This is a genomic window from Acinetobacter piscicola, from assembly GCF_002233755.1.
Classification (GTDB): domain Bacteria; phylum Pseudomonadota; class Gammaproteobacteria; order Pseudomonadales; family Moraxellaceae; genus Acinetobacter; species Acinetobacter piscicola.
The window spans coordinates 57,672-173,014 of the sequence record NZ_KZ268705.1; the positions used below are offsets into that span (position 1 = coordinate 57,672).

Below are 115,343 nucleotides of genomic sequence, written 5' to 3' on the forward strand. Positions count from 1 at the left end.
CCTTGCTGAAATGATCTTTGATTGATCTGTTTACAATCCTCTCTCATCCCAACCATTTCATAACTTTTGATTTTACTGTTCACCTGAATATCTGAATAATTTTTTGTTTTATTAGCTTGTACCACCAAAGTAGAAGAACGTTCTTCTACTGCCGCATTACAACGTGTATCTGTTTCTGCCCGATAACGTTTAACAATCAAACTGTCTAAAATTTTCTTTTTATTTTTAAGATCATACAAATTTAAAACTTGCATTGAAAAAGGATTGGGCTGTGAATGACCTGAATAATTTAAGCGCACACCTATAGCACGATTTGAACTGTTAATTTTATAATTTGCCGTATCAAGTTGAATTGATTCTAAACCAATCGCATCCGAAACAATTTCTTCTGCAACCACATAATTGTAAACAACATTTAAATTTGATTGATTAAATTTCAATAGATTTAAGTAATAAGATCCTTGTTCTGGTTCATCTTTGACAGGAATCCATTGTGCATAAGCCATAATCACATTCGAATCATCTAAAGGATCAGATTTACAATCCATGAATGACTGTTCAAGATTAACAATTTGGGTTTGCTTCAATATTTTGGCAACAACTTGATCATTTTCACAGATATTTGCATACGCCACACCAATCAAAATAAACTGTAGGCAAATGATTCTAAAAATAATTTTCATTATTGCACCTTCATTTCTTGTATTTATATGTACTGAATAGATGAAAAGTACCTATAACTTTTATAAATGATAAGCACCTCACCATGATCTTAAGATTGATAAACTTTCAATTATTTCACTTTCATCTTACGAATCATTTTATAAAGTGTCGTTGGCGAAAGCCGTGAAACCCATACACCTAGCTTTTCTTTTCGACCACCCACGACAATATACTCTTCACCTTTTATTAAGGCTGAAACAGTTTGTTGTGCAAATTCATCTGCCTCCAAACCATTTTCGATCGCATCATCTTGATGAGCCTGTGGTTTACCTGCACCATTCAAAGCATTAAACGACACATTGGTTTTTACAAATCCGGGGAAAATTACAGAAACTTTGACGCCCTCTTGCGCAACCTCTGCACGTAAACTATTTGCCCACATGTGAATTGCAGCTTTAGCAGCAGAATACGTCGCACGATACTGAGTCCCCAATAATCCTGCAACACTAGAAACAAAAGCAATGCGTCCAGATTTTTGTGCCAAGAAAGTTGGAAGAACAAGTTTAGTTAAAAAAACTTGCGAGAAATAATCAATTTCCATAATTGCACGTTCAGTTTGCATAGTGGTATCGGCAATCAAAGCACGTTGACTTAAACCTGCATTATTAACGAGCCAATCGATTCGTCCTTTTTCTTTTAATACCTGTTCATAGGCATGACGAACTTGACCTTCATCTGTAATATCCATCGCAACAGAAATATGCTGCTCAGAATCTTGTAAGCCACTCCGTACTTTTTCCAACTCATCTAAACGTCTGGCACTTAAAACAACTTGAGCACCTTTCAAAGCACATTCTGTCGCCAATGCTTTACCAATACCTGAGGAAGCACCTGTAATCCAAATCACTTTGCCATCTAAACGATCCATGTCACTATGCTCTTGAATATAATCAATAAAGATAACAGTACGTGATTTGTCAAATAAATCAAGATTGCGATGGTATCGATTTAAGCTTCGACCAAGAACTTTTTAAAATGCTGCGCATAGTGTTGCGCTTTTTCAACATTATTTGGATTATATTCTTCGCCCGCTTTATCTAAACGTTTATAGCCCGAACTGGTCACCATATTGATGACACCATCTAAAGTTTTATTCACAACAAAATTAAACTTTAATAAAGTTTTTGGATCACGAATAAACTCCGAAACCCCTAAATCGATAATTGTAATTAAATTTTTAACCGTTACCGATAAAATACTGGTATCGCCATCTAGTAATTTTTGTAAATTTTTAGTCGCTTCCTCACCCAAATGACGATCTAATTTATAATACATAATCACTTGATTTTCATCTGAGCTTTCAAACTTTTCAAGCATATAATTGGCTACTGGCTTTAAGCGATCATTACTAAAAAAAGAGATCGACCAAGGCATATATTTTTTTAGCGCCCCCTCAATCTGATCAAAAACTTGTTCAGCTTCTTTCAGTTTTTTTTGACCACTGGCATCTAAACTTTTATTCGAACGTTGCTCTTCAAGTAGAGCGCCAAAGACTTGATCTAAAACCTGACATGATATCTCTGTAAATGTCGTTCCCAACTGTTTAGCAAGATCTTGTCTCTCACCATTATTTAAACTTTTCGTGATTTGTTTTAATTCTTGATAGGTTTTTTGTTGAATCAATAAATCGATCTGGTATTGCATCATTATTTGTCCTGTTTTTGTTTTCTACAAACTTACGGATGGTTATCTTATCAAAGCAATGTGACAGTCACATTGTCTTTACATGCAAGATGAATAGAATATTTACTCTAATTAAACCCATTATAAATCATTAATATATACTATAGCATTGTAATTTTGACTTGTTATATAAAGAGAATACCCGAATCAATGATTACTTTTTAAACAATTACATACAATGATATATAAAACTATTTTCAAATCTGCTTTTGCTGCTTTTAAGTTTGTAAAACCGACTTGATCCGCTTCAAAACGGAATCAACCACATAACTAAATTATTTGCTACAATGGATCTAATTTTTTACTTACTTTTGATCTGTTTTTACTATGACTGATTCAGCGCAAAATATTGCTACGACCTACGATCCAACTGAGATCGAAAAAAAATGGTACAAGACTTGGGAAGAGAATGGTTACTTCAAGCCTTCTCGTAAAGGTGACTCATTCTGTATCATGATTCCGCCGCCAAACGTCACTGGTAGCTTGCACATGGGTCATGGTTTTAACAATACCATTATGGATGCCTTGACACGTTATAACCGTATGTCAGGTAAAAATACTTTATGGCAACCCGGAACTGACCATGCAGGTATTGCAACGCAAATGGTGGTTGAACGCCAATTGGCTGCTCAAAACATTAGCCGTCATGATTTGGGTCGTGAAGCATTTATTGATAAAATTTGGGAATGGAAAGAGCAATCTGGCGGAACAATTACACGTCAAATTCGTCGTTTAGGTTCATCTGTAGATTGGTCACGCGAACGCTTCACCATGGATGATGGTTTATCCAATGCAGTTAAAGAAGTATTTGTAAGACTGCATGAGCAAGGTTTGATTTACCGTGGTAAACGCCTTGTTAACTGGGATCCTAAACTTCAAACAGCCCTTTCTGACTTAGAAGTTGAATCTGTTGAAGAAAAAGGTTCTTTGTGGCACTTCAAATATTTCTTTGAAGATAAATCACTGCGTACTCAAGATGGTCACGACTATTTAGTTGTAGCCACAACTCGCCCTGAAACTTTACTGGGTGACTCTGCTGTTGCTGTACATCCTGAAGATGAACGTTATGCACACTTGGTCGGTAAAAATATTGTATTGCCTATTTCAGGTCGTTTAGTTCCTGTTGTTGCAGATGATTACGTTGAAAAAGAATTCGGTACAGGCTGTGTAAAAATCACTCCTGCACATGACTTCAATGACTACGATGTCGGTAAACGCCATGATTTACCAATTATCAATATTTTCAACAAGAACGCTGAAATTTTGGCTGATTTTGAATTTATTGCTAAAGCAGGCGAACAGATTTCTAAAACCATTGCTGCTCCAGCAGACTATATTGGTTTAGAGCGTTTTGCTGCGCGTAAAAAATTGGTTGAACAAGCTGAAGTTGAAGGCTGGCTCGACCAAATCCAACCATATGACCTGAAAGCACCTCGTGGTGACCGTTCAGGTGTAATCGTTGAGCCATTATTGACAGATCAATGGTATGTAAAAATTGCACCACTTGCTGAGCCTGCAATCAAAGCGGTTAAAGATGGTGAAATTAAATTCGTTCCTGAGCAATACAGCAATATGTATATGGCTTGGATGAACAACATTCAAGACTGGTGTATTTCACGTCAATTGTGGTGGGGTCATCGTATCCCTGCTTGGTATGATGTTGAAGGCAACATTTATGTGGGACGTTCTGAACAAGAAGTACGTGAGAAAAATAACATCACTGCCGATGTAGAACTTAACCAAGATGAAGATGTTCTTGATACATGGTTCTCTTCAGGTCTTTGGACATTCTCTACACTAGATTGGACAGGTGATGAGGCGAAAGATAAAGAAAACTATTTCTTAAATACGTTCCACCCAACAGATGTCTTGGTGACAGGTTTTGACATCATCTTCTTCTGGGTTGCGCGTATGATTATGCTTACGATGCACTTCATGAAAAATGAAGATGGCACACCGCAAGTTCCGTTTAAAACTGTGTATGTACATGGTTTGGTACGTGATGGTGAAGGTCAGAAAATGTCTAAGTCTAAGGGCAATGTACTTGACCCATTAGATTTGATTGATGGCGTAGATCTTGAAACTTTAGTTCAGAAACGTACGACTGGTTTGATGAATCCTAAGCAAGCGGCGAAGATTGAAAAATCAACACGTAAAGAATTCCCAGAAGGCATTCAAGCTTATGGTACAGATGCGGTTCGTTTTACGTTCTGTGCGCTTGCAAACACAGGTCGTGATATTAAATTCGATATGAAGCGTGTTGAAGGTTACCGTAACTTTGCCAATAAGATTTGGAATGCAACGCGTTTTGTAATGATGAACTGCGAAGAACAGCCGATTGGTACTGAAATTCGCCAAGATCTTTGGGAACTTCCTGAACAGTGGATCGTCAGCCGTTTACAAAAAGCTGAAGCTGCTGTTCAACAAGCTTTCGCGACTTACCGTTTAGACTTGGCTGCGCAAGCCATTTACGAGTTCATTTGGAATGAATACTGTGATTGGTATGTAGAATTAACCAAGCCAGTTTTGAATGATTTAAATGTATCGACTGAGCGTAAAGCTGAAGTTCGCCGTGTACTTCTTTCAGTTATGGAAGCTTCGTTACGCCTTGCGCACCCACTTATGCCGTATTTGACTGAAGAAATTTGGCAAAAACTTGCACCAATGGTGGGTATTGGTGGTGAAAGCATCATGCTTGCGCAATACCCTATTTCAAACCCTGAGCGTGTTAATGAACAAGCTGAAGCAGACATGCAGTGGTTACAAGGTTTGATTGGTGCTGTTCGTAACATCCGTGGTGAAATGGGCTTAGGTAATGCTCGTTTGCTTCCAGTATTGCTTCAAAATACGACGGATGCTGAAAAAGCACAGATTTCACGTATTGAACCGTTGTTTAAAGCATTGGCTAAAGTTGAAAGTATTACTTTCTTGGCGAATGGCGAGCAACCGCCATTGTCTTCGTCATCTGTAGTCGATCATGCATCTGTATTTGTTCCAATGAAAGGTTTGATTGACCCGAAAGCGGAATTAGGTCGTTTGCAAAAAGACTTTGATAAAGTCCAAAAGCAACATGATCAAATTGCAACGAAGCTTGGTAATGAAGGTTTTGTAGCAAAAGCACCTGCTGCTGTGGTTAAAGGTGAGAAAGTTAAACTGGCTGAGTTTGCTGCTCAGTTAGAAAAGATTAAGGCGAATATGGATCAGATTGCGGCGCTTTAAAACTTGTTATAATTAATTTTTAAGATAAAATCCCTTCAAATTTGAGGGGATTTTTATGTCTTTTTTTAGATCACTGTTATACGAAAAAAATAATAATTTAAAACTTTCTGATGATTTAGCTAGACTAAAAAGTATCTATGAGATAGCTATTGAGACGAGAAATTGTGAAATTCAACAACTAGTTCATCGCAATAATTTTTTTATGATTTTTCAAGGTGTATTGGTTGCATCTATTATTTACTCAAATAATACTGTCGCTTTAATACATTTTTTTATATGCCTCTTTGGAATTGTTATTTCATTCTATCAAATGCAAATTGCTGCTGGAGCTAAGTTTTGGCAAGAATATTGGGAAAATCAAGTAAATGAAGCTGAAAACAATCTTGAATCTTTTTTCTTAACTCAAGGAAAATCTTTCCATAAATTGTTCAATAAAAATGTTAAGAATGTGCAATATGATATTTTTTCAAAATATTATGAAAACAAGAAAGATAAAATTTTCGATGCTAGTAAATATAATAACCTAAACGTTTTTTCATTACGTTTTATCAAGCAATACTCTCCATTCACTTCAAAAGAAGAACGTATACTATTAAAGCCTTCAGTCAGTAAAGTACCTATTGCAACAGCAAGAATGTTATTAATTATTTGGATAATGCTTTTATTTTTTTCAACGGGTCTTGGTAATAGTTTTTTCAATCAGATTAAAGGTTATCAATTAATCACTGGATTTCCGGGGAAAGCGATTACACATGTAGATATTAGAAACCAGTCATTACCCAATCGTGAAGATGGATATGATGATACTTCTATAAAATGTACAACAAACATTCCTTTTAAAAGAATCTGTGAGTAAGTTTAATGTCAGGATATAACTTAGAAAAAAAATTAGTGATTGGGCTAGCTTCAAGTGCCCTATTTAATTTAGAGGAATCAGATGAGGTATTCCGAACTCAAGGAGAACTAGCATATCGTGAATACCAAAAACAACATGAAGATACTCTTTTAGATCAAGGAGTAGCATTTCCTTTTATTCAACGTCTGCTTAATTTGAATAATATCTTTCCAACAGATAAGCCGTTTGTTGAAGTTATTCTACTCTCACGTAACGATCCTAATACTGGTTTACGTGTAATGAATTCTATCGAAAAGTATGGACTAGGAATCAAAAGAGCTATTTTTCTACAAGGAAGAACTCCTCACAAATATATTGATGCTTTAAATATTAGTCTATTTCTTTCAGCAAATGAAACTGATGTGAACCAAGCAATTAATGCAGGTTATCCAGCAGGGTTAATTCTAAAAGGTCATATATTTGATGTCGCTCATGATGAAGAATTGCGTATTGCTTTTGACTTTGATGGAGTTATTGCTGATGATGCTTCAGAACAAGTTTTTAAAGAAAGTGGGCTTGGTGCTTTTATAGAAAATGAAAGTAATCTCGCAAATCAACCCGTTAATGAGGGCCCTTTACACAAGCTTTTGAAAGAGTTATCAACCTTACAAAAAGAGGAATTGAAATATCAAGCTCAGCATTCTGATTATAAAGGTAGATTAAGACTTTCTATTGTTACAGCAAGAAATGCACCTGCACATAAACGAGTAATAAACTCTTTACGTTCATGGGGAATTGATACAGTAAACGAAGCTTTCTTCTTGGGTGGAATTGAAAAGCGTAAGGTATTAGAAATCCTGCAACCTCATATTTTCTTCGATGATCAAGTTGGACATTTAGAAAAAACTGCAAATAGTATTGCTTCTGTCCATATTCCTTTTGGGATAGCTAATAAAAAATTAGAATCGACTACAACTCCTTCAACAACCAAAGCGAGTGGTAATCATCTCAATGCAGAACAAAATTAATTAAAAATACCCCCTCATTCCTCACCTTCTCCCAAAGGGAGAGGGAGTAGTGAATTAACTTGCTGTTCGATACGTAATTAAATTCCCTCTCCTCTCAGGAGAGGGTTAGGGAGAGGTGCTTTAAAGATTTTTCATTATAGATCCCCTCACCCCCGCTCTCTCCCTAAGCCATATATGGCGTAAGAGAAGGAGCTTCCATTACAAATCACCTTTCAGTTCAAAACAAACATTCCACAAAGCCTCCAAAACCACATCCGTATTCTTCAAAACATCATAATTCCAATACCGCACCACCTTTAACCCCAAAGCCTCTAAAAATGCTGTCCTTACTTCATCATATTCAATTGCATCATCAGCACCATGCTGACCACCATCTAACTCAATCACCAAACCAAGTTCATGGCAGTAAAAATCCACAATATACGGCTCAATGACATGCTGACGACGAAATTTAAGATTCATAAAACGCTTTGCACGTAGCAAATGCCATATCAAACTTTCAGCATCTGTGGCATTGCTTCGCATAGTCTTGGCGAATATTAATAATTGTGGGTCTATCATTTTTATTATTACCTCTCCCTAGCCCTCTCCTTAAAGGAGAGGGAATATCATCTAATTACACACCACCATAAAATCAATTGCTACACCCTCTCCCTCAGGGAGAGGGTTGGGGTGAGGGAAAATCAAAGTACCCCATGCCCCAACAACATCTCCAACCCTTTCACCCGCTCCATATACTTCAATCGTTCTTTCTCAGTTTTCAACTGCTGTTTTAACGCAACGCAATCTGCATCAATTGCTTTATATACATCACCAATATGCACATTTTCCAATTTCACTTTATTGTCTAAATGAAAAGAATCAAAAATTTCAATCATTTGACTTTCAAGCTTCTGACTTTGTGCCTCCAAAGCTATTTGATAAAACTTCACTTGCTCCGCAGTTAAGTCTTTAGCGGTCTGACCTTTACCTTGTTCTAAATCTAATTGTAATTTCAACAAATAAAATAAATCCTGTCCTGTATAAGCCGCATTCACCGTTTGCAATAACTCTGTTTTTTCTAACTTTTTCACTTCATCAGGTTCGCGGTCTGGGTGAATCATCGCCGTGATTTTTAAATATATGGTTTTAAGCGACTGCTCTGCCATTTTGGCTGCTTGCTCACGTTTTTCTTGTTGTTTCAAGTGCTTTGCACGTTCACGTTCCGCCTCATATTGGACTGAATCATATTCATAATTTCCCCAATCTACCTCTATTTCCTGCTCTATTTCTTGTTCTATGGTTTCGAGAAAATCATCTCGTTGTCTTAACATTGCTTTGGTTTTTTTAGCTTTTAAATGCGCTGCATGTTGCAAATAAAAAGTATTAATTTTCTCAACTTGCTCTTTTTGCTGTGTATTCAGCATTTGTGATTTTTTCAGCATTGCGGCCAAAGCTGCTATTTTACTGTCGATTTGTGCTAAATCTACTTTGGAAAATGCATCACTGGCCAAATGATTCCACAATGTATTCAACTGCTCAAATAAAACCGCATGCAACTCGCTATAAATCGGTAAAAGTTTACTTCGAGTATAATTTTGAATGTCTATTTGGGCATTTTCCCAACTGGCAAGATCATGCTTTTGCTGTTCAATTTTATCGATCAGACGCTTTAACTTTCTCTGTTGTGGCGTGAGTAATGTTGTTTGCTGAACACTGATTTTTAAATCAAAAGACATAGCCAATCAAAACTTTAAAGAAGTACCATAACAATACTACTATGACTGATATGGTGAAACCATGTGGAAGTAAGTAACTATTTGAGTCGTGGTGATATTTAATAGAAAAAGATAAATTTGAGTGCGTTATTTTTCTACATCACATTCATTTTATAAAAAGTAACTTAATCATGCATTATTTTGAAGTAATACATATTAAAAACCACCCAAAATGCTACTTTATTGATCATTTATAGTTAAAAATGCCTTTTAATTGGTAGTTAATCTAACAAAATAAGCAAATCCGTGGCGAAATTACAAAAATATTTCCAATCTTATTCTGTAGTTGATATTAAATAAATATTTGAATCTGTGAAATGTGTAATTTTACATAATTATTTTTACATTTAATATCAATATCTTACGAAATTACAATGAATTCAATATGCATCATCAAGGTGCAAAAAATCCATATTAGTGCACTGAATTGCTTTATATCGAGTCTTGCTAATGTTTTGAATTGTTTAATCAATTTTTCCAAACGCTTAAACTCTTTTACTGCGCAATTGTATCGCTATACTGGCTAAATTAAGATTAATAGCACCAAAATAGAACCAGATTATGCAAAATACAGATCTTCTCTTTCTACTACTGGGCGCAGTGCTTGTATTAGCAATGCATGCAGGTTTTGCCTTTTTAGAATTAGGCACAGTTCGTCATAAAAACCAAGTCAATGCTTTGAGTAAAATCATCACTGATTTTTCAATTTCTGCAATTGCTTATTTTTTTGTAGGTTACTACATCGCTTATGGACAGCATTTTTTCCATTCAGGTACTGACTTGTCCGCAGAGCACGGTTATAACTTGATGCGCTGTTTCTTCTTGCTGACTTTTGCAGCTGCAATACCTGCCATCATTTCAGGTGGTATCGCTGAAAGAGCCAAAATGCGCTCTCAAGCGATTGCAACATTATTCCTCGTTGCTTTGGTTTATCCTTTTTTTGAAGGAATCGCATGGAATGGCAATTTTGGCTTACAAAAATGGTTAGAAGCAACTTTTGGTGCAAGTTTCCATGACTTTGCAGGCTCAGTTGTGGTGCATGCAATGGGTGGGTGGATCGCTTTAGTTGCTGTGTTATTACTGGGTGCTCGACATGGTCGCTATAAAAAAGATGGACGTGTTAGTGCGCATCCACCTTCTTCCATTCCATTTTTAGCCCTTGGCTCATGGATTTTAATTGTCGGTTGGTTCGGCTTTAACGTGATGAGTGCACAACGCTTAGATGCGATTTCAGGACTTGTGGCAATAAACTCATTGATGGCGATGGTTGGCGGGACACTCTCTGCAAACTTTTTTGGTAAAGAAGATCCTGGTTTCTTACACAATGGACCACTTGCTGGTTTAGTTGCCATCTGTGCAGGCTCAGACATTGTTCACCCGATTGGTGCTTTATTCATTGGCATCTGTGCAGGCTTTTTCTTTGTAAAACTATTTACCTATACCCAAAATAAATTAAAAGTGGATGATGTTTTAGGTGTTTGGCCATTACACGGTGTTTGTGGTGCATTTGGTGGAATTGCCGTTGGGCTCTTTGGTCAGCAATGGCTAGGTGGTTTAGGTGGTGTATCAATCATGTCGCAATTGATCGGTACATTGCTGGCGATTGTAATCGCATTGATTGGTGGCTTTGTTGTTTATGGCGTGCTCAAAATGACCATGGGAATCCGCTTAACTCAAGAAGAAGAATTCCGTGGTGCAGACTTATCTATCCATAAAATCTCTGCCAACTCAGAAGATGCAATGTTTTAATTTTCATTATCTTAATTTTTACAATATGATAGCGACTGTAAAGTCGCTTTTTTATTTTGTACAATAGTATAAATATTTGATAATTTAGCCACCACCTAGCTTAAGATTATTCAAAATTAAGTCATTTTTAAGTTTACTTACTTTTAATAACAAGCTATTTAAATCAACCAATTGTGTGCTAAATAAATGCAAAATTCCGAATCAAACAAATTCTTCTTAGGAAATAGTTTATTGTTAGGCGTTTTGTTTTTAGTCTTGTGGTTTGTTTTCCCTGTTGGTGGTGCAATCGATATGCATTTCATCCAACCTTGGATGGATTCTACTGGACATTTTCCACTTAAAAATAATTGGTATCTGGTAGAAATTAACCATAAAGTTTTAAAACATATCATCATTGGTTTTTATGTTTGTGTACTTATCGCTTGGATTGCTTCTTTTAAATCTGCGAAATTAAAAGCCTACCGTTGGCAACTTGGTTATTTGTTTTGGGCTAGTATTTTGTCTACAGCTGTCGTTGGTTTACTTAAAGCACACTCTGCACATGCATGCCCTTGGTCAATGACCGAGCAAACTGCTTTAGGCTACGTTTGGGATTTTTCAGCAACCAAAGGACACTGCTTTCCTGGTGGTCATGCCAGTACAGGCTTTTCACTCATTTCAGGATTATTTGTTTTTAGAAAATCACATCCTAAAATTGCTTATCTATTTTTATTCCTTGGGCTTGTTCTTGGTTTTATCATGGGTTGGGGGCAAATGATGCGTGGTGCGCATTTTTTAAGTCATAACTTATGGACAGGCTGGGTTATTTTTGCTTTTAACCTCGTTCTTTATCGAATTTTCTATAAAAAGTTGATGGCATAACCTATAGCTTATTTAGCTGTTGATTTTAGATTTATATATTTTTATTTTAAGAAGAATACAATGATTAAAAACTTAAACTAGGGCTATTCATGTTTAGGTTTTAATTTGATATAAAAGATATGATATATGAATCTTTTTAAGCATCGCACGAAATCTGAGCCTTACTCAGATTTCGTCGTCAATTGCATTGGTATTTTAACCAATACACTTAAACCACCTAATTCTTCACTACGAGATAGCGTTAGTGTACCACCCAAATGTTGAATAGCTTTATCAACAATAGAAAGTCCCAAACCACTTCCAACTTCTAAATGATGATGTACGCGATAAAAACGTTTTAACACTTTATCGTACATTTCAGGGTCAATTCCCAATCCACTATCTTCAATTAAAACATAAGCAAAATCATGAATATCAGAGAAAACTGAAATATTGATGATGCCTGAAACAGGAGTGTATTTAATTGCATTATCAATTAAATTAAAAATAATTGAATGAATACTGTGCTCTACACTTTTTAAAATAACATCATCATTACGAATAAAGCCTAAATCAATCTCCTTTTCCATCGCCAAATTCACAAGCTGTTCAACACAATTTAAAGCAACATCATTCAGTTTGAATTGAGTCACTTGAATCTCATGTTTTAAGGTTGAATCTTGTTTTGCCAATGCTAAAAGTTGCGTGACTAAATGCTGCATTCGAGCCAAACCTTTACTCAAATTCTGTAAATTCTCTTCTTCTGGAAATTGGCTCAGAAGAATTTTAGTCTGTAAATTCAAAGCAGTAATAGGTGTTCGTAACTCATGTGCAGCGTCAGCTACAAACTGACGTTGTTCTTGCTGTGCGACAGAAATTCGTTCAAATAAATGATTCATTTCATGAATCGTAGGAATAAGCTCTTCTGGATAATGTCCATTCTGAATTGCTTTCAATGAATCTGGATCACGTTTCGCTAACTCAGATTTAAAATCATCCAGTGGTTTTAAACTTCTTCCAATAATATAAATCAGTCCAAACAAAGCAAAAGGAATGATGAGCAAATAAGGGACAAACATGCTTGCAGCAAGCTCAAGGGCCAAATGTTGTCTAACCTTTTCCTGTTGGCTAATTTGGATTTGAAAATTCTCCGTTGGAACGACATAAGTAATCCATGTCCCCGCTGGAGATTCTTGTCGGTAAAAACCTGCTTTTTGTTTAGGTTCAACTAAAAAATGATGCGGTTGTGCATTTATATTAGGATTTGCATAAGACCAAATATCAATGAATAAATCTTCTTCATGATAACGCTTATGTATATCAAATTCGCTTTGAATAGGTCTTGGATTTAAGGCAACACGCTCAGCCAAATACACCATTTGCGCATCTAAAATTTCATCAATTTCTTCCAATGAAATTTTATATGCAGAAAATACCAATACACAGCCTAATAAAATGCTGAAAATCGAGGTATAACGGATTAAACGCTTTTTTAATGAATATTGCGTTGCCATATCATTCTGCTTTCTGTGCTTGCCCTAAGCGATAACCTAATCCACGAATTGTACGGATAATATCTTTACCCAGTTTTGAACGAATATGATGAACATAGACTTCAATGGTATTGCTATTAATTTCACTATCAAAAGCATACAACTTGTCTTCTAAATTTGATTTAGAAAAGATTTTGTTGGGATGTGTCATTAGTGGAATCAGAATTGCCCATTCACGATTGGATAAATCTACAGTCGTGCCTTTTAAGGTCGCGATATGTTGCTCTACATCTAAAGTCACTTCACCATTTTTTAAAATCGTAGATTCTTGAGTAATGACTTGTGAATTTAAACTGCCACTACGTCTGAGCAAAGCCTGAATACGTGCAACCAATTCCTCAAACTCATAGGGCTTAATTAAATAATCATCTGCGCCTTGGTTTAAGCCCTCAACACGATTTTGCAACTGATCACGTGCTGAAACAATCAAAACTGGCAAACTCGAACGTTGACGAATTTGCTTTAAAACTTGCATCCCATCCATCATCGGTAGACCGAGATCCAATAAAACCAAATCAAATGATTGTTGGCTGAGAAGCTTTAATCCATCTAAGCCATTGTTAACCCATTCAACTTCATAACCATGAAATTTCAGTAGCGTTTTAGATGATTCAGCAATCATAAAATCATCTTCAATCATCAAGATTTTAATCACGGGCAAATATCCTTTCAATCAACTACGAGTAACGCATTGATGCAACATATCAGTTTTTGGATCAATTACTTGAGTTTTTACATTTAACAAACTCAACAGACTTGGGAACAAATTATCTTGGCTTAATGTTGCGCCTTTTTGTTGTGCTAAGCAATTTACTTGTTTGTTTGCAATAGATTTCCACGCATCAGAGAACCACATCACCATCGGAACATGTGTTTGCTGACTCGGCGCAATCGCATATGGCGCACCATGTAAATACATACCATGCTCACCTGTAGATTCACCATGATCTGATAAATACCAAAACGCTGTACGGTAATTTTGTTGCTGTTTAAGCGTTTCAATCACTTGATTCAAAATATGATCGGTATACACAATCGTATTATCATAAGTATTGATTAATTCTTCACGTGAACAACCTTGAATCGCATTGCTTGCACAAATCGGTTTGAACTTTTGGAATTCTGCTGGAGCACGTTTGTAATATGCAGGACCATGGCTACCCATTTGATGTAAAACGATTAAACGTGGTGTTTTATCATCTTTAGGAATTTGAGCAATATACTGCTGTAAACTATCGATAAGAATGCCGTCTTCACATTCACCATCCTTACACCATTTTTGCTTTAACTCTTCAGGAATAACGAACTTTTCAACACGGTCACATGTGCCTTTACAACCTGAATTATTATCAATCCATGTCACTTTATAACCTGCACGTTGTGCAATATCGAGTAAACCTTCACGATGGCTCGCCAAACGCTCATCATAAGCTGTACGTGGCATACCTGAGAACATACATGGAACAGATACTGCTGTTGCTGTACCACATGAACTTACTTGAGAGAAATTAATAAGATTGGCTTGTTTAGACAATTCTGGATTGGTATTTTTCGCATAGCCATTTAAAGAGAAACTTTCAGCACGTGCTGTTTCACCAACGACCAGAACCATAAGTTTCGGTGAATGCTTCAACGCTACATCATCAACCAAATGTGCATCTTCACCATAGCGAATTAAAGGTAGATTTTCTTTTGGTGCTTTTTTATGAAAATAAGAAATGGTTGAAGCAATGGTATTCTGTGGAGAAATCATGCCTTTCAAATCACGATGTTCACGGAAAATGGCCGCATAATCAACGTAAAATACAAATAACAAACCTGCAATTATGACAAAAGAACCTGCAATATTTAAACCCTTAAACATCAACATTCTGCTGATTTTTTCAGGCTTTATTCTCACCCAAAGTATGAGAAAAATAGGAAGAATAACAAACAATGCCGCCCATACAAAATATTGTACAGAGAGTAGATCAAAAGCTTCGGCAGGATCTGTTTGAGCAATATTTTGAATTTGATCAGGTGAGATCACTGCACCCAATGAGTTCACAAAATACGAACTAAAACCACCAATGAAAACTAAAACGATTGCAAAAAACTTTGCAGTCCATTTCCAGTCTAAAATGCTTAACAGTAGATTATACAAAGCAATAAGAACAAAACCTGTTGCAACAATAAACAACTGCGCTTTGATCCCTTGATATGGTGTGAATGATTGAATTTTATTTAAAAATCCAAAATTTAGACACACACCTAACCATACTGCTAAAATTAAATTAAAAGTAGTAAGAGAAATCGAAATTTCACGGCGTTTTATTCGTTGTATTAAATTAGACATCACTTTGGCAGGAACTCTCTAAGACAGTTTCAATTTAAAAAATGAAACTTAAATTCAACTTAAAATATAATTTTCAAACTTAAAACATTATCCTGATTTTATTATTCCAACACCCAAAACAGGGTTAGAATTCTCATCATACGAATATATAAAGCACTCATATTCGCATATAGGAAATTAATCTTTTAAATATATCAAGTTCTTAAAAATCCTTTTATTATTTCCAGTGATTTAACGATCTACAGTTAGTAAAAAATCATAACAATCAATAAGAAAAAGTGCTTTATACCTTAAAAAACCGATATAAATCAAACAAATTTTAAACTATGCATCAAAAATTTACTCAGATTAAATTAAAACTCATAGATATAATCAATCCATTACAAAACATATTGAGTGAGTTTAATCACATAATATATTGATTATAATTATCATTTAAAATTAATCATCCAACGGTAAATAGGAATCAAACAAATCACACCTATGATTACAATGTAACTGAGAAAGTTTAAATACCCTAAATAATCACCAATAACACCACTGACGGTATACAAAACACCACTCACACATGCCATGATGGATACTTGAAAAGTGAAATCTGTTCCAGCATGTTTGCTACGACTGTATTGCATCACTAAAGTTAAAATAATCACCAACAACATTGCTGAGGTCATGTCTTCTAAGGCATTGATTAAATAGATCAACATAGCGAAAACTTGCAAGCTTTGCTCATGCATCGCCGCTAACCAAGCAAAACCTGTCAAGCTGATCAATTTCAAAATAGCAAATAGCAATAATGCCCGATTACGCTTAATTTTTTTAAGTAAAAATCCTGCTAGACCTGCGCCACACAAAGCAGCAACCGCACCTAACATAGTGATATAAACACCAATCTGAGAAAGCGTTAAACCTAAATCAACCAATAATGGTTTAGTGATTGGGCCAGTTAAACCATCAGTAATTTTGATGCTACACAAAACCCAAAACCATGTACGCATTTGTTTATTTTCAAAAAAATAATTTAAGTAAGACTTAAATTTTTCGACAATGCTTATTTCAGCCTGAATAATACCTTGTGTATGATCAATTGCTGCATCCTTGTGACCTATTTCTTTATCTTGATCTATTGCTCTATTTTGATATGTCGATTCTTTATAACGCCAAATAGAAATGGTATTTAAAGCCACGATTGCAGCCAAAATCAAAAAGGTATTTTGCCAATCCAACCAGTCCATTGCCCATAAAATTGCACCACCACCGACAATAAAACCCAAACGTGAACCAATCACTTGAAACATATTTCCAAGATGTTGTTGATCTGCTTTGAGAATGGTTACCGCTAAACCGTCTGTTGCAATATCTTGGGTCGCACCAACACTATTCATGCACAATAAAGCGATGAAAAAACACAACAAATAAATAGGCTGATTCAACGAATGAATTGGTAAAAAAGACAAAATAATCAGGATGAAAATCGTCAAAAATTGGGTCGGTAAAATCCAACTCCGATAATGCCCCCAATGTGAATGTCCAAATTTATCAACAAATGGCGCCCAAAGTACTTTCATCGCCCAAGGTGCCATCAATAAACCAAAACCACCAATATGCGCCAAAGAAACCCCTTGTGAACGTAAAATCACAGGTAAGGCATGTGTCATAAAGCCGACAGGTAAACCTTGCGCCCAATACAATGAAAATAATAACAGATACATTTTAGGCATTCGGTTTTGTCCAAAATCCATGTGAGGGCTAGGCAATTATATTGCTTTAATTGTTTGCTTTAGTTGCTATTCTTTGTAATATTCATATTTTGCGAATCATCTTAATATTGGCAAAAAATAAAAACTGATCATTAAATACCACTAAAAGTAGTCATTCTAAAAATATGTCACAAAAATTTCCAGTGCTCCCTGAGCAAGTTCCACAGCGTGGAAGTCAAGCCAGTCGAAATCTTTTTAAAAACATTTATTTAGCGCAAGGATGGAGCTTTGTAGGTGAATTTCCGAATCTACCTAAAGCCGTTGTGTTTATTGCGCCACATACGTCAAATTTTGATGGTTTATATGCTTTTCTGGCCATGTTAGGTATCGGCTTAAAAATTACCATTTTTGGAAAAGATAGTTTATTCAAAACACCGTTAAAAGGGCTTTTCGAATGGATGGGCGTGATCCCTGTCAATCGTGACGCTCCGCATGGCTTAACGCAAGAAATTGTGGACATTATCAATCAACAAGAAAAAATTTGGATTGCAATTGCACCTGAAGGTACGCGGAAAAAAGCAGAAAAAATTAAAAGTGGTTTTTACCACATTGCCATGGGAGCCAATATTCCAATTGCAATTTTCTCTTTCGATTATGATCACAAAACCATACATTGTTTAGGTATTTTAGAGCCTACTGGAAATTATGAAAAAGACTTAGACGATATTTTAAATCGCTTTAAAGGCAAATTTTCACCGAAAAAACCAAGTTGGTTATCTGTCCCTTTACAAAAACTATTGAAAAATGGCTAGAAAAAAATCATACAATCTGTTCAGATGTGCGCATATTTTTTTGATCAAAAGTAATACAGTATGCGTTTTAAACAACTTGGTTTTATAGGCTTATTGGGTCTAACCCTAGTTGGTTGTGATAAGACCACGAAAACTCCAACTCAAACTACATCAATTAAAGCGCGTGAACCTGTCGTTGCAATTGCATTAGGGGGCGGCGGTGCTAAAGGCTTTGCACATATTGGCGTGCTGAAAGTTTTAGAGTCTCATGGAATTAAACCTAAAATTGTCACAGGAACAAGTGCGGGCAGTTTCGTTGGTAGCATTTACGCAAGTGGAAAGTCACCTTATCAAATGCAACAAATTGCGCAACAACTGAAAGAGTCAGATCTGCGTGATCTTACTTTGAATAGTCAAGGCATTGTATTGGGGCAGAAATTACAAGACTACATCAACCGCAATGTTGCCAATAAACCAATCGAGCAGTTCCCTGTTCGCTTTGCTGCTGTTGCAACTCGCTTAGATAATGGTCAAAAAGCTGAATTTATTAAAGGTAATGCAGGTCAAGCTGTTCGAGCATCTTGTAGTATTCCTAATGTATTTGTACCCGCAACAATTGGGAAAACCAAATATGTGGATGGTGGTTTAGTCAGTCCTATTCCTGTTCAAACCGCTCGTGATATGGGCGCAGATATTGTCATTGCTGTAGATATTTCTGCACGTCCCACGGGTAGCCAACCAATGAATATGTTGGGATTACTAGATCAAACCATTAACATCATGGGTCAGCAAAGTATCAATCAGGAATTGAGCCAAGCCAATGTTGTGATTCAACCTAAAGTCGGACATTTGGGTACTTTGGATTTAAAAGCGAGTAATCAAGCAATTTTAGAAGGTGAAAAAGCAGCACAGCTGAAAATTACAGCAATCCAAGCAGCGATCACAAACTTTAAAAAATCCCCTGCTGCTTTAAAACCAGCACCTCGAGCTAAATTCTAAGTAGAGCTTTAATAAGAATAATCAAGTTTTTATAGGCAGTTTTAAAATGATCTGCTACATTGATATAGATGATGCGTCATCTATATCAATGATAATCACTAGAGTAGATGTATGAACTTTATTTTTGAACCGTGGCATTGGTTTGTCTTAGGCATTTTGCTGATCTTATCTGAATTAATTTTACCGGCATTTGCTGCGTTGTGGTTTGGTATAGCCGCTGTGGTCGTCAGTATTTTATTGTGGCTTTTTCCAAGCATGAGTTTTACTTTGCAAATCGTCAGTTGGATTATTCTTTCGATCATTTGTACTGTGGCTTGGTTTAAATTCATCAAACCATTGTCTATTGATAAAACCAAAGCAGGCATGCCGCGTGAGGCAACCGTTGGACAAACGGGGATGGTTATTCAAGTTGGACTTGCACACGATCAAATTCGTGTTCGTTTTCCTATGCCTATTTTGGGTTCCGATGAATGGAACTGTCGCATATTATCACCTGTTCAAGTGGGTGATCGAGTAAAAGTCACCGATATTTTAGGTAATGATCTCGTCGTACAACCTTATTCATCGTTGTCATCATAAAAAACAAAGAGGAAAAATAAATGGGTTTTGGTTCTATCGTTGTTTTAGCAATTTTTGCATTTGTTGCGATCACTATTTTCAAAGGTGTTCGAATTGTTCCGCAAGGTTATAAATGGATTGTACAGCGTTTGGGTAAATACCATACGACACTCAACCCTGGACTCAGCTTTATTATTCCTTATGTAGACGAGGTTGCATATAAAGTCACAACCAAAGACATCGTTTTGGATATTCCCTCACAAGAAGTCATTACCCGTGATAATGCTGTTTTAGTGATGAATGCTGTCGCATACATTAATTTAACCGCCCCTGAAAAGGCAGTTTATGGGATTGAAAACTATACTTGGGCTATTCAAAATCTAGTACAAACTTCACTGCGTTCAATTGTCGGTGAAATGGATTTAGACGATGCTTTATCTTCTCGTGATCATATTAAGGCAAAGTTAAAAGCAGCAATTTCTGATGATATTTCTGATTGGGGAATTACGCTTAAAACTGTTGAAATTCAAGATATTCAACCCTCTAGTACCATGCAATCTGCAATGGAAGCTCAGGCAGCGGCTGAACGTCAACGTCGAGCGACTGTGACTCGAGCAGATGGTGAAAAACAGGCTGCGATTTTAGAGGCGGATGGTCGTTTAGAAGCGTCACGTCGTGATGCAGAAGCTCAAGTGGTCCTTGCAGAAGCATCACAAAAAGCCATTGAAATGGTCACGGCTGCCGTTGGAGATAAAGAAGTCCCTGTTGCTTATTTGCTCGGTGAACAATATGTGAAAGCCATGCAAGACATGTCAAAATCGACTAATGCAAAAACCGTGGTTCTTCCAGCAGATATCATGAATACTATTCGTGGTGTTATGGGTAGAAATAACTAAACAATTATTCATATTTACCAAATAGGCAATCTTTGAGTTGCCTATTTTTTGACTTGAATCCTTTCGTAGATGCTGAGTACTACCAACATTTTATACATGATTAGTAGACTAAATTTGAGCATGCAGCACATCTGTCATAAAATACGAATAAAGGTCAACAGCCCCCAATTAACTTTGTCGTGCCAATAAAAATCTTGAAATCTGGTCTAATTCTTGCGCACGATCACCAAAGTATTCTAAAGCTTTAAAAGCTTGATCATGTAATTCTTGAGCATAGCTTCTGGCATTCTCTAAACCCATCAATGCAGGATAAGTAGATTTGTCGACTTGTTCATCTTTACCTGCCGTTTTTCCTAAAGATTCGGTATCTGAAACCACATCCAAAATATCATCTTGAACTTGGAAAGCTAAGCCAATGGCTTGCCCATATTGTCTCAATTGAGGAATCGCTTGATCAGTTCCTGCAAAAATTGTAACGGCAGACATCATAATTGCAGCCTGAATCAATGCACCCGTTTTATTACGGTGAATTTCTTCCAAATGCACTTGGTCAACATGCTTTCCTTCAGCTTGTAAATCTAAAACTTGGCCACAAACCATTTTTGAACTTGCTGTTGCCAAAATCTGCATTTGCTTGAGTACAATTCCTTGATCAACAGATTGTCCTTGATCAAATAAACGACTACCCAAAACTTCAAAAGCCATAGACTGGAGAATATCACCCGCAAGCAATGCTGTATCTTCACCATATGCAACATGGCACGTTGGTTGCCCACGACGTAATAAATCATTGTCCATACAAGGCAGATCATCATGTGCCAATGAATAACAATGAATAAACTCAATTGCGACAGCAGCACGGCGAACCGCAGCAGAATTTGCATTATCGTGTTTTAAATGTGAAGTTGCATAACATAAAGCAGGTCGAACACGTTTGCCACCTAGCATCACTGTATGATGCACAGCCGATTTCAAAGGTTCTGGTAATGAAAATGCATCCAAAGCAGTTTGTAAATCTTGCTGAATTTGTTGCTGAGCACGTTTTAAAATTTCTGCGTTTACATTTGGAATAGAAGTCACATCCGCCTCGATTTGTACGAATTTCTAGCATTCAATGGAAAATAAATTCTAGATAAATTGGTATATTTGATGAGTGCCAACATTCTACTATGAGTCATCAAAATTCACACCCATTAATTCCAAAGCTAAAACATCGTAATAGTCGTTTAAACACCGTATTAGCGACTAAGTACATCAATTCCAAATATTGATTTAATTATTGTTAAACACTTCAAAACTTATTTATTTGAACCAAAAACATTCAACACACATCCCTATGTCACATCAGTCAAAAGAAATTTTAAAATTTATAAAAAAAAGTAATGTATCTATTCGGTATCCATTAATTATAATTTAATTGTATTGACTTCCCACATCATCAAACAAATCAAAAGCATGAATATAAATAGAAAAAACCTTTGAAATATAAATAAGATATAAAGATTTAATTCCTACATATATCTACAAAAACATCTCCAATCAGCCTCATTGTAAGTCACATGACATGTCATTGTTGTGTAGTCGAATCTTCGACAGTTAAATTTGAGAACAATTATGTTAGTTAATACAAACAGTCCACGAAAAAGTTCATTCAATAAATTTTCTATTAAAGCCAATGAAACTATTCCACATCCACGTGGCAACGACCAAAAACCTCAACCTGCTCCTGAAAGTACACCTAGTGTAGATGATGAAAAGAAATCTGATGAGAAAAAATCAGACCCAAAATAATCTACAACTCAATAACTAATTTTTAAACTAAAAACTCACTTTATGTGGGTTTTTCTTTACAGGATAAACCCTATTTTTAAACGATCAATCTTGATAAATAGAGCCGAAATCTAGCGAATAAAACCACTAAACAATTGAAATTGATCACATTTTATCTTTTAAAACATGCAATTCATTTTTACCTTGTATTTTCGCACGTCGTACCGCTTCATTAAGTTTCTGTACAACATCAAGATCAACCACACTATCCAATTGGTTTAAATGATAAACACCTATTGATGCCGTTAAATATTCATCTGCTTTTTCAAAAATAATTTGTTGATCTGCTATCGTAAATTTTAATCTTTCAGCAAGGGTAATGACTGCCCATTCTGTTAAATTGGTAATGACAACAACAAAGCTTGCTGAATTTAATCTGAAAATCTTCGCTTCTGTATAAGCGATCGTTTCATTTAACAATGCCCCCAATTGAGAAAGAACTTCATCACCATTGGTATAACTATGCAACTGATTAAAGCGTTTAAAATCATCTAAATCAATTTTTAAAAAAGAGCAATCTTCTCTACTTTTTTTCTGGAACAACTCATTTACATAGTAATCAAATGCCATTTTATTCTGTAGCCCAGTCACAAAATCTAAGTACAGATGATCATGTAATTTTTGATTATTGAATAACAAAACATTTTCACGACGTTTTAATCGTGTCACATCTGAGCACACCAACATAATCATTTCTACATGATTGTTTTGATCATGCATCGGTTTGAAATAAGACAGATAAAACTTTCCTTTTACATAAAATACTTGCTCAGAATAATGTAGATTATGTTCAAAAGCATGCAGTGCTTCTTGAAATTGAGCATGAACAACAGAGGAAAATGTATTTAATAATTTATCAAAAAGATATAAAGCATCACTTTCATAAATATCTGAAAATTTTTGATTCACGCCTAAAAAACGAGAGTTTCTATCAAATATAGCGATAGGTAATGGGAATTGAGAAATGAAAGAAACCAAATGCAATTTGTCTGATTGCTTCAAAAAATCGATAACATTTATATTATCAATAGCTTGTTTGATTTTTGTATATTCCTCTTCCATAGACGACCTCAGATTTATAACATTTCTAATCTCATTCACTTTTCAAATGAAATGATCAATGAACTCAATAATTAGATTAAAAATTAACTCATGCCTATTTTTTTTATAAAGTTAAATTTAAATCGGTATAATCGGATATCATTTTCAAAATACATCTTACAACAACCTAAATAATTGATATAAAACAATTTATCTTAAAAAATAACCTTAAAATTACACCCTTTTTATTAGACGCGGTAGGATACCCCAATTAAGCCTACAATCATTTTTTATGCGTACTTCTTTAGCTTTAAAATGATTTTAGTCATGATCTAATGCAGTAGTAAATTTCCGAGCTATTTTGCCACATATAAATCAAAAAAAATACATAACATGATGAAATTCACATTAATAACAAAAAAACCTTGTAATCTGAACTGAATCACAAGGTTTTTATGTTCTGAAAATTTAGACTTATATTCATGCATATCTCAAATATTTATTCAGTTGGAATATAAGTCTATTGCACTTAAAAACTGTCTGCAGGAACTCTAACCCAACCTTCCATCAGAACACGAGCACTACGACTCATAATGGCTTTTTTGACTACCCATTGACCATTTTCATTCAAAGCTTCAGCACCTACCCTTAAGGTACCCGATGGATGACCAAACCGTACAGCTTCACGCACGCCACCACCTGCGGCAAGGTTTACTAAAGTGTTTGGAATCGCTGCTGCAGTTCCAATAGCAACGGCTGCTGTACCCATCATGGCGTGATGCAATTTCCCCATAGATAATGCACGTACCAATAGGTCTGTATCTTCTTCACCAACCTGCTTACCACTTGAAGATGTGTAGGCTTTTGACTTAGATACAAATGCAACTTTAGGCGTATGTTGACGTCCAGCTGCTTCGCTTACATCTTGGATCAACCCCATTTTCACAGCCCCATAAGCACGAATTTTTTCAAAACGGGCTAATGCTGTTACGTCACTATTAATATCATCTTGTAATTCTGTACCTTGATAACCCATATCTTCTGCATTTAAGAAAATGGTTGGAATACCTGCATTGATCAATGTGACTTGAAAACTTCCAATATCAGGCACATCAAGTGTGTCAACAACATTTCCTGTTGGGAACATCGCGCCCCCATCCTCTCCATCATCGGCTGGATCTAAAAACTCAATTTGAACTTCTGCCGCAGGAAAAGTGACACCATCAAGTTCAAAATCACCTGTTTCTTGCACTTGACCATTGTTGATAGGAACATGAGCAATAATGGTTTTTTTTATGTTGACTTGCCAAATACGAACCGTACAGATGCCATTCTCAGGGATACGGTCTTGAGCAACCAATCCATTACTAATTGCAAATGATCCTACGGCTGCTGTTAAATTACCGCAATTCCCGCTCCAATCTACAAATGCTTTATCAATAGAAACTTGTCCAAAAAGATAATCTACATCATGATTGGGTTGTGTACTTTTAGCTAGAATGACCGTTTTACTGGTACTTGATGTTGCCCCCCCCATACCATCAATTTGCTTTCCGTAAGGATCTGGACTACCAATCACACGAAGCAATAATTGATCTCTCGCAACACCTGCAATTTGTGCACGTTCAGGTAAATCATCTACTTTAAAGAAGACACCTTTACTCGTACCACCACGCATATAAGTTGCAGGGATTTTGATCTGTGGTGCAAAACTCATCTTATACATTCCTTTCGTTTATCATTGTTGCAACAAAATAATGAACCATCATTCAGTTTTATATTACCCTTTTTTTTGACAAAAATATCTATTGATGCACTTAAGTCTTAAATATTTTTATATCGAGGTGAAATATTGTTCAGTTTGATTTAAAATTTAAACAATAATAAATAATTTATTTTGTTGAAAATAAAATAGATTATTCAATAATTTTTTTTTTGACTTTGCAGTTCGCTTACATAAATCTCTCGTCTACTAGGTTTACAGTTACCAATCAATTACAATAATTAAATTCGAATAAATAGAGCCGAAAAAATTGAGCAACGAGTCTACACAATTACATCGTGGACTTAAAAATAGACACATTCAATTGATAGCCATGGGTGGCGCGATTGGTACAGGATTATTTTTAGGTTCAGCACAGGTCATACAATCTGCAGGCCCATCCATTATTTTAGGTTATGCAATTGGTGGTTTAATTGCATTCTTAATTATGCGTCAATTGGGTGAAATGATTGTTGAAGAGCCTGTGGCAGGTTCATTTAGCCATTTTGCCAATAAATATTGGGGGAAATTTCCAGGATTCTTAGCGGGTTGGAATTATTGGATTTTGTATATTTTGGTGGCAATGACCGAGCTAACAGCCGTAGCTAAATATATTAATTATTGGTGGCCTCATATCCCTGCTTGGATTTCGGTACTATTTTTCTTTGTAGTCATCACGATTGTTAATTTAGCCAATGTTAAATTTTATGGTGAATCAGAATTTTGGTTATCTATAATCAAAGTTGCAGCCGTTGTTTCAATGATTGTTTTTGGCTTATATCTATTATTAACAGCCGATGCTGGTTCAACAGCGTCGTTTAGCAACCTTTGGGCGCATGGTGGATTCTTCCCTCATGGCTTTGATGGGTTGTTTTACATGCTTGCATTTTTAATGTTCGCTTTTGGCGGCATTGAATTGATTGGTATGGCGGCAGCTGAAGCTGAGAATCCAGAAAAAACTATCCCTAAAGCGATCAACCAAGTTGTTTTCCGTATTCTTATTTTTTATGTGGGTTCATTAATCATCCTTTTATCACTTGTGCCTTGGAATCAATTAGATCTAGGCGGTTTAGATAAAAGCCCTTTTGTTATGATTTTTAGTCAATTGGGAATTGGTTGGGCAGCACATTTACTAAACTTCATTATCTTAACAGCAGCGCTTTCTGTATATAACAGTGGGATGTATGCCAATAGCCGTATGTTATTTGGTCTAGCTCAACAAGGTAATGCACCTAAAGTTTTCGCTCAAGTGAATAAGCAAGGTGTTCCGATCCCAGCGGTATTGTTCTCTGCATTGCTTATTTTTGGCTGTGTATTGTTAAACTATTTTGTTCCTGAAGATGCTTTAAGTCACCTCATGTATGTCGTGGTCGGTGCTTTAGTTTTAAACTGGGCAATGATCAGTTTGACTCACCTTAAATTTAAGCAAGCAATGCAAAAAGCGGGTAAGCTGACTAAATTCCCTGCGCTTTGGTCTCCAATTAGCAACTATTTAGTATTGTTATTCATTTTAACTGTACTTTATATTATGTGGATGCAAGGCTTTAAAGAGTCTGTCATCATGATTCCTGTATGGATCGTTGTCATGGCACTTTTATTTAAAATGCTCAATTCCAAAAAATCAAATTAGTTCATTCAGAATATAATTTGATCTTAATTTTAAAAAGCTATTATTTCGATAATAGCTTTTTTTTCATAGGTATATACGGTAAATTACTTGCCTATTGCGCCCTTAGCTTAACTGGATAGAGCAGTTGCCTCCTAAGCGACCGACGTGGGTTCGAGTCCCGCAGAGCGCACCATTTTATGGTTTATTTTGATCTACAGCACTCCAAACCTACAATAAAAATACATATAATTCAACAAAATAAGAAAGATAAAGTCTAAATTAATCTTATAAATTCTCTTGTGAGCTAATATTTTTTACAGTATAAATTACAGTACAAACTTTTATACGCAAAACTGTGTACTGTAAAAATGCCAAAAATAGTCAAAAGCCTTACTGATAGTAAGATCAAAAGCCTTAAAGCTGATCCAAACAAGCACCAACGAATTTCAGATGGTTTAGGTCTTTATTTGTTCATTCACAAAAATGGCTATAAATATTGGAAATTTGACTATAGTCGTCCATACACTAAAAAGCGCAATACCATTAGTTTTGGTATATACCCAACAACTAGCCTCGCTGAAGCACGACTTAAAAGAGATGAAGCCCGTACCCTTCTCTCTCAAAATATCGACCCACATGTTGAAAAGCTTAGAATTGAGAATGAGATATTAAATACGAATAATAATACTTTTCAAAATATTGCACATGAATGGATGGCAAAGCAAGACTTCGCGGAATCAACAGTTAAAGGGCAACAACGCTTATTAGAAGTAATCAATCAGCATATTGGTAAAATTCCAGTACATGAAATTAAAGCCATGGACATACTGAAAGTTTGTCGAATTTATGAAAAAGAAGAAAAATTAGAAACAGCTAAAAAAGTCAAAGTGAAATGCGGTCAAATCCTTAGATATTCGGTTTCTATTGGCCTTTGCGAGCGTGATGTTACTCAAGATTTAAAAGGAGCGATCTCACCTCCCAAAGTTACACATATGGCAGCTTTGGTAGAACCAAAAGATTTTGCCTTGCTCTTGCAAGACATTGATCATTATGAGGGTTCTGTCATCACACGATATGCTCTACGCATTGCACCATTAGTTTTTGTTCGCCCAGGCGAATTAAGACAAGCTAAGTGGCAAGATGTCGACCTTCAAAAAGGTTTGTGGAGTTATACGCCCCCAAAAACTAAATCAAAGACAGGAGTTCAGCATATTGTCCCGTTATCTACACAAGTGATCCATTTACTTTCTGAACTTGCTCAAATAACAAAAGCTAAAAGTGAATATGTATTCCCAGCAACGACGTCCAACTTAAAACCGATGTCAGAAAATACTATCAATCAAGCTTTGCGTCGCTTAGGCTATACCAGTGAGCAAGCCTGTGGACATGGCTTCCGCGCTTCTGCACGTACAATATTAGAAGAAGTTTTAGAATTTCCGATTGAATTGATTGAGCAACAGCTTGCCCATCAGGTAAAAGATATGCATGGTCGTGCTTATAACCGTACTAAGCATTTAGAGAAGAGAAAAGAGATGATGCAGCGATGGGCTGATTATTGTGATGGGCTAAAAGCTCAATTAATCTAGCAAAAATTATTTTAAAGGAGTTGAGCCGAAATGACTCAACTCTTCTGTCTCCTATAGAACCAGTAATGTTCAGGTCTAGATTTGTATGCCTATTTAACTGACGTACTTACAAGATTACTGACTAATAAAATGAAAGATATCGAAAAATTACTACCACATAAATGGAACCCCACTTGAATTCAAGTGGTGGGGCAGCGGATGCTTACAAATAAATTAATAGATTCATCATTATTATTGATGATGAATCTATTAAGCTAAAACTATTTAAGATTTTTATTGACCTCTTTAAAAATAGCTTCAAATCTTGATAAAGTGGCTTCTGAAAGACTATTAACAAAATCCTTATTACTAGCAAACTCTTTTGCAGGTAAGTAGTGATTGAACCTACTTTTTTTAATAACTTTATTGATTTTTGACAATATATCTTCGATTTCTGTACTTAATTCTTCCACCTTAATTTCAGTATAGGTAGATGACAGAGAAATATTAAATAGTTGAAGATATTCATCAACGGTAAAAATATCCTCAATATCAGCTTTTTTTCTATTATCAAGATAATCATGAAAGAATTTTATATTTTTATCAGATATAATTTTTTGTATAGTTAGACTATCAAATCTTGCCTGCGACTTTTGATCAGTAAATGAATCTAAAAGACAGAAAATTGATAGTTTTGAACCTCGAAGTAATGAGATAAAACTAGCAACTTTATCTAAGCCACCTGTAGGTACAATTGTAATATCCTCATTTAAGCCAGTTCTGTTATTCGCATTCAAATATTCTGAAATTGTGGTTAAGTATAGTAAATCCGAGACCCCTTCAACCAATAGATTCTTTTTAGAAATGAATAAATTTTGTGCAACATCATATCCTAAAGCAGCTTGTAAAGGGAAAAGAGTATTAGGATCTTTTTGTTGAATACTATCACTAACGATAGAGCTATCGGAGTCACTAAACACCGTTCTGACACGATTTAATTTCGTTGTTTCTACCATAAAAGGTGAGTGAGTTGTATAAATAACTTGATATTTATCAACTAAGCTCTCTAAAAAACGTAGTAAATCTGCTTGGGCAGTTGCATGTAAGTTAAGACCCGGCTCATCTAAGAGTAGGATATATTTTGAATTTGAATCAGCCTGAATTTTATTAAACCAGACTAAGAATGAAAAAAACCAATTAAACCCTTTGCTTCTATTCTGGAGAGGTAAAGAAACTCTAGTTTTTGAGTTTTTTACACGAATGTCTAAAACATGTTCAACAATATTTGTATCGACTGTTGTTGCATTACCATAATTTGTATTTACGTGTCTTTGAGCAGTAGCTGTTTTTTTATCAATTTTAAACTCGATATTTAAGTCCTGATTTGCAGACCAATATTGGAATAATGTGTCAGAAATCAAAGCTTCAGTTGCTTCTAATTCTGCAATAAAATCCTCAAAATCATCTGTATTAATAATATCATTGATATTTATATCTGCTAAATCTAAAAGTGCTTTTGCTGTTTTTAGATCATCCGATAGTTCCACACCCTCATCTAAAAAATTTTCTAGTACAATTCTGGATGGAAGTTGGTAATATTCATCATAATAAATGAACTTTGGTAGATGCTTTTTTATTAAACTAGTATAAACATATCTTTCAATAAAGCTGTTCCATGTAGAACTTTTAAAAAAATATTTTTTCAAGGGTTCTAACTTGTCTGAATCTTCGGGAAATCTTGTAAGTAATTCATCAAATTCTGATATAGTTAAGGTTGATTTAAGCTCTTTTTTTAGACTGTCATTAATACTAGAGAGATTATAGTGTTTTAAAAAAGCTTCAAAATTTATCGAAACACCACTGATTAGAGTAGCACCATCTTTGTAAGAGCTTGTCACCGTAATCTCATCTTTTCCCTGCCAAGTACCTTTTCCTAATAAGTGTTCTATAAAATCAATAAGTTTTTTTGAAAGTTTATACCTACAAATAATAGCATTAGGATTTTCATCTGACTTATTAATGCTTTTTAATTCTTTACGTGGATAATCTAGTGTTTGATTAAACTTGAATTTCTCATCAGTTTCAAAATAATTAGTTTTTGCTAAACATTCTAAAATAGAGGTTTTTCCTGATTCATTCATTCCAACCAGTACAGTTATATCATCTTCAATATATACGGATTGAGGTGTCGTGAATGATTTATATTTTAGAATTTCAATATTTGTAAGTTTAATCATTAGTTATCCCCTGAATTTAAATATCCAACTTCGGCAAAGCTCTCACAATCTTTATTGTTTCCAAACTCACCGTAATCACACGTAAGAACAACTCGAATGGATATTTTGCATTACCCATTGTTTCAATTGCCCAATCATTTGCATCGTTTACAATACCACTGTCTTTGTGCGTAGAAACGCTTTGACGCTCCATCACCAATTCAAGTGCAGACTTACCATTCACCTCGTAATCATAAGCCTCTAGCGGTATTTCACGAATAGTAATGGCATTGTTATAGACCACTGTATCTTTTTGGTCTTTTTTAGGGAATTTCATCTTAGTCACATAAAAGTCTTTATCTTCTAATTGTTTTAATGATTTACCGCCTAAATCCAATTTTGCTTTGTAAGGCTCTACAGTTTCGTAGTTTAAATGCAAATATGCCAAGTCACGACCCGCTTTAGAGAACGCCCAAAAATCTTCGGCTTTTTTCACACATGGGATACGTGGTAACTCTTTGCTAAGGTTATCGGCATAACGAGTACGATAATCTTCACTGTGCAATAAGCCATACACATAGTAAAAAATATCTTCCTTGCTAAATGTTTCAGTCGGATAAGCATCTTGGAAATGCTTTAAGCCCTCGTCGCTAATAGCATCTTTACGAATATATTTACCATCTTTTATTTTGGCTTGAGCCTGCTCATTTATGAGTGGATCAACTGTTTGGTCAAATAGATCACCATCTGATGATTTTTTTTCATACAAATACAAAGGTAGGGCTTGTGTATCACCAATAAAATGTAGGTCAGGAATGGTATTTGTAATAAATAATCCTTGATTTCCTGATATACAGATTACAATATTATCACTCTCAAAAAAATCCTTAATTGAATAAAAACTATGATTAAATACCGTAGAAGCATAGTGAAATTGTTTCATAAATGGTCGATATGAATTTATTTTAAAATCATTATCATCGTAACTTTGTTCTAAATGTCTTTTAAAGGGTGATTTCCAAGAACGCCCCCCCCAGCTTGTAATTGATAAATCTTTGTGTACAAAATCCATCATATTTGGATATTGATCAGGAGTTAGTCCAACACAAGCTTTCTTATATCGAATAACTTCCTCATTGAAAAATGCTAAAGCATTTTTAGTTCTATTCTTTAACTTTGACAAGGAGAAATCATAATTCCAAGCATCTCTATTTGTGATAACTCCTAGTGATGTTTTTTCAAAAATTGAAATACATTTCTTGTCGTGAATTTTTATAAACTCTTGAAAAGAATCATCACGTTGATTAAGCCAATCGTTATGTACATCAGGGATGATTGTTGTCCAGCCATCAATCGCTGTAATACCATCAATACTGATAAAATCAGAAATTTTTTCTAGTTTTTCCTTACGACTAAGATAATCACCAATGTCATGAAAATAAATTTGACCATGTTGCTGTGCGTTTGGATTTTTTACTAGGACTGAAATAACTATCGGTGCAAGACTTCCGCCTTTACCACCAATGGCTGCAAACAAAGGGTGTCCTTCTTTTCTACATCGCTCTCCAGATGTTCTTCCGTTACCACGTAAATGGAAAAAATATAATGAACTAAACTCATCAGCCAAACATTTGCGTAAACCATCGGCTGATTTTGAATCTATATAACCAGCATTGGTCACAAAACCAATTACTCCATAGTCTTTGATCCGATCACTTGCCCATCGAATAGCACGAATATACGAATCTAATGAACTACGCTTTCCAAATGAAGTTGATGAGTTTAGTGTGTATGTTTCATAAATTCTTTCATCCAAATGTTCATATCTTACATTTTGATTATCATCGTTTTGTGAACCTTGCCCTGCTGAATAAGGGGGATTGCCCATTATGACCCGAATATCAAGTTCTTTTTGGCGTTTACGTCTTTCACTGTTATCGACTAAAACTTTACTGACTAAATCCTCTTTTTCGTACATTTCAAAAGTATCGGTTAAGCAAATCCCTTCAAATGGTGCATACTCTAGTTCGGGATTAATCGTTTTCATCTGATCGTGATATACGGTTTCAATATTAATTGAAGCAATATAATAGGCGAGTAGAACAATTTCATTGGCGTGAATTTCATTCTTATATTTATAAGTCAAACGATCCGCAGGAATTAATCCAGACTGAAGCAAGCGGTTAATAAATGTACCTGTACCTGTAAATGGATCCAGAACATGAACATTATCATCAGCAAAGGTTTTACCAAATTCACTTTTAAGCACATCATTTACACTGTGAATAATGAAGTCAACAACTTCAACAGGCGTATAAACAATACCTAGCTTTTCAGTCATACGAGGAAAAGCATTTTTAAAGAATGAATCGTATAGCGTTAAGATAATGCTTTGCTTGCCTTCGGCAGTATTAATGCCTTCTGCTCGCATACGAACTGATTCATAGAATGAGTTAAGCGTATCAGCTTCTTTATCCAAATGATGCTCATTCAGCGCATCTAGCACCTTTTGCATTGCTAAACTCATTGGGTTGTGTTCAGCAAAGCTATGATCTTTAAATAGGGCATCAAATACTGGTTTGGTGATTAAGTGCTGTGCCAACATTTCAATGATTTCAGCATCAGATACACTGTTATTCAAATCATCACGTAATTCATAAGCAAATTCATTGAATGCCGTAATTTCTTTAGTATTTGCAGGGTTTTCAAGAATAGCTTGAATACGGTCGATATGAGTTTTAGCGATTTTGGCGACATCACTTGCCCAGTCTTCCCAATGATGACGATTACCACATTTTTTTACGATCTTGGCATATAAAGCACGTTCAATCTCACCAACTTCAAATACCATTTCCTCTTGAACTGGTAGCGGGGTTTCTGCTGTACCAATAGATGAACCGCCTTTGGCTTGTGCTTTGGCCCTTTGTTTTTTTCCTTCACTTAAACCTGTAGTCGTTGTTTCATCGTCACCTTGTTTTGGTTTGGCTTTTTTAGTCTTTTTAACAACCTTATCAGCAACCGCAATAACCTCCATGCGGGATACGTCTTTGCCATTAAACTCTAACTTGTTGATCATCGCATCAAAGCGGTCATCATGCGCACGTAGAGCGTTTAATACTTGCCATACCACACGATAGGCTTCATTAGAATTTAACGCCTGTTCAGGCTCTACACCCGCAGGAATCACTACTGGTAAAATGACATAACCAAGTTGCTTACCTTCCGCTTTACGCATTACACGTCCAACAGATTGCACTACATCGACTTGAGAGTTACGAGGTGTCAGGAAAAGAACCGCATCAAGTGATGGAACATCCACACCTTCTGATAAACAGCGCACATTAGATAAGATACGACATGTATTTTGAGGAGCTTGTTCTTTTAACCAAGTGATTTTTTCTTTCTTTTCTGTTGCATTCATACCACCATCAACATGTTTCACATGGCAATTTAGTTTTAGTGAAGGATCAATATAAGGGTCTTCTTCTGTTCTATATAAATGATCCATTTCTGCTTGTTGATATGCTTCAACAACAGCACTAAACATTTCAGTAATTTGCTTAGAACTAACTTTATGTTTTTTGCCTTTATATTCTTTTTCAATTACCTGACAGAAAGCAACTGCACGTTCCATTGGCTTAGCAATTGTACCGTCAGGATTATATAAACCTTGTTTAGCGAGAGCTTTCCAACAACCAACAATTTTTGCAGCATCATCAACTTTTAGAGAGTTATTTTCGTCTTTTAATAAGCCTTGTAATTGACGATTAATATGGCTTTCTTCAACAGCAAGTACAATTACCTTATAGTCACATAAAATGTCCATTTTTACAGCTTGTGAGAATGTAATGACATATAAATCTTCACCATACAGTGATTTATCATCCATTGAGCAAAGTGTCACACCCTCTGTTTCTTTAGCCGTATCACCATAAATACGTGGTGTAGCAGTCATATATAGACGTTTCTTGCCTTGTACATAATCATTATTATGAATACGCACAAACTTGGATTCATCATCCCCCTCAAAAGTTGCTCCTGTGGTACGGTGTGCTTCATCACAAATGATTAAATCAAATTCAGGGAATCCTACTTTTTGTGCTTCTGCAATTACATCAATAGAATGATAAGTTGAGAACACGACATTCATATCCTCATTCGCTTCATTCGGTTTAAATAAATCTCTTGCCTTAAATGCTTTAACTAAACTTTGGGGATTGGTTGTAGCAGGGAATTTTAAGTCACTAATCCCGACTACAATGTTGTCATCATCTTTTTTCTTACCAACATCACTATCGGAACAGACTGCAAAACTCCGGATACCTAATGATGTTTGTTGAGTCCACTCGTCAAGCGTTTGACTAAGTAATGCAAGACTAGGGACTAGAAACAATACATTTTTGCCACGACCTGCCAGTTCCTCAGCAATACGCAAAGAGGTAAAGGTCTTACCCGTACCACATGCCATAATAAGCTTGCCACGATCTGCCTCAGCTAATCCATATTTGACTGCCGACAATGCGGGGCGTTGATGATCTCTTAAACTATTTTTTTTACGAAATATAGGCTTCACATTTGAATCAAAATTAAACTGTGACCAGTCAATTAAACTGCCTTCTAAATCTAATAATGAAATAGTTGCAACAGGTGGATTTGCATCCACTAAAGTTGATTTAGCATTATCAGTCCAATCATCCGTTGAAGCTACAATGTAGCGATATGCAAAATAAGATTTACCAGAGCCGCCTAAAAAGCTATCAATATCTTTCTTCTGAATTTTTGTAGTGTTGTAATTTTTACATTGGATTGGATGGAACTCACCATCAATAGTTACCGCAACAAGATCAATACCATAGTCACGTTTATCAGTAACTTTTAACTTTTCACCGTACTTTTCAACCCAACCAGAATATGACAAAACTTCTGTATAAATTTCGGCATATTTAGGTTCATTTAAGAAATATTGAATCATCAAATTCTCAAATGAAGTACCTTTATCTCTATTTGTAAGGCTAATTGTTTCAATCGATTGAAGTAAATTTGTTAAAGCTGACATTCAGACCAAGCTCCAAATTATAAAGTGCTTTTATCACTTAAATTTTAAAAATGTATTAATGTGGAATTTAACATATTTTAAAAAAAAGCATTTAAAAATATGAGGTTTTTGGACTTTGAAATAGTTTTTAGTGTGAAGAACTCTTGAATGATAGATCAGGCTACCTAAATTAAACAAACTGTCTCCGATAAAACCAGTACAGTTCAGCCAATAATGAAGCCAATTACATTCATACCAACAACTTAACAAAAAATAAGGGAGCCGAAGCTCCCAATCATTAACGACTCGCTAACTTAGATTCAATCCATTGATTGATTTCCCAAGCTGACCATCCAACACGACCAACAGTTAAATTCGTCTGTTTGGGAAATGTTGGATCGTATTGCTTATGACGCTCATCCATAATGTTATAAATCGTTGCGCGACTTAACCCTGTAATTCGCATAACTTCTTTCAAGTTGATAATCTGATTCATCTGAAAAGTTTGACCTGTGAACGCATTCATGATGTTTACTCCTAATCACTGATGCGAGCGGTGATTCGCTCAGATAATAGGGCAGTCCAATAAAATTTTACTGAGTCCAATATCGTCCACCCCCATCTAATTCACAGCCCGTACATGCTGCTGTAAGCCTTTCTGAATATCCTGCACAAAGTCTTGCCCCTGCTGAAACTTAGGCTTTGTCTTGGCTTTCGACTCAGGCTGTACCTGTTCAGACTCAACAAGCTCATCCGTATAAAACTCCTCCACCAAATCCAATCCCTCTTCCGAGTTCACCTCAAACCGTGCATTGCCATACCCCTGACGTGCTATCTGATCTAAAGCATGTTGATTAAACCCTGAAGCTTTGCTTTGCTGATCTATATCCTTTGCCATTTGAATCGCCTGTTGAAGATTGACGCCATCTCTGAGCGTTAAATCCACGTAATACACAGGGGTACGATAGCTTTGCGTCGTGGACTTTCCCCGAAGCGTGAGTTGTAAGGGCAGGCATGAAAGCAAGCCATTGGATGCTGCATGGTAGTAACTCAGCCTCGCTGCCAAAGTCCGAATACTGTTAAATCCCGTGGTTCTAAAGATAAATGTACCCAGTTCATCCGATTCATCTAAATTCACATGTAGTCTGCCAAAAGGTTTGCAGTTGCCACCTTGTGCCAAAGGACAGAGATCAGGTGAAGGACATGGATGTTGCTCAACTCCTTGATTGGTCAGTCGTTGGCAAGTTTCTCCATTACCCACACAAACAGGTCTACCTGTTTGACGGTCAAACAAGCTGTACTCTGCACGTAGATTCAATTCAGGATCATTGAAAATCATGCGGACTGGTATGGTTCTGAGTTTTTGGTTTTGCGCTTTGGCACGAAGCTGTTCATCTAAGGGGTGCTTGACCCATCCTTCTTTGCCTTGGATTTGACTGGTAATGGTAAATTGATCGTCCTTTTCAGGTAAACGTTTACCATTCTTTTCTACCACTTTACCGATACTGATTCGTCCAAGTATCGGCGGTGTAATGGCTAAACCTTTAATCATGATGCTTTCCTCTGTCATTTAAATGTGTTGTATTGCTTGGTTAAAAATGAAATAGACATAAAAAATCCCATGCGCTCAGGCATGGGATGTTTAGGCGGTCTGTTTTAATGTTGAGTGGTTGGATATTTTGCTTAGGCTAAATCGCTTTCAATCATCATTGGTATAGATGTTGAAACGCCGTGAACCTAGTTTGTTTTGTGGAAATTGATTCAGATATTCAGGATGTTGTTTCAGTAAAGCCTTGCTGTCTAAGCTGATTGAGTCCTTGGACTTTTTCCACGTCACTGAGCCTGTTAAGAATGTTGCGCGTTCTGCCTGTTGCATCTTGGCTTGCAGTTGATGTTTGAGTAGATCGAATTGCTCCTGATGCTTTTCAATTTGGTTGCGTGCTTGAATCAGTTGTTCAAACTGTTGATTGGCTTGCGTATCTTCAGTGAGGTCTGTGGTACTGAGTGGCACATGTTCGGGATAGAGTAGCTGTAAAGCTTTGGCTGCCGATTCACTGGCATCGGCTTCAGGTGGAGTGTCTTTTTCTACGCATTCCCAGAAATAACGCTCAGCATTGATGATGTGTTGAATCACCGATTCAGAACGCGTCACTTTAAAGATGCGAGTTTCATGCCCACAAATCAGTACGCAGATATGCGCAGCTTTTTTGCCTGTCACTGCCAATTGATGTTGTACCTGACACAACACGTATAAAGGCACACCGTCTCGCCACAGTTTGGCGCCATATTCCCCTGCGGTTTTGCATTCTAGAATTTGTACATCTGCATCACCCACCACGGAATAATCTAAGTTGGCGAGCATGAAATGTTTATCTTCATCAGGATGTTGTAACACTGCATTGACTCTACGGACTTTGTAATTGGTGTGCATGCTGTAGTATTCAGCCACTAGGGGTTCAAGGCGTTTGCCCCAGTACAACGGTGCATGTCCTTCACTTTCATCTTCGATGGATTGTTGAATACGACCTGTCTTGATCATCCACAATTCCAACATCGACATATAGGGATTGAGTCCACAAGCGGCAGCGCAATCACTACTACCGATGCCTTGCCGACGCACTTCTAACCATTCGGCTTGACTCATGCTTTTGGTATTCACAAGGCGTTTAGCACTAAAGAAACGTGGAGCAATAAAGGGTTGGCTTTTGATTGCTGGGTTGGTCATGACTGCATTAGATGGGCTGGAGATATTTAAGTGACTATTCATTGTTTAATTCCTGTATTGATTAAATTTTGGGCATAAAAAAGCCACATTCGAAGATGTGGCTGTGGGGTATGCTTTTTTTTAGGTAACGTTAGATGAGTGAGTTTGTTCGTTGATGAAAATTAGGCAATCATCCTTAGAGCCTGTTCCAATCCACGTTGTTTTAAGCCTGCCCCTGCGCCAAACCAAGCAGAATCCAGACGATGATCCTGACTCATGGCTCGACGTTCATGGTCTGCAAATTCCGTGATTGAGCACAGTAAGCCATAGGCTGTGTCTTTGGCTGAACTGAGTTCAGCCCCACGTCCATGCCCATTAAACATGGTCATGACTTTAGACATCGCTCGTCCATTGGGTTCGGTTTTTGTTTGGTCAGTTTTCGTGGACTCAGCTTGATTCGCGACATTGCGGTAAAACTGAATAATGCTGTCATCCTGTTCGGCAATGCTCAGACTGGTGTTATTAAATACAGCATCAAAGTAGGCTGCGGCTTCTTGCTGTGTGACTTTACGTTGACTGAGTTGTTTCATTTCATACATGTGCTCTTCCCATGCACGGACGGAAATACCGAGTTGCTGTTTAATCTTCTCGGCATCGAACTTGGTACTGTGTGGGACTTTGACCACGCCTGCACTTGAGTTTTGTCCTTTTAAAGCAATGGCTAAGGTGTTATTACACACCACGCGAATACTGGTGAATTGTGCAGTGGTTGCTAATGTGCCATCACAAGCGGTGGCTAAGAGAATATAGCCATTGCTGACATCTTTACCCTTTAAGGCAGATGTTTGCCCTGTTCGTGCCAAAGCCCAGAACTTCTTCCCACCTTTCAGTACCCCTGCGGTTTCCAACTCAAAGCCTGATTGTTCGGTCAGGTCTTTGTAGAAATTTAGGATTTCCATGGGCTGCACTTCCTGATAACGCTGACTGACCACAGAGAGTGGTGCATGGGTATCGGAACGATAAAGCACCCGTTGTTCTTCATAGGGCATGATGATGCTTTGCCCTCGTTCATTTTGTGCCATATAGCTAACATTGGAAGATTCAATCCGCCAGTCCATGCCTGCCTGCTGTGCCCAGACTTCAATGGGTTGGTTTTGCGTGAGTTGATTCCCTAAGCCATGCCAAGGGGTTTCGCCAACATAAGCCATTTGTTCAAGTTGATGTGCCATGTATTGTTTCCTTATAAACAAAAAGGCTGCTGGACTTCATCCCTTGATTGGAATGAAGTCCAGCAGCCTGATTCAGATTGGTCTTGTGAATATACTTATTGAGCCCTGCGTGTAATTGGACTCAATAAACGCATTCTGTGTATTGATTCATCTTTATGTTATATAAGTGAAATTTCTTTCAATCTGCTCAACTGCTCAACTGCTCAACTGCTCAACTGTATAGTGCATGGTGCGTATGTAGAATAAATATCGCATTCAACTTATTGTGGGGACATTACAATTTCACGTCCATCCTTGAGTACTGCAACCACCTCTCTGACATTACGTGGATCACAATTCAAGAAGAAGCGCATGGATTTTCCGTACAGAATTGGATTGGCACCATCACGGTAATCTGCTTTACAGTTACCGCGATTCACCACCACTCGATCAAGAGTAATACTATCTGACAATGAGATTAAATGCAGATAGGCTGTTTCAACCTCATGCTTTCCACCGAAGACCTGATTCTTGATTTCAATACGATATTGCATTGAAGCATCGCCTTGGTCGGATGGTGCTTGCTGTGCGTCCTTCTCCGCTTCTTGTCTATTCAGTGTTTCCCATTCATCCCAGCCTTTGGCAATGAATTCTCGAATTTCCGCAACAGATGTCACTTCCAAATTACTCAGATAATAGCCTGCGGTAGCAGCCGTTTCTTCACTGGGTGATTTTTCTAAAGACTCCAAATCCTGTAGTTCTTTTTCAGTCAGCTTGTCTGTTTGAGCCTTTGTTTTGACTGCTTCGATTTTGGCTACGGTATTCTGTGCTTGTGCTGCTTCTGGTTGCTTTTCACAACCGACTGTCAACATGGCTATGGTTGCCAACATCATGATCTTTTTCATCTTTCCCCCCTCTCCCCTCTATGCTTAGGTATTCACATCAAGGCGCTGGTCTATCCATGCATTGTTGGTAATATTTATCTTTGAAGACTTGTTTGGTTTTTTCAAAAGTCGCTGTACCGCCTCGACCATATTCAAAGGCATCATGAATCATCGGTCTAAGTTGTTCTCTCAGCTCATCGTTATCGCCTGCAAGCATATAAGTTGCTTCGGCAAAGCCGCCATAGGTCAAGCGAGCCTGCATCACAGTTTCAGCCACATTGGCTTCTTCCTGACAGGCTTTCTCTTGTTTGGAGGCACAGCCTGTAAGCAAAGTAACGGCAATGATGAGAATTAATTTTTTATTTAGCATGTTCCTATCCTCTGCATTTGCCTACGGTATAACCTCTGGCAAAGTCCAAACGACGTCTGTCTTCATCATTGGTGATCGGTACAGTAAAGAATGGCTTGCCGTATTGTTCACGAATGCTGTCATAGCGACAGCTACAGGTGTCCTCACTTTCCACTGCGGTTTTAATGGCAGCGTTTGGATACATGCATTGTTCGATATAGGCTTTACGCTCTTTACTATCCGTAGATGAACAGGCAGATAAAATAGGTAAAAGGAATACAGCAAGCATGCTGAATGTTTGAATTTTCATAAAGCGCCCCTCTGGTATTGTTCTGTATTGAAATCAAAATTTAAGACACGACAACGCATACTCCCGAGTCAGGAAGTTGTGCGAATATGAATAAAATGAGACGAATAAATCCCATCAACTGCTTGGTGAAAAGTCAGTTGTTTGAAATTGAATTCAGTACAGTAAGGGAATGTTTTGAATGACCATGATGGACTCCTTGGAATTAAGAAGTTCTACCGAATCACTGTCAATTGATTATGGTGGCAGAACGAGAAGGGGTTGACAGACTGGGATCCAAGGAACCAGCACGCGTAAAGCGTCCCCCTCCCGTCCTACCGCAAAGAAGGGGGACACGAGGGTTCTAACGACTTATAGAAATATATAAGCCGCCATGGATCTTCGGTCTGTCAAAACCGACTGACAATGTAGGTCAGCATGCTAAGAATAATGGTGAGGGCAAATTAAGTCAATTCAGATGGTTAGGAATAGAGCTTGTTTTATATTTCTATATATTTATTGATCACTTACAAGGTAGCATGACTCAATTCCTAAATTTTGTTCTGCTTACAAAAATGGTGGAACATTAATTAAATATCAGACGTGAAACGTGAATAATCATGAAAAAGTCGTTCTAGTTCACTAAACTCTAGAGAAAATTAATATAAAATATTGATATTTATTATAAAATTTATAATGTTTAGCAAAAGTTGCAATTATGTTAATTTTAGCGAAACTTAAAATTATAATTTTTACAAGATAAGCATTAATCTAAATTTAAATAAAAGATGGTTAGATAAGAGTTATAATTAATCAAATAGTTATGAGTGAAGGAACATTGTGGATAACGGTAAAAAACTAAGATTAGATCTTTTGGGTAAAGATGCTCACTCAAAAATTATTACTCCATTTGAACTGCACCTTTGGAATTGTGAAATTCTTCAAATAGAACCTGTCGGTGAATATTTGGTTCTTCAAATGACCAAAGGAGATATTCAATTTAAATTAGGCTTTTTATATACTTGTGCTACTGATAATTTAATCTATAAAAAGTTGGATAAAGAAGTTGATCTTATCGTTTTAAATGGTAGTTTCTACCACCTAGAATCTTATGCTTTTGGGATCTCGAAAGAAGTTATTGAAGTAAAAAATATTCAAACACACATAGTCGCATGGAATACAAAAGCATCTGATGGTAAAAAATCATTAGGTGGACAACAAAAGCCTATCATTACTACTAAAGAGTTTAATAATACTATTCAATCAGAGGAACCAATAAACCAAATTTGGAGCCGCATACGCCAATTTAAAACTAAAGGACTAGCTGAGAAACTGATTATTCAACGCTATGAAAAAGAAAATCTTCCTTTGGAAATGGAATGTATTAAAGCTAAAGCAATAGGCCTTGCCTTTTGTGTTAAGAATGGTTGTGATTATTTTGAGAATGCAAAAAATCAGAAATCAAATCAAAGGATTATCAGCCTTTATTATGGCGCCATAGCCTTTGCATCAGCAGAAATGTTAGCATCTCCTAATGGCTCAAAATCGCTACAAGAAGTAGAAAATATGACTAAATTTGGTCATGGATTACATACACAGGATAGTATAGAAGATAATGCTTTTGAAGGATTCATTGTAGGAATTTTATATAGTGGGTTTTTTAAAAACTGGTTAGCTATTTTGGGGCATGATATCTCTAAATTTCCGCAAGCAAAGCCCAAGAAACCATCAGACATAGACTTATCTAGTCCATATCTAATAACTCTCATAGAGTTGTTTTCACATATCCCTGAATTAGAAGACTTATTAGGAATGGTTTCTAGCACTCCCACAAATTGGCTTAATTTTAACTATGATATTGCTATAAATAATAGCTTTGGTAAAACCAAAGATTCAACATATATACATATACGAGATAGGTCAGGTAGTAAAACTATTGAGGATTTAGAAAGATTAGATTTACCCTTAGAACAAATAGAATATATTGAATCAGACAGTCCCGGTCTACATTTCAAAGCACTTATAAGACATTCAGAAAATCAAAATTGGCATAGCGTAATTAAGCAACATAGAAGTCCTTTTACTGCGACTAGTTATATACTTCCAATTTTTGGATCTGTTAATGAATATCGATGTATAACCGTAGTAATTTTATATGCTTTATCAATCTTAGTAAGATACCGACCTAGTATTTGGTTAGAAGTAGTATCTGGAAAGCATGAAAATTATTTAACATTAACAGAAGAATTTCTATCTATTTATGAAAGGCTTGCTCCTCAGCAATTCTTAGAAGCTCTTCTCGATCAATCTTTGAATGTAGTACAACCTGGATCTTTATTTTCCTCTTTATAAACATTGATTCTATTAGAAAATATACTCAATTCATCATTAAGGTCTTCGCTTTATTTATCGAAGACCTTAGCTGTTTATTGAACAGATGCATTCTAAGATGTCTTTTTATTTAACATAAAACTTTTATACGAAATGTAAATATATGCTTAAGTATAATACCCAAATTTTACCTATAGGAATTAAGCCGAGTATGACTCAATTCCTTAAAAGTCCCAAATAGCTTTTTTAGCTAATAATATATAACCCTATCCTAGTGTATTGAGAGATATAACCTTTTGCTCAATCAACACGAAGAACAGCCAAAAGCCCTCATACCTTTCACACGGACTCTAAGTCGTTGCTCAATCTTTTCAACAGTCATACGAGCTAAATAGCCATACACAGACTTAAGTCTCTCTAATCCTCTTGAGTCTTCACGCTTAATCATACCCAAACCATTAAGATATTTATAACCTTCCTGTTGCTGACTGTTTTCTGTATTCGCCACCATAATTTCACTGTCTTCCAAATCTTCATCTGCATTTTTACGTGTATGGCAATTCCAATAATAGCCAAGCCCTTCCGTGATTTCATCCATCCATACCCTACCCACCCATCTAGCGAGCTTACAGTCATACGTAGATGCAGAACCATCGTAGATCAAAAACAAATGAACATGATAACTCCCTAGAGGAGCCTGCTCTAAACACCAAGCATTCAGTTTCAGGTTTTTAAAACACGTATGCTTATTTGCCATACGGTTACGAAGCATTTGAACATGTAGATTAAACATTTCAATATCAACCATATGCTGTTTATCCACGTGATACTTCAAATCCACCCTGACAATGAGATTACGGCTATAACAGTGGAACAATCTCTCTACCGCTGTTCGAAGTCTTCCTAATCTCTCCTTAACACCAAACTTATACTGACGAAGGTCACTCAGAACTTTTTTCTTATTAACTTGGAATGACCAACTGTAATGCTCTAATAACCAATCACTTATTTCTAGAAGAGATGCATAGGTGTATTGACCATCTTGCATTTGCTTAAAGTCATAAAACTCATAGCTAGCTAAGAATTCAAATAAACCAACGTAGTCTGCATACACATGATTACAGGAATAGATCTGTTCAAAGGCATCTAGCAACCTAACAAGTTCAGCTAAGTCTTTTCTCTTCAAACCATTGTTGATAATTCTCTTGGTAAAAGATTCAATTTCAATCAGCAGTCTTGGTTCATGGGGAGTGTGTTGGTGAATGTTCATGATGAGTAATTCCGTAATATGCTCATCAGATCAGGTGTTTGAGTATTTTTTAATTCTTAATCTTTAGTTATATAATTCATACATATAATATCTACTACAGCTTTTCAGAGAAAAAAATGCCCTAAGATTCATTGAAGTATAGAAACATTTCAATGAATTTATCCTAGGGAATGTTAGAAAATTGATCATTTTCAGCAAAGCTAAAGTTATTCAACGCTTATGGTCAAATCTCAAGGAGAAATCACGCTGAACATACGCAATCAATCATGACGATTGGCTGTCCTCTGTGGTTGAAATTTTCTTAGCTTTGGGTTCCTGCCCTTTCGTATAACGTTTGATTTTCTTACCATTTTCCATGTCCACCCATAGTATGAACAAGTCCAAAAAGTAAAAATAAGGTAAATAGTATTTCTTAAAGCTTTTTTGAAGGTCTTTATTAATGGTTTCAATTTTTAAGACCTCATGCCTTAACTCCGCCTTTGGAGCAAAAATATTGCAACTACGCATACTGTAATGTATTTCATTCGCTGAGTTACTCAGTTTCTTCTTTTCGTTATAGCGTGCGATAAATTTAGCCAAATACTGCCTTAGTTTCTCTGGCAAATTGACATCTTGCAGTTTGGGTCGATATTCAAAAAACAAGGTTAAATCCGCATAAGTTTGTCTGCTCTGCCGCTGTACACAGTCATATTGATCCCAACGTAACAAATAACCTCTTAGCCAATATAGCGGTTGTGCTGACTGGCCCACTCGTAAGAATTCAGTCAGAATCGATGATTGCTCTGTTTGATTCAAACTTTTGTTCTGGATACTCAATTCAATCCGTATACGCAAGGCATAAACATCTTTGGCTAGCAAATAACGAACGTACTTGGTAAGTTTTTTAAAATTGCCATCTAGACTTGTCTTAGATTTTATAAAATCGTGATGTGATAGTTCATTCTTTAAAATGCTCATTTTTTCATTGAGTTGAACCATGATTACGGCATTCAATGGCGGAGATTGAAGCTCTTGCAACTCCCTCCAATTTGCCTGCAAAAAACTTAAAAAGAACAATACATTTTGAGATCGGAATTGTGCTTTTAACACGTACTGAAAGAGGTCTGGTTCATCAAGTAAAGTTGTAAAAATACTCAACCACATCCGACCCAATCGAGTGTGCATTTTTGAATACTCTTCGGGTGAGAAAAAACCAAACAACACTTTGTTTGGAATAATGAATAATTCAGGTTTCACTGTTTTTAGGATTTCACAGAACACTTCTATTCGTGCCAACAAATGACCTATGGTTAAATGTCCACCTTCATTGTTTGACAAGTATGAATATACAGAATAAGTGAGATCAGCATAGCTCAAATATTGCTGTATAGGTTTTGCGAAAAGTTTGCGGTTGGCAAATAGTTCAGTATCATCACTTTTAGTTTCATAGGCGTTATGCGATGGTGATGTTATTAAATTACCACTAGGGACTTTATCAGGTATTCGCAGTTGATCAATATCAAAACCAGCATTAAACCTGAAGACCTGATTGACTACAAAAAAATAGCTGAATACCCAATACCAATTTTCATTTAGTGCTGGTAAATCGCTATTTTTAATTAGGCCTACTGCTTTCTTGCTAAAATTTTTACGAATGATCTCGTTCCAATTTCGGATGATCAGCCTGTCTGAAAATAAGTTAATTTCACTACTCAACTCTTTTTTAAATTTTGCAACAAAAGTAGGTTCTGAAAAAAACTTATCCTCATTAAGCACCAATACCAAGTGCAGGTTAAATCCAAATTCCTGACTCGGCTCCAACTTATAAAGGTAATGTATCAGTGTATTCAAACCATCAACTTTCTGAAGTATTCGGTTTATTTTTCCCTGATAATCCAAAAACAATTGATCATAATTGCCATCGCCTTTCGATTCAATTTTCCCAATATTGATATCCAAACATAAGACATATACTTGCTTATATTCGCTTAATACCTTTTTAAATCTTTGCTCATAAGCTTCCTCATCATCAGTTAGGTCAAATTGCTCATTGATACTAGAATCAGCCACTACTTTCGGTTTCAACTTTTCCAAAAAACCCAAAAAAACGTTAAGCTCATAATCTTTAAATTCACTTGCTATAGACGAGTAAGAATCAACACACAGCTTCATTGCACCTTGTTCTAAGTATGTATTCAGATCTCTTATTACGCCGTTACTGGATTGATCAACCCCTTTACTCAATTCTAGATATTGTGAAATTTTTCTAAAAATAAAAAAGTCTAAATGATCCTTTTCAGTTAAAACATTACGAGGATATCTGAGACTATTAATCCATTTATTCAGCCCTACACGCTGCCCAACAGTCAAATGAGGTAGTTCCTCAAGTATTGGTTCCTGATCATTTTTAAGCATCAGCAACAACTGATCATAGTTTTCCAATAGATCAATTGTCTCTTGAAAAATAACAACTTCATGTTGCTGATTTCTTTTTGACACTCGTTGAAACGACAAAGGATATTTATAGTGAAGCACCTTGTATAAATCATTCTTTGTTATTCTTTTGAGAAAATGGTACTTTTCCATGCTAATCCTTTATATTTAGAAGACCATAATAAAGTTTTACTTTTATTAATCAGTATTTATTCTACATTAAAATCATTACTTTAATAGATCATTATTCAATACAAAAATTGAATATTAATTAATATTAGAAACAACAGCTCTACGTATAAAAATTTGCTATATTCGTTATTGTTTGGGATAAGGAGTATTAAAAGTTTAAAATCCAAACCAAGCTTTCAAAAAGTAAGTGAGTTATGCTTTTAAAGTAAGATGGAGAGCAATCAAGGAATTTGCTAAAGGATAGGCTTTGCAATAGATGTGAATTGGCTTGAACAATTATTGTTTAATATTTCTAATTAAAAAAAGTGATTCAACAATAATGTACCTCACATTCAATAGAGGTAAATGAGCTAATTAAGTATTAGATTCAACTCATTTATTGAGCCGAATATGTGTTATATTTAGCTCATCTTGGAAAGATTCTAAGTGGAGACTAAGATGCAAGATTGGATTTGGCAAAGTGAAAACTGGGTAAACTTCACATGGGACGATGAAATCATCTTACCCAAAACCAGACAGATTCATCAAAAAATTGGAATTCTACTTGGGCAAAGTCAACATGATTTAACCAAAGAACAATTCACTTTAGATACTCTACTTGCCAATCTTGTAGCATCATCAGCGATTGAAAATGAGACCTTAAATGTATATTCATTACGCTCCTCACTTGCTCGTCGTTTGGGTGTTACCCTTGAACAACCTTACCCAAGTTCAGACCGATCTGAGGGCTTAGCCAATACCATGCTAGACGCACTTAACGACGTAAAGCAACCGCTTACTGTTAAACGTCTTATGCAATGGCATCAATGGCTTTTTAATGACCCTGATTGGACAATGCAGCGTTTACGTATTGGTCAACTCAGAGGTTCAGAACCAATGCAAGTTGTCTCTGGTCGATTGGATTATCCAACAGTTCACTTTGAAGCACCTCCTAGAGAAGGACTAGAAGAACGTTTAGAAGCTTTTATCAATTGGTTTAATCATAGTCTAAACAATGCTTTGCTTGACCCTCTACTTCGTGCAGGTATTACTCACTTATGGTTTATCACACTCCACCCTTTTGATGATGGTAACGGTCGTATTACACGTACACTCACAGACCTTGCTTTAGCACAAATGGATGAACAGAGTATTCGCTTGTATGCAATGTCCCCCGTTATATTAAATAAACGCAAAAGTTACTATGAAATATTAGAACAAACCCAAAAAAATGATTCCAATATCACCAATTGGCTTGTTTGGTTTTTAGATACCTTAAATGACAGCCTTGAAACGACGTTAAAGCAAATTAATCGAACATTGTTTAAAAGTCAGTTTTGGCATAAGTATTCAAACTTAGATATCCATGAAGGACAACGCAAAGTATTGAATCGTTTATTAGATGGTGGTGAAAATGGCTTTGAACATGGTATTAGTGCCTCACAATATCAAAAGGTTGCTAAAGTTAGTAAAGCAACGGCTACTCGTCACTTATCTGACTTGCTCGAAAAAGCGTGTATAATCAAATTGGAAGGTGGTGGCCGCAATACTCGCTATCAGATCAATACTCAATTATAAAATAGAGTACTTTTATTTTTTACGGTATATTTTGCGGTAAAATCAATTTACCGCATAAATTAACAACTTAAAATTCAATTAGATAAGATAAAAGTTCGAGTCCCGCAGAGCGCACCATTTAGAGAATTTAGTTGTGTTTCAAAAAACCATGTTATTCATATTTTGTTTACAGCCTAGATATTACAAAGTATTGAAAATACAGTGAATTTCTCTTATTTAGTTTCAGTTACTCTATTAACAATTTAAGCCAGTATACAATTTAGAACATCACCAAAAATTTAACTAGGAAGATTCTAAGTCACTAACCTGAAAAACTTCTATCGTTTTATTTTATGTTTTAATTTCAATCAATTATAAAATAGTTCTATATATTTTATAATTTCTACTTTGGTTTCCGCTTTTATCTGATTCTTTCTTGTTAGAGTCGTCTTTTCTTGTTGGATAACAATAAATTCATTATCCAATTTACTTTAGAAATTTAATAACAAAACAATCTATGTTGTATCAAAAGCAAAAAAATATGCTTTATCTCAAATACCCAAATTAAAAAATAATGCAGCGAGATGGTCAGTCTCATTAAGTACATACATTGACCAAAAATGTGTTCGATCTATAAATTTTCAATATCTGCTAAATAAGCTTCAATTTCATCTACCGCGGCTCGTGATGTTCTAGAAACACCTATTATTGTAGCTGAAGCCATTCCTGTCCATTCACCGTAACCGACCAACCATACATTATTTGCTTTTAAAGATCGTCCACCTACTACTGCAACGGTATTGTTAGGTTCAACAATATCTAGACTGCGTAAATGACTTAATGCTGCTCTAAATCCTGTACACCATATTACTGCATCGATTTGCTCTTCTGAACCATCAGACCAAATGACAGAATGGTTTGTAAATGATCTGAAAGGTCTGCGACTAAAAAGAACACCTCGATCTCTTGCCTCTTTCACACTATCAATCATTACAATATAACCTAAACCAGCTACAGATTGATCAGGCTCAATAATGCCACTTTCCTGCTGTGCTTTTAATCGTTCAGTCGCTTTTAAGAATAATGTACGACCATCCACATCGTCAGGTAAGAATTTGGGTGGTGTAGCTGTCACCCAAGTGGCTTGGGCAACTTTAGAAACTTCAGCAAAGATTTGAGCACCCGAATTACCGCCCCCTACAACGATCACTTTCTTATTCTTAAATAATTCAGTATTTCTATACTGTGCCGAATGAAGTTGCATACCTTGAAATATTTCACGACCATCACAAGTTGGAATATAGGGTTGACTCCAATTACCTGTTGCACTCACGACAGCTTTGGCTTGCCAATATCTATCTCCTGCATAGACCTCTAAATACTTCCCTTCTGATTCCACGCGTTCAACATATACAGGACGAATGATTGGAAACTGATATCTTTGTTCATAAGCCGATAAATATTCTATGACCTCATTTCGCGTAGGTGTGCTTTGCTCCGTTGTTGGCATCAACCAACCCGATAAAGAACTCCACGTATTTTGAGAAAAAAGGAATAATGATTCCCATGCATGTTGCCACGAACCACCTGCCTGATGTTGATCATCTAAAATAATAAAGGGTATTTTTTTCCGTTTTAAAAAGTAAGCGGTAGAAAGTGCTGCCTGCCCTCCACCAATAATGACCACATCGATATCTGCTTGAAGTTGGGCCAAAACACTTCTCCTTTTTATTTCAAAATAATCAGTAACAATAACAACTCAATACCATTATTTTGATGTAATTCATTTTGTATTTTATACCACTATGAATTGTGGCTTAATCAATTAAACCACAATTAGATCTGTAGCATTTTCAATATAAAAACTATGCATTGTGAATAAATATTTCCACGACATTCAAATGTTGTGTAGCTCTAAAATCAATGCAAGCCCCACAGGAAGATTTCCTGGTAAGTTACGTACACCACAAACTGTGCGTACATGCCCTGCTCGTTCTGCAAAGATTTTAACCAGTAGCTCAGAAGCGCTATCAATCACTTGTGGATGGCTTATAAAAGTTTCTTCACAAGCAACATAAGCATCTAAACGAACCACTTTTTTTACACGATCTAAATTCCCCAGATAGTGCCATGCTTGTACAAGCGAATTAAGTAAACTGAGTTGGGTGGCTTCACGCCCTGCCTCAATAGAAACTTCTAGGCCAAGCAAGCCAGTCAACGTTGGTTTTCCAGCTTGAATTGGACCTTGCATCGAGATATATAACATTGATCCAGCTTCAACCACAGCCTGATAGGCGCCTAATGGCATAGGCGCTACAGGAAGCTTTAAACCCAACTGATGTATCCGCTCAAGCGTTTGATCATGCATGTCTATCTCCTTAAAATCTGTTTACTCAACCCAAGGCAATAAAATAATACTGCCTTTAGCAAGATTAGCTCCTATCCGCTCATGGGCCTGAGCTGCGTTAGAAAGTGGAAGTACACTATCAATGATTGGTTTAATCTTTCCTTCACGGATTGGATCTAACCATGCAGCAAAGTCTTCAATGTCTCCAACTAAAGTTCCACGCAATTGTTTTTGTGTGAAAAAGAAGTTACGAATATCAAAAGTGGCTTCAGGACCTGCCATAAAACCCATTGCCACAATAATGCCTTGAGGTTTAACAGCATTTATAGTTTGTGCAAAAATATCACCACCTAAATTATCGATCACAACATCAGCACCACGACCATCAGTCCATGTGCTTATCGCTTGAACAAACTCTTCTTCACGGGAATTGATTACCAATTCAACACCTAAGCTTTTAACCAATTCCGCAGAAGTTTCATTCTGTACAGTGACAGCCACACGAGCACCTAAGGCATGAGCAACTTGAATACTCATGATTCCGGTACTTGATGCTCCTGCATGAATTAAAACGCGATCACCCGCTTTAACCTCACCGACAATTTGCACCGCGCGAATGGCTATCAGTAAAGCAACTGGCATAGCAGCAATTTGCTCTACAGGTAAGCCTGAAGTATCACGCAGCAACCAAGCTTCAGGTACGACTACATATTGCGCATAGGTACCTTGAATATGTGCACCAGGAATTGCATAGCTCTTTGCCGTGGTCACAGGACGAATATGCGCCTCAGCAGGATCAGTTGGATAACCTGGCATCGTAATGACACGATCACCTACAGCAAAACCATTTACTCCAGTGCCTAATTCAGCAACCTCACCTACCGCATCTGAACCAAGAATATGCGGAAAGAGTAAATGAGGATTGATTTGTCCCAAACGTACATAGTGATCAAGACGATTAATACCAACAGCAAGCACCTTAACCAAAACTTGTCCTGGTCCAGGAGTCGGGGTTGGAATATCTTCAATGCGAATTTGTTCAGGTCCGCCAAAGGCATGTATAACAGCTGCTTTCATGATGAATCCTCGATCAATGCTTTATGGGAATATTCATATCCTCGTATTACATTGATACTCAATATATGGTGATTAAAACAATGCTATAATCCTATTCGCTATAGCGCCTTTATGTAAAGTAGGCACTTTTTTGTGATATAGAACCCTTTTGGTGACTAATGTGGAAAATAAAGCTTCTGAGAATTTCGTGTTAAGAGAAAATTGTCCGCAGCGACGTATTCATTATGTATTGAATGGGAAATGGACCTCGATGGTGCTCTATTCTCTAAGTTTTGGTGTGATGCGAACTGGGCAATTAGAAAGGGCTTTACCAGGCATTTCTAAAAAGATGCTGACTCAAACTTTACGAGAAGTTGAAAGTGCGGGTTTAGTTCACCGTGAAGTGTTCAACGTTGTGCCTCCAAAAGTAGAATATTCACTCACTCCTTTGGGCAAAACCTTTATTGAACCATTACAAGCGTTATATGACTGGGCTGCAAATAATGCAGCTGCCTTAGATGAATTAGAGAAAAACATGCACATTACCTGAAGTAATTTTTAGATTAATTTTTTCACCTAATATATTGATAATAATATGAAATTTAAACATACAAAACTATCCCATACTACTTTTTACACGATTTTCCAACCTTTAAATACACACGCCTTTTAATTCTAAGATTATGACAAACAACCAATTTAGTAGAATCAATAATACTGATCCCCGTGCCCATTCCTTTCACCTGATGAAAGAAGCTATTTAATGCTTGTAAAACAACGAGGCATAATTTTAATAAAATAGTTATAACTAAGAAGCTTTGGGAAAGTTGATTTCCAAAAAGGAACGCCCATATGGCAATAAAAATATTTAAAGAATCTATAACCCTTTGCGAGTAATAACTCTCATAAAATAAGATGACAATCATCATGACTTGATACAGGCTTAAAGCCGATTTTTGTATTCGTTTATTTTGCTTGAAAATTAGGCCTTTTCTAATAATTCATTAAATATTTTGCAAAAATCATCCAAAAACAATTCGGTAATATGAGTCATAGAAAAGCCTTGTTTTGTAATTTTTTATCTTGAAAACCAATATATTACAAATGCTAAGGCTTTTTCTACGCTTTTTTAGATCGAACTCAGGTTATATTCGTAACGTTATATACCGATTTAACAGAGTTTCTTATTTGCTAGTCATATAATCTGTTATTGAATAGCCGCAGGTGCATCTTCCACACCACTATTTGTAGAATGAGAACAGGTTAATTTACCCTGATCACGAGCAGCTTTCCAAGCAGTATAAGGTCCATCAATTTCAGCTTGAGAATGTTTTTGTAAGGCTAAAACTGAATCACCAATTGCCAACAACTGTTGATGCATTAGATTAAAATCAATAGCATCCTTACCAAATGATGGTGCCCACAGTGACCACGGACCAGAGATGGTTGCCATTGTTGGAATCAAATTTTTATGTGAAGCATTACCAATTCCACCAAAATCACACTGTTTCGGTAAACGATCTGGAACAGGTACATCCTGCCCTGTGCCAATAAAAACACTCGGCAATTTACGTCTTTGTGCCGCTTCTGTGGCAATTTCCTGCATTAAAAGATGTTCTTCAGGAACAAACCAAGCTTGTGGTTCTGCTCTGCCAGAAAACGCTAAAGTTCGCCCTACCCCACCATCCTGACGAGGTTTTGCTAATATTTCACGAGTTCCTAAATGTTCTACAGCAAATACAAAACTGACTTTTTTCGCTTTATATTCTTCATTTAGTTTTTCCATATATCTAAAAGTGCCTTCTTTAGACATATGAAGATGGCCTGTATTAAATGCAAATTCATAAGTTTTTGGTCGGCATTTCAGCGGTAATTTAGCAAAATATTGTGCCAAAGCCACCATACCAGCAGCACCATTCTCCTGAACCCACGTATTACCGTCTGTATTGGCAACAAAAACAACTTTTTCTTCACTCATTCCAGGTAGCGTTGCAGTTAAGTTACGAGTCATGGCTTTATCTCGTTCTGCTTGAACAACGATACGTGCATCCGTTGTACTTGTTGCTAATGCTTTTATCTTGGCAAACTCATCCGATCCTAAGAAAACAGCTGGAAGTCGATAATGCAAACCATTATGCGGGTCAAAATAATCTTTCACTTGCTCTCGTGGTACATCAAAACCAAGAATCAGCCCCGCAGCTCCTGCCTTACCAGCAGCAACCAAATCACTGTGCATAAATCGCGCTGCTAAAAATGGCTTATCATATCTTTCAGTTCTCAGATCATTCAAAGCCGAACTAACATATTTTACAAATTGAAATAAAAATGCGTAAGGCGGGGCCACAACATTAGCGTAATTAGGATCATCAGCTGTTGGAATTTCACGAACAATAATTTTTCCCTTATGCTCAGCAGTAATCGGCTGATTGGCAGCTAAATAAATCAACTGACCTGTATTCCCCGTACCAGATGTACCCAATGAATACGGCACTGCTCCAGCAATCGGAATATCCTGACCATTGACAGATAGGCTTCCTGAGCGTGATAAGCTACGCCCTTTACCATTTTCAGCTTGTATAGCAGGTTGCCAGCGCTCAATTTCATAACTATCCGACTGTATTTGCATACCTGGTATTTTTTTTGCTTCTACTTCAATCCAGTCAATCAATTGATTATGAGCTTGACTCCCTGTAGAACGTAACTGACCGAGTTCTGGCCCTACCTGTACCAATTTTTCTAAAGCTGCTGCATCTGCAAATAGCTTTTCATCCATGATCGTTGGACATGTTTCTTCCACTTCAGGCTGCGTAATTGAGACACTGTCTTTATCACTACCACAACCTGTAACTGCGAAACTAAGTAAAATGAGACCTAGAGGATGTTTATAAACTTGATGCTTTTTCATATCTTTTCCTTGATGTTTACTCATCGCAACCTCTTGTACATGAAACAAATAGGCTTTTGACTTGCAGCTATATGAGCAATTTTTATGTATGTATTCCTTTACCTGCTTACCAAATACTATAAAAAAAACAGGCTTATCCAAGAACCGAACCAAATAGATCATCTGAATTTTCACAAATAATGAACTTTTGAGAGAATCTATATGATCATTCTTCCGATAATATGATGAACCAAGAGTAAAAAAATAACGCTTCTGAGTCAGAAGATTTCGAATTTAGGACAGCTCATTTAAAAAAGGGCCAAAATGACCAAAAAAATGACTATATATTTAAATTATTTAATTTTTTACGGTATTGAGTTGGTGTTAAGTTTGTTTGTAGTCTAAACCATGTAATAAATGAATGACTGGTATAAAAACCAAGTGCTTTAGAAATAAATGCAACTGAATGTTGATAGTTCACTAAATAGTTTTCAGCTAATTCGAGTCGAACTTGATCTAAAATTTTACTATAGGCATTTTCTTCTTGATGTAATTTTCTACTTAGCGTTCTGACATTAACGGCCAACTGCTCTGCAACATTTTCACGAGACAATCGTTCTTGATGTAACAATAAATAAATTTGTGCTCTCACCTGTTCAGTAAACGTTTTTTCAACTTTTTGTTGTTCAAGCAATTTTTGAGCGAATATTTTAACACTGTCATACAATCCAGAGTTTGCTGTTTTTAATGGCATGTTAAGTGATTTAGGTAGTAATAACAAAGCAGCTTCTTTTTGGTCAAAATAGACTGGACATCCAAAAAATTCATCATACATTTTTTGTAATTCAGGTGCGGCCAAAGTATGGCTAAAATGAACAGCTCTTAGTATAGAATAACCCTCATCACGGACTAATCTCACTAAACTAACCCACCAAGCCAAATTATATTCTGTCGCACAACGAATAAAAATTGGGTCTTTAGACCTACATTTCCATTTCCAATACACGATATCTGGTTCTGTTTGAATAGAAATATCACCGATACAACCAATTAAGGGTTGGAATTCTTTTAAGGTATATATTGCTTTACTTAAAGTTGATGATAAAGGCACAAGATGTCCCAAAACACCATAAGCAGTTGAGTCCATCTTCTTAGAAAAAACTAAAGAAACCAATGGATTGTTTAGAATATTATAAGTATATGAAACTGCCTTTTCAAAATAATTGAGTGGAATACATTGATTTGAATCACCTAATTGTTCCTCAGTCAAACCGCCTTGTAAAAGAAGCTCCTTTCTATTGATTCCAAAAAAGGTTGCATGCTCAAGAAAATGATTAACAAGTCCTACAAGTACTTGACTTCCAAGAGTATCATCAATATTTTTTTGTAAATCAGTGATCATACTCATCATCCCAGATAATTAATCCCTCATTTATAGTTATTGTAAATCACAATATCAAAACAATTCAAACTTTTAACCCTCATAGAGATTAAAGTCTATCGTTTTATACTGATGAATGATAACGACTGAATTTTTACAAAAAATAAGGGAGCAGAAGCTCCCCATCATCAACCAATCTGAAACTAAAACACTGACGTCAAAATTCAGATTGATATTTGTGTACTTACATTCATCATTATCTAGAATCTAGATATTTTAAATTTACACTTACTTGTTGAACTTATAGAAGTTCATAATATTCTTCTATCAACTTCCAAAATTCCCACGTTGATAATCCACAATAGCCTCTTCTATCTCTTGTTGAGTATTCATCACAAATGGCCCATATGCGGTAACGGGTTCTTTGAGTGGTTGACCCGCAAGTAAAATCACATGCAGATCTGTGATGGCTTGTAGGCTAATCTGACTTTCTTGCTGTGATTCATCACGATCCATCCACAAGGTCTGGGTCGCATCTGCTTCTACTGCGTTGTCACCAAAACGCCCTGAACCAGAAATGATATAGATAAAACCATTGAAATCACTTGGCAATTGCTGTTCAAATTTTGCACCTGCCTGCATAGAAATATCCAACATAGTCAGTGGAGAATGCGTCAAAGCAGGTCCTTCTACCTCACCCGATTGTCCAGCGAAGACTTTAACGTCAACGCCCTGCATTTTGCGTACAGGCATATCTGAACCACGCAAATCTTGATAACGTGATGTGACTAATTTGTCTTTGGCTGGCAAGTTTATCCAAAGTTGCAGCGCATGAACAAAATTTTCATCTATAGGGTGCTCATTGTGTTCTATACCACGCCCCGCTGTCATCCACTGTGCATCTCCGACTCCCAATGTACCCGCACCACCTTTAGAGTCTTCATGTGCTAATCCACCATCTAAAACATAAGTGACGGTTTCAAAGCCACGATGCGGATGTAGCCCAAATGCACCGGGTTTGAAACGATCATTCATCATGGATAAAAATGGATCATGTAGCTCCCAATTGCCAGGATAGATCGCAGCGCCTGCAACACGAATATCGGATTCATGTACCGGTTGTAATGCATTAACACGTTCAATCTTACGTTGATAGGTCATAACACACTCCTTATTTTGAATATCCTTGCATAGCAAATCATCTGAGCAGGAATATCGAAATCATTTTGAATGATATGGTGGGTAAACGATATTTTTCAATGCGGATAAAATGGTGTAAAAACTAAAATACGTTAAATAACTAAAAGCTATAGATCAAAGTCAAATAACTAAAAGTAGCATCTTGACCACCTGCTTTTTTTAATGAATCAGACACATCCACATAAACAAAGCCGCCATTAAAATTCAAATCAGGGCTTAAATATCAGTAAAATTGTTTTCAGATAGTACTTCACTCTAAACATGAAACACCTCCGTGTAGATGATTAGGTTTTTATATGTTGTACCAAAAAATATGACTCAAATTTTAGAAATTCATGAAGCCTTTTAAATAACAAAACACTGTTAGAAATGAAAGCGCTTACTCTAGAAAATTAAATTTAAAGATTAACTTAATATTAAATTTAGAATTAATTTATTCAATAATAAGATTTTTTAATCGATTTTCTTTCAACTCATAAATAAGTATTTAGCTTATTATTTCTAAAACAAGATGTAACATAAATCTGCTTTCTGAGCTAAAATTTATTCATTATTTTATATAAAGACAGATATCGATTTAAAAGTTAATCGTATTGGTTGTATATATCAAGGATATAACCATCTGTTTTAAGAACTTCCGTTGCGATAATGGAAGTGCACAATGAAAAGAAAATTTTAGAGGTGTTATATATGGCAGCTACTAATGGAATGTTAGATGCGGATGATGCGGTTATTTTACTGATCGATCATCAAAGCGGACTCTTTAATACTGTACGTGATTTACCTGTACCTGACTTACGAAACTATGTTACTGCAATTGCAAAAGCAGCGACACTTTTAAATATACCTGTAATTACAACTGCCTCTGTACCAGATGGCCCGAATGGCCCCTTAATCCCTGAAATCCATCAACATGCTCCACATGCAGTCTATGTACCACGTACTGGACAAATTAATACGTGGGATAACCCATTATTTGTGGAAGAAATTAAAAAAACTGGCAGAAAAACACTGATTATTGCTGGAACATTAACCAGTGTATGTATGGCATTCCCTGCTGTAAGTGCACGTAAGGAAGGCTATAATGTGTATTGTGTTGTAGATGCTTCAGGAAACTGGAACAAAATGGCGACAGATACATCGATTGCACGTGTAACCCAAGCTGGTGCTATTCCAACGGATACTTTTGCAATTGTGGCTGAGTTAATGCGAACTTGGAATCGTCCAGAAGGTTCTCGTTTTGCAGAAATTATTTCAGAACATATTTGCCCAGAATATAAATGCTTGATGGAAAGTTATGCAAAAGCTCAAGCTGTCTACAGAGATGGTCCAGAAACAAATTTAGATAAGTACAAATAATATAAGCTTAAGCTAAGCTCGTATTAGAAGTCATTTATCAAAAACACCTCAAACATCAATTTGAGGTGTTTGTTTTTAATCAAATAGCGAGTATTAGAATATCGCATCGGAATTTGCAGACATAAACTTATCTTTAAAAATGATACTCAAAATCAAGTGACATTAAGTTATTATACGCCATAGCACAAAACAAATAGTAAGAGGTATTACAATGCATATTCAACAAACTGATGATAATAAACACGGATCTTTTATCATGTTCGACAATGACGTTCAAATTGCAGAAATGGCTTATACTTGGGCTGGTGAGCAATTATTAATTATCGACCATACAGATGTAGATGAAAAATATAAAGGTCAGGGCCTTGGAAGAAAGCTCCTTGATGAATTGGTCGCTTTTGTTCGCGCTAAAAATGTAAAAGTTATTCCATTGTGTCCTTTTTCTAAATCAGTCTTTGACAAAGATGCATCTATTCGTGATGTTTTACGCCCCTAAAAAACCTTGTTCAATAAATTTAGATGTAATTCTCTTTTAAGGGCAGACCAATTACTGCCCTTAGGAATTTCTAGCTCTAACAGTATCACAGTCATAATTGTTAAAATTCTATCACTCGTTGCTTCTAAGTGGCTTTTATTCATCTTATTATCCTAATCTGGTTCAACAAATCTCTTATTTGCGGCAAGATAAGATAAATACAGCACTGGAATAATAAAAAATGCAACACTCCAAAAATCTAAATACACATATAAAAATGCACCTAAAAATGCACCGATCACAAAGCCGCTTACAATACTAAAGCTATGTAGTAATTTCTCTTTGTTATCATCATTTTTATTTCTGAGATAATTTGAGATATCAATACCAAACTGTGTAGTATTGCCTGTCATCATCGTACTTGGGCTAATGTGTTTAATTAAAGTTTTGCTTGATGTATTCCGAATCGCTAAAGCGATTAAACCTAAGCCAGCTGTAATTGCAACAGTCACACTATTGGCATCTTTAAAAGGTTCAAAATACAGCCCTGCAACCATAAACCCTGTTAAAAAAAGTGCTTCTCCTAAGAATAAGTAACTTAAAGCAGTGTGTCTTTGGGTACTACGGTCAATCCAATATTTGGTAATAGCAACAGTTAAAATAAATAATGGAATTGCACCAAGTTTAATCCAAATACCTGAGCCATCGTTAACCCATGCAGCACCAGCTATAACTAAGTTTCCTGTGACATGGGCAGTAAAAAAACCAAATAAAGCAATAAAACCAATCGTATCAATTGCACCGCCTACGATAATCAATAAAATTGGATCTCGGCAAATACTCCAAAATCCTTTGGGTTTAGCCATTTTTATATTTTCCATAAGCAAAAACCTTTTGTAATTTCAGCATAGATCAGTTTATTAACGAGTCTTTAAAATAAGACTAACTGCCCTATTTTAAATAAAAAATATTCGCTCTAATATTTTCATGTGATTTCAGATCATATTATCTAGCATTTTTATTTTAATCATGTTCTGACATATTTTTTAACATCTGTATATTTTGTAATAAAGTTCAATTTTTTAATTTATTAGAGGAAATAAAATAGGTCTCTTTCATAAATCATTATTTAGCCAACTGAAAGTTATAAATTTCTGCAATAAAATTAAATCGTCATCCTAAGCGTTTAGCTTTATTTCGGTATCTTCCATATTAAATCTAATTTAAAAAATCATCGAATCTGTGAATCAAAAAATTGACCCGAAATGCGACCCATAATTGTGCTTTTTTATCCAAATAAGGCTTACCCAACTTAAATATCTTGCCTATGATTTAAGCTGTTTAGTCATAACAAAAGGTCAGGAGGACTTATGTATAAAACAGTGAATTATTTTGCCAGTATATGTTTAATCGCGATGGGACTGAGTGCCTGTGGAAACGATAATGACAATCAAACTACGGTTATTTCGACACCTATCGCAACCAGCGATTGCTTTTGGCAAGGGCCTTATTTAAAAGAAAACTCTGCAACAAACTTTGCTTATCCAGATACAGGAAGTACCTATTGGGGTGCTAAATACACTTTACCTGAAGGTGCTGTACTTAGACTTAAAGCTGAATTTCCATATGCCAGATATATGTCAATTAACAGTTATAAAGCAGATACTAGCCCAGCAGATGCAATCAGCGATGATAAAATTATTCCTAACAAAAATGCCATCAACCCTTTTGTAAAGGGTCATTCTCGTAACCATTCTAAACGTTCATATACTTTAAATATTGCTGCTGGAGAAACACCTGAAAACCGTGCAGCAAATACCATCTATGATTATGCAAAAGGTGGAGAAGCTGTGTTGTTATATCGAGTTTATATACCGGATACAGGAAAAAATATCACAGGTGGCGTCGCTTTACCTCAAGTCGAATTGACCACAAGACAAGGAGAAGTTTTAACAGGACAAGCCGCTTGTAATGCGTTAAATGCGTCCAATAAAATACTAAGTATTCCTTTGATTCCTGCCAATACTTATGCAGAGGCACGTAAAAATAATCCTGCCAAAGAGACACCCGTATGGCGTGCTTCATACAACACAGCATTTACGTTGCAATGTGAATTTTATGGTATGTGTAATTCAAACCCTAAACGCAGTGTTGCTTATTATGCAAACTTAGATAACCAATATATTTCAACTTCTCTTGACCGTAGCATTAAACCAATTGTCGTCATTCGCGGAAAAATTCCTCACGTGCCTAAAACACTCAAAGGTGAAGCATATTTTGATAGTAAAAATGCACAGTTGCGCTATTGGTCTATGTGTCAAAATGAATTTTATTCACAAAAAGTGACTGACTGCTTATTTGATGAAAATGTTGATATTAATCCTGATGGGAAATATACAATTGTTACAAGTTTAGCCACGGATCGCCCTAAAAATGCGACCAAAGAGTGCGGTGTTGAGTTCTTGAATTGGTCTGAAAATGGTGATGGATTCTCTATCGTTTCTGGACGAGAAGATCATAAAACCGATGCAAGAATCATTATTCGTAATATGTTACCTGTGAATAATTTTTTAAATGCTGTTCAAAATACCCAAGTACCGGGAGATGAAACATCTGTATTGGGTGAATATTTACCTCATGCTGAATATTTTACAAAAGAAGAATTTGAAGCATTGGGTTGTAATGCCTATCAAAAACTAAAATTTTAATCCATACGAGCGGGAAGTAACCCGCTCTCTTTATATTGTTGTGGTGTCATGCCATACCATTGCTGAAATGCTTTTAAAAACTGACTTTTTGCTTTATAACCCAATAATAAAGCGATTTGTTTAATCGTAAACTGTTGTAGGCTTAAATAATCCATTACTCTTTTTTTGCGTACATTTAATAATATTTCATTAAAACTCACCTCCTCTTCATTCAATCTCCTTTGCATCGTTTTTACACTAATGTTGAGAAAACCCGCTATATTCTGTCGTGAAGGCTGTATAAATCCCAATGTCGTCAATAATAAAATTTCTATTTTTTCTTGGTAATGAATATTCTGAAATTGTTTTTCTATTGCATGAATAATTGGATTAATTTGAACTAAATCTGAATGTTCAACGCTTAAAGAATCCAAAGAATAAACCAGTTGATTATGATATTTTAAAAAATCAGGAATACATTTAAATGACTTTAAATATAAACAAGAATCTATCCATTGAGGTACATGTTTAAACTCTACATGCGTTGGCCATACATTTTTAAAATGCCCCATCAAGCGAGTAAATCCAAACATTGCGCCTTCTATTTGATGATAACTAAAAAAATCAGGTAAATTTGGTGTAAAGTTTATTTTTATACGATCTCTACACTCTTGCAGCTCAATCGAAACAACTTCAGTTAAGATTTGAAAATAATGTCCAATTAAGCGCAACATAAAAACCAATGGTAAATCAATTCTATGATCTAAACTTGGACTCAATGCGATATTCAAGACCTTATAAAAAGGTGATTGTTTTATGACACCCGTTTCAATAACTTTAATACCAAGATTTGGTTCATTGGCAAGCATGACCATTTTCTTAATTTCTTGACTGACAATTTCTAAAGGAAGTCTATCTCCTTTAAAACGCTCTAAAGCCACCCATTCTTTTGAAAGTTCTTCATATAATGCTGCCCTTTGATGATGTATAGCCCAAAATTGAAATCCTTTACGATTATTCATAACAATATGTTTATGAACACTAAATCCTTTATCCATTTAAAATCCATTGTGACCGACACTTCACCATCAGTTATTCATTTTATTCACAAATGAGTAATAAGTGTACATATAAAATAATATAGCCAGTGTACTTCAAAGTTAAGATGGGAATTACTGTCTCATAAATAGAACTAATATTTAAAATGTAAGACTAGAACCAAACTCCCCTCACTTTTAAAATCTGTTCTTAATACTTTAATTAATCAATAAAATCCAAATTAATATAAATAATTTTTTAATAATTTCAGTTCTTGAAATTTTAAAACTAAAAATTCAATTAACAATTTTACTGCAGGTAAAAGTCCTCGTCTTGAAGTATAAACCAAGTGAATGAGCTCAGGCTTTGGCTCCCAATCGGGAATAACTTTCACCAATTTTCCAGTAGATAAATCATCTGCGACCATAAGTTCTGGTAACTTTGAAATACCTAAACCTTTTATCGTTGCAATACGTAATGCTTCCAAATCTGTGGTCGTTAAACGCGGTGTACATTTAAACTGATAACTTTGTCCCAATGTATCAAACAGATCCCAGCTATATTCTGGAGCAATGGATTCCATCATTAAAATAGGCCAATCTTGTAAATCTTTCAAACTACGTAGAGATAAACCATGACTTTCTTGTATAAGCTGGGGACTTGCAACGAGAAACTGCCGAGATGTTGCTAAACTTCTAACAATTAAATCACAATCATCAAGAGGTATCGTGCGCACACGTACCGCAATATCATAACTTTGATGAACTAAATCGACTTTTTTATTGGTTGCTTCAATATGTAATTTAACTTTAGGATATAAAATTAAGAACTCCGACAACATTTCCCCTAGTGTCACCTGCAATAAATTAGTTGGACAAGAAATTTTAACCGTACCACATGGTTCGGCACTCAAAACATGTATTGCCTCATCAGCTGCTTGCGCTTCTGCCAACATGGCAAGGCAATGTCGGTAATACACTTGACCCGCATCTGTCACAGTGACTTGTCGTGTATTTCGATTTAACAATTGTACTTCTAAACGTTTTTCAAGTACTGCTATGCGACGACTCAACAATGATTTTGTAGTCATTAACTCATGACTTGCTGCTGAAAACCCACCATACTCAACAACTTTTACAAAGTAATACAAATCATTCAAATCCTGCATTCAGGTACTCCTTTTGTAGATCTTTATCCCTAATTTTTTTATTACTCTCACACCATTTGCGCTCTATTCTATTTTTAAATTTAATAAATACTCTATTTATAGCGAATAAACAAAATATATAGAAAAAAAAAGGATTTACCAAATAAAAAAGACAAATTTTTAACATAAAAAAAACAAAAACAACTGATTTATGTGATTTTAATCACAGATAAAAAATTAACCATTTTTAGGATATTTATGGGCTTAAACACTTAGTTGAAAATAAAGTTTTCTTAACGATAATGCAGTATAAAAACAACTGATTTAAGTCCTATTCATATCGTTATTTACAAAATCAACACACGTTTGTTCAAATGGTTTTTTATAAAACAAACTGTCTCATATTTATATCTTGTCTATATTTTAATCGCCCGATATTCTGAAAAAGAGGACAATTACCTCACCATTATTCGGAGTAGAAAAATGACAAGTGAAGCTATTCGTGATCCAAAAAATGATATTTTATTAACCCCGCAAAATTCCGCATTTATCTGTATTGATTACCAACCTGTTCAAGTTAACTCCATTGCCTCTATGGATCGTCAACTCATGGTGAACAATATTGTTGGCACAGCCAAAGCCGCGATTGTATATGGTCTTCCAATCATTCACTCTACTGTAAATGTCAAAACAGGTTTAAATAAACCACCTATTCCTCAACTCCGAAAAGTTTTAAAAGACTATCCAACTTATGACCGTACCACCATCAACTCTTGGGAGGATGTAGAGTTCAAAGAAGCGGTTAAAGCAACAGGTCGTAAAAAATTAATTATGACTGCACTTTGGACAGAAGCTTGTCTAACGTTCCCTGCGATTGACGCATTAAATGAAGGTTATGAAGTCTATGTTGTTGTCGATGCTGTTGGTGGAACATCAGTCACTGCACATGAAGCTGCGCTACGTCGTATTGAACAAGCTGGTGGTAAAATGATCAGTGTTGCTCAGTTATTCTGTGAGCTTCAACGTGACTGGAAACGCGCTGATACTGTGCCTCAGTTCATGAATCTGTTTATTGAAACTGGCGGTACAGCAGGTCTTCAATTCGCCTCTGAAAGACCTGAATAAAATATATTCTAGTCAATTTTATTCTACCTTTCACAGGAGTGCTTAAATGAGTGAACTATTTATTGTGGTTGGACTTAAAGCAAAAACAGGAAAGGAAGCAGAATTAAAACAAGATCTCATAGCAGTTGTAGAGCCCTCCCGTCGCGAAGATGGAAGTGTAACTTATGAACTGTTTGAAGATTTAGATGATCCAGGTTTATTTGTATTTTATGAACATTGGGCATCTGTTGAAGCCAGAGAACAGCATCATCATCACGGTCTACATATTCAACAATTCCAAGCAAATGGTATGCAAAATGTTGAAAGTGTACCCTTTTCACATATGCTCAAACGATTAGTCAAAGCTTAGTCGCAGAAATCATAAAAAGCGCAGCACTCAGTCTGCGCTTTTCATTTGTCATGTTGTGATACTCTAAATATTCAATCTAAACAAACTTGATCAAATACAATTGATTTTAAAGTGATCAGACTCTTTCTAATGCAATTTTAGCCAATGCTCTTGCTGCAAAAAGTAAAAATACTTTCGTTGAATAATCAATCGATTTACATACCACTTTTGGCAAACGAGCAGAATTATAACGTGTAGACCATGTCAGCAATGTTCCATTTTCAATAGGCTCAAATTGCATGCGACCGCCTAAATGTTGAATTGGCAATGGCCACTTTAAAAAGAGATAATCCCAATAAAGTGGATATTGCAGATCGGTCACAACCTCTTTGAGTGAACCTCCAACAAAGCGAATTTCACGAACTGCATTCTTACCATTTGAAGGAAACAAGTCTCCTTGCTTCAGCAATTTAGTATTTAAAACTAGCGGAATTTTTTGATAGCTTTCATGGTTAGTAAAAACATCGAACACTTGCTCAGGAGGAAGCTTAATTTTAAGTTGAATTTTAACTTCTGACATTTTTATCATCCATTTTCATCATTTTAAACAACACGAGCGCGTTTAAATTGTTGAACAAACTGGACAATTGAATCTGCAATTGCATATGGCTGACTCAATATTCCCCAATGCCCTGCAGCAATATCTGTTCGATGAAAATGAGCATCCACATTTTTTTCCAAACCAACTAAAAAATGCTGTGGCACAAAAGGATCATTGGTCATAGAGATGAGATGTACTGGGACATTTGTTGTTCTAACTTTAGGGGAAATTAAGCTTTTGATTAAATTTTTACGATATAAGGCTAAGCCATTCACCCCGTTTCTCAGTTGATGCGGAGGAGAATCGACCTCTACTTTTTCTAAAATTGACAGTATTGAAGACCATCTTTTAGCTAATGCAGTTTTCCAACTTAATTCAGGAATCATCGGTAAATTAAAAAATGCCATATAGCTCGATGAAAATAACTGTTTTACTGCAAGAAATTGTTGTCGAGGTTGCAGACTGCGTATTTGTTGATGAAACCACATTCCAACATGATCAAGGCTTGGTGCAAGTGTTGTATAACTTTGAATTTTCTCTTGAGTGCTTTGATCAAAAACAGCTTCCCATCCTTGCAATGCGCCCCAATCATGTCCAACTAAATGTACTTTTTGATTCGGACTTACAGCACGAATCACATGATCAAGATCGGCAATTAAATATTCAAAACGATAACCTTTACTTGAAAGAGGCGCGCTAGACAAACCTGCTCCTCGCACATCATACGCCACCACATGATGGGTCAATGCTAGTTGATCTGCCAACGTGTTCCATACACTTGCATCATCAGGATAGCCATGAATTAAAATGATCGTTTGTAACTGCGGGGAACTTTTCCCCCATTCATAAATAGAGAGTTGAACATCATCAGCATCAATTATTCTTTGTATTTTTACTGGAAATTTATTCATATTAAGAAACCAATTTCTGTTCAAATGCTTTTACAGCAGCTGAGTTGTTAATGTAATCCAAGGCCATTTGGGTAGACGCTTCATAAATTGGATGGTAGTCAGGTTTAAAAAAACTACCTGAGGTTGTAATAAACCAAGATAAACTAGGAATTAGATTTTGCTTACTTGCAGCCGCCCATTCTTTCCAAAACCCGATACCGATTAAACGTTTTTGTGATTTTGGCATTAACGGGTCAGTTGCGGCTAAATTCACAGTCCCTTTCACCATCAACGCAGTTATAGCAGGGATTACCATCAACATAATAAAACAACGCATTGCATAGTTATCATTCGCCAAATATTGATATAAATCATAAGCGACTGCACGATGTTCTACTTCTTCCGCACAATGCCATGTAAATAAATCACTGACTTCTGGGTTACATCCTTTTTCTTCCCAATGCGCATTTTCCAATACAAATTTACCCAATGCACAGGTGTAATGCTCTGCCGCAGCAACAATGCCAACACGTGCAACTAACCATTGTTTTTGCAAAAATTGAGGTAATTTCACACCAAAAGGTTTATCTGCCAAAGCATGATCAAAGAGTTGAATAACTGTTTCATATTGTTTTTCAATATCTACACCATAACGTTTTAAATAGAGTTCGATCGACTCTTTATGCGCCTGAGCATGAATCGCTTCTTGACGGATAAAAACTTGTACATCTGCTTTCAATTTTTCGTCATGAATAAAAGGCAATGCTTTATTAAACATACGGCAGAAAAAGTATTCGCCGCGAACTAAAGAAAAACTAAAATGATTAATGGCATGACTAGATAAGGGAGATTGTGGAATCCAGTGTAAAGGTGTTTCAGTCCAATCAAAACTCACTTTACGTGGAAATAATGGCCAATACGTTTTTGAAAATGATGCTGTCTGCATATTATTTTTCGCTCTGTTATACAGTAAATCGTTCTTCTTATAATAAGTTCCTTTTTGGAACTTTTAATAGCGTAAGAATACGAACTATTGTCAATAAAGGTCAAATTTATGTATATGCGGAGTTTTAAAGTGCTTTTATAAAAAGAGCGATGCTGTGCAACACAGATCACTCCGACTTAAATCATAGGATCATTTTTTATTATTAAATTTGTATCCCTTACTTTCTAAGAAAGCTCGAAATTTCTTGAAAATCACGTTCGACAATATGACGTGTATTTTGTTCCATTTGCCTAAACTGATTTAAAATTTTCTCTCCAAAATCAGTGACCTTTGCACCACCACCGTGCATTCCACCTTTTTGAGTTTCCACCAACGCATGCTGAAAACTATTATTCATCGTTTCAACCAATTGCCATGCACGTCGATAACTCATATTCATGCTTTTCGCTGCTTGAGAAATTGAACCTGAACGTCGAATTTCTTCCAATAATTCAGCCTTACCCGGTCCAAAGGCAATATCTTCATTGAGCAGTACTCTTAGCTGTAATTTTAATTTGACGTCATGCATAAATTCACTCAAACAAGTACATTCGCTTCACAATGATAATTGAAAAGATATCAGTTAAATTTAGTTTTTTATATCAGCCTCGTTTTTATATCAACTTAATTTCAACGATCAAGTATATAAAACAAAACCATCTCCACGACAAAAACTTGCCAGTGTTAAACCTGATTTTTTTGCCATATCAATCGCCATACTGGTCGGTGCAGAAATACACGCCAGTAAAGCAATATTAAGTTGCGCACATTTACGAATAAGCTCATAACTCGCTCGGCTTGTCATTACAACAAACCCTTGATTTACATCATATTGATTTTGTGAAATATAACCTAATAGTTTATCTAAGGCATTGTGTCGTCCGACATCCTCAAACAAAGCAACAATTTCCCCAGCTTCAACCCATGCAGCAGCATGCGCTCCACCTGTGATTTGAGTGATTTTTTGACGAGTATTCAATTGAGCAATTGCTTGAGGAATTTGAGCCAACCATGCATCAGAAATTTGTGTGCTAATTTGAGGTAAATCAAAATGAAGCTGTTGCAGACTTTCAATACCACATAAGCCACAGCCTGTACGTCCGACCATCATACGGCGATGTTGTTTAAGTGCCATAAATGCTCGAGCAGAAATCGTCATTTCAACTTGAATGCCAAACTCAGTTTCTTGTATTTCAAGAGAATAAAGTTCTTTCAAACTGCTCAAAATACCTTCGGATAAGCTAAACCCTTTCGCAAATACATCAATATCTGCTGGAGTTGCCATCATTACCGTATGCGAAATTCCGTTATAAACCAATGCAATAGGATATTCCTGTACAACAAAATCTGACTGTTCAACCTTTGTATTCTGATTTAAACGCTGAATATCAACACTTTCATATCCCTGAGAATTCAACATTTACTCCTTAATATCCGTATTGGCTTTATTTCTATTCCTTATAAAAATGCCAAAACCATTCATTCTATCGTTGAAATGGCACTCTGCAATGAAGTGCCATTTCACAAATCAATATTATTTATAGATATTCAACAATGATTTAACCCACTCGACTCACAATTTCATTGGCGTCTTCAGGATCTACTGCTTCTGCTAAATTGAAATGCTCAGGAGCGTGTCCCGCATGTAAAATCACAGGTACGCTTTTCGATGCAGGAATTTTTGCATATTTATCATGGCTACTTAACGCCACCAATGGATTGGTTTCAGGATAATACGCAGCTAAACTTCCTCGTGGAATATTGTACGGCACGATACGGAAGCTTTGAACGACTCGCTTAATACCATCGGAATAGATACTTTCGATATCCACCCACTGGTCTGCAACAAAGCCTGCATCTGCAATATCATCAGCATTCATAAACAACACACGGCGTTGTCCATATACACCGCGATAACGATCATCCAGTCCATACAATGTCGTGTTGTATTGGTCATGTGAGCGTGTGGTCATCAATGTATAAACTTTTGCACCAGTATATTGTTCAGCATATTTATTTTCTTTATCCGCATAGACTTCAGCCAATGGGGTAATTAAAAACTGTGCCTTACCGACTGGCGTATTCCAAACATGTTGATTGGCAGGATGCTCTAAATGGAAACCACCCGGTTGATATACCCGTGCATTAAAATCATGAAACTCATCAAAAACTTCTTCAATAGAATCTCGAATGCGGTCATAACTTTCCACATACCATTTCCATTGAATATCACTGTCTGGCAAAACTGCCGCTGCCATACGTGCCACAATATCAGGCTCTGATAATAAGTCATTGGAAATCGGTTCATTACGCCCTGCAGAAAGATGTACATTACTCATTGAATCTTCAACACTCACTGCTTGTACGCCATGTAATTGCTTATCAATTTCGGTACGACCCAAGCATGGAAGAATAAGCGCCTCTTTACCACAGACCAAGTGACTACGATTAAGCTTAGTTGCAATATGCACAGTCAAATTACAACGACGTAATCCTTCTTGTGTATACGGTGTATCAGGAGTTGCAACGGCAAAATTACCACCTAAACCAATAAAGACTTTTACATCTCCTTCATACATTGCTTTGATGGTATCGACCACGCCAAAACCGTGATGACGAGGTGATTTAATTCCAAAAACACGGTCAAGATTATCGAGTAATTTTGGGCTTGGTAATTCATTGATCCCCATGGTTCGATCGCCCTGCACATTACTGTGCCCACGAATCGGTGCTAAACCTGCGCCCGGACGACCAATATGCCCTCTTGCCAACATCAAATTCGCGAGCATATGTACATTGGCAGTACCATGTCGATGCTGCGTAATTCCCATTCCCCAACAGAAAATTGCAGTTTTGGCATCAAGATACATTTTAGCAAGCGATTCTAAATGTTCAGGTGTCAGTCCTGTATGTGCATGAATATCTGGCCATGCAGTCCGATCAACTTCTTCCATCATGGCATCAAAGCCAACGGTGTTCATCTCAATAAAAGAACGATCAAAAACACTTTTCTTACCCTCAGCAAGTGCTTCTATATCCCATTCGTGCAAGTGTTTGAGCACACCAAAGAGTAATGCATAATCGCCACCAACTTTAGGTTGGAAATAATAACGACTGATTGGCGTACTGCCATTGGTCATCATTTCAATAGCTGCTTGAGGGTCTTGGAAGCGTTCTAATCCACGTTCTTTCAATGGGTTAATCGCAACAATATTGCCACCACGGCGAGAGACTTCACGTAAAGTACCTAACATGCGTGGATGGTTCGTTCCCGGATTATGTCCAAAACTGAAAATTGCATCAGCTATATCAAAATCTTCTAAGGTTACTGTTCCCTTACCTAGTCCAATCGAATCAAGCAAGCCGACACTGGTGGTTTCATGGCACATATTTGAACAATCAGGAAAATTATTGGTTCCATATGTGCGGACAAAGAGTTGGTAAAGGAAAGCAGCCTCATTACTGGTACGCCCAGACGTATAAAATGCCGCTTGATTTGGGTCATCCAAAGCTTGTAAATGCTTGGCAATCAACACAAAAGCCTCATCCCATGAAATCGGCGTATATTTATCTGACACTGGGTCATAACGCATTGGATCGGTCAAACGACCTGAATCTTCAAGGAAGAAATCACTTTGTTCAGACAACCAACTAACCGTATGCGTTGCAAAAAATTCTGGGGTTACTCGTTTTGAGGTAGCTTCAAATGCAACGGCTTTGGCACCGTTTTCACAAAAGTTAAAAGCATGTGCATCTTTCTTTTCAGGCCATGCACATCCGGGACAATCAAACCCAGTCGGTTGGTTAATATTGAGAAGCGTAATCGCCCCTTTTTTAAAGACTTCTTGTCGTTTTAAATTTCTTGCAACACTTAATAAAGCGCCCCAACCACCAGCAGGATGAGTATAAGGTTCTATTCGTGCATAACTTGGCTGATCGTCGTTATGCTTTTGATCCTCAACATTTTCCATATTCCAGCCCTCTACGTCAGTTTTTCCATAAAAAGATGCGTATTACTTAGGGTCTGTTGACATTTCATAAATGGCTTGCGTTGTAGGCTAAAATTGAGCAGACGAGGAATGAAACGAAGAGAATAGCGAGACTATTTTCAAGTTTCATAACGAAGGCTGAGATAATTTTAGCGACAACCCTTCGGGACTAGAGTGTTTTTTGACGCTACGTTGTTGTGAACTACTCATTTAGAATGACTAAATTTTGTATTTCACGCCTAGTATCGCCTAAAAAACACTCATAGTCGCAAACATAGACGAATTGTCAACAGACCCTAATCCAATATAACGTATTTAATTGCTTAAAATAGGCTGTCTTAACCATTTAAAAACATATAGATAATTCACACAATTTGAACCATCGTTTAAACAATCTATTGCTGTTTTTGTTGCAACCGTTTCAGAGTATAAGTTTCATTTATATTCAATATCCTCTTTTTTTTAGCAGATTTCAATCGTAAATTTATAATGAGAATAGTGTCTCAAAATACTCTTTTAGACTGGCTTTTCAATTTGTATACCACGTTAAAAAACAAGCATGCAAGGTACACAAAAACTGAATTGTTGAAGTTGATATTTAAAATAAAACGACTCATACTGCTTTATAAATGATCTTATCCTGTGATTAAACAAGGTTAATTGCGACTATGGACGGCTCGACTAAAACTTTAGCAACACCCGTAAAAATGCCGCTAGTGACCAATGCATCAATGCAGTTGGTCGATCAATTTGGTCGCCATAAACATAAACTCAGAATATCCCTGACAGATCGTTGTAATTTTCGTTGCAGTTACTGCATGCCAGATAAACCAGAGTGGCTCGCTAAAAAAGATATTTTAAGCTTTGAAGAATTATTAAAATTTTGTGAAGTTATGGTGCATTTAGGTATCCAACATATCCGTTTGACAGGCGGTGAACCGCTGATGCGCCAAGGCGTTGTCAACTTTATTCATGATTTGAATCGATTAAAAGCACATGGTTTACAACGTATTTCCATGACAACTAATGCCTTCTATTTAAAAAAGTATGCATATGCTTTGCAACAAGCAGGTTTAGATGATCTGAATATTAGTCTAGACAGCATTGACCCAAATACCTTTCAGAACATGACCAAATGCCCACTCGAACCTGTACTACAAGGGATTGCAGCAGCTCAACAACTCAATATACCAATCAAGTTAAATTGTGTTTTAGTGGCAGGCAAAAATGATCATGAAATTATTGAACTCACACAATGGGCATATCAACAAAATATCGCATTACGGTTTATTGAATATATGCCGTTGGATCAACCTGAACACTGGCAACCCGAAAAAGTCATTACTGAAGATGAAATTATTCAAAAACTTACAGCACATTTCCAGATAGAAAAACAACAAAGACAGAATGATCCTGCAACAATTTACCGCCTCAATAATGATTACAAATTAGGCATTATTTCGACCATCAGTAAACCTTTTTGTCAAAGTTGTGATCGTTTGCGCTTAACTGCAACAGGTGAATTATTCACTTGCTTGTTTGCCAACTCAGGTACGCCTTTGCGTGCTTTACTTCAGCAAAACGATTCATCTTTAACAGCCACCATTTTGAATGCTGTATGGCATAAAAAAGCTGGATTTATTGCACACCAGCAAGCTCCATCACGTAAGATCAGCATGCATGCTATAGGGGGATAATTCACGGATTAATTTTGTGTTCATCAGTCCACGGACTGTATCATCCTTTATTTTTATGTTATCTAAACAATAAATTCTTTGCTCTGATCAAGCAGATGACTGTAGATCAGCACCTTAATTTCGGAATATTTTATGAAAAATGTCGGCATGAAGCCTGAAAGCTATCGAATTGCTACTGCAACTTCTGAACTGCTTGCACCAGCACATTGTTTACAACTTCTTGCAGATGGCAATACCGAAAAAGGTGATGCACTGAAAACAGCACGAATTGCTGGAATTTTGGCTGCAAAACGTACCGATGAACTGATCCCTCTGTGCCATCCTTTGCCGATTTACCGTGCCGATGTGGATTTTGAATTACTCGCTGATCGAGTCATTATTCAAGCGACTGTTGAAACTATTGCACCAACAGGTGTTGAAATGGAAGCTTTAACTGCGGCGAGTCTTGCAGCATTAACCATTTATGACATGCTCAAACCACATTGCGAACCGCATGAACTGATTATTCAACAATGTAAATTAGACCTGAAAAAAGGCGGAAAATCACATTATAAACGTCATTTACGCCAAGCTGTTTCAGCAGCAGTATTGGTACTGTCTGATACAGTTGCCGCAGGCCGAAAACCTGATACTGCTGGACGCTCAGTGGTAGACACCTTAACCGAAGCAGGTTTTGATCCAATTCATTATCAAATTTTACCTGATGAAGCAGATCAGTTAAAAGAATTGGTCTTAAAATTAACACAATCCTATGCTTGCGTGATTACTGTAGGTGGAACAGGTATTGGTAAACGAGATATTACCGTCGATACTTTACAGCCTTTACTTGAACGTGAGTTAAACGGCTTGATGGAAGCTGCACGTGCATTTGGGCAAAAGCGCACACCTTATGCAGCGATGTCTCGTGGCGTTGCAGGCTTTATCGATCGTTCACTGGTGATTACCCTCCCGGGAAGTCGTGGTGGCGCAAGTGAGTCTATGGCAGCAATTTTGCCTGCATTAGTCCATATTTTTGATGTATGCCGAGATCTACCGCATCCCGGAGGTTATGAATGAGCTGTTCAGGTATTGGATTAATTACGCTTGATCAAGCTTTAGCACACTACAGTTCAGTCGAAACACTGACGCCTATTACTTTGCCGTTAATTCAAGCACATCAGCATGTTCTAGCAGCAGATGTGCAATCAACCGTTTCACTACCATTGTTTACACAGAGCGCTGTCGATGGTTATGCACTCAGAAGTGAAGATATACAAGCAGGTATTACTGAGTTTGAACTAGTTGGTGAGATTCGTGCAGGTATAGCTGAGCAAGTAGAGATTCAAACAGGTCAAACGGTTCGTATTTTTACAGGTGGAAAACTTCCAGATTCGGCAGATACGGTTGCACGACAAGAGATCATCACACGAACTGAAAATTTAGCCATTTTAAATCAACCTTTAGAAAAAGGGACTGATATTCGTTACCAAGGCGAAGAACTCACAGTCGGTACAATCCTTGCGAATCAAGGTCAGCGGTTAGCGAGTGGTTTAATTGCTGCATTGAGTATGGCAGGTGTTCAGGAAGTACAAGTTTATCGTCAGCCTAAAATTGCGGTCCTCATTACAGGGGATGAAGTCAGCACACAATTGGATAATGAATCTAAAGTCTTCGATGCAAATGCACCGATGATTTTAACGTGGCTGAAAGAACAAGGCTTGAATGATATCCACCTAGAGCATGTGATTGATGATGAAAATATTCTCACTCAAGCATTATCGAATGCAATGAATCACTACGATCTTGTAATTACAACAGGTGGGGTTTCTGTCGGTGATTATGATCTGATTCGACCAGTCTCTATGGCTTTGGGCGCAAAAGAAATCTTTTGGCAAGTTGCACAAAAACCGGGTAAACCACTGTATTTTGCTGAATATCAACACAGTCCTGTTAACAATACTTCTGACTTTGATAACAAGCATACTTATCTACTGGGTTTGCCGGGTAATCCTGCCGCAGTTCTCACCTGTCTTGCGGTGCATGTTTCGACATTGTTGGCGGCATTGCAAGGTGTCACCTCACCAATGCCTGCATGGAAAAAAGCGCATCTCACAGACAACGTAAAACAAGACAGTCGTGAACAATTATTACGTATGGTTGTGAATGTGAATGATCTTGGTCAATTGACTGTTTCAAAACTGGGGAAACAACAATCACATATGCTCAGCAATTTAAATCAAGCCAATGCCATTGTTCGCATCCCAGTTCGATCCGATACGCCAATATCATTGGACTATGTCGATTTTATTGCACTATAAGCTTGTAACAACTTGGAACAATAAGAGCATATCAATTGCTTCAAATGAAATCTTCTGCATTGCATTATTTATGGTCATCGTAAATATTTTGCGCTATTTAAAAGCAAATGCAGAAGTTTCAAAATTTAATCTAGGTCTAGATGGTCATCATACCAATATAAGGTCAATATGATGCAGAACTATCCCACAACAGCACTGGTCATTTTAGCAGGTGGACAGGCTACACGAATGAATGGTGAAAATAAGCTCTTACAAAGCTTTGACCATGAAATTCAGCTGTTAAAAATATATAAGGCTTTTCTAGGGCAAGTTGATGAAATATGGATCAATAGCCATAGAGACTATGACCGTTATTTAGAATTGATCTCTGATATTGGCTATTTCAAAGATGAGACGGATGGTTTTTTAGGGCCATTAATCGGCATGAAAAGTGCTTGGTCTTATGTCCAATCTGATTATGTTTTATTTATCCCATGCGATATTACAGAGATTCCACAAGATATATTGTTGTATCTACATCAAGCTTTAGAAAAAAATCCATTGTCTTCTGTGGCTTATGTTTCTATCAATGGGCAAGCACTCTACCCTTTCTGCTTACTAAAGCGTAGTAGTGTTGAGACTCTGTCTAAGCATCTTGAACTTCAACAACTGAGTTTAAGACGCTGTTTTGCAGAACTTGCACCACAAATTGTCAATATTCAGAATCAAAATCTGAATTACCACAGCCTAAACTCATTTGAAGAGTTGCAAAACTATCGCAAATAATCAATTGAAGATTTAATAGATAGATGATCAATGGATAAAGACTCAGTTAAGTAAGAAGGCTGTATTAAAAAATGGACAACCAAGTGCTTTTACAAGACAAGTGAACAAGGTCACTTTCACACATTTACTTTTCGTTTTTTGATGATTAAATTGGATAATGCTAAAGTTTATGAACATCTATTTAATATCTATAAATGACTTATCATTTTTAAAGCAATTCCAATATAGAGGCAGATATGCAGGAAATTAATATAAAAGTTGAATCTTATGGTGCGATTGAAAAACACCTACCTGCTGACCTCAGCCTAAGTTGTGCATCAAATAGTTTGGTTGCTGATGTATTAGAACAAATTAAAGGGCAATATCCTTCAGTTTCCGAGATGATAGAACGCTGTGCATGTGCAATCGGTGAAGATATTATTTCCCGCCAAAGTGTCTTAGAGAAAGACAGCACCTTAGTTTTACTCTCACCTGTTGCAGGAGGTTGATATGTTACAGTTTGCTCGTATCCAAGATACTCCACTCAATTTAGATCGTTTCGATACCATTCAAGCTTTCCCAGAGTGTGGTGGAACAGGTATTTTTATTGGTACTGTACGAAATCACCATGAAGGACGTGCAGTTCAAGCACTAAAATATACAGCCTATGCACCTGTTGCAGAAAAGATGATTCGAGCGATTGAACAAGAAATACAAGAAAAATACGGTATTGGTTACGTCCGTGTTATTCATCGTATTGGAACATTAGATATTGGCGATAAAGCGATTATTGCGATTGCCTACGCTCCTCATCGTAGAGAAGCATTTCAAGCTTGTGAAGAAGCAGTTGAACGTGTGAAACATGAAGTACCTGTATGGAAAGAAGAATTTTATACAGATGGAAGCAGCCAGTACGTTGCAGGTTGTTGTATTCGCCAAGACCATGATCACCCCCATGGCGATGAAAAACACCATCATCAACATTCACACGAACCACATACGCATGGGCATACACATACATAAATATATCTGTGTTGGAATACAGGGTTGATCTGAGCGGTATTGAGAAGACGCTTTTACATAAGACTAGGATTAAAAGTATGATCTAGCTGTAATCGATATTCATTGGGAGACATTCCTGTCCAATGACGATAAGCTTTTCTAAAATTTGAAGTATCTGAAAAGCCAAGTCTTTGTGCAATCTCATCTACGGTCAATGTCGTACCTTGCAAATATTCATCTGCAAGCCGTCGTCTGGTGCTGTCTATAATGTTTTGATAACTGACATTAAGATCGGCTAAACGGCGATACAATGTTCTTTTAGAAAGATGTAAACGTTCAGCCATTTCTTGAGCTGTTGGAAAACAATCGACTTGATCCATGAGAATAAGCCGTATTGTTTTAATTAACTCAGGTGTTGCATCATCTTCAATTCCGAGCATTCGCTCGCAAAAAGATTTACACATGTCAGCAGTCATTGGATTGGCATTTGGACAAGCAACATCAAGCCATTTCAAATCAAAGTGCCATTGCAGCACACCTGTATCAAACTCAATTGGACAATGGAAAATCTTTTGGTATTCATCTGCATGCTCAGGAGCAGGATAAGGAAGTAACAGCTTTTTTGCCTGAAATGGGCCTTCCAATACACTCTCAATCAAAGTCTGCATTGAACTGAACCAAAATTCACAAATCAAGGGTAATAACTTTCCTAAAGCAATGACTTCTTTTCCTTCAAAGATTGCAGCGTCATCATCTATACGGAAAGACTTCTGCAATACTGGGCCTGCCAATTTGATATGGCGAATGCCTAATTCCACAGCTTGCTGAAAATTTTTGGAAGAATAGAGCGCATAGCCATAAACGCCAAAGTCTGAGAGTCGTTGTTTTTGTCCAGCTTTGATTCCTGTCAATGGATCTTTCGATAATCGTAAAATATTCTGAAATAACTGTAATTTTTGGTATTGTGTAATCTGAGATGTTGCATTGTTCAAAACCGTATAGGTGATCCCTGTTCCTTGAAGCAGTACCTGCAAAGAATGTCCTTGACGTAACATTTCATCAATTAGACTGGTTAAACCTTGTATTGCAGTACCTTGACCGAATACTGAAGTGTCATAACGAGCTTCAATAAATGTATGCTGTTTCGTCATTTTATTTACACTACTCATCGAATGAGGTACATAATGGCACTAAACTACCTCTAATTGTCTCAATTTAACATCGACTCTTTACCCTATCAAGCATAAAGTTTAATCAAGAATCAGTATAAATGGAGTAATAGCAGAAATGACAATCTTACAGGAAGTAGGCCATATAGAGCATGCACATATGCAATCGGTCTTTGACAGACAAAGTGCTGCGTTTAAAGCTGCGCCTTATCCAGATTCAGAATCACGCCGAACACACATCATCAAATTAAAAAAACAAATTATTCGTTATCAAGATGCAATTGCAACAGCAATCAATACAGATTTCAGTTCAAGATCTGTAGATGAGTCAAAATTACTGGATTTACTCGGCTCTGTTCTGGAAGCTGAACATGCGATAAGCCATTTACGCCGTTGGATGCGCCCAAATAAGCGCAGCACAGAGTTATTATTTTTATCCAATCGCTTACGCGTCCAATATCAACCCAAAGGTGTGGTTGGCGTGATTGTACCGTGGAATTTTCCTGTTTATTTAGCACTTGGTCCTCTCGTTGCAGCGCTTGCAGCAGGAAACAGAGTCATGATCAAACTTTCTGAGCTAACACCTGCAACCAATGCCGTGATGCGAAGAATGCTTGCCGAAATTTTCACAGAAGATCAAGTTGCTGTTTTTGGAGAGGAAATTACCAATCCAGCGGCATTTACCTCTTTGCCTTTTAACCATATTGTTTTTACAGGTTCTCCTGCAATCGGTCGTGTGGTGATGCGTGCTGCTTCAGAAAGCCTAACCCCTGTAACACTTGAACTTGGTGGTAAATCTCCTGCCCTTGTCAGTCGTCACTATCCACTGGCAGATGCTGCGAAACGCATATTGCATGGTAAAGCAACAAATAGCGGTCAAATCTGTGTTGCACCAGACTATGCATTAGTGCCTAAAGAAAACGTTGAACAATTTGCAGCGGAGTGTAAATCCAACTTTACAGCCATGTATGGCAATAATATTCACAATAACGATAATTACACTTCAATAATCAATGAACGTCATTTAAAACGTATTCAAGAAATTCTAGCGGATGCACAACAAAAAGGTGCGCAAATCATTGCTTGTGGTGAATACAATCCTGAGCAAGATGCACGACGTATGCCTGTTCATATTGTGCTGAATTGCACAGCTGACATGCGTATTATGCAAGAAGAACTGTTTGGCCCTGTACTTCCTGTTGTAGCATACGACACCCTGCAAGATGCGATTCAGTACATTAATGCAGGTGAACGACCATTGGCCTTATATTGCTTCACGCATGATTCACAAGAACGTGATCATATTTTAAAACAAACACATTCAGGTGGCGTTACCGTCAATGACTGGGGCTGGCATGTGGTCAATCACGATGCACCTTTTGGCGGAATCGGAAACTCTGGAATGGGAACCTATCATGGCGAAGAAGGTTTTAGAGAGCTTTCACATGCAAAAACAGTGTTTATGCGCCACCGTTTCTTTCCAACCCAATTGTTCTATCCGCCTTATGGCACTTGGTTACAAAAACTTGCGATACGCTTTTTCTTAAAGAAAGCAGATCCTAATGTTAAATAAAGTCGAATGGATACAAATATTAAAAAGCACCTCTACCCATGTTAGGTAATGCCAGTCAATTGTGCATTTTTAAATCCTCCCCTTGCGGAGCATGCTCCGCAAGGGGATCTAAAATTATTTTAGATTCTCAATAGTTCCCCTCTTTATCAAAGAGGGGTTAGGGGAGATTCTTAAATGAGTAATCACTAAATTACTCTTAACTGATCAGCACTAACCCATATTAAGTGCTTTTTAAATTTATTCCATATTTTGACTTTAGTTCAATCATCCGTACTAAATCAATTCAGCATTTTGCTCAAAACAACCTAAAGCAACCAAATATGTTCCGTTAATTGCCTAATTTCACTCATATCATGGCTGACATACAACATCGGAATATCAGTTTCTTGTAAAACCTTTTGAAAGAAAGGAATAATTTCTTGTTTATGTGCCGCATCAAGTGCAGATAAAGGCTCATCTAATAATAGTAATTTTGGCGAATATAATAATGCTCGTCCTAATGCAACCCTTTGCTTTTCTCCACCAGAAAGTTTCATTGGCATACGACTCAGCAAATGATTTAATTTCAGTAATTCAATAATATAGTCTGGATCAAAACGTTGTTTTTCACTTGCAACCCGTTTATATCCAAACAATAAATTACGCATAACCGTCATATGTGGAAATAACTGAGCATCTTGAAAGACTAAACCCACGCTACGTTGCTGCGGGCTTAAATTAATCCCTTTTTCTGAGTCAAACCACGTTTGATCTTTAATTTTAATCCATCCATTTTCAGGAGTATTTAATCCTGCAATGGCATGTAAAATACTGGTTTTTCCTGAACCAGAAGCACCAAATAAACCCACCACATTGTGTTCAGATACAAATGTTTTATCGAGTTTAAATTTTCCTAAATTTAACTGAATATGACAATCAATCATCCAATTAATGCCCTCTCTTTTTTTTCTGATAGCGATGAAACCATTGTGCAAACCACAAGGCAAAGAACGCGACCGTTAATGAGAGAATGATTAAACGCCATACTGCATTTTCCGTATCAGGTTGTTGCATCAAACTATACATCGCCAATGGCAATGTTCTGGTTTCACCCGCAATATTCCCCACAAAAGTAATTGTTGCACCAAACTCTCCAAGACTTCTACAAAAACATAAGATTGCACCTACCAATATGCCGCTACTCGCTAAAGGCAAAGTGACATAAAAGAACGATCCAAAAGAAGATGCACCTAATGTTTTTGCAGCCATTTCTAAGCGCTGGTCAACTAACTCAATTGCAAGGCGAATAGACTGCACCAATAACGGAAACCCCATCACAGCAGAGGCCAATACTGCTCCTTTCCAATTAAATGCAAAATGTAATCCAAACTGTTCTAAATATTGTCCCAATACGCCACGACTGCCGAAAACTTGCAATAACAAATATCCAGGAACAACAGGAGGAAGCACTAAAGGGAGAAAAATAAAGGTTTCAAATAAGGATTTTCCAAAAAATTCTTTTCGAGCCAAAACCCAACCCACTGCGAGTGCAGGGATTAGGCTAAACGCCAAACAAGCTGCTGCAACTTGGTAAGATAGTTTTAGAACTTCAAGCTCTTCAGATGATAAAGAAAACATCATTATTTAGCGGGTAATAGAACGGTAAAGCCATATTTCTTAAAGACTGCATTGGCTTGTTTGCCCTGTAGAAATTGGTAAAACGCCGTAGAAGTTGAATTATTTTTGACTAATCCGAGTGGATATACGATGGGTGTATGCGTACTGATTGGAAATACCCCAACCACTGTAACATCTTTACTGATTGCAGCATCAGTTGCATACACGATTCCAAGCTGACATTCACCACGTGCAACGAAATTTAAGGCAGCTCTCACATCTTCAGTTTCAACCAACCGTGGCGCTAATTTCTGCCACCATCCAAGTGAGGTTAAAGCTTGTTTGCCATATTTTCCGACAGGCACACTTTTGGTATCCCCAGTGCAAAGCTTGCCTTGAAACGCTGTAGATGGATCAAAGTTTTTATCCATTTTAATTTTTACAGGTTTAGATTTGGGTGAAATTAGAACCAAGCGATTTCCCAGTAAATTAACGCGTTTATTAGATTCAATTAATTTTTTATTTTGTAAATAATTCATCCACTGTTCATCAGCAGAAATAAACACATCAGCAGGTGCTCCAGCTTCAATTTGCTTAGCCAAAGTGGATGAGCCTGCATAGGACGTTTTTACTTCTACTTTTTTTTGTTTTTCAAATAGATGATCTAAATCAGTCATTGCATTGGTTAGACTTGCTGCGGCATATACGGTTATTGCTTCTGCCGCATGTATATGTGTCCCCAATAAAATGCTACAGCATAATAATGTTGCTTGAATTACTTTCTTTTTAAAATTTAATTGCATTATTTTCTCCCAAAAATAATCGATATATTTATAAAAACATATTGGTAAATAAACTAAATTAACAACAATCAAAAAGCCACTATTAATTAGTAATTTTCAGAACAGTAATTCTTTTCAACCACTTCACGTAACGTGGTCCAGTTGCAGTATCTTGTGTAGAAATTAATGCGATTTTCCCTGATTTTGCATTTAAAAACTGATCATTTTCTTGGTATACAACCATTACGCCCTGTCCTATAGCCGTATTAAACAGTTCACTCCAAGAAAAAATAACCTTATAGCCATCTGTCGCTTCTGCAATGACGACTGTTTTTTTGAAATCATTATGATCAGATGTTATCAGTTCAGCTTTCTTAAGTAAGTCTTTTAATAAAACACCTTTAAATTTTAAAGTTGGACGACGAACTTCACCTTTCATCGTTACAATCGCAACATCCTGACTATGCTGTTTGGGAAATAAAGTCAGTTCTTTAACACTTAGTGTTAACTTATTTTTTACAAGACCATCTATAGTGAGTTGTTGGCTCAGGGCTTGATTGGTATGTTTTTCAACTTCTGTTTGTGCATAGACAGTATGATCTAAACTGAGTAATACAACACATGATAAAAATAGATTACGCATATTTTATTTCCTTTAAAATGAAAAATTTACATTTGTAAACCACATTCGCCCTGCACTCGGATAGCCATCAGCCAAAGCATAATTTTTATCTGTAATGTTATTTATGCCTGCGCTGAAATTCCATTGTCCAGTTGCATGTTTTAGCGCATACGACAGTTGAATATTGGCGATTTGATAGCCTGAAAGTTTCAATGTATTTGATACCCAACGACTGCTATTTCGTTCAATTTCAGTTTGTATTTTCAAATGTTCTATTGGCATTAACATAAGGTAACTACTGAGTTTATATTGTGGAATATCAGTTATTTTCTTTGCTGAGTCTGTTTCATTCTTTAATTTTAAATAGGTGTAATTCCCTCCATAACTCAACCAGCTTGTAAGTTGATATTCAAGACCTAGCTCAGTACCTGCAACATAGATCTGACCAATATTTTGCATTTGAGACTTGTTGCCTTCGACATTTGCAACAGATTGAATTTTGTCCTGAATATCGCTATAAAAAATAGCAGTTTGTAAATTGAGTTGGTCGTGAGGTTTTCCTTTATAGCCCAACTCATAATTCAAGGCTTTTTCTGCATGTAAACTCGGGTTTTCTATAAAAGTCCCCAAACGTTGAGAATAACGATCTTTTAAAGTCGGTAATCGTGTTTTTTTCGCAATCGTTGCATATAGCTGAGCATGATCAAACTCATTATAAAATACGCCCATTTGTGCATCTAGCGCGGTTTGCTTATCGGGCAAAGCATACGGATTTCCAACACTAAATACCTTCTGAGGTTCTAAAGTATGTTGGCTGATTCCGAGTGAAAGAAATGTCTGATCCAGCAGTTGAATATTGTCTTCTAAGCCAATAGACCAAATTTTATCTTCAAAATGAGTATTTTTATTTTTACTTGCATCTAACTCTTGATGCTCATCTGTTTTGTAGTGACCAATAACACTCAGTTGATGCCCTTTCAAACGATCAGATTCTAAAATAATTGAAGCACCATTCACACGATCATTATAAATGCTACGACCTGTACTCACGCTACCCTGTCCAGAGGTTTTCAATTGTTCATAACGATCATTGGTATAAGAATTCAATTCATTTTCATAACGATCATGATAAGCCCGAACTTTTAAAGACTCTTTTGAAGTTAAAGCAGTTGTTGAATTAAAATAGAGACTTTCTTTATCCCAATATGGCCATTTCCAATAACGAATCGCCGTTGTTCCAGTTGTCGGTGGATTACCCTTTTCACCATCTTGTTTGATATAACTTAAAGCATATTCGTCTGTTGGGTTTGGTGTAAAACCAAGTTTAAGCGAGTATTTACTGTCTTTGCTTTGAGAATTATTGCGCAATCCACCATCTTCAGTCGCAGTCGCTTGAAAATCTGAAGATAATTTAAAGCCATCTCGCTCGAGATAAGATGCGGCTGTTTGAATATACCAATTCTCTTGCTTACTTCCTAAATTTATAGCAGCGCTGCGTTGTTGCCCTTCTCCAACTCCCAAACGGATATCACCCTCAAATGCTCGTTGAGGTTTAGGACTGACTAAGTTAATCGCACCACCTAAAGTATTTGCACCATATTGGATTGAACTGAAACCTTTAGCGACTTGAATTTCAGCTAAATCTGCTGTGGTAAAACGATTGAAATCGACATAACCATCATAAGGAATGTAAACGGGTATTCCATCAATAAATAAAGGAACTTGACGTGCATCAAAACCACGCACATATATCATTTGTTCATTTCTAGAATTATTTGAACTTGTAACACCTGACAATAGATTTAACGCATCACCAATGTTGTTGCGGTTAAACTGTTGCATCTTTTGATCGTCTATTTTCGAGGCAACTTGATCAAACTGATTCTGTTCAGCCGTGATACGAATTGCACCGAGTTGAAAGATATCCTGTTGTTGATTGAGTGCAATATCATTAGCAAATACCCATTTTGGTGCAATAAGGCTCATTAGAAAAATGGTTTTACAGCAATGTAAATCACTCAATCTAAATATAGAATTCCTCACTTCTCATTCCTCTTAATAAATCTTAAAATTAATATTTATCGTTATATTTTAATAAACATATCGAATGAAAATTAAAAACGTCTATGCCTCTGCATTGATTAAAATGTTCGGTCATAGACGCCTTTGTCTGGTTCTTACAGCGAAATAACTCACATTGTTATTTCATATTCGTTCAAGCAATACATATGCCAATAAAATTAAAATTTTTAATAACAACAATTTAAATGCAATAGCATATTTTTTTTTGCTGAATCCACCCTGTTATTTATAACAATACACATTTCTTTATAACAAAGCCAAATGTCACATAGCCTATAAAAATAAGTTTTATTTCATAAATCAACACTGCTCCTTTTTATGTGCCGAACAATTTTCTATTGACTTATTTTTGATTAAATTATATACATCAATAATGATAAATTACGTATCATTATATAAAAATATAAAAACAGGATGTATAAAAATGATAGGTCTTATCGGAATTGTGTTGTCCTTAATCTTGCTCATGTATCTGGCATATAAAGGATTTAGCGTCATTATTCTCGCACCATTACTTGCACTTTTTGCAGTCATGTGGAGTGGTCTAAGCAATGAATTACTGGGTATGTATTCTCAAGTATTCATGACTGGTCTCGGCGGTTACATCATTAAATATTTTCCGCTTTTTTTACTTGGTGCCGTCTTTGGAAAATTAATGGATGATTCTGGTTCTGCTAGAACCATTGCGAACTTTTTTGTAGAAAAGCTTGGTCATAAAAGAGCCATGCTCTCCATCGTATTGTCTTGTGCGATTTTAACGTATGGTGGTGTTTCGTTATTTGTTGTTGGATTTGCAGTATTCCCGATTGCAGCAGCATTATTTAAAGAGGTCGGTATTCCCAAACGGTTAATTCCTGCTGCAATCATGTTAGGTGGTTTAACTTTTACCATGACAGCATTGCCCGGCACACCAGCGATTCAAAACGCTATCCCTATGCCTTTTTTCAATACAGATCTTTACGCAGCACCGGGCTTGGGTATTTTGGCATCAATCTTTATCTTAATTTCGGGTATGTGGTGGCTCAATAGACGTATTAAAACAGCATCCTCTCAACAAGAAGGTTATGGTCATCACATTGAATCACATGACCATTCATATTCAAATAAAAGCTCTAGTCCGAGCTTGATTGTCGCAATGATACCGATTTTAGTTGTGATCATAATGAATTTGATTTTAGCTAAATTCATTCTACCGACCCTTGATACGGCTTACCTCGCAACAGATAAGTTTGGCAATACTTCACTGAGTTCTGTCATCGGACTTTGGGCCATTATTTGTTCTTTGGTATTGGCTTGCGTGACGATTATTATTTTAAATTGGAAACATATTACCGATATCAAAGACTCCATCCAACAAGGTGTTTCTTCTTCATTTTTGCCTATTTTCAATACAGCATCAGAAGTTGGTTATGGTTCTGTCATTGCATCTTTGGCAGGTTTTATTATTCTTCGTGATTTTCTCATTGGTATTGCACCCAATAACCCACTGATCTCTGAAGCAATTGTGATTAATGTCTTAGCAGGAATCACAGGTTCAGCCTCGGGTGGATTAAGTATTGCCTTAAAAACGATGGGCGAAACTTATATGAATTTGGCAACGCAGTTTGGAATATCTCCTGAGCTCATGCATCGAGTCGCGTCTATGGCTTCAGGTGCGCTTGATTCACTTCCTCATAATGGCGCTGTCATTACCATCATCACACTGTGTGGTTTAACCCATAAACAGTCCTATTACGACATGTTCATTGTCGCGGTGATTATTCCTCTATTTGCTCTGATTGGTGTAATCACACTAGGTACACTATTTGGTTCATTTTAAAAAATATGAATTATTTTCAAACTTTTATAAGGATATAAAAATGTCGCATAGCATAAACCTACCCCGAATTATGGAAATTGGGAAAAATTCCCGAAGTAAACTTCCAGACATTCTCAAATCTTTGGGGGCTAAAAATCCGTTAATCATTACCGATAAAATGATGGTTTCATTAGGATATATCGAAAAAATTCAACAACTTTTAAAAGAAGCCAATATACATGCCGATTATTTTGATGAAACTATTCCAGAACCGACTTCTGGTTCTATCGCTGCGGGTGTACAGCATGTAAAAGACCATCAGTATGATGCAATTATTGCTGTAGGCGGTGGTAGTCCAATTGATAGTGCTAAAGCGATTAGCATTTTAGGTAAATTCGGTGGCGAAATACGTGACTATAAATTTCCCCGACAAGTCAATGAAACAGGTCTTCCGATTATTGCGATTCCTACAACTGCGGGGACAGGGTCAGAATGTACCCGATTTACCATTATTACTGATGATCAGACCAGTGAAAAAATGCTCTGTGCAGGACTGGGCTTTTTACCTGTAGCAGCAATTATTGATTATGAATTAACCATGTCATTACCAGCACGTACAACAGCGGATACAGGTATTGATGCATTAACCCATGCCATTGAAGCCTATGTCAGTAAAAAAGCAAATGCCTATAGCGATGCTCAAGCAATTGCAGCAATGAAACTGATTGGGCCAAATTTACAAACGGTTTATCACCAACCTGATAATGAAATCGCACGAGAAAAAATGATGCTCGGCTCTACATTAGCAGGGATAGCTTTTTCCAATGCATCGGTTGCTTTAGTACATGGGATGAGCCGTCCAATTGGTGCTTTTTTCCATGTGCCACATGGTCTTTCCAATGCCATGTTGTTGCCGATGATTACCTCTTATTCCATACAAGCAGCACCTGAGCGTTATGCAGATTGTGCAAAAGCGATTGGTGTTGCAAATGAAGATGATGATCATCAAGTAGCAAACCAAAAACTGGTTCAGGCACTTATCGATATTAATACGGATTTACAAGTGCCAACCCTAGCCGAATTTGGCGTGAGCAAACAGACCTTTGATGGTCTTGTTCAAACCATGGCAGAACAAGCCTTGGCATCTGGATCACCACTCAATAACCCACGTGTACCGAGTGTTGCTGAAATGGTTTCGCTGTATCAGCAACTTTGGTAAACGCTACATCATTATTTTTTAGAACAATTCAAAGAGGAAGTCACACATGGATATCATTGGACATTTAATTAATGGTCAGCTCAACTACGATCATACAAGAACTCAACCTGTATATAACCCTTCAACTGGTGAGCACAGCAAAGAAGTTGCTATTGCCAGTAAAACCACAGTTGAACACGCAATTGCTGCCGCAGAAGCTGCATTTCCAGAATGGCGTGATACCCCCGTGATTAAACGTGCACGTGTCATGTTTAAATTTAAAGAATTGCTCGAACAAAATGTAGATCAAATTTGTGCCTTAATTGGCCAAGAACATGGAAAAATTGTGCATGATGCTGCTGGTGAGTTGCAACGTGGAATTGAAAATGTAGAATACGCATGCAGCGCCCCTGAATTTTTAAAAGGTGAATTTAGTAAAAATGTAGGGCCATCAATTGATTCTTGGAGTGAGTTTCAACCTTTAGGTGTCGTCGCAGGTATTACACCTTTCAACTTCCCTGCTATGGTGCCTTTGTGGATGTTTCCAATGGCAATCGTATGTGGAAATACCTTTGTACTTAAACCGTCAGAAAAAGATCCTTCTGCTACCCTATTTATTGCTCAATTACTCAAAGAAGCGGGTTTACCTGATGGGGTGATGAATCTTGTTAATGGCGATAAAGAAGCGGTAGATACTTTACTGTATGACAAGAGAATTCAAGCGGTGAGCTTCGTTGGTTCTACAGCAATCGCTGAATATATCTATCAAACAGCGACTTCTACAGGTAAACGCTGCCAGGCTCTAGGTGGTGCAAAAAATCATGCGATTGTAATGCCTGATGCCGATATCGATAATGTTGTTAGCTCGTTATTAGGTGCCGCTTTTGGTTCATCTGGTGAACGCTGCATGGCACTTTCAGTAGCGATTGCTGTCGGTGATGATATTGCAGATTTAATGATTTCTAAGTTATCTGACGCTATTCGTAAACTTCAATACGGACCATTCTCTGACAAAACCAATGATTTCGGCCCAGTGATTACAGCACAACATAAAGCAAAAGTTGTAGGCTATATCGACAGTGCAGAACAACAAGGTGCCACAATTGTAGTTGATGGTCGAAATACAGCACCACAAGGTTATGAAAATGGCTTCTATGTCGGCGCAACGCTAATCGATCAAGTGACATCGGACATGATCAGCTATAAAGAAGAAATCTTTGGCCCTGTCTTACAAGTCATGCGAGTAAAAACCATGCAAGAAGCTATGGATCTGATTGATAATCATGAATATGGCAATGGAACTTGTATTTATACTCGTGATGGAGAAGCTGCACGTTATTTTAGTGATCACATTAAAGTTGGAATGGTTGGAATAAACGTACCGCTACCTGTACCCGTGGCATATCATAGCTTTGGTGGTTGGAAACGTTCATTGTTTGGTGATTTATATGCCTATGGGCCTGATGGCGCTCGTTTTTATACGCGTCGTAAAACCATTACCCAACGCTGGCCTACAGCCAATGTTCGTGAGGGCGCACAATTTTCAATGCCAACATTGAACTAAACTATTTCACTTAAAAGAGCAAATTGCCAAGCTATTTGCTCTTTTTTTATTCAATTTTTATTCAATCTTTTTTATTCAAAATCAATAAGCTGATTGAGATCATTTGCAGCCTGACGTAACAAGGGTTCAAAAGCGAGTAAATCATTTAAAGACTTTCGTATCGTCGGTGCATGAGTATATAAACAAGCAACGATGGTATCTTTCCTTTGAATCGGCACAGAACAAGCCACCATCCCTGAAATGAATTCTTCATTATCTGTTCCCAATTGATTTTGAAAAATATCATTTAGGTTTTGTTCGAGTAAAACGGAATCGGTAATTGTATTTTTGGTTAGCTGTGTAATGGGTAAATATTCTAAGATTTTCTTACGTTTATTTTCTGGCTGAAAGCTTAAAAATAGTTTTCCACTAGAGGTACACCATAAAGGAACCGTTGAACCAACAGGCAAATACACTTGTAATGGCCAATTTGCTTGTACCCGATCTGTATACAGCATTTGATTATTACTTAGTATCGCAATCCCACAAGTTTCATTGATTTGATCTGAAAGTTTCTGAAGTATAGCCAGTCGTTCCATCTTTCTTGGTTCTTGTTCCCAAGAACTCATCAGTAATTTATAAGTTCGGTCACCGACAATATACCCTCCATATATATCATTTTTAATAAACCCTTCTTGTTCTAAGGTTTGTAATAACCGGTGAATACTCGGTTTTGGAATATCTAACTGAATGGCAAGGTCTAAGGGTGTAGGCGGATGTTTAGCTGTAGAAATCGCTTCGATAATGTCTAAAACTCTAGTAATTGATGACCCTTTTTTACTCATTTTGACTGCCAATAAAAATTGCTTAATTTATATCTACATCGTAGACAAGAACTTGTTTAGATAATATTCATTTTATCAATATTTATGCATTCTCTCGCAGAAAATTTTAGAAAACTCAACAATTAAAAAAATTCAGAGAGAAAACGCTCTTGGATGGGTTCAAATAATTTTAATAACTGGGTATCACAGTCCAAATGAGCAACATGCCAAAGACACTATGACCAAAATTTCATATGAACGGAGTTATTCAAATTCTTTAAATTTATTTGCATACTTAAAATAACCATTCAATGTCCTTTTAGAGATTTAGAAATCATTTACAACAATAAGAGTTAAAATATTTTTTCATAAATTCTCTTCAAACGTGCGATCCGTTTTGATTGAAACTTCTCTAAATATTTTTGGAGCACAGCCAAAAGTCTGGGTAAATGCACGGGGAAAATTCCTATATTGCTTGAGCAACCGAGAGCTGCTATTTACACATCGTTCAAACTAAAAATAGCTTGAGTCTAGATATAATTTACATTAAATAAAAAGCTATTACTTTATTTTTATTCATAAGTAATACTTCTAAAAACAATCACAAAATAACAACTAATCAAGATAACTTTCCAGTGTTATATTTATTTCCACAACATAGTCCTCCTCTCGGATATAAAATGATGAAAACTGTAATTTTCAAAAATAAAAATATCGATATTTCTGCAACCATGCGTTTTCCAAAAGATTTTGATGAAAACAAAAAATATGCAACTATCGTATGTGCTCATCCGATTAGCGGTTGTAAGGAACAAACGTCAGGTGCAATTTATGGTGAAAAACTTACAGAGGCTGGTTTTATTACTTTGGCTTTTGATGCATCTTATCAAGGTGCAAGTGGTGGTGAACCTCGATTTTTAGAAGACCCTGCGACTCGTGTAGAAGATTTTCGTTGTGCGGCCGATTATCTAACAACTCTCGATTATGTAGATGAAAATCGTATTGGTGTATTAGGTATTTGTGGCGGTGGTGCCAATGCTGCCATGACTGAACGACGCTTCAAAGCAGTTGTGACTGTTGTTGCTGCAAATTATGGTCGTATTATGCGTGAAGGTGATCTATCACCAGATTCAGCAATTAAAACTTTAGAAGCAATTACCGCACAACGAACTGCCGAAGCACGTGGTGCGGATGCATTTATTACCCAATACGCTCCAAATTCACAACAAGAACGTGAACAAGCTGGATTAAACGATATTGATATCAAAGAAGCTGTGGATTATTACAGAACCCCTCGTGGTCAGGCGGATGGTGCACCGAATAAACTACTTTTTTCGGGTTTAGCTGCTGCTTTTGGTTTTGATGCATTTCACCTTGCAGATCATCTGCTCACACAACCTTTACAGATCGTGATTGGCGATGTTCCTGGAGGGTTTGGTTCATATCGTGATGGTTATGAATTATTTAGCAAAGCAGCATCTAAAGATAAAAATTTACTTGTTGTTAAAGGTGCAAGTCATTACGACTTATACGATCAGCCAGAGCCTGTCGTTCAAGCTTTAGAAAAAATTATCCCATTCTTCCAAAAACATCTTTAATACCTATGTTGGAAGGTTTCTGAATTCAGAAACCTTCCAATCTTTGTACGCTTCTATACTGTTATGCGTTATCTGCAAAATAAGTGATCTATAATTTAGGGGTCTTATGACTCCCTATTAAATTATTTTTAATCCACAATTTTTAATTTGAACAATTGAAAACCAAACAAACTTAAGCTTCATTTCAAATAATATCTATTCACCTATATTACTGATGGCAATATAAGCTCTTGGATATTCAGATAAAATCCAACAATGATTACTGTACAAGTTAACTTCTAAATTCTATTCATTTATTCCTTAGTTCAATGAAGCGTTACTTTTCCATTTTCATTTATGAATCATTGTTAATTTATTTTTCAAAAAATATTTCGTTACTTTTCTCCTATCATATTGAAAACTATCAATAACATATTGTTTTATATAAAATCAGATGAATAACCGAAAATTTAAATGATTTAGCAACATTTTTTCATTATTATAATTTTCGAACAAATAAAAATCATAAAATTTTCATTAATGAATAATTTAAAAAATTATTGATTATGTTTTGTTCGCAAATAATTAAACGTTATGGAGAGATGTATTATGGGGCTGAAGAGCTTAAAATTAAGCGCAGGAGTAGCGCTACTCGTGGGAGGTTTTGCAACGCAAAACGCACTGGCTGACTCTTATGTATTTGTGACCAATACCACGCCACAAACAGTAACGATACAAGCCACTCAAACAGGTACACATATTTTACAACAAGGAAATGAGTGGGCTCAGGAAGCAACACAAATTGCTCCGTACGAAACGAAACGTGTACTTCGTATAAACCGTTATACAGGTTTAAAATCTGGAAAAACGTATAACTTTGATACTGTTATCAGTAGTGGTAGTTCTAAAATTACTTTAAAACAAAGCATGACTGGAACATGGTCTGGCAGTAACATTAAACACGGTATTCAAACAGCATCAACCACTTCACCGTGGTATTCAGACCGTAGTGTCTATCGTCTCAACACAACTTATGGTGGTTTATCTGCTCAAGCTGCTGTTAAAGCTGAATATACGGGTGGCTATGATGATTTTCATTACACAATTCATCAAAACACAGTACAAGAACCTGTTTCTAACAGTGCTGATGAATTAAAAGTCCTGACGTATAATATTTATGCGCTACCAATGGTCGCGAGCAAGATTAGTGAGCGTTTGGCTGAATTACCAAATCACTTGAATGGTTACGATGTCATTATGATGCAAGAGGCTTTTGCTTCTTCTCGTACAGGTATGTTGAATCAATTGGCTCAACAATATCCATATCAAACTCATGTCCCAGTGGGTTCAGGATATAACCTATTTGACAGTGGTTTGGTCATCGTCAGCCGTTATCCAATTGTCAAAACAGCACAGCTGATCTACCCAGATTGTTCAGGAACAGATTGTTTTGCGGATAAAGGCGTATTGTATGCTGAGATCATTAAAAATGGTAAGGCTTACCATGTGACTTCAACACATACTGCATCATTTGATACAGATGAAGCACGTGCTCTTCGTCAAGTTCAGTTCCAACAAATTCGCCAATTGGTCAATCAACAAAACATCCCGAGTTTTGATGCTGTATTGATGGGCGGAGATTTTAATGTCAATAAATTGTTATGGCCGCAAGACTATCAAAATATGTTGACCAATCTGAATGCAACAGCACCGATCAGCACAGGCTATACTGCCTCTACTTTTGACCCACGTGTTAATAAATTGGCAGGTGCAGCAGGCTCAGGTGGTACAGCTGTTGAATATCTCGACTATGTCGTAGCTTCAAATACGCATCGTCAACCGACACAATCTCGTAATGATGTTCGCATTTTGCGTACTACAGCTGACCCATTGTATATGACATGGGATCTTTCGGATCATTTCCCTGTAATGGGACATTTTAATTACAGTCCATGAAACGGAAAGCTGTATGAATAAAAGACTATTGCTAACAATTATTATTGTTTTAGCGGTCTTGGTTGCCATTGTAGTTTGGAAGAGCACAGCCTCTTCCGCTACAGTCCAGCAAGCAAAGCCATCATCACCTGACTCATCATCAACGCATACGACCGATGAAACGATGACAAATAAAAGTAAGGATGAACTCCTCCAAACAACCCTATTGAAACAATTACAAACGCTCCAAAAACAACCGGGAAATATCACCCAGTTTCTCAATGACTTCAATGCAAACTGCCATGTAGAAGACTGTAATGCTGCACTAGCCAAAGCATTAGCAAACTATCCTGATCAGACATTTGCACAATTGGTTGAGAATCTAATAAAACGTATGCCGCAATATGAACAACGTATGCAAAGTACAATATTATCAACGTCTTTATCACCCAAAGAACGTTTTAATACCTTATGGAAAATAAGAGAACAAACTTTGGGGCAAGCAGAAGCTATGCTTGGCTTTGGACAAGAGCGTGATTATGCAGATTATCGTTTTGCATACCAAGACTTAGCACAAAATCAGAACCTTAGTGCTGAGCAACGTTTAAAAGCTTTTGAAGAATTACAACGCCAACACCCAAATACCAATCAACAGGAAAGTAAAATCGGGCTTTATGAGCAGGCTGTGACCCTCCTCAATCAAGGTCAAAATAAGTCTGCTGAAACAGAGCGTTTAAAGCAGGAATTACAACAGCGTTATCTCACGCAACAGGAACGACAAGATATTCAACAACGAGACCAACGTGAAGTACAGCAGCAGCAACAAGCCAACCAGTATCAGCAAGCCTTAAATCAGTTACAACATGAAATGGAGCCATTAAAAGCCCAACTCCCTGATGCTGAATGGCAAAAACAATATCAAACACGTTTAGAAAATTTACGTTCAAAAATGTTCCCTTAATATTCATTGAGCCATTTGTATGATTAGTATCGATGGCTCAATGATTCAGCTCTCTATGCTGTAATTTTTATAAAAAGTATTTATAAAATTTAAATTTATATAATCAATTGTTTTTTAAAATAATCTAAAAACATTAGCGTGTGCTGTGTATAGTTTTTAGATCGAAGAAAAAGAACGCTTAAGAATTTTTAGACTGTGCGAACTTTAATCAAGCAAGAAATATAACGTTGAATCAATTGGTCGTCTTCAACATTCAAATACACAACAATGCTTATAAACGCTGAAAAATATTTTGTAATGTTTGAATAAACCAAGTACGGGCTTCCAAATCATCACGATGATTGTACCAATTTGCACTGATGTTAAATGGCTTAACTGTAAAAGGTAATTCAAAAACATTCACATCACTATTACGTTCATATACTTTCGCTGCACGCGAAGGGAGCGTAACCAATAATTCAGAATGAGTAACAACATCTTGTAAGACACTAAAATGTGGAAGCTCAAGCATAATATTTCTTTTTAAACCTAACTCTTTAAGCCTTTGATCAATCTCAATATGCCCTGTAGATGATTTAATTGCAGCATGTCTCTCTTCTAAATATTGTTCTAAACTTAGTTGATGTTGTATACGTGGATGCTTTTTATGTGCAATACACATATAACGCTCTTCAAACAAATTCCGTGATTCTATTTTTGGCATGACGGTATAACTACTATTAAATACCGCAACATCTAAGAAACCATCAATCAACCATTGTTCTACTTGATTCGATTGTATTTCTTCTATTTCAATCTTTATAAATGGGGCTTCTTTAGAAAGATATTGTATGAGTGAAGGAAGTAGGCATATTTCCCCCAAATCAGATAATCCCAAACGAAATATTCGACTCGAAGTGTGTGGATTAAAACGTTGTGAAGCACTAATCGCCATTTCGATTTCAGCAACGGATTGGCTAAAACTTGGATATAAACTTTGTGCCAATTTAGTCGGCTTAACCCCAAACTTATCTCGTTCAAATAAAGGATCATTTAAAAATTTACGTAAACGATTCAAATTATAAGTCACGGAAGGTTGGCTTAAATTCAACCGTTCAGCCGCGTGACTAATATTTCTAGTTTCATAAACAATAATAAAAACTTTTATCAGGCTTAAATCAATCAACTTAAATATCTCGATAAAATCAGGGAAGTTTCCTTCCCCGATTCGTCTTTAGACTTGTACAATTGAGGTTTTTAATCTTGTTCTTTTCAGACGTAAATACATCATCGAAACACTCATTACTGCAATCATACAAGGAATTGCAAGTGCAATAAAATTATATTGAATAGGTAAACTTAAACTGAGCAACCAACCACACAAGATCGGCCCCAAAATAGCACCTAGCCGTCCAACACCTAAAGCCATCCCTAAGCCCGTTGCACGAATATTGGATGAATAAAATTGAGACATATACGCCAATAATAGAATTTGCCCACCAATAGAAGCTGCTCCTGCAACTGCAATACAAATATACAGAATAAAAGTAGGTAAACTATAACTGAGTAAAAATAATGCAACCGCACCACTCAAAAACAGCGTACATAACACCTTAGCTAAATTAAAACGATCAGCTAAGTAGCCACCACCAATCGCACCCAACATTCCTCCAATATTTAAAGCTAAAAGGAAAACCAAACTCGTAGATAAATCATAGCCAGCTTCAACCATTAGTTTAGGCAACCAATTTCCTAAAGCATAGACGAGAACCAGTGCCATAAATACACTTCCCCAAAATAAGAGTGTGATTGGACCACGGTTTTCAGCAAATAAATCTTTTACTGGGGTCTTAGATGCAGTCTGATTTTCATGATGTAAACTAATTTTCGTCTGGGCATTGTATATAAGACGACCATCAATTTTTTTAAGAATTTGAAAAGCTTTTTCAGTTTTATTATTACGCACCAAATAATCAATTGATTCTGGCAGTAACAACCAAATCAGAGGAACTAATAATAGTGGAACTCCACCTAAAAGAAACATAATCTGCCAACCAAATTGTGGAACTAACCACATACCCAATAAAGCTGAACACATTCCTCCCACGGCATAACCACTAAACATCAATGAAACTAAAGTTGCACGTAATTTCTTAGGTGCATATTCAGTCATCAATGCAATCACATTGGGCATAACACCGCCTAAACCAAGCCCTGCAATAAAACGGAAAATACCAAAACTTTGAGGATTAGCAGCATAACCACATAGCAAAGTAAAACTACTAAATAAACATATACATAAAATAATTAATTTTTTCCGACTAAATCCATAACCTTCGAGTTTATCGCTAAGACTACCAAAAATGATTGCACCAAACATCATCCCAAATAAAGCGATACTGCCAAGAAATCCAGCAGTGATGCTATCAATTTTCCATTCCACCATCAGCTTTGGAAGTGCCACGCCATAAATAACTAAATCATAACCATCAAAAATAATGATCAGCGCACTCAATAAAATTACACGCCAATGAATCGCTTTTAATTGAGCATGATCAATGACTTCATTTGCATTAATATTTTGCATTACAGACCTCCCTGGTCATATAGATTGCAATTTTTTATTTTAGAGACCTAACTTGCCATTTTGAGCTGCTGCTCTATATCGAGTTGCAAAGCCGCTGTAGCATTTTCAATATCTTGTTCAAGTGAGTGTTGCCATAACCAATCAAAACGATGAGTTAAGTGTTCACCCACTGTTTCAAAATTTGGATAATCCGCTGAATAAAGCTCATAAATTTCACCTGATTCGTGTGAAGTATTTTGAACTTTAACCGCACGCTCCAAGCGCACTTCTTCGTAGATTCTTGACACCAATTTAATATTTTTTACACTAAGCTGTGGATGAGCGAGTAAATTGGCCAAAATCAATGCATCTTCCAAACCCTGCCCTGCACCCGCTCCTTGATGCGGTAACATGGCATGTGCAGCATCACCAATTACTATCACATTTTGATTTAAATTTTTATAAGTACTTAGAGGCGCTGTCTGATGCAGTGCCCAAATCGTTGGATGTTCAATCAGATTCAATAATGCATTACAACTGTCGCTCCAATCTGCAAAATCATCTAACATGTCCTGCTTAGAAACTGGTTTAGTCCAAGGCGTATTTTCTGGTAATGTGGTTTGGCTACGATCTGATTTAAAGGCAACAATATTAATTTCTTCTCCCTGACGAATCGGAAAAGTAAGAATATGTTTATCTTTTCCTAACAACATTTGTGGTACTTCAGCTAACGCTAAGTCATTACCAAGCTCTTTTATTGTTTTTTGAAAATCTTCAAATTTAATAATGCCGCGGTACGCCCACGTTCCAGAAAATTCAGGACGAATACGTTCGAGCTGATGCGAATCAAGTACATGATTTCTGACAATAGAATGAATACCATCGCATCCAATCAAGTAATCACACTCGATCTGCTGTCCATCTGTAAATTGAACTGAAACCTGAGAATCGGTAGCATCTATTTCTTGTACACGCTTATTAAAATGCACATTTTTCTGTGGAACTAATGGAATCAATGTATCTAGAAAATCTGCACGATGTACAGATGACTGGCCTACATTTTGCGCTATAGAAGCTGATAAATACTCATCTGTATAACCGTTACGCCATTGAAACCAAATATCTGTAAAGGGTGCTTTTACCTTATCTGCGATACTTTCGTATTCGTTCCCTAATCCCAATAAATGAATCGCTTTCACAGCATTTGCGCCAAAAGAGATTCCTGCACCAATTTCAGAAAATTGTGTTGCCGCCTCATACAGATGTACATCTAAATTTTGGTTTTTCACCAATTGTGTCGTCAGTGCCAATCCTGCTATACCGCCACCAATCACAACAACTTTAATCTTCTTGTCCATTTTTTAGTACTCCTTACTAAATTGCTTATGTCTCCATCATTGGTTATTTTTTAAGATTTATCCAATTTATATTTTTTAATAAAAACTATCTATTTTTTTGATATTTCAAAAAGTAAAACATAACTAAAAATTTAATCTTTCGTATAACCTTATTGCACAATGATTTAGAAATTAAGCTAGCTCAAACGATTCAACGTTTAAGATATGAATCACAGGATATGGCTTAGGTATAAAAAGTCGATACAGTTCAAGATTCATTCTCACATAAGAAGATGAATGCACTTTTGAATTGGCTAGATAAAACGGAGATGGAGATGAGGATACAAACGGTTTGCCATTCAGGATAATTCAGCCCAGTAAATGGGTGAAATGAGAACTTAACTCCGATTGTAGAATAGAAATTCTGTCTTTAAATGTATAAATAAGAATAGTATTTCAAATACCTTTCCTTGAGTTAAACTATGGTAAATGCTCTATTAAAGCGATCATTTATTGTATTCATTCCCCATAATAATCAAACCATCCTGTTCAAATAAAAAGCTTAGCTCAACAAGTTTATCGATGTCCCTATAAAATGTTCTTTCGGTCTTTCCATCATATAAACTTTGAATTTGTGAAATACGATAAAGTTCTGCTTTTGACAAAAATTTATGACTTTCCCCAATGACTCTCATTACATTATGAATAAGGTTAAATTGCCGATCTGAAATTTCTTTACTAAATTTGGCATTATTTAACGCGGTTTGATAAAGCAAAAAGCTTATTAATTTGTTGCTTTCATCATGTAAATACTCAATGGTTTCAAACATGCCATTTAGTATAAATTCAATAAGTGGTTGATTAGCATTGCCTTCTTTTTTATCAGCCTGTTTTCTACAAAGGTTAAATAAAGCAAAATACTCATGAATATTGGTTTGATAGTATTTCCAAATAGCGGATGAACTAAATCTATATCCTGATTGTTCAAGTATAAACATCTCAATTAAACGCCCAGTACGTCCATTTCCATCCCAAAATGGATGAATTAACTCAAAATAATAGTGTGCTAGCCCCGCTCTAATGATCACAGGTTGGTTGATTATATTTGGACTGTTTAACCACTCTACCCATGCTTGAATAAGATATTCAATATCTTCTATACATTTTGGCGGCCTATATGTACCACCATGAGCATCATTACCAACGATTGTTTTTTGAGTTGGTTGATTATTTCGCAACTGACCTGCTGGATTATGCTGATCTTCTAAATTTTGAGATACAAGTATATGTAGTTGAAACATCGTAGAAAGCTCAAAAGACTTTCCATTTGTAGGATTTAATTTTTTTGAACTGGATTTTTTTATCCACTCAATAGATTCTTTTAAATTGGTTAACCGTCTTTCTTCTGACTTTTGAATCGTCTTAGGGTCTTGTTTTAATATATTCGCTGTTTCTTGTTCTGTGAATTGCCCACCTTCAATAGTATTGGTACTGTAGATACTGCTTGCTAATACCTTATCTTGTACTTGATCAATAATTAAAGGAAGACTTGGAGTTTTATTAAAGCGATTTTGTGAATCATTGACACGATCAAGCATTGCTTGAACTTGGCTAGGTTCAAAGCCTAATTGGAAAGTAAAAAAGCCTGATTTGTAAGTCATGACTTTTAATGTAGTATCATTTATCCATGTTTTACTTTGTTCAGGCATATTGTGTCAGAAAAAATGTCAAAGAAAATGTCAAAATATTAATATTGTATTTCATATATTTAGTCAATTTTTAAATCAGAAAATGTCAAAGAAAATGTCAAAGAGTAAAAAACTATATTTTTAGTAATAAACATCAACCAATTAGCAAGATTCTTTATAAATCATATCTATTCATCACAACTACAAACAACTAACAAAGGAAGTGATTTAAAATGTATTTCCCTGCTCCATCATTTAGTGGGCATTGTATCTTGTAACAAGTATCTATTTACATCTAACCATTCTCTAATCAGTACATCAAACGCGACTTTATTTACTCTAACTCATGGCATTTTCTTTCTTATTTGCTAAATCTCTATCCAACTCCCGATATTCTTTTTCTTCTGCTTCGAGATTGGCAATTGTAGTATCAGACAAAGGACGGCGTTTTATTTCTGATCTTTTCACGGCTTGTAGACCAGTCAGTTCAATAAAATGTGCAATGTACAAGACAGTGTACACGGTATTGTACACTATAGCTAGTTATGTTCGGTTATGTTTAGGCAAGAAAAAAGGCTTAAACCCTTAGGATTCAAGCCTTTTGCCTTTAAAACTTGGCATATTTTGCCATGTTTTGGAAAGTATTTGGTGGAGATGGCGGGAGTTGAACCCGCGTCCGCCAACACTACACTCGAGAATACTACATGCTTAGATATCGTCAATTATTTTAACATTAAGTGACCCGACGAACAGGGTACAAAACGCGATCCTCTAAGTTTAGTACAAAGCCCCGAGGCTTGACTTTATACGGACTTGTGTGCGTGCGCTACAGTCGGGTTCACTAACCACAAGTATTCAGTGAAGCGGACAAGCTGCCCTTAGGCAGCTAGAGCGTAAGATTCGTCGTTTGCGACTAAAATATGCAAATTTGATTTACGAGAGAAAATGCGCTCTCGGCATGCATCTATGAGCTTCATCATCAGCGTCGAAGCCAATAACATCCCCAGATAACAACGCTATCATAACATAACTGTTATAAATTATGCAGATAATTCATTACAGTTATAGTAAATCACGCGTTTAATTATATAATTACGTTACTATCAACATTTTACAAGAGTTAAAACAAGAAAAGATGAGCTATTTACTCGCACTTGATCAAGGAACGACCTCTAGCAGAGCAATTATTTTTGATGAACATGGAAAAGTCTATGCATCTGCCCAGCGAGAAACACAAATTAAGACACCGCACTCAGGTTGGGTTGAACAAGATGCTATGGAAATTTGGACAACACAAATTGGGGTCGTTCAACAAGCCATTGCATCAGCGAGATTACTTGCCAAAGACATCAAAGCACTGGGTTTAACAAATCAGCGAGAAACAACCATCGTTTGGGATAAGCGCAGTGGACGCCCACTTGCACCGGCAATTATATGGCAAGACCGGCGTGCAACAGATTGGTGTAACCAACTTATTCAAAATGACTATGCTGCTAAAATTCATAAAAAAACAGGGCTAAGAATTGACCCTTATTTTAGTGCAGGAAAGTTAGTTTGGTTATTGGAAAATGTCGATGGTTTACGTGCACTTGCTGAACAAGGTCATGTTGCTTTTGGGACTGTAGATAGTTGGCTTATTTGGAATTTAACACAAGGTTCTAAGCATGTAATAGAAGCCAGTAATGCTTCTAGAACCATGTTGATGAATCTAGAATCTCAACAGTGGGATTCTGAATTAATTGAATTATTTAATATACCTACATCCGTTCTTCCTAAAATTATTCATTCTGATAGCTATATAGCAGATACTGCTTCTGGTTTATTGGGTGCAGAAATTCCAATTTGTGGTGTTTTAGGTGATCAACAATCCGCTTTATTTGGTCAATCTTGTTTTGAAGCAGGAACAGCAAAGAATACCTATGGTACAGGTTGTTTCATGCTTTTTAATACAGGTACTCAGATCCAGTTTAGTAAAAATCAATTACTGACAACCTTAGCATGGAGTTGTCAAAACCAAGCACACTATGCACTTGAAGGTAGCGTTTTTATGGCTGGTGCTATTGTGCAATGGTTGCGGGATGGCTTAGGAATTATTGAAAATAGTGCTGAAGTTGAAAGTCTAGCTCGCCAAGTGACTGATACAGATGGCGTGGTACTCGTTCCTGCATTCACTGGGCTGGGTGCACCACATTGGGATAGTGATGCACGTGCCCTACTTTGCGGAATGTCTCGTGGCACAAACAAGTCTCACATTGCCCGTGCTGCATTAGAATCTATTGCATTTCAAGTTTCCGATGTCTTAACAGCAATGCAGTCTGATATTTCACAACCGTTAAAAGAGTTACGTGTTGATGGAGGTGCAAGCCAAAATGATATGTTGATGCAATTTCAAGCTGATATTTTAAATGTGCCTGTTTTACGTCCAAAACTCTTGGAATCAACCGCTTGGGGTGCCGCTGCCATGGCAGGATTAAAAGTGGGAATTTTTAATGATTTAAGTGAAATATCAGCATCATGGAAATTGGATAAAGCCTTTGAACCCAATATGAGTGATGATCAACGGCAGTATCATTTAACTTTATGGAATGAGGCATTACAACGTACAAAATCTCATGCTTAATCAAAGCTAATCTTTTAATTAAGTGTGTAATATCCAGAAATTTTCTACGGCATCAGACACACAGTTACAGCAATTTTTAACTGTGTGTTGATAAAATGATGTGAAGCACAAGTGTAATAAATACCGTCCGCTAAATGCGCTCTATAAATAATATCCCATCTAAATGATCCACTTCATGTTGTATGATTCGAGCTGGAAAGCCCGTGAAATCCTGTGTTATTTTTTCGCCATCTAAGGTGAAATATTGCACGGTAATTTGCTCTGCTCTCTCAACTTGCCCTCTTTCATTTGGAACGCTTAGACAGCCTTCTTCACCTAAAATGACGTGTGCTGATTTTTGAATAATTTCAGGATTAACCATCACAATTGCATCCATTTCAGGTGCATCTGGGTATCTTGGATTTGCACGAGAAGCAACAATAATCATTCTTTTCGAGATATAAACCTGCGGCGCTGCGATCCCAACACCATTCCGCTCTAACATGGTTGAATGCATCGCTCTAGACAACTCTTTTAGCCAACAACTTGAAAACTCTGTTTCGATTACTGGTGCAGCAACTAAATTTAAAATCGCTTCACCACGTTGGGCTACAGGTAAAATCGTCGTCATTTTTATATATTCCAAAATCTTGTAAATATAATTTATAGTATCTAATTAAAGACACTTTTGACTCAATGCAAATCATGTATTTTATCAAAAAGATATTAAGCATCAAAAAACGATAGTATTGTAAAAATTAAGAAAATTTTAATCTTTAAAATTTATAAGCATTTAACACTTTGAGAGTCAAATCATGAACAGTACTCAACTATTATTCGGCGTCCTATTTGGATCTATTGGTTTAGGTTATTTTATATATGGAAAGAAACAAAAAATTATTGTTCCATTTGTCGTTGGCATTTTACTCATGACTTATACTTATTTTGTTGAAAATACTATGCTTTTAGTGGGAATAGGTAGCATTTTAACAATATTACCGTATTTTATTCGCTTATAATGAAACGATTCATTTTATACGATTTCTAAATGATGCCTTACTTGATTTCGTCCACAACTTTTCGCCAGATATAAAGCTTGATCAGCTAAGCGGACAATATTTTCATGACTATCTTCTTGATTTCCAATAGCTATACCTAAGCTTGCAGTAATACTGATACATAAATCATTATGAACTTGAACTTCAGTCTTTTCTATTTGATGACGGCACCGCTCAGCAACTTCTTTCACCACACTCAAATTATCTTCATTTAAAATTAAAATGAATTCTTCACCGCCAAAACGTCCAACCATATCTTTATGACGAATATTTTGTGCCAAAATTGAAGCGACACGACGCAGTACACGGTCTCCGATATCATGACCATAACTATCATTAATCGTTTTAAAATGATCTAAATCTAATAAGACAATTGAATAAGACAGCTCATGTTTATCTAGCATCGAAAGCTTTTCAGAAATGCTTCTTCTGTTATAAACGTTAGTCAATCCATCTTTTTCACTAATAATTTTAATTTCCTTTTCCCTATTTCTCCATTGATTTAACAGTATTTCAAATAAGCTTGTGCACATAAAAAATATTGGGAAATATAGGAATGCCATACTTCCAACCCAGTATGTATTTTTATAAATATTACTGGTGTTTAATTTCTCACTAAATACTGGCGCATATTCAATTTGGTTAATCGCACTTAAATAGATCAAATACAACAATGCGATTGTTGATGGAAAAATGACAATATAGATGTATTTGCGTTCTATAAATAAGAATCCTAAAGAGACAATACTAATATAACCCCCAATAGTCGTTGGGCTGGTTATTCCTATAGAAAATGCTGCATGTATATACACCACTGTAAATATAGAAATAACTGTCAGTGGTGTAATCTGCTTTAAAAGTTTGATATGACGAAATTTATAAAGACCAAGCAAACCAATAAAAGTAAGACCAATCGTGATACTAATTTCAGTAATTCGCTGCAACATATAATCAGGACGAATCCATTCACGAACTTCTGGTGTGATATAGCTATAAACACACCACACGAGCCATACGATTTGATCTAGCCCACTCAATAATAATATTAGTAAACTTTTATCAAACGCACTCCAATTCATCATCATTCCTTGTGGAACAATATTCAGCAATTTCGCCTTGATGGATTGAAAAAATGTCAGCTTCATAATTTTAATGACTAATTTTTAAGGTCTTTATTTGATAAGAAATAATATTAACATTTATATTTCTTTTTTATAGCATTTGTTGATTTTTTCCAAGTAGAAATAAAATATGAATAAAATTCAACCACAAATTTTACTTTTTATGTTGATTAAGCACAGCCTAGAACCCCAATTTTTTTGATATTTTCTTATTTTAGTATCGTGCCAAATGTAGAAAACGATTCCAGAAAATTGAGTTTGATATACATATTATTAGCAACATCTCTATCACAATCATTTTCTCCAAAGATTTTTATTATGGTTATTTCACCATTAAAAATTCCAATAAATATCAATATCTTTTTATAAAAATTAATATCTATCCTGTTTACAATGAATAGTAAAATTCAAAAGAACCTATCTTTTAAAATACTCAATCAGATGCCTAATAAGCTTCAAAAACTCTGGACATCAAATTTCTTCAGATGAAATCTCCAGTATTTTTAAGAAATATCGAATCACTTAAAATATCATTTTTCGCAATTTTTAATATACATAACCAACATAATGATAACCACTTATCATATTTTGATATTTTTAAACACTTTGACTCGAAGTGTTAAACTAGCTAGTTCACTTTTTTTTTGTTAATTCACTTGCTAGAGTATTTACTCTTATTTTTTATATGTTATTTTGTAAAAAGAAGTAACTTTGAGTTATTTTTAGACATTTAAATCGCTTCTAGTTTGCTCATTAAGCGCTTCAAAATATTCATTTTATTATATTAGGGAAAAATTAAAATGAAATTAAAAAATTTAACAATCGCATTGATTGCGGCAACCGTACCAACGACAGGTGTTTTTGCTGCTGCATTAGACCGTTCAGGTCAATCTATTTCAGCATTTCTACAACCAAACAACTATTTTGAAGCTGGAATTTCTGTTTTAGATCCAACTGTTGAAGGTAAAGAAGCAGGAACAAGCCAAACTCGTAATGACATTGGCGATATGGGTGATGATTACTATTTCCCATCTGCTGCTGTTAAACTTCAATTAACAGACAAAGTTTCATTCGGTCTTTTATATGACCAACCTTTTGGTGCAGATGCTGCTTATCATGGCGATAACGTATTCGTATCAAATTCAACAAATACTGTTTTACCTGCTGCTTCAATGGCTGCAATTCGTACAAGTACAATTGACAGCACATTTAATGCTTTAACTGCTCAACAACGTGTTGGTGCAACTCTACAAGCTCAAGGTGTTGATTTAACTACAGCTGCTGGTCAAGCACGATATGCAGCAACACTTACAGCATACAACACAAATGCAGCAACTAAAGCTGCGATTGATGCAGGCGTTAAACAAGCTGTAACGTCAAGAGTTGATGCTGGGCTTGCTCAAGTAAACTCAACACTCGGTAAAGGCAACACTAAAGTTGAAGTAGATACTCAAAACATCTCTATGATTTTTGGTTTCCAACCAACTAAAAACGTGAATGTTTACGCAGGTGGTGTTTACCAAACGATTAAAGGTAATGTAAGCCTACGTGGTCAAGCATACAGCCTATACAATGGCTATGATGCAAGCATTAAAGAAACTGGTGGTGCGGGTTGGTTAGCTGGTGCAGCATTCCAAATTCCTGAAATTGCTTTAAAAGCGTCTGTAACTTACCGTTCTGAAATCGATCATGATGTAGATATCAATGAATCACTTTCAGCACTTGGTGCTTTAGCATTATTACCAAATGGCGCTGCTGCTGTTGCTGATATTGCAAATGCAACAGGTAAAACAACGATTACTACACCTCAGTCTGTTAACCTTGATTTTCAAACAGGGATCATGGCGAATACAGTTGCTTTTGCTAACGTACGTTGGGTGAACTGGAAAGACTTCTCTATTCAACCATTGAAATTTGGTAAAGTTTCACAAGCTGTTGGTCCATTAGTTGGTCAACCAAATGGCTTTAACTTAGTTGAATATTCAGATGATCAATACTCTGCAACTGTTGGTGTTGGCCGTAAAGTGAATGAGCAATGGGCGGGTAACGTTTCTGTAGGTTGGGACTCTGGTGCAGGTAACCCTGTTACAACACTTGGTCCAACAGAAGGTTATTGGAACCTTGGTTTAGGTGTTCAATATAGCCCTACACCATCAACCTTTATTGCTGGTGGTGTTAAATACTTCTGGCTAGGTGATGCTAAAGCTCAGACTGGTGCTCAAGCTGGTACAAGTCAATACGTTGCAGACTTTACTGACAACAATGCAATCGCTTATGGTTTAAAACTTGGTTATAAATTCTAAGAATTTATAATGATAAAAAATCCCACAATTTTGTGGGATTTTTTATGTTTTTAGCATTTTAAAATAAATCAAGAATCTAATTTTCAAACTTAAAAATCGTAAAAAGAAACTTCACCTGTTTCAAGTGAATACTCAGCACCGACCACTTTTAACTTACCTTGTGCGATGAGATTTTCTAATACTGCTGAGCCATGACGTAATTGATTTACAGAAGCAAACACATTTGATTTTACTGCATGCATACATAGCTTCTCTAAATCATCCTTTAACTCAGTTTGCATCAAGATTTCAACTGATGGACGTACACGATTTACAATCGACATTAAGTTTGCCGATGAGGGTGCATTTGGGTTTTGAAGTGCCTCAATCGTAGAGTGAATCGCTCCACAATGGCTATGCCCAAGAACAACAACCAATGGACAACCAAAACTATCCGCAGCAAACTCAACACTTCCTACTTGTGAAGGAGCAACGATATTCCCTGCCACGCGAATCACGAATAAGTCACCAAAACCCTGATCAAAAACCATTTCCGCAGGAACACGAGAATCAGAACAACCTAAAATGATCGCAAATGGTTCCTGACTATCCACCATTTCTGATCGCTGTTGATGCGTCAAAAATTTAGTCAGATTTGTTTCACCATGTGCAAAACGTTCATTACCTTGTTTCAATCGTTCTAAAGCTTCTTGAGCAGTTAGCATGTGTATCTCGTTCCATTGAGTGGAGGTAGAATTTAAGTTTAATGCTGTAGAATATGAAAGTCACTGACTAAAAATAAACTCTGTTACAATTTTTGTTAAATGACATGATCATCATTAAAATGCATATTTTTGCTTATTATTATCACTTATTGCTTAATAATTGCAGAAATTATCACAAAAAATATGATGAATTCTCTCATCATGCACTTCCTTCTTTGGCAAAAAATATACAAATATAATCAACTCAGCAAATGCTGAAAAAATTAAGATCATCAATAATGTATTTGCTTTATATAATGGTAAACCATTAGCAAGGAACTAAATGAATGTCTGAACTGTCCAATAAAAAAATTCTTCAATTTTTAAGAAGCATATTACTCAGCCTATCTACAATTGGATCGCTTACTTTTGCTAGTCATACCTTTGCTGCAAGTAGTACACCTGAATATGTTGATTATTTAAAAATTGTGCAAGAAGAACGCGCTTGGGCTGGTTTAACATCAAAAACTTTGCGTGTAGGTGATGTCGTTTGGTCATATAGCGAAGGTGGCAATAAGAACAAACCTACGGTTCTACTGATTCATGGCTTAGCCAGTAGTCGCGACACATGGAACACTATTGCAAAATCGCTCACGCCTTATTATCACGTGATCATTCCTGATCTGCCTTCTGCTGGTAGTACACAAGTTCCTGAAAATTTCGATTTATCCGTTCCAAACGTTACTGAACAACTGCGACGTTTTATTGAAGCGGCACATATTCAAGACAATTTAAATATTGCAGGGCACTCATTGGGCGGTACAGTTGCGATGTTCTATGCATCACAATACCCTTTTGATACCAAAAGCCTTTTTCTCATGAGCACGGGTGGAATTTTTAAAAATAACAATACTAACTACTTAAAGAATCCGATCTATTTAAAACAATTGTTAATTACCCAAAAAGGTGATTTAGACTTTGTTATGAAAAAGGTGATGTTTGACCAACCTTTTACGGCCAGTATCATCCGAAATGAACAAGAAAAGCTATTTATTGCTAAAGCGCCAGACACTGCAAAAATTATTAATCAAATTGATGCATTAAACCGCCTTTACACCCCTGCTACCTTTACAACGATGGTAAAGAGTATTGAAGCTCCAACGCTGATCTTATGGGGAAATCAAGACCAAATCGTTAATGTTGATGTTGCAACTGAATTGAAATCAATTCTAAAACGGCCTGAAGAACCTGTTCTTTTAAATCGAGTAGGTCATATGCCACTTTTAGAAGCACCAGAGCGCGTGGCAGATTACTATTTGAAATTTTTAAATAAAGTTCAACCTTTAAAAAACCCTCTAGCCGATCAGAAAATGTATAAATAAGGTTTATATCTTGAAAAATAATCTTGTTGAACAACTTATAGAAGCTCAATTGGCCTTTTTTGACCAAGAGTTTTCACAGCCAGAAACGATTAAAATTGAATTTACCGAATTTTATCATTGGTTTAGAAAACAAACTTTAAAAAATACTTGGTCTTTTGAATTCATTAACCAACTCATTCAAAAACAAATATTAGCAACACCTACTAGTCATTTTTTAATTGATCAAATTGCTGAGCATATCCATTTTGCATTAATTCACCCAAGTAATGATGATACTTTCATAGAAGATATTATTCCCGTCCTCACCATTGATAAAATTGCACAATACATTGCAAGCAAATCTAGTCATCGCCAAGCTTTGATTAAGCGTATTGTGAATAATCCTTCATTTTCAACCATGCTGACGCAACTTATTCATCATTCAATTCAGGATTATATTGATAATTCAATGATGAATAAAAAAGTGCCAGGCGTAGGCCGTTTTATGAAAATGGGGAAATCCGTTTTAGAGTCGGTTACTGATACCAATTTAGATGATACGGTTAAACATTACTTACAGAAAAATATCATCAAAATTAGCCAACTCAGTGAACAAGTCATTAATCAACAATTTGATGATCATAAGCTCTATCATTTTCAAGCCAATCTTTGGCACAAAATCAAGAAAGTCCCTGTAGGTACATTACGCCGATATATTGAAGTCGATGATTTACCCAATACTGTCGAAATGGGACATGAAATTTGGGAACATATTCGCCAAACCGATTATCTAAAAAAACAAGTTCACGATGGTATCTTTGCTTGGTATGTACGTAATGAAGAACGCCCTTTTGATCTTATTTTAAGAGATATCAATATCGATGAATCTTTGATTCAAAATGAATTACAGACGCTGCTTGAACCTGTTATTCAAAACATGATTTCTTCAGAACATTTAAAATCGCGTGCTCGTCATTATTTAGAAAAGTTTTATTACTCAGATGAGACTTTGAAAATCTTGAATATAGAAAAAGGCGCATAATGCGCCTTTATTTCCATATTCGATATACAGGCTGATTATTTAAAATAAGCGCCTTCTGCTTGGCTATGGTCAGTTTGGTCAACAACACGCCCTAATTCAGGTATGTGCCCTTTTAACGTCGTTTCAACGCCTTGTTTTAAAGTAACATCAATTGCTGAACACCCTTGGCAACCACCACCAAATTTTAGTACAGCGGTTAAACCATGTTCTTCATCTTCAACCACTTCTACTAATGCACAATTACCACCATGACCTGCAAGACCAGGGTTGATTTCGGCTTGAAGTATATAAGTAATGCGTTCTTCAATCGATGCATCAGGGCCAACACGTGGTACTTTTGAATTTGGTGCACGGAAGGTTAATTGCCCACCAAAACGATCTTTATTGTAATCAATGACTGCATCTTTCAAATATGGAATAGACGGCGCATCAACAAATGCTGGGAAATCAGCATAGTCTTGTCTGTAATCTGTAGGTACAACTTCTTCAGGTGCACTATATGCCATGCAACATTCGGCACGTGGAGTACCCGCATTTTCTACGAATACACGAACGCCAATTCCTGGAGTATTCTGCTTATCCAAAAGGTCCTTTAAGTACTCTTGTGCATTGGGAGTAATCAATAAATTTGGAATTTCTTCTGCAACTGCAGTATTGGTGTTCTCAGTCGACATAACTCTATCCTCAAGCTGAAGTCGGTATTTTAACTGAAGATGGGGCTGAATGAATAAAAATCAACTAAAATTGTCGGAATTGTTAAATTTTAATTGAACAATCAATAGATTAAGAACTTTTTATTTTAAAATAATTGAACGACGATTGATTACCAACAAAATAAAACGCCCAATGAAACTCATTGGGCGTTGATTTGAAATAAGCATTCACCTAATACATCACTAGGCAAATATCCCATCTTCAAAGAACAATCTAGACACATCTTACATCTGAGATTGGATATAATTCTGTAAACCAATCAACTCGATCAAACGGAGTTGCTTTTCGAGCCAATAAGTATGATCTTCTTCAGTATCATTCATTTGCTGACGTAACATATCACGTGTTACATAGTCGCCTTTTTCTTCACAAAGTTTCACACCTTGCGCCAACTTTTCACGTACATGATACTCAAGCGCCAAATCTGCTTTTAAACATGTCACCACATCTTCGCCAGTCACAATATCATCACGATTCATATTTGGTGTGCCTTCAAGGAACAACACACGGCGAATTAAAGCATCTGCATGCGATGCTTCTTCTTGCATTTCATGATCAATACGTTCGAAAATTTTAGTTAAACCCCAATCTTCGTACATACGAGAATGGATTAAATATTGATCACGAGCAGCCAGTTCACCACCGATCAACATATTTAGATAGTCTACTACTTCTGGATTGCCACGCATTTCAAAAACTCCATACCCTTTTCACCTATTATGGACAAATTTTATAGATATTGCAAAAAATAATATTCGTAAGTTTATGATTTTTATAAAATTAAAATGAGAAACATACGCATTTGCAATTCTTATTCGCAATTTTCCATATAAAAAATAAACTCTTGCGGAAACTCATTCACTTTACAAGGCCTTTTTTTATTAAAAATATGATCTGATTCATTTTGTAACCATTAAAAATGCTTCTTATTTCGATACTTCTATTTAATATTTTCTTCTTTTTCAATGACTGTACATTCATACTGCCTTATTACTTTTATATTGGTGATAAGATGTAAAGACATTATCAAATTTAATATTTATGATATTGAATATTAAAAATTAGAAGGAAAAAATGATGTCTCAAGGAAATACATCAGCCCCGATTCTTGTTACTGGTGCAACTGGCTATATTGCAAGTTGGGTCATTCGAAAACTACTCGAACAAGGTTATACCGTTCATGCGACTGTTCGTGATCTAAATAAAAAACAGAGCTTTGCACATTTAGAAAAAATTGCACAAGAAAATTCAGGAACTTTAAAGTTATTTAAAGCCAATCTGCTAGAAAATGGTTCATTTGATGAAGCCATGCAAGGTTGTGAAATTGTGCTGCATATGGCATCTCCATTTGTTGTCACCAATTATAAAGATGCAGTGAAAGACATTATCGAACCCGCAGTTTTAGGAACAGAAAATGTGCTCAACAGTGTCAATAAAACTGAATCTGTGAAACGTGTGATTGTGACTTCAAGTATTGCGTCTACTTATGGTGATGCAATTGATATCTTAGAAACTGAAGAAAATCAATTTGATGAATCACATTGGAACACCACAAGTTCTACAACACATCAACCTTATCCATATTCTAAAGTGATGGCAGAACGCAAAGCTTGGGAAATGGCAGATGCACAAAACCGCTGGACTTTGGTCTGCGTCAATCCTGCTTTAGTCCTCGGCCCTTCACTCACTGCAAGTACACAATCAGGCAGTGTTGAAGTTCTTGAACAATTTGCCAATGGTATGACTTTATTTGGTGTCCCACCAATGTGGAATGGCATCGTCGATGTACGTGATGTTGCAGATGCACATATCCTTGCTGCTTTTAATGAAAATGCATCAGGGCGTTATATTATTAGTGGTGGTTCACTCAGCCTACTGGAAATGGGCAAAATTTTGCGTCAGCATTTTGGTCAAAAATTCCCATTCCCACGTAACCAAGTGCCGAAAAGAATGTTTAAGTTGCTAGGCCCTGCTTTCGGTTATTCACGTGATTTTATTGAAAAGAACATGGGTTATCCGATTATTTTCAATGCAGATAAAAGTAAGCAAGAACTCGGCGTTACTTATCGCAATATTGAAACCAGTTTGGTTGAACACTTCCAACAGCTGTTAGATGATGGTGTGGTGAAGAAGTATATTTAATGATTTATTATTTCAAATCTTTTTCATGTTGATATAAATGATAGTAGATTTGTCTCAAGAATAAATTAAACGCTACGAATACAATAAAAAAAGCAAAGGCACCAAGCCTTTGCTTTTAAATATTTCGAATCTAAGCGATAAGCTACATCTGCCCATATTCCTTCATCAATTCTAAAAACCCCTGCTCATCTAGCACAGCTACCCCCAACTTTTCAGCTTTTTCAAGCTTAGACCCTGCTTTTTCACCAGCAACGACACATTTGGTTTTACTTGAAACACTACCACTCACACGTGCACCAAGTGCTTGTAGCATCTGTGTCGCATCGTCACGCCCCATTGTCGCTAATGTTCCCGTAATGACCCAACTTTCACCATTTAATGGCTGACGAGTCGGTGCAATAGGTGCATCCCAATGAATTCCCGCAGCAAGTAAGCGATCAATCACCTCAAGATTATGTGGTGCTTGGAAAAAGTCGACAATCCACTCGGCAGTAATATCACCAACATCTGGAGTTTTTTTCAATGCATCTAAGTCCGCATGACGAATCGCATCGAGTGTTTGGAAGGTGTTGGCAAGCATACGTGCTGTTGTTTCACCAACGCCTCGAATACCTAAAGCATAAATAAATGCAGCCAAAGTGGTTTTTTTACTATTTTCAATTGCATCAAACAGGTTTTGAACTGATTTCTCCCCCATTTTCTCAATCGTTAATAACTGCTCACGATGCTCATGTAGATGATAAATATCAGCCACATCCTTGAGTAAATCTAAATGTAAGAGTGACTCAACCCAACGATCGCCCAAGCCTTCAATATCCAAAGCTTTACGAGAAACAAAGTGGCGAATCGCTTCAATACGTTGCGCTGAACAATATAAACCGCCTGAGCAACGTGCCAATGCCTCACCTTCAGGCATGACCACAGGTGAAGAACATACTGGGCAGTTTTCAGGTAGATGAACT

General features: G+C 36.4%; 94 protein-coding genes, 1 tRNA gene, 1 other RNA gene and 3 pseudogenes (2 of these 99 cut by a window edge). 41 read left to right on the forward strand and 58 right to left on the reverse strand.

Annotated elements, in window-relative coordinates; all coding sequences use genetic code 11:
- The 3 genes from CDA10_RS01915 to CDA10_RS01925 form a co-directional block, all read right to left on the reverse strand.
- Window positions 1-683 carry the 5' portion of a PA3715 family protein gene (locus CDA10_RS01915; protein WP_089603833.1) on the reverse strand. 70 nt of this gene lie to the left of the window's left edge, so 683 of the gene's 753 nt are visible here — the first part of the coding sequence; the start codon lies at window positions 681-683; its stop codon lies beyond the left edge, outside the window.
- A gap of 110 nt (window positions 684-793) precedes the next feature.
- Window positions 794-1,591 carry an SDR family NAD(P)-dependent oxidoreductase gene (locus tag CDA10_RS01920; RefSeq protein ID WP_089603834.1) on the reverse strand — a complete coding sequence of 266 codons (798 nt, stop codon included), beginning with the start codon at window positions 1,589-1,591 and terminating at the stop codon, window positions 794-796.
- A gap of 80 nt (window positions 1,592-1,671) precedes the next feature.
- The gene (locus tag CDA10_RS01925; protein ID WP_228704581.1) at window positions 1,672-2,370 is read right to left on the reverse strand and encodes a hypothetical protein; all 699 of its coding nucleotides are present in this window, start codon (window positions 2,368-2,370) and stop codon (window positions 1,672-1,674) included.
- A gap of 363 nt (window positions 2,371-2,733) precedes the next feature.
- On the opposite strand from CDA10_RS01925, the gene CDA10_RS01930 reads away from it, so the two are divergent.
- Genes CDA10_RS01930 through CDA10_RS01940 form a run of 3 tightly spaced genes read left to right on the forward strand, consistent with a single transcriptional unit; the run spans window position 2,734 to window position 7,488 of the window.
- Window positions 2,734-5,625: a valine--tRNA ligase gene (locus tag CDA10_RS01930; protein ID WP_089603836.1), complete on the forward strand. Its 2,892-nt coding sequence runs from the start codon at window positions 2,734-2,736 to the stop codon at window positions 5,623-5,625.
- 55 nt (window positions 5,626-5,680) lie between these two features.
- The gene (locus CDA10_RS01935) at window positions 5,681-6,481 is read left to right on the forward strand and encodes a RipA family octameric membrane protein (RefSeq protein WP_089603837.1); all 801 of its coding nucleotides are present in this window, start codon (window positions 5,681-5,683) and stop codon (window positions 6,479-6,481) included.
- Window positions 6,482-6,486: 5 nt separating this feature from the next.
- Window positions 6,487-7,488 carry a 5'-nucleotidase gene (locus tag CDA10_RS01940; protein ID WP_089603838.1) on the forward strand — a complete coding sequence of 334 codons (1,002 nt, stop codon included), beginning with the start codon at window positions 6,487-6,489 and terminating at the stop codon, window positions 7,486-7,488.
- 198 nt (window positions 7,489-7,686) lie between these two features.
- On the opposite strand, the gene CDA10_RS01945 is transcribed toward CDA10_RS01940, so the two are convergent.
- Both CDA10_RS01945 and CDA10_RS01950 read right to left on the reverse strand, forming a co-directional pair.
- Window positions 7,687-8,049, reverse strand: a complete 363-nt coding sequence (locus CDA10_RS01945) for an endonuclease domain-containing protein (protein ID WP_089603839.1) — start codon at window positions 8,047-8,049, stop codon at window positions 7,687-7,689.
- 122 nt (window positions 8,050-8,171) lie between these two features.
- A complete protein-coding gene (locus CDA10_RS01950) occupies window positions 8,172-9,206 on the reverse strand; it encodes a molecular chaperone DnaJ (protein ID WP_089603840.1) in 1,035 nt (344 codons plus the stop codon).
- Between the two features lie 600 nt (window positions 9,207-9,806).
- Here CDA10_RS01950 and CDA10_RS01955 point away from each other — a divergent pair.
- Window positions 9,807-10,994 carry an ammonium transporter gene (locus CDA10_RS01955; protein WP_089603841.1) on the forward strand — a complete coding sequence of 396 codons (1,188 nt, stop codon included), beginning with the start codon at window positions 9,807-9,809 and terminating at the stop codon, window positions 10,992-10,994.
- A 186-nt stretch (window positions 10,995-11,180) separates the two neighbouring features.
- A complete protein-coding gene (locus CDA10_RS01960; protein ID WP_089603842.1) occupies window positions 11,181-11,855 on the forward strand; it encodes a phosphatase PAP2 family protein in 675 nt (224 codons plus the stop codon).
- Between the two features lie 161 nt (window positions 11,856-12,016).
- On the opposite strand, the gene CDA10_RS01965 is transcribed toward CDA10_RS01960, so the two are convergent.
- From CDA10_RS01965 to CDA10_RS01980, 4 genes are all read right to left on the reverse strand, one after another.
- Window positions 12,017-13,348 (reverse strand): ATP-binding protein, encoded by a 1,332-nt coding sequence (locus CDA10_RS01965; RefSeq protein WP_089603843.1) that lies wholly within the window; start codon window positions 13,346-13,348, stop codon window positions 12,017-12,019.
- A 1-nt stretch (window position 13,349) separates the two neighbouring features.
- On the reverse strand, window positions 13,350-14,042 hold the full coding sequence (locus CDA10_RS01970; RefSeq protein ID WP_089603844.1) for a response regulator transcription factor: 693 nt from the start codon (window positions 14,040-14,042) through the stop codon (window positions 13,350-13,352).
- 18 nt (window positions 14,043-14,060) lie between these two features.
- On the reverse strand, window positions 14,061-15,722 hold the full coding sequence (locus CDA10_RS01975; protein ID WP_089603845.1) for a phosphoethanolamine transferase: 1,662 nt from the start codon (window positions 15,720-15,722) through the stop codon (window positions 14,061-14,063).
- Window positions 15,723-16,153: 431 nt separating this feature from the next.
- Window positions 16,154-17,443, reverse strand: coding sequence for an MFS transporter (locus CDA10_RS01980; RefSeq protein ID WP_089603954.1), 1,290 nt, complete (start codon window positions 17,441-17,443; stop codon window positions 16,154-16,156).
- 164 nt (window positions 17,444-17,607) lie between these two features.
- On the opposite strand from CDA10_RS01980, the gene CDA10_RS01985 reads away from it, so the two are divergent.
- From CDA10_RS01985 to CDA10_RS02000, 4 genes are all read left to right on the forward strand, one after another.
- Complete coding sequence (locus CDA10_RS01985) at window positions 17,608-18,234, forward strand: lysophospholipid acyltransferase family protein (RefSeq protein ID WP_089603846.1); 627 nt, start codon at window positions 17,608-17,610, stop codon at window positions 18,232-18,234.
- Between the two features lie 60 nt (window positions 18,235-18,294).
- Window positions 18,295-19,212, forward strand: coding sequence for a patatin-like phospholipase family protein (locus CDA10_RS01990; protein ID WP_089603847.1), 918 nt, complete (start codon window positions 18,295-18,297; stop codon window positions 19,210-19,212).
- Window positions 19,213-19,323: 111 nt separating this feature from the next.
- On the forward strand, window positions 19,324-19,791 hold the full coding sequence (locus tag CDA10_RS01995) for an NfeD family protein (RefSeq protein ID WP_089603848.1): 468 nt from the start codon (window positions 19,324-19,326) through the stop codon (window positions 19,789-19,791).
- Between the two features lie 20 nt (window positions 19,792-19,811).
- Window positions 19,812-20,666: an SPFH domain-containing protein gene (locus tag CDA10_RS02000; RefSeq protein WP_089603849.1), complete on the forward strand. Its 855-nt coding sequence runs from the start codon at window positions 19,812-19,814 to the stop codon at window positions 20,664-20,666.
- A gap of 168 nt (window positions 20,667-20,834) precedes the next feature.
- On the opposite strand, the gene CDA10_RS02005 is transcribed toward CDA10_RS02000, so the two are convergent.
- Window positions 20,835-21,746 (reverse strand): polyprenyl synthetase family protein, encoded by a 912-nt coding sequence (locus CDA10_RS02005; protein ID WP_089603850.1) that lies wholly within the window; start codon window positions 21,744-21,746, stop codon window positions 20,835-20,837.
- A gap of 534 nt (window positions 21,747-22,280) precedes the next feature.
- Between CDA10_RS02005 and CDA10_RS16810 the strand changes: the two genes are divergently transcribed.
- On the forward strand, window positions 22,281-22,457 hold the full coding sequence (locus CDA10_RS16810) for a hypothetical protein (protein ID WP_157909335.1): 177 nt from the start codon (window positions 22,281-22,283) through the stop codon (window positions 22,455-22,457).
- Window positions 22,458-22,601: 144 nt separating this feature from the next.
- On the opposite strand, the gene CDA10_RS02010 is transcribed toward CDA10_RS16810, so the two are convergent.
- The gene (locus CDA10_RS02010) at window positions 22,602-23,558 is read right to left on the reverse strand and encodes a GGDEF domain-containing protein (protein WP_089603851.1); all 957 of its coding nucleotides are present in this window, start codon (window positions 23,556-23,558) and stop codon (window positions 22,602-22,604) included.
- Window positions 23,559-24,066: 508 nt separating this feature from the next.
- Window positions 24,067-25,254: a 2-methylaconitate cis-trans isomerase PrpF gene (gene prpF, locus CDA10_RS02015; RefSeq protein WP_089603852.1), complete on the reverse strand. Its 1,188-nt coding sequence runs from the start codon at window positions 25,252-25,254 to the stop codon at window positions 24,067-24,069.
- A gap of 316 nt (window positions 25,255-25,570) precedes the next feature.
- Between prpF and CDA10_RS02020 the strand changes: the two genes are divergently transcribed.
- The 4 genes and pseudogenes from CDA10_RS02020 to CDA10_RS02035 all read left to right on the forward strand — a co-directional run.
- Entirely contained in the window at window positions 25,571-26,929 is a 1,359-nt protein-coding gene (locus CDA10_RS02020) for an amino acid permease (RefSeq protein ID WP_089603853.1), read from the forward strand.
- A gap of 96 nt (window positions 26,930-27,025) precedes the next feature.
- Window positions 27,026-27,101 (forward strand) — tRNA-Arg (locus CDA10_RS02025).
- A gap of 175 nt (window positions 27,102-27,276) precedes the next feature.
- Window positions 27,277-28,494: a tyrosine-type recombinase/integrase gene (locus CDA10_RS02030; protein ID WP_016165732.1), complete on the forward strand. Its 1,218-nt coding sequence runs from the start codon at window positions 27,277-27,279 to the stop codon at window positions 28,492-28,494.
- A 69-nt stretch (window positions 28,495-28,563) separates the two neighbouring features.
- Window positions 28,564-28,671, forward strand: a pseudogene (locus CDA10_RS02035) (transposase domain-containing protein); the annotation flags it as partial.
- A gap of 83 nt (window positions 28,672-28,754) precedes the next feature.
- Here CDA10_RS02035 and CDA10_RS02040 read toward each other — a convergent pair.
- The 9 genes from CDA10_RS02040 to CDA10_RS02080 all read right to left on the reverse strand — a co-directional run bounded on the left by CDA10_RS02040 (window position 28,755) and on the right by CDA10_RS02080 (window position 41,179).
- Window positions 28,755-30,710, reverse strand: a complete 1,956-nt coding sequence (locus CDA10_RS02040; RefSeq protein ID WP_089603854.1) for an AAA family ATPase — start codon at window positions 30,708-30,710, stop codon at window positions 28,755-28,757.
- A 16-nt stretch (window positions 30,711-30,726) separates the two neighbouring features.
- Window positions 30,727-35,745 carry a DEAD/DEAH box helicase gene (locus tag CDA10_RS02045; RefSeq protein ID WP_089603855.1) on the reverse strand — a complete coding sequence of 1,673 codons (5,019 nt, stop codon included), beginning with the start codon at window positions 35,743-35,745 and terminating at the stop codon, window positions 30,727-30,729.
- A gap of 277 nt (window positions 35,746-36,022) precedes the next feature.
- A complete protein-coding gene (locus CDA10_RS02050; protein ID WP_004681576.1) occupies window positions 36,023-36,250 on the reverse strand; it encodes a helix-turn-helix transcriptional regulator in 228 nt (75 codons plus the stop codon).
- A gap of 96 nt (window positions 36,251-36,346) precedes the next feature.
- Window positions 36,347-37,276, reverse strand: a complete 930-nt coding sequence (locus tag CDA10_RS02055) for a recombination directionality factor (protein ID WP_089603856.1) — start codon at window positions 37,274-37,276, stop codon at window positions 36,347-36,349.
- A 147-nt stretch (window positions 37,277-37,423) separates the two neighbouring features.
- Complete coding sequence (locus CDA10_RS02060; RefSeq protein ID WP_089603857.1) at window positions 37,424-38,491, reverse strand: YqaJ viral recombinase family nuclease; 1,068 nt, start codon at window positions 38,489-38,491, stop codon at window positions 37,424-37,426.
- A gap of 119 nt (window positions 38,492-38,610) precedes the next feature.
- Window positions 38,611-39,657 (reverse strand): DUF932 domain-containing protein, encoded by a 1,047-nt coding sequence (locus CDA10_RS02065; RefSeq protein WP_089603858.1) that lies wholly within the window; start codon window positions 39,655-39,657, stop codon window positions 38,611-38,613.
- Window positions 39,658-39,917: 260 nt separating this feature from the next.
- Complete coding sequence (locus tag CDA10_RS02070) at window positions 39,918-40,541, reverse strand: hypothetical protein (RefSeq protein WP_089603859.1); 624 nt, start codon at window positions 40,539-40,541, stop codon at window positions 39,918-39,920.
- 37 nt (window positions 40,542-40,578) lie between these two features.
- The gene (locus CDA10_RS02075; protein WP_089603860.1) at window positions 40,579-40,890 is read right to left on the reverse strand and encodes a hypothetical protein; all 312 of its coding nucleotides are present in this window, start codon (window positions 40,888-40,890) and stop codon (window positions 40,579-40,581) included.
- Window positions 40,891-40,894: 4 nt separating this feature from the next.
- Window positions 40,895-41,179 carry a hypothetical protein gene (locus tag CDA10_RS02080; RefSeq protein ID WP_089603861.1) on the reverse strand — a complete coding sequence of 95 codons (285 nt, stop codon included), beginning with the start codon at window positions 41,177-41,179 and terminating at the stop codon, window positions 40,895-40,897.
- 816 nt (window positions 41,180-41,995) lie between these two features.
- Here CDA10_RS02080 and CDA10_RS02085 point away from each other — a divergent pair.
- Window positions 41,996-43,507, forward strand: a complete 1,512-nt coding sequence (locus tag CDA10_RS02085) for a YaaC family protein (protein WP_009585778.1) — start codon at window positions 41,996-41,998, stop codon at window positions 43,505-43,507.
- 283 nt (window positions 43,508-43,790) lie between these two features.
- Here CDA10_RS02085 and CDA10_RS02090 read toward each other — a convergent pair whose 3' ends face one another.
- Complete coding sequence (locus CDA10_RS02090; protein ID WP_089603862.1) at window positions 43,791-44,756, reverse strand: YagK/YfjJ domain-containing protein; 966 nt, start codon at window positions 44,754-44,756, stop codon at window positions 43,791-43,793.
- A gap of 264 nt (window positions 44,757-45,020) precedes the next feature.
- Window positions 45,021-47,321, reverse strand: a complete 2,301-nt coding sequence (locus CDA10_RS02095) for a hypothetical protein (protein ID WP_171333933.1) — start codon at window positions 47,319-47,321, stop codon at window positions 45,021-45,023.
- 477 nt (window positions 47,322-47,798) lie between these two features.
- Here CDA10_RS02095 and CDA10_RS02105 point away from each other — a divergent pair, with 477 nt between their 5' ends.
- On the forward strand, window positions 47,799-48,917 hold the full coding sequence (locus CDA10_RS02105; protein WP_089603863.1) for a Fic family protein: 1,119 nt from the start codon (window positions 47,799-47,801) through the stop codon (window positions 48,915-48,917).
- Window positions 48,918-49,527: 610 nt separating this feature from the next.
- On the opposite strand, the gene CDA10_RS02110 is transcribed toward CDA10_RS02105, so the two are convergent.
- The 3 genes from CDA10_RS02110 to CDA10_RS02120 form a co-directional block, all read right to left on the reverse strand.
- Window positions 49,528-50,610 carry an ArsO family NAD(P)H-dependent flavin-containing monooxygenase gene (locus CDA10_RS02110; RefSeq protein WP_089603864.1) on the reverse strand — a complete coding sequence of 361 codons (1,083 nt, stop codon included), beginning with the start codon at window positions 50,608-50,610 and terminating at the stop codon, window positions 49,528-49,530.
- A gap of 183 nt (window positions 50,611-50,793) precedes the next feature.
- Window positions 50,794-51,264 (reverse strand): RidA family protein, encoded by a 471-nt coding sequence (locus CDA10_RS02115; protein ID WP_089603865.1) that lies wholly within the window; start codon window positions 51,262-51,264, stop codon window positions 50,794-50,796.
- Between the two features lie 21 nt (window positions 51,265-51,285).
- The gene (locus tag CDA10_RS02120) at window positions 51,286-52,320 is read right to left on the reverse strand and encodes a quinone oxidoreductase family protein (RefSeq protein WP_089603866.1); all 1,035 of its coding nucleotides are present in this window, start codon (window positions 52,318-52,320) and stop codon (window positions 51,286-51,288) included.
- Between the two features lie 187 nt (window positions 52,321-52,507).
- On the opposite strand from CDA10_RS02120, the gene CDA10_RS02125 reads away from it, so the two are divergent.
- Entirely contained in the window at window positions 52,508-52,849 is a 342-nt protein-coding gene (locus CDA10_RS02125) for a winged helix-turn-helix transcriptional regulator (RefSeq protein WP_323807398.1), read from the forward strand.
- On the opposite strand, the pseudogene CDA10_RS17135 reads toward CDA10_RS02125, so the two are convergent.
- The 4 genes and pseudogenes from CDA10_RS17135 to CDA10_RS02145 all read right to left on the reverse strand — a co-directional run.
- Window positions 52,835-53,353 (reverse strand): annotated as a pseudogene (locus CDA10_RS17135) (transposase); the annotation flags it as partial. The gene CDA10_RS02125 and the pseudogene CDA10_RS17135 sit on opposite strands and share 15 nt — an antisense overlap.
- 153 nt (window positions 53,354-53,506) lie before the next feature.
- Complete coding sequence (locus tag CDA10_RS02135; protein WP_089603957.1) at window positions 53,507-55,204, reverse strand: hypothetical protein; 1,698 nt, start codon at window positions 55,202-55,204, stop codon at window positions 53,507-53,509.
- 319 nt (window positions 55,205-55,523) lie between these two features.
- The gene (locus tag CDA10_RS02140) at window positions 55,524-56,585 is read right to left on the reverse strand and encodes an AraC family transcriptional regulator (protein ID WP_407640362.1); all 1,062 of its coding nucleotides are present in this window, start codon (window positions 56,583-56,585) and stop codon (window positions 55,524-55,526) included.
- A gap of 306 nt (window positions 56,586-56,891) precedes the next feature.
- Window positions 56,892-57,725, reverse strand: coding sequence for a pirin family protein (locus tag CDA10_RS02145; protein ID WP_089603868.1), 834 nt, complete (start codon window positions 57,723-57,725; stop codon window positions 56,892-56,894).
- A 729-nt stretch (window positions 57,726-58,454) separates the two neighbouring features.
- Here CDA10_RS02145 and CDA10_RS02150 point away from each other — a divergent pair.
- Together CDA10_RS02150 and CDA10_RS02155 are read left to right on the forward strand one after the other, a co-directional pair.
- The gene (locus CDA10_RS02150; RefSeq protein ID WP_089603958.1) at window positions 58,455-59,123 is read left to right on the forward strand and encodes an isochorismatase family protein; all 669 of its coding nucleotides are present in this window, start codon (window positions 58,455-58,457) and stop codon (window positions 59,121-59,123) included.
- A gap of 211 nt (window positions 59,124-59,334) precedes the next feature.
- On the forward strand, window positions 59,335-59,619 hold the full coding sequence (locus CDA10_RS02155; protein WP_089603869.1) for a GNAT family N-acetyltransferase: 285 nt from the start codon (window positions 59,335-59,337) through the stop codon (window positions 59,617-59,619).
- A 152-nt stretch (window positions 59,620-59,771) separates the two neighbouring features.
- Here CDA10_RS02155 and CDA10_RS02160 read toward each other — a convergent pair whose 3' ends face one another.
- Window positions 59,772-60,479: a YoaK family protein gene (locus tag CDA10_RS02160; protein WP_089603870.1), complete on the reverse strand. Its 708-nt coding sequence runs from the start codon at window positions 60,477-60,479 to the stop codon at window positions 59,772-59,774.
- A 489-nt stretch (window positions 60,480-60,968) separates the two neighbouring features.
- Here CDA10_RS02160 and CDA10_RS02165 point away from each other — a divergent pair, with 489 nt between their 5' ends.
- Window positions 60,969-62,306: a hypothetical protein gene (locus CDA10_RS02165; protein ID WP_089603871.1), complete on the forward strand. Its 1,338-nt coding sequence runs from the start codon at window positions 60,969-60,971 to the stop codon at window positions 62,304-62,306.
- Here the strand turns inward: CDA10_RS02165 and CDA10_RS02170 are convergent.
- Both CDA10_RS02170 and CDA10_RS02175 read right to left on the reverse strand, forming a co-directional pair.
- Entirely contained in the window at window positions 62,303-63,343 is a 1,041-nt protein-coding gene (locus CDA10_RS02170) for a helix-turn-helix transcriptional regulator (protein WP_089603872.1), read from the reverse strand. The two genes, CDA10_RS02165 and CDA10_RS02170, sit on opposite strands and share 4 nt — an antisense overlap.
- Window positions 63,344-63,564: 221 nt before the next feature.
- Complete coding sequence (locus CDA10_RS02175) at window positions 63,565-64,491, reverse strand: LysR substrate-binding domain-containing protein (protein ID WP_089603873.1); 927 nt, start codon at window positions 64,489-64,491, stop codon at window positions 63,565-63,567.
- 462 nt (window positions 64,492-64,953) lie between these two features.
- On the opposite strand from CDA10_RS02175, the gene CDA10_RS02180 reads away from it, so the two are divergent.
- Window positions 64,954-65,595 carry a hydrolase gene (locus CDA10_RS02180; RefSeq protein ID WP_089603874.1) on the forward strand — a complete coding sequence of 214 codons (642 nt, stop codon included), beginning with the start codon at window positions 64,954-64,956 and terminating at the stop codon, window positions 65,593-65,595.
- 46 nt (window positions 65,596-65,641) lie between these two features.
- Window positions 65,642-65,944 carry a putative quinol monooxygenase gene (locus tag CDA10_RS02185; RefSeq protein ID WP_089603875.1) on the forward strand — a complete coding sequence of 101 codons (303 nt, stop codon included), beginning with the start codon at window positions 65,642-65,644 and terminating at the stop codon, window positions 65,942-65,944.
- A 115-nt stretch (window positions 65,945-66,059) separates the two neighbouring features.
- Here the strand turns inward: CDA10_RS02185 and CDA10_RS02190 are convergent, their stop codons facing one another.
- From CDA10_RS02190 to CDA10_RS02215, 6 genes are all read right to left on the reverse strand, one after another.
- The gene (locus CDA10_RS02190; protein WP_157909336.1) at window positions 66,060-66,503 is read right to left on the reverse strand and encodes an SRPBCC family protein; all 444 of its coding nucleotides are present in this window, start codon (window positions 66,501-66,503) and stop codon (window positions 66,060-66,062) included.
- A gap of 23 nt (window positions 66,504-66,526) precedes the next feature.
- Window positions 66,527-67,435 carry an alpha/beta fold hydrolase gene (locus CDA10_RS02195; RefSeq protein WP_089603877.1) on the reverse strand — a complete coding sequence of 303 codons (909 nt, stop codon included), beginning with the start codon at window positions 67,433-67,435 and terminating at the stop codon, window positions 66,527-66,529.
- Window position 67,436: 1 nt separating this feature from the next.
- Window positions 67,437-68,360, reverse strand: coding sequence for a metal-dependent hydrolase (locus tag CDA10_RS02200; RefSeq protein WP_089603878.1), 924 nt, complete (start codon window positions 68,358-68,360; stop codon window positions 67,437-67,439).
- 217 nt (window positions 68,361-68,577) lie between these two features.
- On the reverse strand, window positions 68,578-68,928 hold the full coding sequence (locus tag CDA10_RS02205; RefSeq protein ID WP_089603879.1) for a winged helix-turn-helix domain-containing protein: 351 nt from the start codon (window positions 68,926-68,928) through the stop codon (window positions 68,578-68,580).
- Between the two features lie 108 nt (window positions 68,929-69,036).
- Window positions 69,037-69,819: a formate dehydrogenase accessory sulfurtransferase FdhD gene (gene fdhD, locus CDA10_RS02210; protein ID WP_089603880.1), complete on the reverse strand. Its 783-nt coding sequence runs from the start codon at window positions 69,817-69,819 to the stop codon at window positions 69,037-69,039.
- A gap of 139 nt (window positions 69,820-69,958) precedes the next feature.
- Window positions 69,959-72,370 (reverse strand): FdhF/YdeP family oxidoreductase, encoded by a 2,412-nt coding sequence (locus CDA10_RS02215; RefSeq protein WP_089603881.1) that lies wholly within the window; start codon window positions 72,368-72,370, stop codon window positions 69,959-69,961.
- Window positions 72,371-73,095: 725 nt separating this feature from the next.
- Between CDA10_RS02215 and moaA the strand changes: the two genes are divergently transcribed.
- The 6 genes from moaA to CDA10_RS02245 all read left to right on the forward strand — a co-directional run bounded on the left by moaA (window position 73,096) and on the right by CDA10_RS02245 (window position 78,149).
- Window positions 73,096-74,085, forward strand: coding sequence for a GTP 3',8-cyclase MoaA (moaA, locus tag CDA10_RS02220; RefSeq protein WP_228704583.1), 990 nt, complete (start codon window positions 73,096-73,098; stop codon window positions 74,083-74,085).
- Window positions 74,086-74,217: 132 nt separating this feature from the next.
- Window positions 74,218-75,141 (forward strand): bifunctional molybdenum cofactor biosynthesis protein MoaC/MoaB, encoded by a 924-nt coding sequence (gene moaCB / locus CDA10_RS02225; RefSeq protein ID WP_089603883.1) that lies wholly within the window; start codon window positions 74,218-74,220, stop codon window positions 75,139-75,141.
- The gene (locus CDA10_RS02230; RefSeq protein ID WP_089603884.1) at window positions 75,138-76,382 is read left to right on the forward strand and encodes a molybdopterin molybdotransferase MoeA; all 1,245 of its coding nucleotides are present in this window, start codon (window positions 75,138-75,140) and stop codon (window positions 76,380-76,382) included. The genes moaCB and CDA10_RS02230 overlap by 4 nt, the downstream gene beginning before the upstream one ends.
- 168 nt (window positions 76,383-76,550) lie before the next feature.
- On the forward strand, window positions 76,551-77,147 hold the full coding sequence (locus CDA10_RS02235) for an NTP transferase domain-containing protein (protein ID WP_167374940.1): 597 nt from the start codon (window positions 76,551-76,553) through the stop codon (window positions 77,145-77,147).
- Between the two features lie 236 nt (window positions 77,148-77,383).
- The gene (locus CDA10_RS02240; RefSeq protein ID WP_089603885.1) at window positions 77,384-77,635 is read left to right on the forward strand and encodes a MoaD/ThiS family protein; all 252 of its coding nucleotides are present in this window, start codon (window positions 77,384-77,386) and stop codon (window positions 77,633-77,635) included.
- 1 nt (window position 77,636) lies between these two features.
- A complete protein-coding gene (locus CDA10_RS02245; protein ID WP_089603886.1) occupies window positions 77,637-78,149 on the forward strand; it encodes a molybdenum cofactor biosynthesis protein MoaE in 513 nt (170 codons plus the stop codon).
- Window positions 78,150-78,202: 53 nt separating this feature from the next.
- Here the strand turns inward: CDA10_RS02245 and CDA10_RS02250 are convergent, their stop codons facing one another.
- Window positions 78,203-79,279, reverse strand: a complete 1,077-nt coding sequence (locus tag CDA10_RS02250) for an AraC family transcriptional regulator (protein WP_089603887.1) — start codon at window positions 79,277-79,279, stop codon at window positions 78,203-78,205.
- A 136-nt stretch (window positions 79,280-79,415) separates the two neighbouring features.
- Here CDA10_RS02250 and CDA10_RS02255 point away from each other — a divergent pair, with 136 nt between their 5' ends.
- Window positions 79,416-80,870 carry a coniferyl aldehyde dehydrogenase gene (locus tag CDA10_RS02255; RefSeq protein ID WP_089603888.1) on the forward strand — a complete coding sequence of 485 codons (1,455 nt, stop codon included), beginning with the start codon at window positions 79,416-79,418 and terminating at the stop codon, window positions 80,868-80,870.
- Window positions 80,871-81,175: 305 nt separating this feature from the next.
- Here the strand turns inward: CDA10_RS02255 and CDA10_RS02260 are convergent, their stop codons facing one another.
- The 5 genes from CDA10_RS02260 to CDA10_RS02280 form a co-directional block, all read right to left on the reverse strand.
- On the reverse strand, window positions 81,176-81,793 hold the full coding sequence (locus tag CDA10_RS02260; protein ID WP_089603889.1) for an ATP-binding cassette domain-containing protein: 618 nt from the start codon (window positions 81,791-81,793) through the stop codon (window positions 81,176-81,178).
- 4 nt (window positions 81,794-81,797) lie between these two features.
- Window positions 81,798-82,490: a molybdate ABC transporter permease subunit gene (modB, locus tag CDA10_RS02265; protein WP_089603890.1), complete on the reverse strand. Its 693-nt coding sequence runs from the start codon at window positions 82,488-82,490 to the stop codon at window positions 81,798-81,800.
- Window positions 82,490-83,269: a molybdate ABC transporter substrate-binding protein gene (gene modA, locus CDA10_RS02270; RefSeq protein WP_089603891.1), complete on the reverse strand. Its 780-nt coding sequence runs from the start codon at window positions 83,267-83,269 to the stop codon at window positions 82,490-82,492. Before modA ends, modB begins: the two co-directional genes overlap by 1 nt.
- Before the next feature lie 82 nt (window positions 83,270-83,351).
- A complete protein-coding gene (locus tag CDA10_RS02275) occupies window positions 83,352-83,891 on the reverse strand; it encodes a molybdopterin-dependent oxidoreductase (RefSeq protein ID WP_089603892.1) in 540 nt (179 codons plus the stop codon).
- A 12-nt stretch (window positions 83,892-83,903) separates the two neighbouring features.
- Window positions 83,904-85,856 carry a TonB-dependent receptor plug domain-containing protein gene (locus tag CDA10_RS02280; RefSeq protein ID WP_089603893.1) on the reverse strand — a complete coding sequence of 651 codons (1,953 nt, stop codon included), beginning with the start codon at window positions 85,854-85,856 and terminating at the stop codon, window positions 83,904-83,906.
- A 520-nt stretch (window positions 85,857-86,376) separates the two neighbouring features.
- Here CDA10_RS02280 and CDA10_RS02285 point away from each other — a divergent pair.
- The 3 genes from CDA10_RS02285 to CDA10_RS02295 are packed head-to-tail and all read left to right on the forward strand — an operon-like array spanning window position 86,377 to window position 90,512.
- The gene (locus tag CDA10_RS02285; RefSeq protein ID WP_089603894.1) at window positions 86,377-87,771 is read left to right on the forward strand and encodes a GntP family permease; all 1,395 of its coding nucleotides are present in this window, start codon (window positions 86,377-86,379) and stop codon (window positions 87,769-87,771) included.
- 40 nt (window positions 87,772-87,811) lie between these two features.
- Entirely contained in the window at window positions 87,812-88,969 is a 1,158-nt protein-coding gene (locus CDA10_RS02290; RefSeq protein ID WP_089603895.1) for an iron-containing alcohol dehydrogenase, read from the forward strand.
- Between the two features lie 46 nt (window positions 88,970-89,015).
- Complete coding sequence (locus CDA10_RS02295; protein ID WP_089603896.1) at window positions 89,016-90,512, forward strand: CoA-acylating methylmalonate-semialdehyde dehydrogenase; 1,497 nt, start codon at window positions 89,016-89,018, stop codon at window positions 90,510-90,512.
- Window positions 90,513-90,583: 71 nt separating this feature from the next.
- On the opposite strand, the gene CDA10_RS02300 is transcribed toward CDA10_RS02295, so the two are convergent.
- Window positions 90,584-91,336: an IclR family transcriptional regulator gene (locus tag CDA10_RS02300; RefSeq protein ID WP_089603897.1), complete on the reverse strand. Its 753-nt coding sequence runs from the start codon at window positions 91,334-91,336 to the stop codon at window positions 90,584-90,586.
- Between the two features lie 662 nt (window positions 91,337-91,998).
- Between CDA10_RS02300 and CDA10_RS02305 the strand changes: the two genes are divergently transcribed.
- From CDA10_RS02305 to CDA10_RS02315, 3 genes are all read left to right on the forward strand, one after another.
- Window positions 91,999-92,913, forward strand: coding sequence for an alpha/beta hydrolase (locus CDA10_RS02305; protein WP_171333936.1), 915 nt, complete (start codon window positions 91,999-92,001; stop codon window positions 92,911-92,913).
- Window positions 92,914-93,501: 588 nt separating this feature from the next.
- Entirely contained in the window at window positions 93,502-94,848 is a 1,347-nt protein-coding gene (locus CDA10_RS02310) for a sphingomyelin phosphodiesterase (RefSeq protein ID WP_089603899.1), read from the forward strand.
- Between the two features lie 13 nt (window positions 94,849-94,861).
- On the forward strand, window positions 94,862-95,788 hold the full coding sequence (locus CDA10_RS02315; RefSeq protein ID WP_089603900.1) for a lipase secretion chaperone: 927 nt from the start codon (window positions 94,862-94,864) through the stop codon (window positions 95,786-95,788).
- A gap of 271 nt (window positions 95,789-96,059) precedes the next feature.
- Here CDA10_RS02315 and CDA10_RS02320 read toward each other — a convergent pair whose 3' ends face one another.
- The 6 genes and pseudogenes from CDA10_RS02320 to ssrA form a co-directional block, all read right to left on the reverse strand.
- Window positions 96,060-96,950 (reverse strand): LysR family transcriptional regulator, encoded by an 891-nt coding sequence (locus CDA10_RS02320; RefSeq protein ID WP_228704584.1) that lies wholly within the window; start codon window positions 96,948-96,950, stop codon window positions 96,060-96,062.
- Window positions 96,951-97,001: 51 nt separating this feature from the next.
- Complete coding sequence (locus tag CDA10_RS02325; RefSeq protein ID WP_089603902.1) at window positions 97,002-98,354, reverse strand: MFS transporter; 1,353 nt, start codon at window positions 98,352-98,354, stop codon at window positions 97,002-97,004.
- A gap of 47 nt (window positions 98,355-98,401) precedes the next feature.
- Window positions 98,402-99,691, reverse strand: coding sequence for a salicylate 1-monooxygenase (salA, locus tag CDA10_RS02330; RefSeq protein ID WP_089603903.1), 1,290 nt, complete (start codon window positions 99,689-99,691; stop codon window positions 98,402-98,404).
- A gap of 485 nt (window positions 99,692-100,176) precedes the next feature.
- A complete protein-coding gene (locus tag CDA10_RS02335; RefSeq protein WP_089603904.1) occupies window positions 100,177-101,379 on the reverse strand; it encodes a Fic family protein in 1,203 nt (400 codons plus the stop codon).
- A 357-nt stretch (window positions 101,380-101,736) separates the two neighbouring features.
- A pseudogene (locus CDA10_RS16960) lies at window positions 101,737-101,826 on the reverse strand (Arm DNA-binding domain-containing protein); the annotation flags it as partial.
- 178 nt (window positions 101,827-102,004) lie between these two features.
- Window positions 102,005-102,363, reverse strand: a transfer-messenger RNA (tmRNA) gene (gene ssrA, locus CDA10_RS02345).
- 130 nt (window positions 102,364-102,493) lie between these two features.
- On the opposite strand from ssrA, the gene glpK reads away from it, so the two are divergent.
- Window positions 102,494-103,978 carry a glycerol kinase GlpK gene (gene glpK / locus CDA10_RS02350; RefSeq protein WP_089603906.1) on the forward strand — a complete coding sequence of 495 codons (1,485 nt, stop codon included), beginning with the start codon at window positions 102,494-102,496 and terminating at the stop codon, window positions 103,976-103,978.
- A gap of 130 nt (window positions 103,979-104,108) precedes the next feature.
- On the opposite strand, the gene def is transcribed toward glpK, so the two are convergent.
- Window positions 104,109-104,588: a peptide deformylase gene (gene def, locus CDA10_RS02355; protein WP_089603907.1), complete on the reverse strand. Its 480-nt coding sequence runs from the start codon at window positions 104,586-104,588 to the stop codon at window positions 104,109-104,111.
- A gap of 184 nt (window positions 104,589-104,772) precedes the next feature.
- Here def and CDA10_RS02360 point away from each other — a divergent pair, with 184 nt between their 5' ends.
- On the forward strand, window positions 104,773-104,976 hold the full coding sequence (locus tag CDA10_RS02360; protein WP_089603908.1) for an amino acid transport protein: 204 nt from the start codon (window positions 104,773-104,775) through the stop codon (window positions 104,974-104,976).
- 14 nt (window positions 104,977-104,990) lie between these two features.
- Here the strand turns inward: CDA10_RS02360 and CDA10_RS02365 are convergent, their stop codons facing one another.
- The gene (locus CDA10_RS02365; RefSeq protein ID WP_157909337.1) at window positions 104,991-106,094 is read right to left on the reverse strand and encodes a GGDEF domain-containing protein; all 1,104 of its coding nucleotides are present in this window, start codon (window positions 106,092-106,094) and stop codon (window positions 104,991-104,993) included.
- 842 nt (window positions 106,095-106,936) lie between these two features.
- Between CDA10_RS02365 and CDA10_RS02370 the strand changes: the two genes are divergently transcribed.
- Window positions 106,937-108,439 (forward strand): outer membrane protein transport protein, encoded by a 1,503-nt coding sequence (locus CDA10_RS02370; protein ID WP_089603910.1) that lies wholly within the window; start codon window positions 106,937-106,939, stop codon window positions 108,437-108,439.
- An 89-nt stretch (window positions 108,440-108,528) separates the two neighbouring features.
- On the opposite strand, the gene CDA10_RS02375 is transcribed toward CDA10_RS02370, so the two are convergent.
- The gene (locus CDA10_RS02375; protein ID WP_089603911.1) at window positions 108,529-109,143 is read right to left on the reverse strand and encodes a carbonic anhydrase; all 615 of its coding nucleotides are present in this window, start codon (window positions 109,141-109,143) and stop codon (window positions 108,529-108,531) included.
- Window positions 109,144-109,469: 326 nt separating this feature from the next.
- On the opposite strand from CDA10_RS02375, the gene CDA10_RS02380 reads away from it, so the two are divergent.
- Together CDA10_RS02380 and CDA10_RS02385 are read left to right on the forward strand one after the other, a co-directional pair.
- The gene (locus CDA10_RS02380; RefSeq protein ID WP_089603912.1) at window positions 109,470-110,504 is read left to right on the forward strand and encodes an alpha/beta fold hydrolase; all 1,035 of its coding nucleotides are present in this window, start codon (window positions 109,470-109,472) and stop codon (window positions 110,502-110,504) included.
- Window positions 110,505-110,514: 10 nt separating this feature from the next.
- A complete protein-coding gene (locus tag CDA10_RS02385; RefSeq protein ID WP_089603913.1) occupies window positions 110,515-111,525 on the forward strand; it encodes a hypothetical protein in 1,011 nt (336 codons plus the stop codon).
- A gap of 35 nt (window positions 111,526-111,560) precedes the next feature.
- Here the strand turns inward: CDA10_RS02385 and nfuA are convergent, their stop codons facing one another.
- On the reverse strand, window positions 111,561-112,199 hold the full coding sequence (gene nfuA / locus CDA10_RS02390; RefSeq protein WP_089603914.1) for a Fe-S biogenesis protein NfuA: 639 nt from the start codon (window positions 112,197-112,199) through the stop codon (window positions 111,561-111,563).
- Window positions 112,200-112,463: 264 nt separating this feature from the next.
- Window positions 112,464-112,928 (reverse strand): heteropolymeric bacterioferritin subunit Ftn, encoded by a 465-nt coding sequence (ftn, locus tag CDA10_RS02395; RefSeq protein WP_089603915.1) that lies wholly within the window; start codon window positions 112,926-112,928, stop codon window positions 112,464-112,466.
- Window positions 112,929-113,316: 388 nt separating this feature from the next.
- Between ftn and CDA10_RS02400 the strand changes: the two genes are divergently transcribed.
- A complete protein-coding gene (locus CDA10_RS02400) occupies window positions 113,317-114,381 on the forward strand; it encodes an SDR family oxidoreductase (protein WP_089603916.1) in 1,065 nt (354 codons plus the stop codon).
- A gap of 142 nt (window positions 114,382-114,523) precedes the next feature.
- On the opposite strand, the gene ligA is transcribed toward CDA10_RS02400, so the two are convergent.
- Window positions 114,524-115,343: the 3' end of an NAD-dependent DNA ligase LigA gene (gene ligA, locus CDA10_RS02405; RefSeq protein WP_089603917.1), read on the reverse strand. 1,211 nt of this gene lie beyond the right edge of the window; 820 of the gene's 2,031 nt are visible here — the last part of the coding sequence; its start codon lies beyond the right edge, outside the window; it ends in the stop codon at window positions 114,524-114,526.

What these genes read in the sequence shown, in the direction of transcription:
- CDA10_RS01920 (WP_089603834.1), bottom strand. Translation starts at nt 1,591, where the DNA reads ATGGATCGTTTAGATGGCAAAGTGATTTGGATTACAGGTGCTTCCTCA.
- CDA10_RS01925 (WP_228704581.1), bottom strand. Translation starts at nt 2,370, where the DNA reads ATGATGCAATACCAGATCGATTTATTGATTCAACAAAAAACCTATCAA.
- CDA10_RS01930 (WP_089603836.1), top strand. Translation starts at nt 2,734, where the DNA reads ATGACTGATTCAGCGCAAAATATTGCTACGACCTACGATCCAACTGAG.
- CDA10_RS01935 (WP_089603837.1), top strand. Translation starts at nt 5,681, where the DNA reads ATGTCTTTTTTTAGATCACTGTTATACGAAAAAAATAATAATTTAAAA.
- CDA10_RS01940 (WP_089603838.1), top strand. Translation starts at nt 6,487, where the DNA reads ATGTCAGGATATAACTTAGAAAAAAAATTAGTGATTGGGCTAGCTTCA.
- CDA10_RS01945 (WP_089603839.1), bottom strand. Translation starts at nt 8,049, where the DNA reads ATGATAGACCCACAATTATTAATATTCGCCAAGACTATGCGAAGCAAT.
- CDA10_RS01950 (WP_089603840.1), bottom strand. Translation starts at nt 9,206, where the DNA reads ATGTCTTTTGATTTAAAAATCAGTGTTCAGCAAACAACATTACTCACG.
- CDA10_RS01955 (WP_089603841.1), top strand. Translation starts at nt 9,807, where the DNA reads ATGCAAAATACAGATCTTCTCTTTCTACTACTGGGCGCAGTGCTTGTA.
- CDA10_RS01960 (WP_089603842.1), top strand. Translation starts at nt 11,181, where the DNA reads ATGCAAAATTCCGAATCAAACAAATTCTTCTTAGGAAATAGTTTATTG.
- CDA10_RS01965 (WP_089603843.1), bottom strand. Translation starts at nt 13,348, where the DNA reads ATGGCAACGCAATATTCATTAAAAAAGCGTTTAATCCGTTATACCTCG.
- CDA10_RS01975 (WP_089603845.1), bottom strand. Translation starts at nt 15,722, where the DNA reads ATGTCTAATTTAATACAACGAATAAAACGCCGTGAAATTTCGATTTCT.
- CDA10_RS01980 (WP_089603954.1), bottom strand. Translation starts at nt 17,443, where the DNA reads ATGCCTAAAATGTATCTGTTATTATTTTCATTGTATTGGGCGCAAGGT.
- CDA10_RS01985 (WP_089603846.1), top strand. Translation starts at nt 17,608, where the DNA reads ATGTCACAAAAATTTCCAGTGCTCCCTGAGCAAGTTCCACAGCGTGGA.
- CDA10_RS01990 (WP_089603847.1), top strand. Translation starts at nt 18,295, where the DNA reads ATGCGTTTTAAACAACTTGGTTTTATAGGCTTATTGGGTCTAACCCTA.
- CDA10_RS01995 (WP_089603848.1), top strand. Translation starts at nt 19,324, where the DNA reads ATGAACTTTATTTTTGAACCGTGGCATTGGTTTGTCTTAGGCATTTTG.
- CDA10_RS02000 (WP_089603849.1), top strand. Translation starts at nt 19,812, where the DNA reads ATGGGTTTTGGTTCTATCGTTGTTTTAGCAATTTTTGCATTTGTTGCG.
- CDA10_RS16810 (WP_157909335.1), top strand. Translation starts at nt 22,281, where the DNA reads ATGTTAGTTAATACAAACAGTCCACGAAAAAGTTCATTCAATAAATTT.
- CDA10_RS02010 (WP_089603851.1), bottom strand. Translation starts at nt 23,558, where the DNA reads ATGGAAGAGGAATATACAAAAATCAAACAAGCTATTGATAATATAAAT.
- prpF (WP_089603852.1), bottom strand. Translation starts at nt 25,254, where the DNA reads ATGAGTTTTGCACCACAGATCAAAATCCCTGCAACTTATATGCGTGGT.
- CDA10_RS02030 (WP_016165732.1), top strand. Translation starts at nt 27,277, where the DNA reads ATGCCAAAAATAGTCAAAAGCCTTACTGATAGTAAGATCAAAAGCCTT.
- CDA10_RS02040 (WP_089603854.1), bottom strand. Translation starts at nt 30,710, where the DNA reads ATGATTAAACTTACAAATATTGAAATTCTAAAATATAAATCATTCACG.
- CDA10_RS02045 (WP_089603855.1), bottom strand. Translation starts at nt 35,745, where the DNA reads ATGTCAGCTTTAACAAATTTACTTCAATCGATTGAAACAATTAGCCTT.
- CDA10_RS02050 (WP_004681576.1), bottom strand. Translation starts at nt 36,250, where the DNA reads ATGAATGCGTTCACAGGTCAAACTTTTCAGATGAATCAGATTATCAAC.
- CDA10_RS02055 (WP_089603856.1), bottom strand. Translation starts at nt 37,276, where the DNA reads ATGATTAAAGGTTTAGCCATTACACCGCCGATACTTGGACGAATCAGT.
- CDA10_RS02060 (WP_089603857.1), bottom strand. Translation starts at nt 38,491, where the DNA reads ATGAATAGTCACTTAAATATCTCCAGCCCATCTAATGCAGTCATGACC.
- CDA10_RS02065 (WP_089603858.1), bottom strand. Translation starts at nt 39,657, where the DNA reads ATGGCACATCAACTTGAACAAATGGCTTATGTTGGCGAAACCCCTTGG.
- CDA10_RS02070 (WP_089603859.1), bottom strand. Translation starts at nt 40,541, where the DNA reads ATGAAAAAGATCATGATGTTGGCAACCATAGCCATGTTGACAGTCGGT.
- CDA10_RS02075 (WP_089603860.1), bottom strand. Translation starts at nt 40,890, where the DNA reads ATGCTAAATAAAAAATTAATTCTCATCATTGCCGTTACTTTGCTTACA.
- CDA10_RS02080 (WP_089603861.1), bottom strand. Translation starts at nt 41,179, where the DNA reads ATGAAAATTCAAACATTCAGCATGCTTGCTGTATTCCTTTTACCTATT.
- CDA10_RS02090 (WP_089603862.1), bottom strand. Translation starts at nt 44,756, where the DNA reads ATGAACATTCACCAACACACTCCCCATGAACCAAGACTGCTGATTGAA.
- CDA10_RS02095 (WP_171333933.1), bottom strand. Translation starts at nt 47,321, where the DNA reads ATGGAAAAGTACCATTTTCTCAAAAGAATAACAAAGAATGATTTATAC.
- CDA10_RS02105 (WP_089603863.1), top strand. Translation starts at nt 47,799, where the DNA reads ATGCAAGATTGGATTTGGCAAAGTGAAAACTGGGTAAACTTCACATGG.
- CDA10_RS02115 (WP_089603865.1), bottom strand. Translation starts at nt 51,264, where the DNA reads ATGCATGATCAAACGCTTGAGCGGATACATCAGTTGGGTTTAAAGCTT.
- CDA10_RS02120 (WP_089603866.1), bottom strand. Translation starts at nt 52,320, where the DNA reads ATGAAAGCAGCTGTTATACATGCCTTTGGCGGACCTGAACAAATTCGC.
- CDA10_RS02135 (WP_089603957.1), bottom strand. Translation starts at nt 55,204, where the DNA reads ATGAAAAAGCATCAAGTTTATAAACATCCTCTAGGTCTCATTTTACTT.
- CDA10_RS02140 (WP_407640362.1), bottom strand. Translation starts at nt 56,585, where the DNA reads ATGATCACTGATTTACAAAAAAATATTGATGATACTCTTGGAAGTCAA.
- CDA10_RS02145 (WP_089603868.1), bottom strand. Translation starts at nt 57,725, where the DNA reads ATGACCTATCAACGTAAGATTGAACGTGTTAATGCATTACAACCGGTA.
- CDA10_RS02150 (WP_089603958.1), top strand. Translation starts at nt 58,455, where the DNA reads ATGGCAGCTACTAATGGAATGTTAGATGCGGATGATGCGGTTATTTTA.
- CDA10_RS02155 (WP_089603869.1), top strand. Translation starts at nt 59,335, where the DNA reads ATGCATATTCAACAAACTGATGATAATAAACACGGATCTTTTATCATG.
- CDA10_RS02160 (WP_089603870.1), bottom strand. Translation starts at nt 60,479, where the DNA reads ATGGAAAATATAAAAATGGCTAAACCCAAAGGATTTTGGAGTATTTGC.
- CDA10_RS02165 (WP_089603871.1), top strand. Translation starts at nt 60,969, where the DNA reads ATGTATAAAACAGTGAATTATTTTGCCAGTATATGTTTAATCGCGATG.
- CDA10_RS02170 (WP_089603872.1), bottom strand. Translation starts at nt 63,343, where the DNA reads ATGGATAAAGGATTTAGTGTTCATAAACATATTGTTATGAATAATCGT.
- CDA10_RS02175 (WP_089603873.1), bottom strand. Translation starts at nt 64,491, where the DNA reads ATGCAGGATTTGAATGATTTGTATTACTTTGTAAAAGTTGTTGAGTAT.
- CDA10_RS02180 (WP_089603874.1), top strand. Translation starts at nt 64,954, where the DNA reads ATGACAAGTGAAGCTATTCGTGATCCAAAAAATGATATTTTATTAACC.
- CDA10_RS02185 (WP_089603875.1), top strand. Translation starts at nt 65,642, where the DNA reads ATGAGTGAACTATTTATTGTGGTTGGACTTAAAGCAAAAACAGGAAAG.
- CDA10_RS02190 (WP_157909336.1), bottom strand. Translation starts at nt 66,503, where the DNA reads ATGTCAGAAGTTAAAATTCAACTTAAAATTAAGCTTCCTCCTGAGCAA.
- CDA10_RS02195 (WP_089603877.1), bottom strand. Translation starts at nt 67,435, where the DNA reads ATGAATAAATTTCCAGTAAAAATACAAAGAATAATTGATGCTGATGAT.
- CDA10_RS02200 (WP_089603878.1), bottom strand. Translation starts at nt 68,360, where the DNA reads ATGCAGACAGCATCATTTTCAAAAACGTATTGGCCATTATTTCCACGT.
- CDA10_RS02205 (WP_089603879.1), bottom strand. Translation starts at nt 68,928, where the DNA reads ATGCATGACGTCAAATTAAAATTACAGCTAAGAGTACTGCTCAATGAA.
- fdhD (WP_089603880.1), bottom strand. Translation starts at nt 69,819, where the DNA reads ATGTTGAATTCTCAGGGATATGAAAGTGTTGATATTCAGCGTTTAAAT.
- CDA10_RS02215 (WP_089603881.1), bottom strand. Translation starts at nt 72,370, where the DNA reads ATGGAAAATGTTGAGGATCAAAAGCATAACGACGATCAGCCAAGTTAT.
- moaA (WP_228704583.1), top strand. Translation starts at nt 73,096, where the DNA reads ATGCCGCTAGTGACCAATGCATCAATGCAGTTGGTCGATCAATTTGGT.
- moaCB (WP_089603883.1), top strand. Translation starts at nt 74,218, where the DNA reads ATGAAAAATGTCGGCATGAAGCCTGAAAGCTATCGAATTGCTACTGCA.
- CDA10_RS02230 (WP_089603884.1), top strand. Translation starts at nt 75,138, where the DNA reads ATGAGCTGTTCAGGTATTGGATTAATTACGCTTGATCAAGCTTTAGCA.
- CDA10_RS02235 (WP_167374940.1), top strand. Translation starts at nt 76,551, where the DNA reads ATGATGCAGAACTATCCCACAACAGCACTGGTCATTTTAGCAGGTGGA.
- CDA10_RS02240 (WP_089603885.1), top strand. Translation starts at nt 77,384, where the DNA reads ATGCAGGAAATTAATATAAAAGTTGAATCTTATGGTGCGATTGAAAAA.
- CDA10_RS02245 (WP_089603886.1), top strand. Translation starts at nt 77,637, where the DNA reads ATGTTACAGTTTGCTCGTATCCAAGATACTCCACTCAATTTAGATCGT.
- CDA10_RS02250 (WP_089603887.1), bottom strand. Translation starts at nt 79,279, where the DNA reads ATGACGAAACAGCATACATTTATTGAAGCTCGTTATGACACTTCAGTA.
- CDA10_RS02255 (WP_089603888.1), top strand. Translation starts at nt 79,416, where the DNA reads ATGACAATCTTACAGGAAGTAGGCCATATAGAGCATGCACATATGCAA.
- CDA10_RS02260 (WP_089603889.1), bottom strand. Translation starts at nt 81,793, where the DNA reads ATGATTGATTGTCATATTCAGTTAAATTTAGGAAAATTTAAACTCGAT.
- modB (WP_089603890.1), bottom strand. Translation starts at nt 82,490, where the DNA reads ATGATGTTTTCTTTATCATCTGAAGAGCTTGAAGTTCTAAAACTATCT.
- modA (WP_089603891.1), bottom strand. Translation starts at nt 83,269, where the DNA reads ATGCAATTAAATTTTAAAAAGAAAGTAATTCAAGCAACATTATTATGC.
- CDA10_RS02275 (WP_089603892.1), bottom strand. Translation starts at nt 83,891, where the DNA reads ATGCGTAATCTATTTTTATCATGTGTTGTATTACTCAGTTTAGATCAT.
- CDA10_RS02280 (WP_089603893.1), bottom strand. Translation starts at nt 85,856, where the DNA reads ATGAGCCTTATTGCACCAAAATGGGTATTTGCTAATGATATTGCACTC.
- CDA10_RS02285 (WP_089603894.1), top strand. Translation starts at nt 86,377, where the DNA reads ATGATAGGTCTTATCGGAATTGTGTTGTCCTTAATCTTGCTCATGTAT.
- CDA10_RS02290 (WP_089603895.1), top strand. Translation starts at nt 87,812, where the DNA reads ATGTCGCATAGCATAAACCTACCCCGAATTATGGAAATTGGGAAAAAT.
- CDA10_RS02295 (WP_089603896.1), top strand. Translation starts at nt 89,016, where the DNA reads ATGGATATCATTGGACATTTAATTAATGGTCAGCTCAACTACGATCAT.
- CDA10_RS02300 (WP_089603897.1), bottom strand. Translation starts at nt 91,336, where the DNA reads ATGAGTAAAAAAGGGTCATCAATTACTAGAGTTTTAGACATTATCGAA.
- CDA10_RS02305 (WP_171333936.1), top strand. Translation starts at nt 91,999, where the DNA reads ATGAAAACTGTAATTTTCAAAAATAAAAATATCGATATTTCTGCAACC.
- CDA10_RS02310 (WP_089603899.1), top strand. Translation starts at nt 93,502, where the DNA reads ATGGGGCTGAAGAGCTTAAAATTAAGCGCAGGAGTAGCGCTACTCGTG.
- CDA10_RS02315 (WP_089603900.1), top strand. Translation starts at nt 94,862, where the DNA reads ATGAATAAAAGACTATTGCTAACAATTATTATTGTTTTAGCGGTCTTG.
- CDA10_RS02325 (WP_089603902.1), bottom strand. Translation starts at nt 98,354, where the DNA reads ATGCAAAATATTAATGCAAATGAAGTCATTGATCATGCTCAATTAAAA.
- salA (WP_089603903.1), bottom strand. Translation starts at nt 99,691, where the DNA reads ATGGACAAGAAGATTAAAGTTGTTGTGATTGGTGGCGGTATAGCAGGA.
- CDA10_RS02335 (WP_089603904.1), bottom strand. Translation starts at nt 101,379, where the DNA reads ATGCCTGAACAAAGTAAAACATGGATAAATGATACTACATTAAAAGTC.
- glpK (WP_089603906.1), top strand. Translation starts at nt 102,494, where the DNA reads ATGAGCTATTTACTCGCACTTGATCAAGGAACGACCTCTAGCAGAGCA.
- def (WP_089603907.1), bottom strand. Translation starts at nt 104,588, where the DNA reads ATGACGACGATTTTACCTGTAGCCCAACGTGGTGAAGCGATTTTAAAT.
- CDA10_RS02360 (WP_089603908.1), top strand. Translation starts at nt 104,773, where the DNA reads ATGAACAGTACTCAACTATTATTCGGCGTCCTATTTGGATCTATTGGT.
- CDA10_RS02365 (WP_157909337.1), bottom strand. Translation starts at nt 106,094, where the DNA reads ATGAATTGGAGTGCGTTTGATAAAAGTTTACTAATATTATTATTGAGT.
- CDA10_RS02370 (WP_089603910.1), top strand. Translation starts at nt 106,937, where the DNA reads ATGAAATTAAAAAATTTAACAATCGCATTGATTGCGGCAACCGTACCA.
- CDA10_RS02375 (WP_089603911.1), bottom strand. Translation starts at nt 109,143, where the DNA reads ATGCTAACTGCTCAAGAAGCTTTAGAACGATTGAAACAAGGTAATGAA.
- CDA10_RS02380 (WP_089603912.1), top strand. Translation starts at nt 109,470, where the DNA reads ATGTCTGAACTGTCCAATAAAAAAATTCTTCAATTTTTAAGAAGCATA.
- nfuA (WP_089603914.1), bottom strand. Translation starts at nt 112,199, where the DNA reads ATGTCGACTGAGAACACCAATACTGCAGTTGCAGAAGAAATTCCAAAT.
- ftn (WP_089603915.1), bottom strand. Translation starts at nt 112,928, where the DNA reads ATGCGTGGCAATCCAGAAGTAGTAGACTATCTAAATATGTTGATCGGT.
- CDA10_RS02400 (WP_089603916.1), top strand. Translation starts at nt 113,317, where the DNA reads ATGTCTCAAGGAAATACATCAGCCCCGATTCTTGTTACTGGTGCAACT.